We start from the raw sequence: 110,425 nt of genomic DNA, 5'->3' as shown, positions 1-110,425 counted from the left end.
GCCGCGACCCTGGCGCGCCCTATCTGCTGGCCGACATGGCTGACGACGCGGCCAGCCTGCTGGACGCCCTGGGCATCGCCCGGGCCCACGTGGCCGGGGTGTCGATGGGCGGGATGATCGGCCAGATGCTGGCCGCCCGGCGCCCGGACAAGGTGCTGTCCCTGACCTCGGTGATGTCGACCACCGGCAATCCCGCCGTGCCGCCGGCCACGCCCGAGGCTCAGGCGGTGCTGTTCGCGCGTCCGACGACCACCGACCTGGAGGGCTTGGTCGAGCACGCCCTGAAGGCCCAGATCGTCATCCAGAGCCCGGCCTGGCCGGTGAACCCCGAGACCGAGCGGCCGCTGCTGCGGGCCGGCATCCAGCGCGCCTATCGGCCGATGGGCGTGCTGCGCCAGATGATCGCCGTGATCGCGTCCGGCGACCGCCGCGCGGCCCTGGAGACGATCACCGCCCCGACCGTGGTGCTGCATGGCGACGCCGACCCGCTGGTGCCGCTGGAGGGCGGCAAGGACACCGCCGCGACCATCCCCGGCGCCGAACTGCGGATTGTCGAGGGCATGGGGCACGACCTGCCCGAGGGCGTGCGCGGGGCGTTCGTCGAGGCGGTGAAGGCCGCGGCGGCGCGGGCGCGGCAACCGGCCTAGGGCGAAGTTCCTCAAGGGTTGTCATCCCGGACGAGCGCGCAGCGCGAAGATCCGGGACCGACGCCTGAGCGCTGCGTTTCCGGCGGTCCCGGGTCTACGCTTCGCTCCGCCCGGGATGACAGGCTTTTGAGCTAAAGCGAACGTTCAGAGAGCGAAGCTGAGGTGGCGTGGCCATTGGCCCCGCCGACCGCTTCCCAGCCGGCCTCATCGGCGCCACCTTCGCCGTCATGGCCTATCGCGCGACCCTGGGATCAACGAGCTGGACCTTCGAGACCCTGGCCGACCTGATGGCCAAGGCCTCGCCGCCGCGTTCGGGCGACGCCCTGGCCGGGATCGCGGCGACCAGCGCCCAGCACAGCATCGCCGCCAAGACCGCCCTGGCCGAGCTGCCGCTGAAGACCTTCCTGACCCAGGCCCTGGTCCCCTACGAGACCGACGAGGTCACTCGCCTGATCCTGGACGGCCACGACGCGGCGGCTTTCGCGCCGATCGCGTCGCTGACCGTCGGCGAGTTCCGCGACTGGCTGCTGTCGGAGCTGGCCACGCCCGCCGCCCTGGCGCGCCTGGCGCCGGGCGTGACGCCGGAAATGGCCGCGGCGGTCAGCAAGCTGATGCGCAACCAGGACCTGATCCTGGCGGCGTCGAAGTGCAAGGTCACGACCCGCTTCCGCAACACCATAGGTCTGCCGGGGACCATGGCCGTGCGCCTGCAGCCCAACCATCCGACCGACGACCCGGCCGGGATCACCGCCTCGATCCTGGACGGCCTGCTGTACGGCTGCGGCGACGCGGTGATCGGCATCAATCCGGCCAGCGACAGCCTGAACGTGCTGGGCGACCTGACCCGGCTGATGGACGACCTGATCCGGCGGTTCGAGATCCCCACCCAGTCCTGCGTCCTGACCCACGTGACCACGGCGATCCAGCTGATCGAGCGCGGCGCGCCGGTCGACCTGGTGTTCCAGTCGATCGCGGGGACCCAGGCCGCCAACGCCAGCTTCGGCATGACCCTGGACCTGCTGCGCGAGGGCCTCGACGCGGGGCGGTCCCTGGGTCGGGGCACGGTCGGCGACAATGTCATGTACTTCGAGACCGGCCAGGGCTCGGCCCTGTCGGCCGGGGCGCACCACGGGGTGGACCAGCAGACGCTGGAAGCGCGCGCCTACGGCGTGGCCCGGGCGTTCGAGCCCTTGCTGGTCAACAGCGTCGTCGGCTTCATCGGCCCCGAATACCTCTACGACGGCAAGCAGATCATCCGGGCGGGGCTGGAGGACCATTTCTGCGGCAAGCTGCTGGGCGCCCCGCTGGGCGTGGACGTCTGCTACACCAACCACGCCGAGGCCGACCAGGACGACATGGACAGCCTGCTGACCCTGCTGGCCACGGCGGGGGTCACCTTCGTGATGGGCGTGCCGGGCGCCGACGACGTCATGCTGAACTACCAGTCGACCTCGTTCCACGACGCCCTCTATGTGCGCGAGCTGCTGGGCCTGAAGCGGGCGCCGGAGTTCGAGGCCTGGCTGGAGCGGGCGCGGATCGTCGGCGCCGACGGCCGCCTGGCGCCGCGCGCCGCCGGCCATCCGCTGCTGACCGCCGGAGCCGGAGGATGAGCGCGCCCGTCACGCCCGATCCCTGGACCGCCCTGCGCCGCCACACCCCGGCCCGCATCGCCCTGGGCCGGACGGGGTCCAGCTTGCCGACCTCCGAGGTGCTGGGCTTCGCCCTGGCCCACGTCCAGGCCCGGGACGCGGTCCACGCCCCGTTCGCGGCGGAGGCGACGGCGGCGGCGATCGAAGCCCTGGGCCCGCAGACGGTGATCGTCGACAGCGCCGCCCCGGACCGGGCGACCTATCTGCGCCGGCCGGACCTGGGTCGAACCCTGTCGGACGCCGGACGCGCCGCCGTGGTCGCTCGCACGCGGGGCGCCTGCGACCTGGCGATCGTGATCGCCGACGGCCTGTCCAGCACCGCCGTCCACGCCCACGCCGCGCCTCTGGTCGAGGCTCTGCTGCCGGCGGTGGAGGAGGCCGGCTGGCGGCTGGCTCCGGTGGTCGTCGCCCGTCAGGCCCGCGTGGCGCTGGGCGACGTGGTGGGCGAACTGCTGGGCGCGCGGCTGGTGATCCTGCTGGTCGGCGAGCGGCCCGGCCTGTCGTCGCCCGACAGCCTGGGGGCCTACATCACCTTCGCCCCGAAGGTCGGGCGCAGCGACGCCGAACGCAATTGTGTCTCGAACATCCGCGCCGAGGGGCTGAGCTATCCGGCGGCGGCGTTCAAGCTGGCCTGGCACGCCCGCGAGGCCTTGCGGCTGGGCCTGACCGGGGTGGCGCTGAAGGACGAGAGCGACACGGCCGCGCGCCTGGAGCCCATGAACCGGGCGGTCGGGCTCAGTCCTTCTTGAACTCGAACAGCTCGATGACGTTGCCCGATGGATCCTCGACCAGGATGGCGCGGCCGGCGCCGCCCTCGCTGAGTTCGCCGCGGAATCTCGCATTAGCCCGGCGCAACCGCTCGATAAGCGCGTCGACGTCGGTCGTGACGATCATGAATCGGTTCCACCCGCCCGGCTTCGGATCACCGCCCGCCTGACCGCCGCTCCCCGCGCCCGGGGCGCTGAGATACAGCGTCAGGTCGTCGCGCAGCAGCGCGGCGAACTTGCCCGGATTGTGCTTGTCGAGCTTGAAATCGAGATTGTCTCGATAGAACGCGACCGCCGCGTCGACGTCCGTGACGATGTATCGGACGGATGCCATCGACCTTCTCCACCTGTCGTGGCGGTAAAACGGTCAACTCGCGCGAAGTTTCCCGTCGGCGGGCCCGCGGTCAGGTCCCGGCATATCGCTCCAGCAGGATCGCGATCGCCGACAGGCTGACGCACGAGACCGCGGTGGTCAGAGCCACGATCCGCGCCCCGCCGCGCTCGAACACGCTGTAGGCCTTGGTCTGGATGAAGACGTTGACCGCCGTGGGCGTGGCGGCCAGCAAGGTCGCGCCCAGGCGGAAGGCCAGGGGCGCGTCCACCAGGCCGGTGGCGAACCAGGCCAGGGCGGGCATGAGCAGCAGCTTGCCGACGGCCGCGACGATGATCGGCGTCCAGCGCGGGATCGGCGCGGGCTCCCCCTCGGCCGGCTCGCAAGGGACTCCGGCTGCCGGAAGGCCCGTCAGGCCCAGGGCGACGCCCAGGGCGACCAGGGCCACGGGGCTGCCGGAAGCGGCGGCGGCGGCCACGGCCCGGTCGAGGACGCCGGGCAGGGACAGGCCCAGCAGAGCCATGGCCGAACCGGTCATGGCCGCCAGCACGACCGGATTGCGCAGGGCCTGCATCAGCGAGCGCCAGGTCGAGCGCCCGCCCGCCCAGCCCAGCAGGCCCACCCCGACGGCCGCGACGACCACGAAGTCCACCGCGACCGCGCCGGCCGAAAGACGGGCGGCCTCGGGGCCCAGCACGGCGGCGGCGATCGGCAGGCCGAGGAAGGCGCTGTTGCCCAGGCTGGCCGACAGCGAGCCGCCCGCCCGCTCCTCGCGCGTCCAGCGCAGGGCGACGCCGATGGCGACCATCAGGGCCACGACCAGCAGGGCGCAGGCGCCGTAGGTCGCCAGGCCCAGGGCCAGGGCGCGGTCGGGCGCGCCGACCCGCGACAGCGAGTGCACCAGCAGGGCCGGAAAGCCGATCCAGTAGACATAGTTCGACAGGCCCGCCGACATCCGGGCGTCGAACAGCCGCAACCGAGCCAGGGTGACGCCCGCCGCGACCAGCAGGAAGAACGGCACGACCCGCTGCGGCACGTCGAGCAGGAGATGGATCACGGGATTACCGAGGTAGGGCGCAAGCGCGATAGTCTCCGCCCGAAGGGGCCGGCCGTCGATAGCACCGGTTGCGGTCGGCGGTCAAAGTTCAGCCGCTTTTGGCGATGGCGAGCGGCAAACAGGACGCGACCAAGGCCGCGTCCCTTTTTTGCCTAGTTCGAACCGCCGAGCTGGGCGAGTGATGCTGCAGCGCCGAGGATCGACATAATCGTTTCCCCGCGACAGAGCAGATCCCAGACGTCGACGCCATGCTCACGCATCGACTGCTCAACGTGAGATGCCACCTCGTTCTCGCTCGGCTTTGAACGCTGACAGTGTGCCTCCAGCAGCGCCGTAACCAGCAGACCTGCGGCTTCCGGAGGAAGGGAGAGATTGATCGTGATGTCGCGAACGACGAGGGAGGTCTTGGGCATTAGGCCCCTTTCGATGAGCGCTTGACGCACCCATGTGACGTCAGGATAAACCATACGCACAACGGGCCGCGTCGCGGCTGGTTGGTGCCTGCCCCTCCAATCGGCCTTCTGAACCAGGAGGGGCAGGCCGGAATCCCCGGCAAACCGGGTGATTAACCTAATCACCAAACGGCCCCGCGAAATCAAGCTTTGTTCTGCGAATGTTCCTGTGGACCGAGGCGGAGTTATCCCCGGCCTGTGAGGGCTTTGCCTGGGCGGGGCCTAGCGCTCGTCCGCGGGCAGGCGGATGTGCACCAGCCGCCAGGTGAACAGCTTGTCGCGCCGGAAGGTGAAGACCGTCGTCTTTGACGGCTGGCCGGGGCGCTTGACGCTGATGCGCACCCGGTTGGGGTCCCAGTAGGCGATGGTGGCGTGCGGACCGGCCACGGCGGCCTTGGCCTTGTCCATGGTCGTGGCCGGCTTGGGCGGCGCGGGCGGCGCTCCGCCCGGCGCGTAGCCTCGGGTCAGGGCCGACAGGCCCTGGATGGTCAGGTAGCGGTCGACCTTGGGTTCGGGCGGGGCGATCGGCGCGATGGCCCGCTTGAAGACGCCGAGCGGGTCGCGCCAGATCGACGGCGGCTCGGCCGGAGCGGCGGCGGCCGGCGTCTTGTCGTTCAGCTCGGCGGTCAGGCTGCCGCGGACCGCCGGGAAGTCGACCAGTTCGCCGATCGCCTGCACGTCCTCGTACTGGGCGGCGGCCTTCAGGGCGCGGAAGGCGAACCAGGGGGCGGTGGCGAAGGCGGCGGCGAAGACGAAGATGGCCAGGACGATCAGGTCCCAGATCCGCTTTTGAACTGTCATCGCCGCCCCGCGCGAAAGGTTAAGGCGGCAAGACATCCTATTCCCCCGCCCCCGGCAAGGTGTCTCGCCTCCAGGGGGACGTCGCGGCGAGGGGGCGGTGCGACGTTACGCGCGTTGCCCAGGCCATGTTCGAAAGCCACCCTCCCTGCCTAGGCGGGGGAACGCGAGTTTCTCAAGGCGTGCGTCCCCGCAGCCAGTGAGGTGTCCGTGTCCGATAAGTTCCTGTTGGTCGACGCAGACGGAGCCCACGCGCGCTTCGCCGTCATCGAGGCCGGCGAGCCGCCCGCGACCATCGAGATGATCGCGGCCGAGTCCCTGGACGAACTGATCGAGACCCTGAGCGAGGAGCTGTCGAAGCTGGGCGGCCCCCGCCTGCGGGGGGCGGCCTTTTCGGCGCCTGGACCGATCTTCGGCAAGACCCTTAAAGTGACCCATGCAAGCTTGAGCCTCGACAAGGACGTGCTGTCCGAGCGGCTGGGCGTCGCGGATGTCCGCCTGGTCAATGACTTCACCGCGCGCGCCATGGCGATGCCGTTGCTGGGACTGGAAGCCCTGGAGCAGATCGGCGGGGCTCCGCCGAAGGGGCAGGCGCCGGCGGCGGCCCTGGGGCCGAGCACCGGTCTGGGCGTGTCGGTCCTGAATCCGGACGGCTTCGTGGGCTGGGTGGCCACGGCCAGCGAAGGTGGGCACGCCGCGCTGGCGGCGGCGAACGCCCATGAGGCCGCTATCATCGAGCACCTGCGGCTGGCCAACCCCTATGTATCGGCCGATCGGGTGCTCTCGGACGCTGGCCTGCTCGAGGTCGCGGCCGCCGTGGCGCACCTGGAGGGCCGCGAGCCACGGACCGGGGGGTTCGGGGAGCTCGTCGCGGCGGGGCGCGCTCAGGACCCGAGCGCGCGTGAAGCCTTCGCGCTGTTTTCGGGCTGGCTGGGGGCGGTTTCGGGCGATCTGGCGCTGGTGGCGGGAGCCCGCAGCGGCGTCTACATCTTCAGCCCGATGATTCTGGGCTGGATCGACCTCTTCGACCGTGACCTGTGCCGGGTCCGCTTCGAGGCCAAGGGGCGGATGGACGTCTATATGAAGGACATCCCGCTCTACCTGGTTCTCGAGGCCGACTGCGGCCTTCTCGGCCTTTCCACGCTCTACGGCGTCGGTAGGGAGGGTTCAACGAGGGGCACGCCGAGCGCTCCGTCTTGAGGTCGCGGAATGCGCGGCATGCGGCTGTCTCGCCCGAACGCGGGACGTGAAACGCAAAACGCCTCCCCATTGCTGGGGAGGCGTCGCGAGGTTCGAAGATCGCTGGCCTAGGCCGCAGCCATCGCCTTCTTCAGGTTCTCGTCGATCTTGTCGAGGAAGCCTTCGGTGGTCAGCCACGACTGCTTGTCGCCGACCAGCAGGGCCAGGTCCTTGGTCATGAAGCCGCTCTCGACGGTGTCGACGCAGACCTTTTCCAGGGTGTGGGCGAAATCGGCCAGCGCCTGGTTGTCGTCCAGCTTGGCGCGGTGCGCCAGACCCCGGGTCCAGGCGAAGATCGAGGCGATCGAGTTGGTCGAGGTGCTCTCGCCCTTCTGGTGCTGGCGGTAGTGGCGGGTGACGGTGCCGTGGGCGGCCTCGGCTTCCACCGTCTTGCCGTCCGGGGTCATCAGCACCGAGGTCATCAGGCCCAGCGAGCCGAAGCCCTGGGCGACGATGTCGGACTGCACGTCGCCGTCGTAGTTCTTGCAGGCCCAGACATAGCCGCCCGACCACTTCAGGGCCGAGGCCACCATGTCGTCGATCAGGCGGTGCTCGTAATGGATGCCGGCGGCCTTGAACTTGTCGGCGTATTCGGCGTCGAAGATCTCCTGGAAGATGTCCTTGAAGCGGCCGTCATAGGCCTTGAGGATCGTGTTCTTCGTGGAGAGGTAGACCGGATAGCCGCGGCCCAGACCGTAGGCGAACGAGGCGTGGGCGAAGTCGCGGATCGACTCGTCCAGATTGTACATGCCCATGGCCACGCCGGCCGACGGGGCCTTGTAGACCTCGTGCTCGATGGTCTGGCCGTCGTCGCCGACGAACTTGATCGACAGCGTGCCCTTGCCCGGGAACAGGAAGTCGGTGGCCTTGTACTGGTCGCCGAACGCGTGGCGGCCGACGATGATCGGCTGGGTCCAGCCCGGCACCAGGCGCGGCACGTTCTGGCAGATGATCGGCTCGCGGAAGATCACGCCGCCCAGGATGTTGCGGATCGTGCCGTTCGGCGACTTCCACATCTTCTTCAGATTGAACTCGGCGACTCGCTGTTCGTCGGGGGTGATGGTCGCGCACTTCACGGCCACGCCATGCTTCTTGGTCGCCTCGGCCGCGTCGATCGTGACCTGGTCGTTGGTGGCGTCGCGGTTTTCGACGCTGAGGTCGAAATAGTCGAGCTCCAGGTCCAGGTACGGGAAGATCAGCTTATCCTTGATGAGCTTCCAGATGATCCGGGTCATTTCATCGCCGTCCATGTCGACGACGGGGTTGGCGACTTTAATCTTGGCCATTGCGGGGTCTTTCCTCTCGCGGTGGCGCGCCTGTGACTCTTTGGCGCACAGGGCCAAGGAGCGGCGCGGACGGCGTGCCTATAGACTGTTGCGGGCCGGGGGGAAAGCCGAGGTCGATCCGAAGCTGCGATGACGCCGGTTTCGCGGGCTAAGTCTTTGATCCGCGTGTAAATCCTTGTTGAGGATCTTAAGGTACAAGCAGGGCGTGAAGAAGCGGAGAGCCATTGCCGACGTCACGTCGCCCCTTGCGCGGCGGCTGCTGGCGATCGTCGCGATCCTGTCCATCGCGGTGACGGGCGTGGCCACGGCCGCGACCTTCGTCTTCGTGCAGCGCGCCGCCGCCGACGCCCAGATGCGCCATCTGGCCGAATACGCCGCCGAGCGGGTCAAGACCGAGGACCGGTTGTTCTCCGACCTGGTGAAGGTGCAGGAGGCGGCTTCCGACTCCCTGGCCCGCCGCCTGGCGGCGATCGACCCGGCCACGGTGGACCGCGAGTTCGACGCCCAGTTCCCCAAGTTCGGCGACGGCACGCGGCGCACCAGCGACGCCCTCTATGACGGTGGAATGGCCGCCGGCGACTACACCTACGGCGTCGGCGGCTATCTGCGCGACGCCGACACGCTGACCCAACAGCAGAAGGCGCTGTTCCTGGCCGCCGTGCAGGTGGTCTCGCACACCGGCGAGGCCGAGCTGAATCGCTACGACAACTTCTACTTCTTCACGCCCGACACGCGGCTGGTGATGTTCGCCCCGCGGCGCCCGGACCGCTTGACCTACTACCGCCAGAAGGCCCCGCCGACCTTCGATGTCAGCGGCGAGGAAATGACCCTCCTGACGCTGCCGCAGCAGAATCCCCAGCGGGTGATGAAATGCACCAAGCTGCGCAAGGTGCTGTCGGATCCCAGCGGCCGAGGCCTGAACTCGGCCTGCATGACCCCCTTCGACTATCGCGGCAAGCAGCTGGGCGCCTGGGGCGCCAGCCTGTCGCTGGACTCCTACCTGCTGCGGGCCGTCGAGGATTCCCTGCCGGGCGGGCGCAACATGATCGTCTCGTCGGACGGCGAGCTGATCGCCGCCCCCGGCCTGGCCAAGAACGGCGTCGTCGACGCTCAGACCCTGGTGCGCGCCCAGGCCCAGGAACGCGTCGCCGACGTGGTCCGCCAGATCCGCGTGATCGGCGCCGACGCCGGCGCCCTAAACAGCGGCGACCGGGTCGTCGCCTACGGCCGGCTCAAGGAGCCCGACTGGTACTTCCTGATGAGCTTCCCGTCCGACGACCTGGTGTGGTCGGCGGTCAAGACGGCCTCGTGGGTGCTGCTGTTCGGCGTGCTGGGCGTGATCATCCAGGTGGCGCTGCTGTATCGGGTGATGCGCATCACGGTCGAACGGCCGCTGCGGGTGCTGGCCGACGCCCACGGCGCCGGCGATGTCAGCAAGGCCGAGCCGATCGAGGACCGCACGGACGAGATCGGGGCCCTGGCCCGGACCCTGCGCAGACAGCGCGACGGCAATATCGAGCTGCTGCGCTCGCTGGAGGAGCGGGTCGCCGAGCGCACCGCCGAACTGGAACGCGCCAACCAGGCCAAGTCGGTGTTCCTGGCCAACATGTCCCACGAGCTGCGCACGCCCCTGAACGGCGTCATCGCCATCGGCGACCGGCTGGCCGTAGAGGCCGATCCCGAGCGCCGCCGCGAGCTGGCCGCCCTGGTCACCTCATCGGGCCGCCTGCTGGAGCAGGTGCTCGGCGACATCCTCGACGTCTCCAAGATCGAGGCCGGCCAGTTCCAGCTGACCCCGGCGCCGTTCGACCTGGCCACCCTGGTCGGTGGGGTCGCCGAGCTGCACCGCGCCGCGGCCGAGGCCAAGGACCTGACCTTCAAGTGGTCGATCGAGCCGGGCGTCGCGGGCAGCTATCTGGGCGACGGCGGGCGCATCAGCCAGATTCTCAACAACCTGCTGGCCAACGCCGTCAAGTTCACCACCCTGGGCGAGGTGGCGCTGAGCGTCGAGCGCGCGGCCGACGGTCTGAGCTTCATCGTCAGCGACACCGGCGTCGGTTTCGACGACTCGGTCCGCCGCCGGCTGTTCAAGCGCTTCGTCCAGGCCGACCAGTCGATCACCCGCCAGTTCGGCGGCACCGGCCTGGGGCTGTCGATCTGCGCGGCCCTGGCCGAGATGATGGGCGGCCGCATCGACGCCCGCGCCGTGCTGGGCCGGGGGGCGATCTTCCAGGTCGACCTGCCGCTGGAGCGCGTCCGCGCCGTCGAGGACGAGGTCTCCGACGACGAGGAAGAGGTCTCGCTGGAGGGCCTGCGGGTGCTGGTCGCCGAGGATCATCCGACCAACCAGAAGGTCGTCGAGATCATCCTTCAGCCGTTCGACGTGGTCCTGACCGTGGTCGAGGACGGCCAGGCGGCGCTGGACGCCTTCGCGCCCGGCGCGTTCGACGCGATCCTGATGGACATGCAGATGCCGGTGATGGACGGCCTGACCGCCACCCGCCTGATCCGCGAGCGCGAAGCCGCCGCCGCCGCGCCGCCGGTGCTGTTGATCATGCTGACCGCCAACGCCATGGAGGAGCACGTCTCGGCCGCCAAGGCGGTGGGCGCCGATCTCCACCTGTCCAAGCCCGTGCGCCCCGCTCAGTTGCTGGAGGCCTTGGCGCGAGCGCGGATGAAGTCGCGGGCGGCGTCGCTCAGCGCGGCCAGCTAGTTCAGGCATTCAAAGCGTGACGGGCGCCGAAGCCGGCGTCCACTTTCGGCGGTCGCGCTCTAGCCGATCGCTTCGGCCAGTCGCGCGATCGCCGGGTCGATCCGGGCGACGTCGATCTGGCCGAAACCCAGGACCAGGCCCGACGGCGCGGGGCGCTGGAGGGTGAAGCTGGCCAAGGTCTCCACCGCCACCCCCAACCGCGCCGCGCGGGCGGCCACGCCCTCGACGTCCAGCGGCGCGCGGGGCAGGGCGGCCAGGTGCAGGCCGGCGGCGGCCGGCAGCGGCGTCAGCCGATCGCCGCAATGGACCTCCAGCGCCCGCAGCAGGGCCGCGCGACGCTCCGCATAGACCTTGCGCATGCGCCGCATGTGGCGGGCCAGGTGGCCCTCGGCGATGAAGGCGGCCAGGGTGGCGTGCTCGATCGCCGGACCATGCCAGTCGCTGCGCTCGCGCGCGGCCGCCAGGGCGTCGCGGTCCTGCTCGGGGGCGACGACGAAGCCGATGCGCAGGGCCGGCAGCAGGCTCTGGGAGAAGGTGCCGACATAGAAGACCCCACTCCCCTCGCGCCCCCCGGAGCGATCGAGCGTGCGCAGGGCGTCCAACGGCGGGTCGTCGAAGCGGAACTCGCCGCCGTAGTCGTCCTCGACGACGATCGCCCGGCGCTCGGCGGCGAAGGCCAGCAGGGCGGCGCGCCGGCGGGGCGACATCGCGACGCCGGTCGGAAACTGCTGCGAGGGGGTCACGCAGATCACCGCCGCGTCGTCGGGCAGCTCGTCGACCACCAGGCCCTCGGCGTCGACCCGCACGGGGTGGATGCGCGCCCCGGCGGCGGCGAAGGCGTCGCGGGCCGCCGGATAGCCGGGATCCTCGACCGCCACCACCGGGCGTTCCGGCGTCAGCAGGGTGCGGGCCAGGAGATCGAAGGCCTGTTGGGCGCCGACCGTGACGATCACGTCGCGCGGCGAGCAGGCGATGGCGCGGGTGAACGACAGGTGGCCGGCGATCGCCTCGCGCAAGGCCGGATGGCCCGCCGGCTCGCGATAGGGCGTCGCGGCCCGCGAGAACTGACGCAAGGCCCGTCCGGTCAGCCGGCCCCAGATGTCATAGGGAAAGCTGGCGGTGTCGGGACGACCGGGGCGCAAGTTGTAGAGGACCGGGACCTCGGGCGCCGCCGCCCGCCGGGGGGACGGCTCGCCGGCGAAGGGCTGGGCCTGGGCGGCGACGAAGGCGCCCGCGCCGGGCCGCGAGACGATCAGGCCCTCGCTCAGCAGCAGGTCATAGACCGCCATCACCGTGTTGCGCGACAGGCCCAGGCGCTCGGCCAGCGCCCGGCTGGCGGGAAGCTGGACGCCGTGGGCCAGGCGGCCCGCCGCGATCGCCTCGCGAAGCTGCTCGTGCAGCCGCCGGCGGACCTCGCGCGAGCCGGCGGCCGGCAGCTGGATCTCAAGTTCGAGCACGGCGTTCATCGCGGCTTTTGTGCGCGAGTACCCCGCCGATCTCAAGCGGACGATCCGATTGGCGCCCCGAACATCGCCGCGATTGGCTCTCGTCTCCACGCGCGCCGCGAGGATCATCGCCCTCGAGATCAGGGAGGATCCGGTGGTGACATCAAGACGCGGCGTCGTGGCGGTGGCGATCCTGGCGATGACGGCGGCGTTCCGCGGCCCGGCCTTCGCGTCGCAGGACAACGTCAAGCCGAAGGGCTCCAACCTGACGGGCCTGCGCGACTTTGATTTCATGAACGGCGACTGGAGGGCCCGTCACCGCAAGCTGAGGGCCGGCTCGACCGATGACTGGGTCGAGTTCGACGGCCTGTTCACCCAGCGGTCGCTGATGAAGGGCTGGGCCAATTCCGGCGACAACCTGTTCAACACCCCGGACGGGCCGTATCGCGGCGTCAGCCTGCGCGCCTACGATCCCCAGACCGGGCTGTGGGCGGTCTGGTGGGTGGACGGTCGCGATCCCGGCGCGGGCGTGGGCAAGCCGATCAAGGGTCGCTTCGAGAACGGCGTGGGCCAGTTCTATTCGGACGACACGCGGGCCGGAAAGCCGGTCCGGGTGCGCGTGACCTGGAGCCGCCCGACCCCGGACACGGCCCGTTGGGAGCAGGCCCTGTCGAGCGACGGCGGCCAGTCCTGGGCCGTCAACTGGACCACCGACTTCACCCGCGCCAAGCCAGGCGAACCGACCGTGACCTCCGGCTGGACGCCCGCCATCGACCGGCGCGACGGCCCCAACGCCTTCGACAGCCGCCCCGGCGACTGGAAGGTGCGCCACCGCCGCCTGAAGGAACGCCTGGCCGGCAGCACCGAGTGGGTCGACTTCGACGGCGTTCAGACCTGGTGGCCCACCCTGGGCGGGCTGGGCAATCTGGACGACAACCTCTTCGCCATGCCCAGCGGGTCCTATAGCGGCGTCACCGCCGATGAAGGGGCGGTTCGTGGATGGAGCCGCGACCCTCTACGCGGACGACACCCTGCGTGGGCGGCCGATCAAGGTTCGGTTCATCTGGTCGAACATCACCCCCGCCACAGGCCATTGGGAGCAGGCCTTCTCGCCCGACGGCGGCGAGACCTGGGAGACCAACTGGTTCTCCGATTTCTCCAAATGACCGCCGAGGCTCCGATGACCCACGATCTCGACCGCCGCGCCCTAGTGCTGGCGATCGCCGCCCTGCCGGCCTTCACCGCCGTGTCGAGCGCGATCGCCCAGCCCGCAGCCACCGGCTCGATCCACGACTTCGACTTCTTCGTCGGGTCCTGGGCCGTGCACCACCGCCGGCTGAAAAAGCGCCTGGCGGGCAATGACGACTGGGAGGAATTCGAGGGGACCACCACCTGCCGGTCCCTGCTGGGCGGGGTGGTGAACCTCAACGAAAGCTTCGCCCGGCGGGCCGGCGGGCCGTCCAGCGGCCTGGGTCTGCGGGCCTTCGACGCCAAGACCGGCGTCTGGGCCGACTGGTACCTGAGCGGGAGCGATCCCCTGAGACTGGACGCGCCGGGCCTGGGCCGGTTCGAGAACGGGGTGGGGACCTTCCTGTCGGACGACACCTTCGAGGGGCGGCCGATCAAGGTGCGCGGGCGGTTCACCTCTCTGTCGCCGGACCTGGCCCAGTGGGAGCAGGCCTTCTCGCCCGACGGCGGCGCGACCTGGGAGACCAACTGGCTCATGCGCTACAGCCGGACCGCCTGACGATGGAGATCCGCCGCGCCGCGCCGGACGACCTGCAGGGGCTGGTTCCGCTGTTCGACCGCTATCGCCAGTTCTACGGCCGGCCCTCCGACGAAGCGGCCGCGCGCCGGTTCCTGGGCGAGCGGATGGCGCGCGGGCAGTCGGTGATCCTGCTGGCGCTGGACGCCGGCCGGGCCGTCGGCTTCGTGCAACTGTATCCCAGCTTCTCGTCGGTCCGGGCGGCGGCGACCTTCATCCTCAACGACCTCTATGTCGAGCCCGGCCGGCGACGCGGCGGGGCGGGCCGACGGCTGGTCGAGGCCGCCGCCGCCCTGGCCCGCGAGACCGGAGCGGCCGGCCTGTCCCTGGTCACCGGCGTCGACAACCTGGCGGCTCAAACCCTGTACGAGCGCCTGGGCTGGACCCGCGAGACCCGGTTCCTGGAATACGGCCTGGACCTGGCTACTTCGCCGCCTTGATCACCACCCGTCCGACGTCGGCGATGGCCTTTTCCTGCTCGGCGACCGGCAGGGGCGAGCCCGAGATGAAGGCGACGACGGCGAACTTGCGGCCGTCCTTGAGGGTGTAGACGCCGATGTCGTTGACCACGGGCGTGAAGCCCAGGTCGGTGCGTGCGGTGGCGGGGATGTGATTGAGGCGGCCGCCTTCGGGCACGGCGGCGCGCAGGCGGCCCGCCCCGCCTCGGGTCTGGCTGATGATCCGGCCCAGCAGGCGCCGCGAGTCCGGCCCCAGCAGCTCGGCCTGGTTCACGGCCTCCAGGAACCGCAAGGCCCCCAGGGGCGTGGCGGTGTCGCGCGGATCGGCCAGATAGGCCCGGATCGCCCGGCGGCGTTCGGCGGGCGGAACCTTGTCGAGGGCGGCGCGGTAGGCGGCCTCGCCCTTCCAGTCGGCGCGGAACGAGGCCAGGCCCAGGCTGTCGGGCTGCAGCTGGCGCTGGTAGCGGTCGATGTCCAGCGCATTGACCTTGCGGCCCTGCAGCCAGGCGGTGACCGCGCCAGGGCCGCCGATCCGCTTCATCAGGACGTCTGCGGCGGTGTTGTCGCCGTCGCGGATCGCGCGCTCCAGCAGGTCCTGGACGCTGTAGGTCATGGGTCCCGCCCAAAGGTCGGCGACGCCGCTGGGCGGCGGCGACAGATCGACATCCTCGATCAGCAGGATGTCGTCCAGCCGCAGCCGCTTGGCCTCGACCTCGGCCATCACCGCCGCGCCCAGCGGCGCCGTGAACACGGCCTGCAGGGGGAAGCGCCTTTCGCCGTTGAACGAGATGATCTGGCCGGTGCCCAGGTCCTCGACGGCCACGCCCAGCTGGCCCGGCGCGACGCGGTCGGCGATGGGCTGGAAGTCGGCCGTCATCTTCTGGCGGTCGAACAGCGGGTCGGTCTGACCCAGCATCGGCGGTTCGCCGCAGCCGGCCAGCACGAGGAGCAGAACAAGGACGGCGGCGCGTCGGAACATCATGGTCTCGGCTAGCTTCAGCGGAACTGGACCGAGGCTAAACGCATGAACCGTCATTGTGGGGCTTGCACCGCGCGGCGGTCCGGCGGCAAAGGGTGGCGATGACCTCCAAGCACCTCCCGCCCTGCGTGATCCTGAATCACCCGCAACTGGCCGAGAACATCGGCGCGGTCGCCCGGGTGATGGCCAATTTCGGCCTGTCGGACCTGCGCCTGGTCAAGCCGCGCGACGGCTGGCCGCAAGAGCGCGCCTGGGCCAGCGCCTCGGGCGCCGACTGGCCGCTGGACAACGCCAAGGTGTTCGACCGCCTGGAAGACGCCATCGCCGACCTGAAGCTGGTGTTCGCCACCACGGCCCGACCGCGCGAGACCCGGCTGCCGGTCTACACGCCGCGCGAGGCCGCCGGCCACCTGTCGGCCGACGTCGCCCAGGGCTTCGCGGTGGGCCTGCTGTTCGGCGGCGAGCGGGCGGGGCTGGAGACCGACGACATCGCCCTGTGCCAGGCCATCGTCTCGATCCCGATCGACGAGAAGTTCCGGTCGCTGAACCTGGCCCAGGCCGTGTCGATCAACGCCTACGAATGGAAGATGACGGTCGACGACCGGCCGTGGTCGCGGTTCGAGTACAACGTCGCCGAGCCGGCCGACCAGTCCAGCCTGCTGGGCCTGTACGGCCAGCTGGAGGACGAGCTGGAGAAGGCGGGCTTCTATCATCCGCCCGAGAAGAAGCCGTCGATGGTCCGCAACCTGCGCGCCCCGCTGGCCCGGGCCCGGCTGACCGAGCAGGAGGTTCGCACCTTCCGGGGCGTGGTCACCGCCCTGTCCAAGGGGCGCGGCCGGGTGCTGGCCAAGCTGGCGGCGCAGAAGGCGGCGAAAATAGACCCCGATCCGCCGGCGGATTGATCGAGGTCATGGTCGAGCGTCGTAACGAGGCCCACCTCTGCGGCTTCAGTCGCGATGGAGTTTCGCCATGATCCCCGATGCAAGCACCCTGGTGGTGGTGGCTGATGGCCACAGAGCACGTCTTCTCGAGCAACCGCGGCTGGACGGTCCGCTGCATGACCGGCCCGAGTGGCTGGCTGGCTTGAAGCCGCGCCACGCCCATTCGAGCGGCGCCGCGCCCCACGAAGGCGATGCCCATGACCGCGCGGAACGGGCCTTCGTCACCGATCTGGCTCACAAGCTGGAGGAGGTCGCTCGCGCCCACAGCTTCGACCGCTTGATTCTCGTCGCTCCGCCGCGGGCTCTCGGGCATCTGCGCGAGGCGCTGCCGAAGGCTCTCGCTGACAAGGTGGTCGGATCCGATCCGCATGAGCGGGTCGACGCCACGATCATGACCCTGACCGATGTCGTCCGGGCGGTTCGCCACGAAGCGGCCGCCTGACCGGATCGCCCGGTCGCCGCCGGCCCGTCGCCGGCGGCCGGCGGGGCGTCCTTGCGCGCCGGCCGCTTACGCGCCGGCGTAACCTGTTCTAGTCTCCGCCAAACAACTGTTTGGGGGACGACATGAACCGTCGACAACTGTTCCTGAGCGCGGGCGCGCTTGGCGTGATCGGTCTCGGCGCAGCCGCCGTCGCTCAGGGGCTGCAGATCTCGACCGCCGCCCAGGCCTGGCTCTACGCCCTGCCGCTGATCGAGATGGCCACCACGCGGGCGCGGATGCTGAAAGCGCCCGGCGCGGCGATCAACAGGCTGACCCATGGCCGGACCCTCAGCGACCACGCCGCGCGCGCGGTGACCACGCCCAACAACGACACGCTCTACTCCATCGCTTTCCTTGACCTGAGTCAGGGGCCGGCGACCCTGACCGTGCCCGCCACCGGGGCGCGCTACTGGTCGGCGGCGGTGATGGACATGTTCACCAACAACAACGCCGTGCTGGGTCTGCGGACCGTGGGCGGGGAGGGCGGAACCTTCACGCTGATCGGACCGGGGCAACCGTCGAAGGGGCCCAACCCGGTGCGGGTGGCCACGCCGCACGCCTGGCTGTTGATCCGCACCCTGGTCAATGACGCGGCCGACGTCCCGGCCGTGCACAAGGTCCAGGACGGCTTCGTCCTGACCGGACCCAAGGCGGCGGCGCCGCCGACCTATGCCGGCCGCGACGCCGACGCGGCGAGCTATTTCGACAGCGCTCGCCGGTTGCTGGCCGCCGACCCGGCCCCCGCCGTGGACCAGAAGCTCCTGCGCAAGACCGCCGCCTTCGTGGGCGTGGGGCCGTTCGACGCGGGCGCGGCCGAGGTCGGCGCCGACCAGGCCCGGATGATCACCCGCTTCGCCAAGGGGCGTCAGACCTTCATCGACGGCTGGGCCTATCCGCGCGCCAATCTGGGCGACTACGGCCAGGACTACATCTATCGCGCCATCGTCGCGCTGATGGGCCTGGGCGCGCTGCCCGTGGCGGAGGCGATGTACATGAAGGCGGCCGGCGACGACGGGGCGGGCCTGTTCACCGGCGACGGCCTCTATCGCCTGAGCCTGCCGGCCGACATGCCGCTGGACGGCTTCTGGTCGCTGTCGATGTACGAGGCCACCGACGACGGCCAGTTCTTCTTCACCGACAATCCGCTGAACCGCTATGCGATCAGCGACCGCACGGCGGGCCTCAAGCGCAACGCCGACGGCTCGCTGGATCTCTGGATCGGCCGCGTCGACCCCGGCGGCGACCGCACCGCCAACTGGCTGCCGGCCCCGAAGACCGGGCCGTTCGCGATGTACCTGCGGACCTATCTGCCGAGGCCCGAGCTGCTGGACGGGCGGTTCCGGTTCAAGCCGGTGGAGAAGGTTTAGAGCTTACCGACCGTCACGCTCTGTGCGCGGTCCTCGTCCTTCGACAGGCTCAGGATGAGGACGAAACGTGCGGGCGGTGCAGTGGAAAACCTCATCCTGAGCTTGTCGAAGGACGAGGTTTTCGTTTCGGCGGGGCATCCTAGCCCTCCCACTGGAACACCCGTTCGAGCCCCACCCCGAACACCTGGGCGATCCTGAACGCCGCCTCCAGCGAGGGCGAGTACTTGCCCTGTTCGATGGCGGCGATCGTCTGGCGGGTCATGCCGATGCGCTGCGCCAGGTCGGCCTGGGTCATCTCGCCGTGCTCGAAGCGCAGGCGGCGGATGTCGTTGCGGATCGGGGGCGGGGCGGGCATCAGCAGGCCCGCCGATAGCCGAGGATGACGCCGCCGTGCCGGGCCAGCTCCGACACCGCCAGGGCCAGGATCACCGCGTTGGCCATCAGGGTCTTGTCGAAGAAATAGACCGTCACCGCCGCGCCCATCGCCGCCACCTGCAGCACGTAGAAGGCGTGGGTCGAGGCCGTCAGGTCGATCAGCCGCTCGCGCTCGTCCTGAGGCCCGCGCGGCTCGCGGTTCAGGGCGGCCATCACGATCTGCAGCCCCACCTGCAGCACCACCAGCACGAAGATGCAGGTGGTCAGCGGCCCGGCGAAACCGACCGGGCGACCGGCGGCCGCCGCCTGGCCCACATAGGCGAAATAGGCCCCGTAGACGATCAGGGTCGTCCAGAACGAAATCCACGCACTCTTTTCCCGCAAGGCCATGACCGGCTCCATAATGTAAAAGATTTCGAACATTCAGTGCGCCGTGGCTGCCACAATGTCAATTATTTTTTACATCACTTCGCGCGCCCCGGCGGATCGCCGCCGGACGGGACTGGCTCGCGCCGCCAAGCCTTGGCAAGGTGCCGCCGACTCGACATCCGGAGATCCCGCCATGAAGACCCGCGCCGCCGTCGCCTTCGCCGCCAAGCAGCCGCTGGAGATCGTCGAGGTCGACCTGGAAGGCCCCAAGGCCGGCGAGGTGCTGATCGAGATCAAGGCCACCGGCGTGTGCCACACCGACGCCTACACGCTGGACGGCCTGGACTCGGAGGGCCTGTTCCCCTCGATCCTGGGCCACGAGGGCGCGGGTGTGGTGGTCGAGGTCGGCCCCGGCGTCACCAGCCTGGCGATCGGCGACCACGTGATCCCGCTCTACACGCCCGAATGCCGCCAGTGCAAAAGCTGCCTGTCGGGCAAGACCAACCTCTGCACGGCCATCCGCGCCACCCAGGGCAAGGGGCTGATGCCGGACGGCACCAGCCGGTTCTCCTACAAGGGCCAGACCATCCACCACTATATGGGCTGCTCGACCTTCTCGAACTTCACCGTGCTGCCCGAGATCGCCGTGGCCCGCATCCGCAAGGACGCGCCGTTCAAGACCGCCTGCTACTGCGGCTGCGGCGTGACCACGGGCGTGGGGGCGGTGGTCAACACCGCCAAGGTCGAGCCGGGCGCCAACGCGGTGGTGTTCGGCCTGGGCGGCATCGGCCTGAACGTCATCCAGGGCCTGAAGCTGGTCGGCGCCAACATGATCGTCGGGGTCGACCTGAACCCGGACCGCGAGGAATGGGGCCGCAAGTTCGGCATGACCCACTTCGTCAATCCCAAGACCATCGACGGCGACATCGTCGCCCACTTGGTGGCCCTGACCGACGGCGGGGCGGACTACACGTTCGACGCCACCGGCAACACCACGGTCATGCGCCAGGCGCTGGAGGCCTGCCATCGCGGCTGGGGGCAAAGCATCATCATCGGCGTGGCCGAGGCCGGCAAGGAGATCGCCACGCGGCCGTTCCAGCTGGTCACCGGCCGGGTCTGGAAGGGCACGGCCTTCGGCGGCGCCCGCGGCCGCACCGACACCCCGAAGATCGTCGACTGGTACATGGACGGCAAGATCCAGATCGACCCGATGATCACCCACGTCCTGCCGCTGGAGCGCATCAACGAGGCGTTCGACCTGATGCACGCGGGCGAGAGCATCCGGACCGTGGTGACGTTCTAGGATGACCGTCGAAACTCTCGCCACCCACCGCACCCAGGGCGGGACGCTGCGCTACTGTCGGCACGACAGCCCCAGCACCGGCACGCCGATGCGGTTTACGATCTGGACGCCCCCCCAAGCAAAGGATGGCGGGGAGGGACCGTTCCCCTACCTCGTCTGGCTGTCGGGCCTGACCTGCACCGAGGACAATTTCACCATCAAGTCGGGCGTCTACGCGCATGCCGCCAAGCACGGGATCGCCATCGTCGCCCCCGACACCAGTCCGCGCGGAGAGGGCGTCGCCGATGATCCGGCCTACGACCTGGGGCAGGGGGCGGGCTTCTATGTCGACGCCACCCAGGCACCGTGGGCGCCGCACTTCAAGATGTATTCCTACGTCACCAAGGACCTGCTGGAGACCGTTGACGGCGCCTTCCCGCTGGATCCGGCCCGGCGCGGCATCTCCGGCCACTCGATGGGCGGCCACGGCGCCCTGACCATCGCCTTGCGCAATCCGGACCTGTTCAAATCGGTCAGCGCCTTCTCGCCGATCGTCTCGCCGCTGAACTGCCCGTGGGGCGAAAAGGCCATGACCGCCTATCTGGGCCCCGACCGCGCCGCCTGGCGGGCCCACGACGCCATGGCCCTGATCGAGGACGGGGCGGGGGCCAGCTTCGACGAGATCCTGATCGACCAGGGTCTGGCCGACAGCTTCCTGGAAAGCCAGTTGAAGCCTCAGCTGATCGAAGCCGCCGCCGCCAAGGCCGGCCGCAAGGTCACCGTCCGCCGCCAGGACGGCTACGACCACAGCTACTTCTTCATCGCCACCTTCCTCGGAGACCACGTGGCGTGGCACGCGGCGCGGCTTTGAGTGCGTCGATCAGCCGATTTATCCGGTGGTGCGCCGGTCCTGTCCGTTGACTCCCCGCCGCCCCTCCGTCATAAACCGCCCCTTCTCGCCGCCGGCTCGCCGGACGGCGTGAAAAACGCATGACGGAATGACCCGAAGCCGCCGTTGAGATCGCACCCTCCCGAGGGCGCCGGCTCGGATCGAACTAAAAGAGTGACTTATGTCCAAGCGCCATAGCGCCAAGTACAAGATCGACCGCCGTATGGGCGAAAACCTCTGGGGCCGGCCGAAGTCGCCGGTGAACCAGCGGTCCTACGGCCCCGGCCAGCACGGCCAGCGCCGCAAGCAGAAAGTCTCGGACTTCGGTCTGCAGCTGCGCGCCAAGCAAAAGCTGAAGGGCTACTACGGCAACCTGACCGAGAAGCAGTTCTCGCGCACCTACGAGGAAGCCGCGCGCCGCAAGGGCAACACCTCGGAAAACCTGATCGGCCTGCTCGAGTCGCGCCTGGACGCCATCGTCTACCGCGCCAAGTTCGTGCCGACCGTGTTCGCCGCCCGTCAGTTCGTGAACCACGGCCACGTGCAGGTGAACGGCAAGCGCGTGAACATCGCGTCCTACCGCTGCAAGGCCGGCGACGTGATCACCGTCCGCGAAAAGTCGCGCAACATGGCGCTGGTCCTGGAAGCCGTGGCTTCGGCCGAACGTGACTTCTGCGACTACATCACCGTGGACGCCAAGGGCCTGCAAGCCACTTTCGTCCGCGCTCCGGAACTGGCCGAAGTGCCGTACCCGGTGAAGATGGAACCGAACCTCGTCGTCGAATTCTACGCTTCGTAAGACGCGTTCACTGCGAGACGAACGAAAAGGCCCCGGGGGAACCCGGGGCCTTTTTGTTGCTCAAAGCCCTCCCCCTGTGGGGGAGGCGGCCCGAATGGGCCGGAGGGGGGAGTGGTCCCACCTCGGAAATCCCCCCACCGATCGCTGCGCGATCGCCTCCCCCACAGGGGGAGGGCCTTCATTTTTTGTCTAAGGCCCCTTGAACCGCCACAAGGGCCTCCTAATTCTGAAGAGCGGGCCGGGCCCCTCTGGCGAGTGATGCAAGCACTCGTGATGTCGGACCGCATCGGGTGTTCTCGATGTCTGGGTCCGGTTGTCCCCCTCCCTCCACCGCCGGCTCAGCTTCGGGAACACCCGTCCATCAACAGGACAGGGACCGCCCGATGCCGCTTCTGATGTGCCCCAACTGCGACGCCTCCATGCAGGCCGTGCAGCGCGCCAGCGTCGAGTTCGACATGTGCCCCCAGTGCCGGGGCGTGTGGCTGGACCGCGGCGAGCTGGAGAAGCTGATGGCCATGGAGCGGGGCGAGCCTCAGGCGGCCACGCCGCGCCTCCCCGACTACGACAGGCCCCGCGAGCGCTCCGACCATCGCCCGGACCATCGTCCAAATGACTACCGCCACGACGACGAGCGCCGCCACCAGGGCCACTACGGCAAGAAGAAGCGCTTCGACCTGTTCGACATCTTCGACTGATCCCCAGCTAGAGCCATGAACCACATCAAGACCTTCGTCCTCCTGGCCGGCCTGACGGCGCTGTTCGTCGGGGCCGGCTACATGATCGGCGGCCCGACCGGCATGCTGATCGCCCTGGTGTTCGCCGTGGGCATGAATCTGTTCTCGTACTGGAACGCCGACAAGATCGTGCTGCGGATGTACGGCGCGGTCGAGGTCGACGCCGGCCATCCCGTGCCGATGGTCCGCCAGTACGTCGCCGACGTCGAGGACCTGGCCCGGCGTGCCGGCCTGCCGCGGCCGCGCATCACGGTGATCGACAGCGAGCAGCCCAACGCCTTCGCCACCGGCCGCGATCCCACTCACGCCGCCGTGGCCGCCAGCACCGGCCTGCTGGGCCTGCTGGACCGCGACGAGATCCGCGGCGTCATGGCCCACGAGCTGGCCCACGTGAAGAACCGCGACACCCTGACCATGACCGTGACGGCCACCATCGCCGGCGCGATCTCGGCCCTGGCGAATTTCGCCTTCTTCTTCGGCGGCTCGCGCGACGACGACGAGCGTCCGGGCGGCTTGATCGGGACCATCGCCCTGGCCATCCTGGCGCCGATCGCCGCGATGCTTGTGCAGATGGCCGTCAGCCGCTCGCGCGAATACGAGGCCGACCGCATCGGCGCCGAGATCGCCGGCGACGGCCGGGCCCTGGCCCGGGCGCTGGAAAAGATCGAGGCCTATGCCCGCGGCGGCGCGGTCAACGTCGAGGCCGAGCGCAATCCGGCCACCGCGCACCTGTTCATCATCAACCCGCTGTCGGGCAAAAGGGCGAATGGGGGCGGCGACAGCCTGTTCTCGACCCACCCGGCCACCCACAACCGGGTCGAGGCCCTGCTGCGCCTGGGCGTCAGCCAGGCGACGCGGAGTCGGGTCGGCACGGCCGTACCGGTCGGCGACGGACGTCGGATCGGCCCCTGGAGCTGAAATTCGCGACAATCCGTCGCCCCGGCCAAGGTTTCCCCCGGCCTTAACCCTGCGACAACGCCCGTGGCGCTATCAGTTTGAAACGCTTGGGGGAAAAGCCATGACCATGACGCTCGAAGTCCAGAAGACCACCGGCATCGCCGGCCTGCTGGAGGCCCTGTCAGCCGAGATGTCGATCGCCGCGGTGTCGTGCGGCCATCTGGACAGCGCGCTCGGCCAGCTCCTTGAGCACGTGCCAATGGAGGCGCGGATGGAGGTGATGCAGGAACTGCACATGGTCGACATGCTGGCCCAGCACATCACCGCCATTACCGACTTCACCGCCGGCCTCGCCGCCTCGATGGCCGCCGAGGGCGCCCCCGACGTCGACGCGGCCCTGTCGCGCATCACCCTGGGCGACGTGGCCGCCCGCCTGCGCGGGACCCTTTCAAAGGCCGCCTAGGGCGCTTCCACCGGCCGGATGGGATTGTATTCCCAGCCCCACGGAACACCCGTCTCGCCCAGAGCCGCCTTGACCAGCGGCGGGAAGACCCGCTGACCGACGCCGCTGTTGGTCAGGATCACGATGCAGCGCCGGCCGCGTTCGACGCAGACCATCGTGTTGTCGGTTATGTCGTTATGGCCGCCCTTGAAGAAGGCGTGGCCTTGCGGGCCGTCGAACACCACCACGCCGATCCCCGCCGCCAGGCCGATCCTGGCGTTGTCCGGGTTTCCGCCCGCCAGGGTCGGCGGGAACTGATGGGCGTTGACGATCGGGAAGCTGGGCTTGGTCCGCTCGGCGGCCGCCTTGGCCGAGAGGCCGCGGCCCGAGACCATGGCGGCGGCCAGCTTCGACAGGTCGTTGATCGTGGTGTCCAGTGAGCCGGCCGCCTTCACGCTGCTCCGCTCGTCGTGCGCCTCGAACTTGCCGTCTTCATGGTAGCCGTCGGCCAGGTTGGGTCGAAAGTCGGGCCGCCAGCTCATGGCGCTCCGGGTCATGCCCAGGGGCTGGAAGATCCGGCGGTTCATCTCGTCGCCGACCTGCAGCCCCAGGCCCTGCTCGACGACGAACTGCATCAGGTTCAGCCCCTCGCCGGAATAGATGTAGCGCGTGCCGGGATCGGCCTTGATGTCCAGCTTCTCGTCGGCGTTCAGCCAGCGGAAATTGGGGAAGCCCGCCGTGTGGGTCATCAGCATGCGCGGGGTGATCTTCTCCCAGCGCGGATCGCCGGCCAGGTCCCTGTAATTGTCGTAGTCGGGCAAAGGCTTGGGCAGGTAGGCCTTGATCGGCGTGTCCAGGTCCAGCTTGCCGTCGTCGACCAGCATCAGCAGGTACTGGCCGAAGGCCGCCTTGGTGATCGAGGCGCCGTACATCACCGTGTCGGGCGTCAGCGGGGCTTTCTGTTCGACGTTGCGCCAGCCCTGGGCGCTGACGTGGGCGACCTCGCCGTGCTCGATCACCGCATAGGCCAGGCCCGGGATCTTGCCGACCGCCATCAACCGGGCGGCCTCGGCGTCGAGGGGCCCGTAATCCTTGAGGGGAGCGTCGGCGGGGAGGGCGGGAGGCGCGGCGGCCAGGCACGCCGCCACCGAAGCGATCGAAGCGAATTTGCGAAGCACTGAAGTCTCGTCGGTTGCGCGCGGCCGAGCCGTGGGCAAACTAGGGCTCAGTTTCTCGTCCTTGCCAAGGCGCCCCAAAGGCTTCGCATGACCTTCGACCGACGCCGACTGCTGGTGACCGGACTGCTGCTGGTCTTCGGCGGCTGCGCGACGCGGGGCGGGGGCGTCACGCTGGTTGTGCGGCCGGGGCAGGAGGCAGGCGAGCTCGAGGCGCTCAAGGGCGCTCAAGCGGGACCCATGGGCCTTGCCCTGAAAGTCCTGTCGCATGGCTGCACGACCAAAGCCGACTTCACGTTCTATGCGGGACAGGCCGGCCGCGATCGAACGATCGCCTTCGCCCGCAAACGGCTGGACGTCTGCAAGGCGGCGCCGAACGTGGTGGAGGTCAATTTCAGCTACGATGAACTGGGTCTGGCCGGGGCGGCGACCGTTCGGCTCCTGAATCCAGTGAACTGAACTCCCCACCTCCGCTCATCCCGGCATTCGCCGGGATGAGCGGAATCATAGGGAAGGGAGAGAGGGTCTCACCCCTTGGGCGTGAACCGCTCGACCATCCAGGGCAGCACCCGCGCCGGGCGCTTGGCGGCGATGTCGATCAGCACCCAGTCGGTGCGGCTCTGGGCGCACATCTCGCCGTCGGGGCCGTCGATGCGGAAGAAGCGCTCGAAGCGCGGGCCCTTCAGCTCGCCCACCCAGGTGTAGCCGGTGGCGATCTCGTGCGGCAGCAGTTCGCGGCGGTAGTCGATCTCGTGGCGGCGGGCGACCCAGCTCCACGGAGCCCGCTCCTCGGGCGTGGCCCAGGCGTCCCAATGGGCGATGGCCAGGTCCTGGCCCCAGGCCAGGTAGACCACGTTGTTGACGTGGCCGTTGGCGTCGATCTCCGACGCCTTCGGTTCGAAGGTCAGCTTGAAGGCGTCGCTGGGCGGGACGAAGGCTTTACTCAAGCCTCGATCAGGCCCTGCTCGGCCAGGAGGGTCTTCAGTTCGCCCGACTGGAACATCTCGCGGACGATGTCGCTGCCGCCGATGAACTCGCCCTTGACGTAGAGCTGGGGGATGGTCGGCCAGTCGGTGAAGGTCTTGACGCCTTGGCGCAGTTCGTCGTCCTGCAGCACGTCGACGCCGATGAACGACACGCCGAGGTGGTCGAGGATCTGCACCGTGACCGACGAGAAGCCGCAGCGCGGCTGATCCGGCACGCCTTTCATGAACAGGACCACGGGATTTTCGGCCACGGTCTTGGCGATGAAGTCGATAGCGGGGGAGGAGGCGACGTCGGTCATGGAACAAAATCCTTGGGCGTAGGCTCTCAGCTAGGCGCCGCGCCCCTCCGGGTCAAGCCTTGGCGCCGCATCGCGGCCTCAGGCGCGACGCTTTGACCGTTCCGCCTGCTGGGCCGAGAAGCGGGCCATCTCGATCTGGGCCGCGCAGCCGGTGGGCAGGTCGCGCTCTGCCATCGCCGCCAGGGCTTCGATTTCGGCGGGCGAGCCGGCCGTGACCTGGACGGTGGCCAGGGACGGTTCGGTCAGGGCGTAGGCCAGGCAGATCTGCTGGGCGTTCCAGCCAGGCGTGTTGCGCAGGAAGTCGTAGCCGCCGACATCGGCCAGCGGGTCGGTGCGACGCCGCCACAGCGAGGGCTTGGGCAGGAAGCTGTGCTTGTGCTCCTCGTGCAGCACGTCGGGCCAGTAGTCCTGGGCGATCACCGCCATCTCACGGGTCATGGCCGCGCGCACGCGATTGCGCTCCACCCAGCCCGAAGCCAGGTTGAACGGCGTGGCCATGGCCTCGAACTGGCCCGAGGCGACATAGGCGTCGAACTTTTCGCCGGCCCCGGCCACGCCCAGCAGGCGGATCAGCCGCGCCCCGCGCAGGGCCTTCAGCTGTTCCAGGGTCTCGGCGGGGAAGGCATTGGTGTCCGGATCGTCCAGGGTGGCCAGGTCCAGGTGGCCCAGGCCGGTGCGGTCCAGGGCCTGCTCGATCATGTCGTGGACGGCCTGGGCCCGCAGCGCGCGGTCGCTGGCGCCGCGCAGCCGCCAGCCGATGAACAGCAGCCGCCGCTCGACCGTCGAGAAGGCCTCGGTCGCGCCCTCGATCAGGGCCGGCGAGACGCCGTCGAGCTCGAAGGTGTTGATGCCGCTTTCCAGCGCCGCGAAGATCAGCTTGCGCCAGTCCGCGCCCCGCAGGCGAGGCTGGTCCTCCAGCCTCAGCGAGATCGCCGAGACCGCCACGCCCGCGCTTCCGAAGGGGCGATAGCGCATGGCGTCTACTCCGTGGGGGCGGCGGTTTCGAGGGCCAGGGCGTGCAGCGCCCCGCCCAGCACGTCGGCCAGGGCGCGGTTGACCATCTGGTGCTGCTTGACCCGATTGAGCCCCCGGAAGGCGGGCGAAACGATGCGCGCCTTGTAGTGGTCGCCGTCGCCGGCCAGGTCGGTCAGCACGATCTCGGCGTCCGGAAAGGCGTCGTGCAGGCGGGCTTCGAGGTCGGGGAAGGACATGGGCACGGCGGAAAACTCCGAATCTCTCGACCTTGGGTATGCCGGGGAAACCTTAAGAACGGGCATACGGGAAATGCCGGCCCGGGCTGGAACGTTGCTTTCATCCGCCGCGGTGTCCTTCGCCGTCATCCCGGCGCCGTGAAAAATGACGACGAGTTCATTGCGAAATCCGGCCGACGCAAGCCATGAAGGCCGGATCAGCAAGGGTCTCGCATGCGTCATCTCCTGGCTTCGGCCGCTCTCGCGCTCGTCTTCACGGCTTCCGCTCACGCCGCGCCCACGCCCGGCGCCCATGCCCTGGACGACGTCCGCATCCTGTCGGCCGACGACATGGAAGGGCGGGCCGTCGGCACGCTGGGCGGGGCCAAGGCGCGGGCCTACATCCTCAAGCGCTTCGGCCAGATCGGGCTGAGGCCCAAAGGCGCGCCGTTCGAACGCCCGTTCACCTTCAAGCCCAAGACCTTCGGCAAGGACGTCACCGGGGTGAACCTGGTGGCGCGGATCGAGGGCACGTCCAGTTCGGGCAAGGTGCTGGTGGTCTCGGCCCACTACGACCACCTGGGGGTCCGCAAGGGACAAGTCTATAACGGGGCCGACGACAACGCCTCGGGGATCGCCGGCCTGCTGGCCGTGGCCGAGGCGTTCAAGGCCAAGCCGCCGCGCCACACCGTGCTGATCGTCGCCTTCGACGCCGAGGAAAGCGGGCTGAAGGGCGCCAAGGCCTTCGTCGCCGATCCGCCCGTACCGTTGGCGAACATCGGGCTGAACGTCAATTTCGACATGCTCAGCAAGAACGCCAAGAACCAACTTTATGTCAGCGGCGCCGGCCCGCAGCCGTATCTGAAGCCGGTGCTGGACGGGGTGGCCAGGACCGCGCCGGTCAAGCTGCTGCTGGGTCACGACACCGACGCCCAGGGCAAGGAGAACAACTGGACCCAGCAGTCCGATCAGGGACCGTTCGCCGTGGCCGGCGTGCCCTGGGTCTATTTCGGCGTGGAGGACCACCCCGAATACCACCAGCCCACCGACGACTTCGCCACCGTGCCCCAGGACTTCTTCAAGCACGCGGTGGCCACCGTGGTCACCGCGACCCGAGCGCTGGACGACGACCTGGACTCGATCGCCAAGTCCGCGGGACGGTAGGGTTCGGCTCAGCACATCCCTTTCTATCCGCTCATCCCGGCGTTCGCCCGGATGAGCGGAGTGAAAAATCAGCCCGCGCTTTCTTCCTCTTCCGCCTCTTCGTCGTCCTCTTCGAGACCGAACACCTCGTCGATGACCTCGACGATCTCCTCCAGGTCGTCGAGCGTGACCTTCAGCTTCAAGGTCTGCTCGTCGTCGCCGGTGACGGTCAGGAAGATCCCGTCGGCGGTTTCTTCGAGAATGAACTCGTCCAGGTTCGGAATGGCGGCCATGTCGGTCTCCTCGGTTGGCGGACAAGCGACTGGACACGGCGTTTGTTCCGGGCCGTCACGCGTCGTCACGCGATAGATAGTGTCGCGATGCGCCAATGTCGTGACGGCCCGGGTCGCCGTACCGCCTAGGCGGGAGCGCCGGCCCTGTAGCGCTGGGCGGGACGGTTGCGCGACAGGTTCGGCAACAGCTTGGCCCGGGCCGCGTCGTAGGCGGCGAAGTCGGCCGGATCGGGCAGGGACGGGATGGTGACCAGTTCGCCTTGACGGAAGCCGGCCAGGGCCGCGTCCACCAGGTCGTCGACCTCCATCAGCATGTTCGGGTCCAGCTTGTCCGCGCCGCCGCCGCCCGAACGGTCCCAGATCTCCGTGCGGGTCGCGCCCGGCAGCACGGCCTGGAGCTGGACGCCGGGGCTCAGTTGCTGGCGCAGAGCCTGGGTGAAATAGGTCACATAGGCCTTGGTCGCGCCGTAGACGACCGATTGGAGCTCGGGGGCCAGTCCGACCACGGACGAGATGTTGACGATCGCGCCGCGGTCGCGGGCCGCGAAGGCCTTGGCGGCGGCGTGGGCCAGGCGGGTCACCGAGACGACGTTCAGCTGGACCATGTTCTCGACCCGCTCGACGTCCTGCTCGGCGAACGACCCGGCCAGGGCCGCGCCGGCGTTGTTGATCAGGATGTCGATCGAAGCGTCGTCGGCCAGCCGGGCCTCGACCTTGGCCAGGTCGGTCCTGTCGGTCAGGTCGGCGGCGACGATGTCGATCTTGACGCCCGTGGCGGCCTTCAGCTTGGCGGCCAGGGCTTCCAGCCGCGCGGCGTCGCGGGCCACCAGCACCAGGTCGTGGCCGGCGCGGGCCAGGCGGTCGGCATAGGTCGCGCCGATGCCGGAGGAGGCGCCGGTGATCAGGGCCGCGCCGCGAAGGTCTTGCTTGCTCATCGTCTTCGTCCCGAAAGGGGTTGGCCAGGCCCCATGGCCTGGTCGTGAGGTTCAGATGGGAGGTAACTTTTGATTTGCAAGTGACTAACTTTCAATTCGCTAGTGATCGCCTATATGGAGGGCATGACCCAACGCGCCCTCGATGCTGGACAATGCCCCGTGGGCCGCACGCTGGAGCGCGTGGGCGACGCCTGGAGCCTGATGATCCTGCGGGACGCCCTGCAGGGCCTGTCGAAATTCGACCAATTCGAAAAGAGCCTGGGCGTGGCGCCGAACATCCTGGCCCGGCGGCTGGCCGCCCTGGTCGCGGCCGGCTTTCTGGAACGCCGGCCCTATCAGGAACGGCCCGTGCGCCACGAATACCTGCTGACCGACCTGGGGCGGGACTTCGCCCCGGTGCTGACGGCGCTGATGGCGTTCGGCAACCGCCACTTCGCGGTCGAGGGCGTCGCCAGCCAGATGGTCGACGCGACCACGGGCCTGCCGGCCGAGCCCGTGATGGTGGACCGCCGCACGGGCAAGTCGATGGACGATCCCGATTTCGTCTACGCCGCCGGTCCGGCCGCCGGTCCCGCGCTGCTGGCCCGCGTGGCCCAGGTCGCGCAGGGGCGGCGCCGCTAAAGGAGCGGACCACCTTCGATAGCGCGTGGTCAAGTTTCGCCTTTTGAGTGTAGATTTCCCGCAAGGGCCGCCGGACGTCGGGCCATCAGGGTGGGACGCATGGACATCAAGCTGAACTTCATCAACGATTCCAACGATGTGAACAACAGCGAGATCGTGATCTTCGCCAAGAACGCGGCCACGGACGTCCAGGAGACGGCGGTGGCCTGGCTGGTGATCCAGAACTGCGGCAAGGGCGACAACCACCCGTTCGTCTATCCGATGGCCACACAGGTCGGGGCCAGCGACAGCTGGGGCAACTACACACCCCTGCTGGACGCGGCCGACGGCCAGCAATTCTCGATGGTGCGCGACACATCGGGTGATGTGCTGAAATACAGCGGGCAGGCCGCCAGCGCGAGGGAGATCGAGGTGCTCAACGCCCTGCAACAGGGCGCGATCAACGCCGGAATCTACAAGAGCGGCAAGCTCTATGCCCAGGCGACCAGCATCGCGCCTCAGCAGAAGGCGGTGTTCCAGTTCAAGCCGACGATCTGGATCGGGGTGGCGTCGCAGGTGGTCCAAGGCGAGGTGATGAACTCGGCCATCGTCTCGTCGATCAACACCGAACTGTCGCTGCTCGGCATCGCCAGCGCCGACATCGTGATGACCGGCGGCGGCTCCGGCCCGAACGCGACGCCGTTCATGTTCACCCTGGCGAATGTCGAGTACGCCTGAGCGCCTGGCGACCCCAAGGCTCTGGAGGGAGCGATGATCCTGACCTGGCTATGGAAGATGTTTCAGTGGTTTCGGCAGAGCCGCGAGGCGTCGGTTCTGGATGCGCCGGAAGGCCAGCCCGCGCTGGGCGAGGCGCGGGCCGATTTCATCAACGACTCCAACGACAAGAATAACGCTCATGTCGTGATCTTCGAGGGCGACGAGGCCGCGACGGCTCCGACGAAATAGGTGCGGCCTAGTCGACGCAGATCGCGCCCGTCGTCTTGCCGCCCACGATCTTGGCGTAGCAGCCGAACTGGACGTTGGTCTTCTGGCACTGGCCGGTCGTGGCGCCCTGGGCCTCCAGGTTGCCCTCGGCGATGCAGGCGCCCTGGCAGTCGGCCTTGTCCGAGCAGGTCTTGCCGGCGTCGGCATAGGGCACGACGCAGGTCGGGCGCTGCAGGCGGCCGACGGGCTGCATGGAGCCGCCGCGCGCGGCGCAGGAGGCGTCGGCGCTCTGGGCGGCCGGTCGCGGCGCCGGCGCGGGCGCGCAGGCGGCCAGCAGCGACAGGGCGAGGCTCGTGGTGGCGATGATCGAGATCGTGCGCATGGAGGTCCTCTATGGATCCTATCGGCATTCAAGTCGGGCGCCGGGTCCTCGTCCTTCGACAAGCTCGGGATGAGGACCAAGCGCGGGCGGCGGCGGTGGAAGTCTCTTAGGCGACCGCGCCCATGAAGCTCGGCAGCCAGGCCTCGTGGGCCGTGCGCAGGGCTTCCAGCGGGATGTTGAACAGACCGGTCGAGGCGAAGGCCTCGCCGCCCGCCACGCCGGCCACGATGGCGTGGACGCCGGCGTCCTTGGCCGCCGCCAGAACCGCGTCCGGATCGGGCGTGGCGACCAGGTAGCGGGCCTGGTCCTCGCCGAACAGGTAGGGGTGGGCGTGGGTTTGGCTGGTGGCGTTCAGGGTGACGCCGACCTTGCTGGCCAGGGCGATGTCGGCCGCGGCGATCAGCAGGCCGCCGTCCGACAGGTCGTGCAGGCCGGCGACCAGGCCGGTCGGGATCAGGCCGCGGACGAAGTCGCCGTTCTTGCGCTCCATGCCCAGGTCGACCGGCGGCGGGGCGCCGTCCTCGCGGCCCAGGATCTCGCGCAGATAGATCGAGGCGCCCAGCTCGCCATGGGTCTCTCCGATCAGCACCAGGGTGTCGCCCTCGGCCACGTTGCCGAAGCCCATGCGCAGGTCGTAGTCGTCGATCAGGCCGACCGCCCCGACCGTCGGGGTCGGCGGAATGGCGACGCCGTTGGTCTCGTTGTAGAGGCTGACGTTTCCGCTCACGACCGGGAAGTCCAACGCCCGGCAGGCCTCGGCCATGCCGTCGGTGGCGCGGACGATCTGGCCCATGGTCTCGGGCTTTTCGGGGCTGCCGAAGTTGAGGTTGTCGGTGATGGCGATCGGCGTCGAACCGGCGGCCGTCAGGTTGCGCCAGGCCTCGGCCACGGCCTGCTTGCCGCCCTCGTAGGGGTCGTTCTGGACATAGCGCGGGGTGACGTCGCTGGTCACGGCGATGGCCTTGCCCTTGCCGTGGATGCGCACGATGCCGGCGTCGCAGCCGGTGGCGCTGTCTTCCAGGGTGTCGGCCATCACGTGGCGGTCGTACTGCTCCCACAGCCAGCGCTTGGAGGCCATGTCGGGGCTGCCGACCACCTTCAGCACGGCGGCGTTCCAGTCGGCGGGGCCGGCGATCTTGCCCGGATCGAGGCGCGGATGCAGCGTCGGCTGGACCCAGGGGCGGTCATACAGCGGCGCGTCGTCGAACAGCGGGGCCAGGGGCACGTCGCAGACGATCTGGCCGTGGTGCTTGAGCACCAGGTGGCCGGTGTCGGTGGTGTGGCCGATGACGGCGGCGTCCAGGCCCCACTTCTCGAAGATGGCGTGGCCTTCGTGCTCGCGGCCGGGCTTGAGGACCGCCAGCATGCGCTCCTGGCTTTCCGAGAGCATCATCTCGTAGGCGCTCATGCCCTCTTCGCGCTGGGGCACCATGTCCATGTTCAGCTCGATGCCGACCCCGCCCTTGCCGGCCATCTCGACCGACGAGGACGTCAGGCCCGCGGCGCCCATGTCCTGGATGGCGGCGACGGCGCCGGTGGCCATCAGTTCGAGCGTGGCCTCGATCAGCAGCTTCTCGGCGAAGGGGTCGCCGACCTGGACGGTGGGACGCTTCTCGTCGCTGTCCTGGTCGAACTCGGCGCTGGCCATGGTGGCGCCGTGGATGCCGTCGCGGCCGGTCTTCGAGCCGAAATAGACCACGGCCAGGCCCGCGCCCGGAGCGGCGGAGTAGAAGATCTTGTCGGCTTCGGCGTGGCCCACGCACATGGCGTTGACCAGGATGTTGCCGTTGTAGCCCTTGTGGAAGTTGGTCTCGCCCGCGACCGTGGGGACGCCCACGCAGTTGCCGTAGCCGGCGATGCCGGCCACCACGCCGTCGACCAGGCGCTTGGTCTTGGGGTGGTCGGGCTCGCCGAAGCGCAGGGCGTTCAACAGGGCGATCGGCCGCGCGCCCATCGTGAACACGTCGCGCATGATGCCGCCCACGCCCGTCGCCGCGCCCTGATAGGGCTCGATGTAGGAGGGGTGGTTGTGGCTCTCCATCTTGAAGATGATCGCGTCGCCGTCGCCGATGTCGATCACGCCGGCGTTCTCGCCCGGACCGCAGATCACGCGCGGGCCGGTGATCGGGAACTTCTTCAGCTGGTTCTTGGACGACTTGTACGAGCAGTGCTCGGACCACATCACCGAGAACACCCCCAGCTCGACCAGATTGGGCTCGCGGCCCAGGCGGTCGAGGACGACGCCGTACTCCTCCGCGTTGAGGCCAAATTCACGGGCCGTGTCGGCCATGGACTTCGTGGGGGAGGGCGAGGTGCTCATGGGCGGGCCTTCTAGCGCGGCCAGGGGGATTCCGCTAGATTTCCCGCCCAAGGCTTTGTCTAAAATGACCGCTTCCCCGTCGCCTTGAAGTGAGCCGCCCCATGATCTCCCGCCGCCATCTGCTGGCGCTCGCCGCCGCCCTGCCGCTGACCGCCGCCGGGGCCGCGCCCGTTCGCGTGCGGATAGTCACCGATCTCGGGCCGATCGTCATCGAGCTTTATCCGGACAAGGCGCCGATCACTGTGGCCAACTTCCTGGCCTATGCCGACCAGCATCTGCTGGACGGCGGGACCTTCTATCGGACCGTCTCGCCGAAGAACGACAACAACCCCGCCACCATCTCCGTCATCCAGGGCGGGCTGAACCGCGACGACAGTCCGCTGCCGGCCATCGTCCACGAGACCACCAAGGTCACGGGCCTGCGGCACACCGACGGGGTGATCTCGATGGCGCGGGGCGCGCCGGGCACGGCGGGTTCGGAGTTCTTCATCTGCATCGGCGACAACCCGGCCCTGGATTTCGGCGGCGCCCGCAACAAGGACGGCCAGGGCTTCGCGGCGTTCGGCAGGGTGGTCGAGGGCATGGACGTGGTCCGAAAGATCCACGACGCCCCCACCGTCAGCAAGGCCGACGACCCCTATATGAAGGGTCAGATTATCGAAAATCCGGTGAAGATTCAAAAGCTAAGCCGGAACTAAGGCAGCTTGGCGCTAGGAACGGGGGCAGTCCCTGGCCGTTTTCTTGTCCGTGCGCGATCGGCGCGCTGTCCAAGGAGAAAGCCATGGGTGACGACAAGAAGACCCGCAATCCGCAACAGCAGCAGAACGACCCGCAGCGACAGTCCCCGGGTCAGCAGCACCAGCAAGGCGACCGCGATCGCCAGAAGGAACAAGGCCGCGATCCGGGCGGCCAGGCCAATCCGGATCAGCAGCGGCGCGACCGCTGACGCAAAACGCTCCGTGAATGTGAAGGAGGGGCCGGAGGCGTAAGCCTCCGGCCTCTTTTCGTGCGGCGAATACCTGCCCCCTACGGGTCGCTTCGCGACCGTCTTCCCCCACAGGGGGAAGAGGAAGGCGCGCGTCCTCCGCCCCCTATGGGGGCGGACAGACCGCGCAGCGGTCAGGTGGGGGCAAGTGCGTGCGCTACTGAACCACCGGCAGCTCGATGAAGCTGGCCGTGTCGCCCGCGTGATAGACCCGCTGCGTCGCCTTCACGTAGTCCGCCGGCTTGGCGAAGAAGATGTTGGGCACGAAGGTCTGCGGGTTGCGGTCGTAGAGCGGGAACCAGCTGGACTGCACCTGCACCATGATCCGGTGGCCCGGCTGGAACGTGTAGTTCGCGGTCGGCAGGATGAACTGGTACTTCAGCGGCGCATTGGCCTTCAGCGCCTTGGGAGCGCTGAAGCTCTCGCGATAGCGGCCGCGGAAGATGTCCATGCCCACGGCCAGCTGGTAGCCGCCCAGCTCGGGCTGGCTGGGGACCTCGTCGGGGAAGACGTCGATCAGCTTGACCACCCAGTCGCTGTCGCTGCCGCTGGTCGAGGCCGTCAGATTGACCTTCGGCACGCCGGCGATCTTCAGCGGCGCGGTCAGGGGCTCGGACACGTAGGACAGCACGTCGGTGCGGTCGGCCACCGCGCGCTGGTCGGTCAGCAGCCAGGGGGTCCACTTGTCGCGGTCGCCGAACTTCATCGGGCGGGGGATGTACGGCACCGGCTTGGCCGGGTCGGAGACGTATTCGTCATAGGCCGCCGCGCCCTTGGCCGGGGCGGGGGCGCTGAACGACAGGCCGCCCTTCTCGGTCAGGTACAGCGGCTTGCTTCCGCCTTGCGGCCAGGACTTGTAGCGATCCCAGTGGTTCTGGCCCGGATCGTAGATCAGCACCGGCGGGGTGTCGGCCTTGGGCGCGCCGTCCTTCAGGTACTGGTTGAAGAACGGCAGCAGCACGTCGCGGCGGAACTGCAGGGCGGTGTCTCCGTCCCACTTGAAGGCGCCCAGGCTGGAGCCGTCGTAATTGACCTGGCTGTGACGCCAGGGGCCCAGCACCAGGTAGCTCTTGTCGTTGGCCGTGTCCTTGGGCTCGGTGGCCGCGTAGGCGTGCACCGCGCCCCACATGTCCTCCTGGTCCCACAGGCCCTGGATCCACATGGTCGGCACCTTGAGCGGCTGCTCGGCCATGGTCTTGTCCAGCGCCTGTTCGCTCCAGAACGGCGTGTAGGCGGCATTCTCGGTCATCTTCTTCCACCAGGGCAACTGGTCGATGCCGTTGGCCTTGGCGTAGTCGCCGGCCGAACCGGCGCGGCGGAAGTTCTCGTAGTCGTCGGGGCTCGGGCGCGCGACGCTGTCGCCGGCCCCGCGCTTGGTGGTCTGGCCGGTGAAATAGTCGAAGTTCACTTGCCGGAACGCGCCGAAGTGGAACCAGTCGTCGCCCATCCAGCCGTCGACCATCGGGCTCATCGGCGCGGCCACCTTCAGGGCCGGGTGCGGATTCACCAGCGCCATCACCACCGTGAAGCCCTCGTAGGACGAGCCCAGCATGCCGACCTTGCCGTTGCTCTCGGGCACGTTCTTGGTCAGCCATTCGATGGTGTCGTAGGCGTCGGTGGCGTGGTCGACCTCGCTGTTGTTCAGCGGCCCCTTCAGCGGGCGGGTCATCACATAGTCGCCTTCCGAGCCGTACTTGCCGCGGATGTCCTGGAACACGCGGATATAGCCGTCCTTGACGAACACCTCGTCGCCCTGGGCCAGGGCGGCCAACATGGACGGGCTGTCGTTGCGGGCGGCGCGCTTGGCGGCGTTGTAGGGCGTGCGGGTGAAGAGGATAGGAGCGTTCTTGGCGCCCTTGGGGACCACGATCACGGTGTAGAGCTTGGTTCCGTCGCGCATGGGCACCATGACCACGCGCTTGTCGTAGTCATAGCCGGCCTTGGACGCGACGTACTTGCCGTCGATGTCCGGCGTCAGGGCGGGCGTCTGGGCGTGAACCGTGGTGGCGAAGGCGGTGAGGGCGGCGGCGGCCAGCAGGCCGGCGCGGAGGGTGGACGCAAGACTCATGGAAAAGCTCCCCAATGGTGCGGCTACCTTAGGAGCGGTTTTTTACGGGCGCTATAATATAACAGCGTTCCGAAGCTTCTAGCGCGCGTAGACGCCGTCGAAGCTCACCGAAGCGCCACCGCAGCTTCCGCTGTCGGCGACGACCATGTGCTTGCCGACCCGACGCATGCGGACGTCGCAGAAGGGCTCCGTGCCTTCGGGGTCGGCATATTCGGCGTTGACGCCCTTGACCTCCAGCAGGCCGTCGAACGCGCCCGAATGCTGCGAGACGGGGCCGGTCCAGGTGGCGTCGCCGGTGGCCCGCAGGCCCTTCTTGGTCCGCTTGATCGTGATCTGGTTGTCGCCGAAGCGCCAATCGCCGAGCCAGTCGCCCTCGCCGGACGGGGCGACGGCGGACTTGACCAGGTCGGCCTTCTTCAGCCAGCCCACGGTGTGGCGATCGCCGCGCCCGTACCAGGCGCAGGCCCAGCCGTTCTCGACCTTGCTGACCAGCACCTCGTCCTGAACGACGAGATAGCTCTTCAGCCGGCAGCTCGGCGCGTCGGGGCAACCCTCGCCGTTATTGTGGAAGTAGGTCCGCCCTTGGCCGGGTGGCGAGACGTTGTAGACCGCCACGCCGTCCTGGGCGAAGGAGACGAAATCGCCGTAGCCGCAACGGTTGTCGGCGGCCTGGGCGACGGCGGCCGCCATCAGTCCGGCGACGAGAGAGGCTGCGGTGATCGAAAAACGACGCATCGGAACCCCCGTTTCTTGTCGTCGTCAGGCGCTGGCGAAAATGCTTCGGAACAGGATCGCGCCGTCCTCCGAGCCCAGGTCCGGGTCGAACGAGCGGTCGGGGTGGGGCATCAGGCCCAGGATATTGCCCTTGGCGTTCATGATGCCGGCGATGTCGCGGGCCGAGCCGTTGGGATTGTCCTGGTAGCGGAACACCACCTGGCCTTCGCCCTCGATGCGGTCGAGGGTCTGTTCGTCGGCGAAGAAGTTGCCCTCGCCGTTGCCGACCGTCATCACGGCCGAGCGCTGCTCGCCGAAGCTGGCGGTGAAGCGGGTCTGGCTATTGACCACGTCCAGGGTCACCGGCTTGCAGATGTACTTGAGCTTCTCGTTGCGCAGCAGGGCGCCGGGCAGCAGGCCCGCCTCGCACAGCACCTGGAAACCGTTGCAGATGCCCACGATCGCGACGCCGTCGTCAGCGGCCTTGATGACTTCGCGCATCACCGGGCTCTGGGCGGCCATGGCCCCGCACCGCAGATAGTCGCCGTACGAGAAGCCGCCGGGCAGGACGATCAGGTCCAGGTCGTCCGGCAGGGCCGTCTCCTGGTGCCAGACCATCTCGACGCGGGCTCCAGCGGAGCGCTCGATGGCGACCTTGCAGTCACGATCGCAATTGGAACCGGGGAAGACGACGACGGCGGCTTTCATGGCGCGGGCCTGTAGCACCGTTCGCGGGGATTGTCAGCGGCGCTTCGTCCTAAACTCCAGCCAGCCCCCGCACCTCCGCCAACGCCAGGTCCACCTCGGCCGGCGAGTTCATCAGGCTGGGCGTCAGCCGCACGTGCTGGATGGCGTAGGGCGCGGCCGAGGCGACGATCCGGCGGCGGCGCAGGGCGGCCACCGCCGAGTCGGTCGACAGGCCGTGGACGTCGAACGAGACGATGCCGGCCGACAGTCGCGGATCGCGCGGCGTGACCAGCCGCACGTGCGGCATCAACGCCAGCCCGGCCTTCAGCTGGTTGGCCAGCTCGGTGGTGCGGGCCGCCACCTGGGCCTTGCCGATCTTCTCGTGGAACTCGATCGCGGCCGGAATCGACCACAGGTGTTCGAAGGCCTTGAAGCCGCCGGGCGACATCAGCGGGCCGTCGGTGTTCTCCAGCAGCGGCGCGTTGTTGATCCAGGCGCTCCAGGCGGCGCTGTCGACATAGGTCGGAATGGTCGGCCGCAGCCTCTGCCAGCCGCGGGCGTTGGCGGCGATGACCCCGGTGCCGCGCGGGCCGAACAGCCACTTGTGACAGCCGGCGAAGAAGATGTCGCAACCCAGGCTGGCCAGGGTGAAGTCCTGATTGCCGAAACCGTGAACCCCGTCGACGATCAGCAGGATCTGCTCCGTCGGCTGACGAGCGGCGTTGATCGGCGCCAGGGCCGCGGCGATGGCCGGCAGGGGGATCTTCAGCCCGGTGCTCGAGTGCACCCAGGTCAGGGCCAGGGCGCGTGTCCGGGGCGTGATGGCCGTCATCAGCCGGCCGACCATCTGCGGCTCCGACACCGTCTCGATGCTGTCGAACAGGTCGATGCGCCGCACGATCGTGCCGTTGCGCAAGGCGGCGCGGCGCAGGCTCTCGTGGGTGATGTAGTAGTCCTGGTTGGTGGTGATGATCTCGTCGCCGGGCAGCAGCTTCAGCCCGCTATAGATCAGGCCCGCGCCCATGGTGGTGCTGTCGGTCAAGGCGACCTGGTCGCTCTCGAGCGCCAGATACCGGCCGGCGGCGGCGCGGCTGTAGCTCTGCAGGCGGCGGTTGTTGTCTTCCAGATAGGTCACCGGCCGCCAGTCGAGTTCGCGGCGGAACTGGTCGATCGCCTTGCGCACCGGCAGAGGGTGGGTGGCGATCAGCATGGCGCTCATGTTGACCTGGTCGGGGGCGGTCTCGAACTGGGCCTTCACGGCGGCCCAGTCGACCGGAGGCAGTGGCGCGCCGGACGCGACGGGCGCGGCGGCGGGTCCGGGATAGGCGGACGGCGGCGCGGGCTTGGGATAGGAGGTCGGCGGCGTGGGTTTCGGATACGAGGTCGGCGACCTGGGCCCGGGATACGAGCCCGGCGGTATCTTGGGCGGCGTGGTTGCTGGAGAAACAGCCTGCCGCGCCAGGGCCGACCCCGCGGCCATCGCCAAGCCGGATCCCAAGAGGAAGTCCCTGCGGCCTACGCTCATCACACTGTCCCAGCCTACCTGCTGAGACAACGCCGCCCGAAGGAGAAGCGTTCAGACGGGCGGGAAGCCCGCTAGGCGCACTCGTCCAGCACCGGCTCCACGCTCGCCTGGTCCGGAGCCGGGAAGGGAACCTTGAACGTGAAGGCCTCTGGCGTCGGGCCGTTGGCCTCGAGCAGGGCCAGCTTGGCCTTGGCTTCCTCGATGGTCGGCCGGCGGCCGGCGGGCACCCACCACAGGACCATGTAGAGGTCCATGTGCTCGAACCACTCGCGGCGGCGGCGCATGATCGCCACGTGGTCGCTGCGATAGACATAGGCGCCGAGCGAGGGGATGTCGGTCCAGACCGACATGTTCATCGCCATCATTGGATCGTCGTAGGGCTTGATGTCGGTGGCGTTGTCGCCCTCGCCGGTCAGCCGCCAGACGAAGCCAGGCGAGGCCTCGGCCAGGGCGTTGATGGGGTCGAGGTTGTCGACGAAGTCCTTGATCATCGGATGATCGACCGGCGCGCGCAGGCGCCCGAAATTGACCTGGGCCAGTTCGAACTTCGCGCTCATGGAATCCCTCCGCCGGTTTCATCGAACATGGGGCGGCGAAGCTTGGAGGGAAGGCCCAGGCAAAGAAAAAGCGCCGCTCCAGGGGAGGGCGCTCGATCGTGACGCGGTTGGGGACATGCGCATGCGCATGTCCCCAGGCGTCGCCCTAGGCGATCTCGACGCGGTAGCTTTCGATGACCGCGTTGGCCAGCAGCTTGTCGCACATGGCCTTGACCTCGGCTTCGGCCTTGGCGGCGTCGGTCTGCGTCAGGTCGAACTCGATGGTCCGGCCGACCCGCACGCCCGACACGTCGGACCAGCCCAGGCCGTGCAGGGCGGCTTCGACGGCCTTGCCCTGAACGTCCAGGACGCCGGGCTTGAGGAACACTTGAACCTTGGCTTTCATGATCTTCCCGACTAGTGCACGCCGCCTTGGATGACGGTGGGCATTTCCTTCATGATGCCGAGGCGGCGGGCCACCTCGGTGTAGCTTTCGATGACATTGCCCAGATCGCGGCGGAACCGGTCCTTGTCCATCTTCTCGTTGGTGGCCGAGTCCCACAGGCGGCAGCTGTCGGGGCTGATCTCGTCGGCCAGGATCACGCGGCTGAAGTCACCTTCATAGACGCGGCCGAACTCGATCTTGAAGTCCACCAGGGTGATGCCGACGCCGCTGAACAGGCCCGACAGGTAGTCGTTCACCCGCAGGGCCATGGCCATCATGTCGTCGATCTCCTGGGTGGCGGCCCAGTTGAACGCGGTGATGTGCTCCTCGGAGACCATCGGGTCGCCCAGCTTGTCGTCCTTGTAGTAGAACTCGATGATCGAGCGCGGCAGCGGGGTGCCTTCGGCCAGGCCCAGGCGCGTGGCGATCGAGCCGGCGGCGATGTTGCGCACCACCACTTCGAGCGGGATGATCTCGACTTCCTTGATCAGTTGCTCGCGCAGGCTCAGGCGGCGGATGAAGTGGTTCTGCACGCCGATGCCGTTCAGACGAGTCATGATGTACTCGCTGATCCGGTTGTTGATCACGCCCTTGCCCTCGAGAACCGCCTTTTTCTGGGCGTTGAAGGCGGTGGCGTCGTCCTTGAAGTACTGGATGAGGGTGCCCGGCTCGGGTCCCTCGTACAGGATCTTGGCCTTGCCTTCGTAGATCTTCTTGCGGCGGGTGGTCATGGCTCTCGTCGAGGCCCTTCATGGTTGCGGGCGCGCCCTTCCCGGAATAATCCGGAGAAACGAAAAGCGCGCGCGGCGGATAGCTGCGCGCGGCGTTCGACTCAAGGCCGCTCACGAAAAATGTCGTCGCGAAACTAGCTGAACGCGGCCCTTGGCGCAAACAGCCCTAGTCTCGGCGGCGGGATTGTGAGCGGGATTGTGAACGTATCTGGGGCAATGCGGCGTTGCTTCCGATTGCCGGGCGGCTCGCCACGGGATATGCAGCCGGCTCAGAGACTATTGGGGCTTTCATGACCACCTTCGACGAACGCGAACAGGGTTTCGAACGCAAGTTCGCGCTGGAGCAGGAACAAGAGTTCAAGGCGACCGCCCGTCGCAACCGCCTGCTGGGCGAATGGGCGGCCGGCCTGATGGGCCTGACGACCATCGAGGAATACGCCCGCGCCGTGGTGAAGTCCGACTTCGAGCAGCCCGGCGACGAGGATGTGCTGCGCAAGGTCGCCGGCGACCTGAAGGGCTCGGGCGTCAGTGTCAGCGAGGGCGAGGTCCGCCGGAAGATGGACGAACTGCTGGCCCTGGCCCGCGGTCAGATCGCCGCCGGCGAGTAGGCTTTCGCGTTTGCGATGCTGAAAGGGCCGCCCCTCGGGGCGGCCCTTTTGCGTGTCACCACACCCGCGAGCGATCCTCGGGCTTCAGGTAATAGGTGTCGCCCGGCTTGACCCCGAAGGCGGCGTACCAGGCGTCGACGTTGCGGGTGGGGCCCACCACGCGGAACGACGACGGCGAATGCGGGTCGGACGCCATCTGCTGCTTGAGCGAGTCGGGGCGGGTCTTGTCCTGCCAGGCCTGGGCGAAGGCCAGGAACAGGCGCTGGTCGCCGGTCAGTCCGCCGATCACCGGGGCGGGCTTGCCGTCCAGCGAGGCGTGGTAGGCGTCCAGGGCCACCTGCAGGCCGGCCAGGTCGGCGATGTTCTCGCCCATGGTCAGCTTGCCGTTGATCTTGCTGCCAGGCACGGGCTCGTAGGTGTCGTACTGCTTGCCCAGCACGTCGGCCTGGGCGTCGAAGCGCTTGGCGTCCTCGGCGGTCCACCAGTCGCGCAGCTTGCCGGTGGCGTCGATCTTGCGGCCCTGGTCGTCGAAGCCGTGGCTGATCTCGTGGCCGATCACCGCGCCGATCGCGCCGTAGTTCACCGCCGGATCGGCCGCCGGGTCGAAATAGGGGGCCTGCAGGATGCCGGCCGGGAAGACGATCTTGTTCTCCAGCCCGCCGTTGTAGGCGTTCACCGTCTGCGGGGTCATGCCCCACTTGGCGTGATCGACCGGCTTGCCCAGGTCGCTCAGGGTGTAGGCCCACTCGAACCGCCGGCTGGCCGCGACGTTGCCGTAGAGGTCGTTCACGTCCAGCTTCAGGCCCGAATAGTCGCGCCACTTGTCCGGATAGCCGACCATCACCTGCATCTTGGACAGCTTGGTCAGGGCCTCGGTCTTGGTGGCTGGGCTCATCCACGGCGCCTGCTGGATCCGCGCCGCCATGGCCGTCTTCAGATTGGCGATCAGCTCGACCATCTGGGCCTTGGAGCTGGGCGGGAAGTACTTGGCGACATAGGTCTGGCCGACCACCTCGCCCAGGCTGCCGTCGACCAGTTGCACGCCGCGCTTCCAGCGGGGCCGCAGGGTGGCCTGGCCGGTCAGGACCTTGATGTACTCGAAGCGGCTGTCGACGAAGCGCTTGGAAAGGTAGGGCGAGGTCTCGGACACGACGTTGGCGGTTTGCCAGGCCTTGAGGGTCTCCAGCGGGGTCTCGGCGTAGATCTTGGCGATGTCGCGCACGGCGGTCTTCTCGCCCAGCACCACCTTGGTCAGACCCGGCATGTCGGCGGCGGTCAGATAGCCGGACCAGGGGAACGGCGCGTAGGCGTCCAGCTCGGCGGCGGTGACGGGGTTGTAGACCTTGTCGATGTCGCGACGCTCGGCGACTTCCCAGCTGACCTTCGCGATCCTGGTCTCGAAGGCCAGGACGTCGGCGGCCGACTTGGCCGGGTCCGGATAGCCGGCCATCTTCAGGGCCCGCTCGACAAAGGCCGTATAGGCCGCCAGCTGCGGCTTGAAGCCGTCGGTCAGGTAGTAGTCGCGGTCGGGCAGGCCCAGGCCGGCCTGGCCGATATAGAGGGTGTTGATCTCGGGGTTCTTGGCGTCCGGAGCGATGTCCAGCGAGAAGACGCCGCTGCCGAACCCGCCTTGGGCGGCGCCCATGGCGGCGGCGAACTCGGCCTTGGTCTTGATCGCGGCGATCTTGGCCAGATCAGCCTTCAGGGGCTTGTCGTCGACCGCCTCGACCTTGGCCTCGTCGACGAAGCTCTTGTACAGGGCGCCGATCTGGGTCGAGGGCTCGGCCGTCTCGATCAGGGTGCGCAGCTGGTCCTGCGAGCGGTTGTAGACGTCGTAGCCGACGCCGGCCGAGCCCTGGTCGTCGGGGATCTTGGTGCGCGCCGCCCAGGCGCCGTTGGCGTACTTGTCGAAATCGGAGCCCGGCGAGACCGACTTGTCGCCGGCGGTCAGATCGACGCCCCAGTCGCCGTACATCGGTTTGCCCACAGGGGGCTTGCTAGGAGGATCGGCGGCGACGGCGGCGGTGGACATCGCGAACGCCGAGACGGCGGCCAGCAGGATCGTGCGCATTGGAACAAGGTCTCCCCTTAGAGCCGGGGATGCTGCCCTAGTTGTGAGGCGGGCGCAGATGAAAATCCTGTAATGTGGCGGAGCTTTGGGCGTTCGCCTTCAGGCGAGCCACTCGCTGATCGCCCGCCAGGCTTCCGCCTTCTGCTCGAACGACCGCGCCGCGTGGGCCGGACTGGACGACGGCAGGGCCAGGGTCGCGACGCGGCCGCCGATCAGCCGTCCGCCCAGCCTGGCCGCCGTCCCGCCGTTGAAGGCCACGGCGCGCAAGGCCGACAGGGCGTCGATCAAGGCGACCAGATCGTTGGCGGCGGGGTCGCGGATGGCGGCGTCCAGGCTCCCCGGCCGTTCGGCCTCGGCGATCACGTCCCACAGGCCCACGCCACGCGCGAGCAGGGCGGCCAGGCGGTCTTCATAGGACAGGGGCACCAGGGGCGCGTCGAGCACCCCCTCCATCAGCCGCCAGAAGGCGTTGCGCGGATTGCCGTAATACTGGGCGAGCGCCAGCGAGGCCTCGCCCGGCAGGCTGCCCAGGATCAGGACGCGCGTGTTCGCGTCGACGACCGCCGGGAAGCCTGATTTGCGGGTCATGCGGGATGCCTCTTGGACCGAAAACCTCGTCCTTCGACAAGCTCAGGATGAGGTTTCCTACCGCACCGGCGCAAGAGCAGCCCTCATCCCGAGCTTGTCGAAGGACGAGGGCGGCTCCATCGGCGTTGAGCGCCTAGGCTTGCTCGCCGAACACCCGCTTGAAGATCACGTCGACGTTCTTGGTGTGGTAGCCGTAGTCGAACAGCTCCTCGAGCTCGGCGTCCGTCAAGGCCTTGGAGACCACCGGATCGGCTTTCAAAAAGTCGATGAACCGGCCCTCGCCGCGCCACACCTTCATCGAATTGCCCTGCACGGCGGCGTAGGCATCCTCGCGGCTGACGTCCTTGTGGGTCAGGGCCAGCATCACCCGCTGCGAGAACACCAGGCCGCCCAGCTTGTCCAGGTTCTTGGCCATGTTGTCGGGATAGATGTTGAAGCGCTCTATCACCCCGGCCAGGCGGCGCAGGGCGAAGTCGAGGTGGATGGTGGCGTCCGGCCCGATGCCGCGCTCGACCGACGAGTGGCTGATGTCGCGCTCGTGCCAGAGGGCGACGTTCTCCATCGCCGGGGTCACGGCCGAGCGCACCAGCCGGGCCAGGCCCGTCAGGTTCTCGGTCAGGATCGGGTTGCGCTTGTGGGGCATGGCCGAGCTGCCCTTCTGGCCCGGATCGAACGGCTCCTCGGCCTCCAGCACCTCGGTGCGCTGCAGGTGGCGGATTTCCGTGGCCAGGCGCTCGACCGACGAGGCGACCACGCCCAGGGCGGCGAAATAGGCCGCGTGGCGGTCGCGCGGGATCACCTGGGTCGAGACCGGCTCGACCTGCAGGCCCATCTTGTCGGCCACGTGCTGTTCGACCCGCGGATCGACATTGGCGAAGGTGCCCACCGCGCCGGAGATCGCGCAGGTGGCGATCTCGAACTTGGCCATCGCCAGGCGCTCCTTGGCGCGCTGGAACTCGGCGTAGTAGCCGGCCAGCTTCAGGCCGAAGGTGATCGGCTCGGCGTGGATGCCGTGGCTGCGGCCGACGCAGACCGTCATCTTGTGTTCCAGGGCCCGGCGCTTCAGGGCGGCCAGGATCAGGTCGACGTCTTCCAGCAGCAGGTCGGTGGCCTTGCTCAGCTGCACGGCGAAGCAGGTGTCCAGCACGTCCGAGCTGGTCATGCCCTGGTGCAGGAAGCGGGCCTCGGGGCCGACGATCTCGGCCACGTGGGTCAGGAAGGCGATGACGTCGTGCTTGGTGACGCGCTCGATCTCGTCGATGCGGTCGCTGTCCCAGACCGCGTCGCGGCCCTTTTCCCAGATCGTCTCGGCGGCCAGCTTGGGAATGACCCCCAGCTCGGCCATGGCGTCGGCGGCGTGAGCCTCGATCTCGAACCAGATCTTGTACTTGGTCTGGCTGGACCAGATGGCGGCGGCTTCGGGGCGGGAATAGCGGGTGATCATGAGGCGGGCGTTTGGTCCCGTCCGCCGGGTGAGTCAAGGGAAGGGGATTATTACTTGGAAGATCCTCCCCCTGTGGGGGAGGTGTCGGCGAAGCCGACGGAGGGGGGAGTTTGCCGAGGTGGGTCCGCTCCCCCCACCGGCGCTTTCGCGCCCCCTCCCCCACAGGGGGAGGGTCTTTGACGGCTCAGGCCTGGGCCGCCGCCCGTTCGCGCATGTGCTTGACCATGCCGATCGCCGCCAGGGCGTAATGCAGGGCGGCCCAGGCGTAGAAGCACAGGGAGACGATGATGCCCTGCTGGGTGGCTCGGGCCATGGCGCCGTGGCAGGCCTTGGCGAGATCGACGGGCGAGCCCTTGGGGGCCAGGCCGCCGGGGCACTGGGCGTTGAAGCTGGCCGCGCCGGGGTCGGCGAACGAGCCGCCCAGGGCGTGGAAGATCGTGGAGGCTTCGGGATGGTTGAAGTGGAACCGCGCCAGATGGTCGATCAGCCAGCCGGTGAACACCGGCCCGCCGCCCAGGGCGATCAGGTTCAGGAAGAAGAACAGCAGGGCGGTGGCCGTGGCCCGGCGGCGCGGCTCGACCGAGTTCTGAACCACGGCGAAGGTTGGGGCCAGATAGGTGTAGTGGAAGATGCCCGGGACCAGCAGGATCAGGGCGGTGGTCTGCCAGTTGGTCTGCAGATAGGCCGCGACATAGATCGGGGTGGCGATCAGCAGACCGATGGCAGGCACCAGGGCGTACCACTTGGCGCTGCGCTTGCCCGACCAGTCGGTCAGGAAGCCGCCGACCAGGGTGCCGATCCCGGCCGAGAAACCGCCGATCAGCCCGACGATCAGGCCCACCTGGGCCAGGCCCAGCCCATAGGTGCGGACGAAATAGGGCGGCACGAACGCGCCCGAGCCGTAAGAGCCGAACGAGGCGATGGTCACGCCCAGCATCATGTGCAGGACGGGCCACTTGCCGAACAGCACGGCCATGACCGCGCCCAGCTCCTTGAACTCGTTGGCCAGCGAGAAGGGCGGCTTGGGCGGCTCGACGACCACGTCTTCGGCTTCCAGGGGCCGTTCCTTGAGCTCCGAATGGCCGCGCGGCGGTTCCTTGACGATCAGCTTGACCAGCACGGCCAGGATGATCCCCGGCAGGCCGACGATCACGAAGGCCACGCGCCAGCTGAACTCCTGGGCCAGCCAGCCGCCGGCCACCGCGCCGAACATCGTGCCCAGCGGAATGCCGAACGAATAGATCGACAGGGCCGAGGCGCGCTTCTTGGGTTCGTAATAGTCGCTGATCAGCGAATGGGACGGCGGAGAGCAGCCGGCCTCGCCGACGCCGACGCCGAAGCGGTAGAGGGCCAGCTGGGCGAAGCTGGCGGCGCTGCCGCAGAGGGCCGTGAAGCCCGACCAGACGACCAGCGAGATCGAGATGATCGTCACCCGGTTCCAGCGCTCGGCCATCCGGGCGATCGGAATGCCCAGCAGGGTGTAGAGCAGGGCGAAATAGAGCCCTCCCAGCAGGCCCAGCTGGGTGTCGGTCAGCTTGAGGTCGACCTTTATGGCCTGGCCGATGGTGGCGATGATCGTGCGGTCGATGAAATTGAAGGTGTAGGTGGCGAGCAGCAGGCTCAGCACCGCGGCCTTGTAGCCATTGGAATACAGCGGCGTCGCGCCGGCTTGCGAAACTGGCGGCATCGCGCCGCCCGGCGTGTTCGCCTGCGCCATCCTGGGCCTCTCCCTTCAAACATTTGTTCTAATCGTTGGGCCGACTGTAGACGTAAGGGAAGCGGCAAGGCCAGAGGGGAAATCGCGGCGATTTCGGAGCGGCCGGATGAACGTGAGACAACAACGGCGCCCGCGTCGGTTCAGGCGCGAAGGCCTTCAATGACCCCATGGCCGCGACAGACGGTCGTCATGGAGGTCGCTCATGCAGGCCCTGCCGAATCCCAGCGCCGAGCCGGTCGAACGTTCGGCTCAGATCATTCCCTTCGCGGAGCTCAACAGGGCGCGTTCGCTGCGCGCCCTGGCCCAGGACCTAGGCGCGCCCGCCGAGCCGCACCCCTGGGCCTATGTCTTTCCCAGACCGTCCCAAACGCTGTCATCCCGGACGTAGCGAAGCGAAGATCCGGGACCGACCCGGAACTCCGCGCTCAGGCGTCGGTCCCGGATCGGCGCGCTACGCGCTTGTCCGGGATGACAACGCGGTTGTGGTCGACAAGAGAAGCTCTCTTCCAAAGCTGGCGTTGTCCCGCGAGGACCGTCGCGCTAAGCCCGGGCGTCCGCCCGTTCGCGAAGGAGCTCGCCATGGAAATCGTCGTCGGCACCAAGAAATGGTCCAGCTGGTCGCTGCGCCCCTGGCTGGCGCTGAAGCGCACGGGCGAGGCCTTCAAGGAAACCGTGATCGAGCTGCGTCATGTCGGGACGTCCGAGGTCGAGATCGCCAAGCACTCGCCCAGCCACCTGGTGCCGGTGCTGAAGGACGGCGACCTGGCGATCTGGGACTCGCTGGCGATCTGCGAATATCTGGCCGAGAAATTCCCCGCCGCGAAGCTGTGGCCGCAAGACCCCGCCCTGAGGGCCTTGGGCCGCTCGGCGGCGGCCGAGATGCATTCGGGCTTCTCGTCCCTGCGCGGCGAATGCCCGATGGCGCTGGAGGCGGCGCCCCGCGTCGTGACGATCTCCGAGGCCACCCAGAAGGACGTGCGCAAGATCGTCGAGCGCTGGAACCAGCTGCTCGAGCGTTCGGGCGGGCCGTTCCTGGTGGGCGAGTGGTCGATCGCCGACGCGTTCTACACGCCGGTCGCCACCCGGTTCCGCACCTACGGGATCCACCTGTCGGACTATGGCGACGCCGGTCCGGCCGGGGCCTATTGCGAACGCCTGCTGCGGACGCCGGAGTTCCTGGCCTGGGAAGCCGACGCCTAGACGTCCTACTCGGTCGGGAACATCGCGAAATAGGGCTCGGCCTCCTGCAGCACCCGCGCGACCGACGGGCGGGCCAGCAGGCGGTCCAGATAGGCCGACACGTTGGGGTGAGCCTCGCCCAGCGGCGCCACCTTGTTTGCGTAGAACAGGGCCGGGGCGGCCGCGCAGTCGGCCAGGCCGAACGCCTCGCCCGCGGCCCAGGTCCGGCCCGCCAACTCGGCCTCCAGCAGGTCATAGGCCATGGCCAGCTGCGCGCGGGCGTTGGCCACGCCATAGGGATCCTTGGCGTCGGCCGGCCGGATCCGGTCGCCGACGATCGCCTGCATCGGCGTCATCACATAGAGATCGAACAATCTGTCCATCAGGCGCGTGCGCAGGGCGGCGTCCGGCTCGTCGGGAATGAACCGGACGGGGCCGGGATAGGTCGCTTGCAGATATTCGATGATCGTCGAGGACTCGGGCACCGTGCGGTCCCGCGCCGCGTCGCGCAGCAGCGGCATCTTGGCCGTCGGCCACAGCGCCTTGAACGCCGCGACGGCCTCGGGATCGCCGAAGTCGACCATCTGGGCCTCGAACGGCGTGTCGTTCTCGTAGAGGGGGATCAGCACCTTCCAGCAATACGAGGACAGCGGGTGCATGTGCAGGGTCAGGGACATCGTCTACTCCGTGGGTCCGTCGGGGACACGCACCCGCCCCTCGCGCATCGCCATGCGTCATCGGCGGATGGGGTGGGTGCGTGTCCAAATCTCGGCGCGGCGCCGGGGCTAGGCTTCCGCGCCTTCGCGTTCGAGCTCCTCCGCCAGCCTTTCGTACAGCTCGCGGCAGCCTTGCTCGCGCTGGGCCGGGAAGTCGAAGCCGTCGAGGAACGCGCCCTGCTCGGTGTAGGTCAGGCGGGTCTTCTTGCCCTCGGGCTTCAGCTCGATCGTGGCGACCGACACCGAGATGCGGTTGCCGTCGATGTCCATGGCGTAGGCCATGATCAGCCGCTGGTCCGGGACGATGTCCCAGTAGGTCGTCTCGTTGAGGATGACCATCTTGCCGTCGGGGCTGAAGCGTCCGTACTCCTGGCCGCCGACCCGGAAGTCGTAGGTGTATTCGGCCACGGGCCAGCCTTCGGACTTCACGAACCAGCGGTCGCGAGCCTCCGAATTGGAGAAGGCCCTGAACACCCGGGCGGGCGAGGCGTCGTAGACCCGATTGATGACGAAGGTGGCGTGGACGACGGAACGTTCGGTCATGATCCTATCCTCTTGAATTTGAAGTCAGTCTTCTTCGTCGCCGGCCGTGGCGCGCAGATACTCCTCCAGGCGGTCGAGCTTGCGTTCCATCAGCACGCGGCGGTCGTTGATCCAGGTCTCGGCGGCGCTGAGCGCTTCCGGTTCCAGGCGGCAGGTCCGCACCCGTCCCACCTTCTCCGAACGGATCAGGCCGCTGCCCTCCAGCAACTGCAGGTGCTGCATCACCGAGGGCAGGGACATGGCCAGGGGCTGGGCCAGTTCGCTGACCGAGGCCGGGCCGGCGCAGAGCCGTTCGACGATGCCGCGCCGACTGGGATCGGCCAGCGCCTGGAACATCAGGTCCAGCGAAGGCTGTTGGTTAGTCATATGCCTAAGTATCTGCGGGGCGCGGCGGGCGTCAAGAGATAGTTTGTCGATCGCCTAAGTATCCGTCCCGCCCAAACGAAAAACGCCTCGGACGCAAGGTCCGAGGCGTTCGGCGCGAGCGAAAGGGGCCGCCTCAATCGGCGGCCGGAGGGGCCTTTTTCCAGGCGGCGTAAGCGTCCAGCGCCTTTTTGGGGCTGGTGTTGAACCAGGAATAGCCATTGCGCCGCTCGAGGGTCAGCTCGTTGACGTCGTCGTGGAGGGTCTTGTCGCGGTCGCCGAAAATCGGGGTGTTGGAGCCCGCCATGTAGTAGCGGGCCCAGATCGGACCCGCGCCCGGCTTGGGCGTCAGGCGACGGCCGCCTTCGGCGTCGCGGTCGCCGCCCCAGACCTGGTCATGGATGGCGTTGGCCGCCAGATAGTCGGCGCCCGCGTGGACCGCCTTCACCAGGGTCGGCGACGGATTGGGCAGGCTCATCAGATAGACCAGCAGGTCGGCGCTTTCCTCGGTCGACAGCTGGGCCGGCTCGAAGTTGCGGCCGGCGACCGGCTTGAGCGTCAAGGCGTCGTGTTGCTGGGCCCAGATCGTGCGCTTGCCGTCGACGACGACCTGGGTGGCCAGGACGCAGGCCAGCGCCCGGTCGGCGGCCGCGGCCGCCTGCTTTCGGAGATCGGCGGGCGCGAAGGCGTAGTCGCCCTGACCCTCGGACACGTCGGTCAGCAGGGACGCGGCCTCGGTGACGGCGTCGTCGTTATAGGTGATGGCGTCGTGATAACCGCCTTCCAGCGGCCAGACCTGCGGCCAGCCGCCGTTCGGGAACTGGGCGGCCAGCAGATAGCGCACGCCGCGCAGGAAGCTGGCCCGCCAGGCCTGGCCCTCGGCGCCCGGCGCCTGGCGGGCGACGTGGGCCAGGAAGCGCAGCTCGGTGATGGTCGCGCCGTTGTCCAGGGTGCCGACATAGTTCCAGTGCGGGTCGCGCGGCGTGTCGAAGTCGTCGGCGGCCAGGTACTTGGAAACGTTGTCGGGCGCGTAGGGCTGACCCGGCCGGCGCGGGGCGCCCGTACGCGGCTGGTTCTTGCTCCAGCCGCCGGCCGGGGTCTGGAAGCTGACGATGACGTCGGCCACGTGACGGGCTTCCGGCGAGGCGTACCAGGCCGCGTCGCGGTCCAGCGGCATGGCCTTGGGACCGCCGGGACCTTCCTCGGGCGGCGGCGGCGTGGGTTGGCTGGGCTTCAGCTCGGCGGCCAGGGCGGCCCGGTCGGCCAGCTCCTGCTTGTCCGAGCGCGCCAGATAGGCCTTCCAGGCGTCGCGGTCCTTGGCGGGCAGGGCCTCGACGCGCGCGGCGCTGATCGCCCGCGCCGGGGTGTTGGTCCCCACGACGGCGGCGTGAGCAAAGGGCGCGACGGTCCCGCACAGCAGGACGGCGCTCAAGGCCAGGGCGGCGGGGAGGGGGCGCAGGGTCATGCGGGATATCCGACGGTCGGCCAGGGCGACCGTCGCGAAAGGTCATCCCAAAGCCAGGGGAGCGCACCCCATTTTTCCGCCCCGCGACAGACCGGGTTTACGGGCGGCCAAGGAGCGGCTTTCATCTGGGCCGCACCGGAGGATTGGAATGGCGACGCCAGGCGCGGCGGAAGTCTTGGCCGACGATTTCGACGATCCGCTGGTCAGTCGGATCGTCGCGTTCCTGCGCCAGATCGGAATCCCGGTCGAGGTCGCCGCGCTGGAGGACGAGACGTTCCTGCCGGGCGTCCTGGTGGCCGGCGGCGGCCTGCGGGTCGACCCGTCGCGCCTGGCCTGGCCGGGCGACCTGCTGCACGAGGCCGGTCACGTCGCCGTCGGCGATCCCGCGTGTCGCGACGACGGGGTGTCCGACGATCCCGGCGAGGAGATGGCGGCTCTGGCCTGGTCCTTCGCGGCCGCGACCCATCTGGGCCTGGACCCCTCGGTGCCCTTCCACGAGGGCGGCTATCGCGGTTGGGGTCCGACGATCGCCGAGAACTTCAGCGAGGGCGGCTATGTCGGCGTGCCGATGCTGGCCATGTGGGGACTGACCCATGAGCCGCGTCGCGCCAAGGCCATCGGGGCGCGGCCCTATCCGCACATGCTGGCCTGGCGGCGGACCTAGGGCAGGTGCGGGCCGACGCGCGTCCTGAGCAAGGTGATCAGGGCCGGATCCATGAACTCGTAGTTGTCGGGAATGTTCAGGCAGATCACGCGGCCCTTGATGTGCCGTTTGAACCGCTTCGACAGCTTGTTCCGGTGGACCCGCTCCATCACGAAGATGATGTCGGCCCATTCGACCAGTTCGCCGGTCAGAGGTTCTTCCGCGTCGTGGTTGGTGCCCGCCGAACTCGCCTCGACGCCGGGCCAGGTCGAAAACACCTGCTCGGCGGTGGGGCTGCGCAGTTTGTTCTGGCTGCAGATGAAGAGAACGTGCTTCACGCGAAAGTCAGGCCGCGGCGAAGTCGCGATGCACCAACAGGCCGCCCTGGTTGATCGGCAGGATGAAGCTGGCCGTGGTGCCTTCGCCGGGGGTGGAGGTCAGCTCCAGCGCGCCGTCGTGCATCTCGACCAGCGACTTGGTCAGGGCCAGGCCCAGGCCCGTGCCCTGGGTCGTCTTGGCGTGCTGGCTTTCGACCTGCTCGAAGGGCCTGGCCAGGCGGGCCAGGTCTTCGGGCGCGATGCCGATGCCGGTGTCGGTGACCGAGACCCGCACGCGCTCGCCCAGCGGATCGCGGCGCACCTCGGCCCGCACCGTCACCCGACCGGCGCGCGGGGTGAACTTGATGGCGTTGGACAGCAGGTTCAGCAGCACCTGCTTGACCGCGCGGTAGTCGGCCTCGACCTCGGGCAGGGCGGGGAAGTCGACCTCGAGCTTCAGGCCGGCGGCCTCGGCCCGGTTGCGCACCAGCCGCACGGCGTCCTCGGTGACGTCCTCGAGGCTCAGCGGCTCGAACTTCAGGTTCATCTTGCCGGCTTCGATCTTCGACATGTCCAGGATGTCGTTGATCAGGGCCAGCAGGTGCTGGCCGGAATTGTGGATGTCGAGGCTGTAGCCCTTGTAGCGCTGGTCCCCGAGCGGGCCGAACATCTCGTTCATCATGATCTCGGAGAAGCCGTTGATGGCGTTCAGCGGCGTGCGCAGCTCGTGGGACATGTTGGCCAGGAACTCGCTCTTGGCCTTGTTCGCGCCCTCGGCCTTGACCTTCTCCATCTCGTACTTGCGGGCCAGCTCGGCCAGTTGCTCCTGGCTGCGCTCGAGGCCGGCGACGGCGTACTGCAGCTGCTCTTCGTTGAGGCGGCGGGCCTCTTCCTGGTTCTTGATCGCGGTGATGTCGGCGGCGGTCATCACCAGGCCGCCTTCGGCCGTGCGGCGCTCGCTGATCTGGATCCAGCGGCCGTCGTTCAGCTCGGCTTCGCGTACGCCCTTGGCGCCGTCGGGGGCGGGCTGGTCGTGCTTGATGGCCAGGGCGGCGAAGCGGTTGACCTCGTTGCGGGGCGCGCCGGGCTTGAGCAGCTTGGGCTCGAGGTTGAAAACGTTGCGGTAGTTGCGGTTGCACATCAGCAGCCGGCCCTGGCGGTCCCAGAGCACGAAGGCTTCCGACACGCTTTCGATGGCGTCGCGCAGGCGGTTCTCGGCGGCCTGGGCGCGGGCCTGAGCCAGGCGCTCCTCGGTGACGTCCAGCGCCACGCCGATGATCCGCGAATAGCCGTCCTCGCCGGGCTTGCCGAAGCCCTGTCCCCGGGCGTCGATCCAGATGGCGCGGCCGCCGTCGCGCGACGGCACGCGGAACGACACGTCGAAGGCCCCGTAGGTCGCGGCGTTGGCCAGGGCCTGGCGGACCTTGTCGCGATGGTCGACCGAGACGCGGTCCAGCAGTTCCTGTCCTGGCACCACGCCGCCGCCGCCCCAGCCGAACATCGCGCCGGTGACGTCGGACATGAACACCTGGTCGGCGCTCAGCTCCCATTCCCAGATGCCGCAACGCGCGGCCTCGACGGCCAGGCGGAAGCGCTGCTCGCTGTCGACGAACTCCTTCTGGGCGGTTTCGACCCGCCGGCTCTGCAGCATCAGCATCAGGGCCAGGGCGATGCCCACGGCCAGCGGGGCCAGCAGCGAGAAGGCGCCTTCCATGACTTGGCGGTCGATATTGGCGACCGTGCGCGGCCTGGCCGCGGCGGCGGCCAGCAGGTCGCCCTGGGCCAGGGGCTGGATCGCGACATCGAGGGCCTGGCCGTCGACCGACTGGCCGCGCAGGGCCGCCGCGCCGTCGCCGAGGTCGTCGAGCGCCAGCGAGAAGGCTTCGCGCAGATTGGTCGCGCCCTGGATCGAACGGCCGCCGCCGGCGAGGATCCTGCCGTCGGACAGCATCAGGGCGCTGGCCGCGCCCTTGCCGGGGTCGGCGATCAGGCGGGCCGGGTCGCTGGAGGCGATGACGAAGCCGCGCCCGCCCGCGACCGGCGTGGCCATGGCCACGTACAGATGGCCGCTCGTCCCGCCGCCGATCCACAGGCTGCGGCCCGAGGCCCCGGCTGAGCGGGCGATGGTCTTCCAGTCGGCCGAAGCGTCGCGGCCGGCGACCGCCAGGACGTCGGTCGGGCTGACCACGGCCACGGCCATGGCTTCGCCGCCGGCGGCGCGCAGGGCGGTCTCGGCCGCGTCGATCGGGCTGTTGGCGTCGCGTTGCAGCAGGTCCGAGGCGGCCGACAGGCCGGCGCGCTGAGCGGCCAGATTGGTCTCGGCGGCGGCGGCCACCAGCTTGGCCTGGGCGGCCAGGGTCGCGCCGCCGGGCGGGGCGTTGGCCTCCTCCTTGAGCCGGCTGACGCCGAAGGCCGTATAGATGGAGAGAAGCAGGAGGGCGGCCAGGATGGCCAGGCGCACATAGGCCTGGGACGGCGACCGCGCGGCGCGCGAGCGGGCCGCGCCCGCCGCCGAAAGACCGGCCCCCGCCAGCCTCCCGGTTCTCGCCCCGCCACGCTCCAATGCCCGATGCTCCCGAAGACCCTCGGCGAGTCACTTCGCCGATATGGTGAATCTACCTTAGGCCAAAGGGGCGCGTCACCGCCGAACCGTGGTTTTGACCAGGGATGGGCCCTTTAGTCGCAACTCGGACGGCGGAGAATCGTCTCAAGCTCGTCGCCAGCGGCAGCCGGAGCGTCAGTCCAGGGCCCGCGACACCAGCTCCAGCACGTTCTTCGACAGGCCGACATGGTCGCGGATGCGCTCCAATTGCTCGCGCATGAGGGCGCCGAGTTCGGGGACGTAGCGCCGCCAGGCCCCCAACGGCTCGACCAGCCGCGCGGCGGTCATCGGGTTGAAGCCGTCGACGGCCAGGATCTGGTCGGCCAGGAAGCGGTAGCCGGCTCCGCTCTCGTCGTGGAAACGGGCCGGATTGCCGCTCGAGAAGCCCTGGACCAGGGCCCGCAGGCGGTTGGGGTTGCCGGCGTCGAAGTCGGGATGGGCGGTCAGGGCCAGGATCCGGCCGATCGCGCCCTCGCCGGGATCGCGGGCCTGGGCGGCGAACCATTTGTCCAGCACCAGCGGCTCGTGGCGCCACTGGGCGTGGAAGGCGGTCAGGGCCTTTTCGGCCGGTGCGCCGCCGATCGTCACCAGGGCCAACAGGCCGCCCATGGCGTCGGTCATGTTGGCGGCGCTCTCGAAGTGGCCCACGACCCGCTCAACATTGACCGCGTGCGGATCGGCCGCCAGCAGGTCGCAGCAGGCGTTGCGCAGGGCGCGCTTGCCGGCAGCCCGGGCGTCGGCCGAGAACTCGCCGCCGCTCTGCAGGTCGCCGTGCAGCCGCCGCAGCAGGTCGCCCAGGTGGACGGCGATGACGGTCTTGAGGTGGTCGCGCGCCGCGTGGATCGCGGCCGGATTGACGGGATCGACCGCCAGGCTTAGGTCGCCCTCGGTGGGCAGGGCCAGCAGCAGGGCCTTGAAGGCCGGGTCCGAGGCCTCGTCGACCAGGGCCTTGCCCAGGGCGTCGGCGTAACGCTCCTCGCCGACCTCGTCAGGGGCGTCGGCGGCCCGGCCCAGGATCAGCTCGCGGGCCAGGGTCTGGCCGGCTTCCCAGCGATTGAACAGGTCCGGATCGGCGGCGAACTGAACGTAGCGGTCGACGGCGCGGGTGTCGGTGGTCAGGTTCACCGGGGCGGAGAAGCCGCGCAGGGCCGAGATCACCGGGATGCTGTCGACGCCCTCCCAGCGCACGGTCGTGGCGGCCGTGTCCAGCATCACCACCTCGCTGCCGCGCAGCACCTCGCCGTCGCTGTCCAGCAGGCCGATGGTCACCGGCACGGGCAGGGGGCGCTTGACGGGCTGGCCGTTGGTCGGGGCGGTGGACTGCGTGAGCGTGATCTCCAGCGCCTTGGCCGCCTCGTCATAAACGTGGGTCAGCGACACGGCGGGCGTGCCGGCCTGTTCGTACCAGGCGAAGAAGTCGCTCATGTCGTGGCCCGAGGCGTCGGCGAAACACGCGATGAAGGCCTCGACCGTGGTCGCCTCGCCGTCATGGCGCTCGAAATAGAGGTCCAGGCTCTTGCGGAAGGTCGCCGCGCCCAGGATCGTCTTGAGCATCCGGATCAGTTCGGAGCCCTTCTCGTAGATCGTCGCGGTGTAGAAGTTGTCGATCTTCAGATAGCTCGACGGCCGCACCGGGTGGGCCAGCGGGCCGGCGTCCTCGGCGAACTGCCGCGCGCGCAACGCCTTGACGTCCTTGATCCGCTGGACCGCCTCGCCGCGCATGTCGGCGCTGAAGCTCTGGTCGCGGAAGACGGTCAGGCCCTCTTTCAGACACAGCTGGAACCAGTCGCGGCAGGTGATGCGGTTGCCGGTCCAGTTGTGGAAATATTCGTGGGCCACGACGCTTTCGATGCGCTCGTAGTCCATGTCGGTGGCGGTCTCGGGCTGGGCCAGCAGCAGGGAGCTGTTGAAGATGTTCAGCCCCTTGTTCTCCATGGCTCCGAAGTTGAAGTCGCGCACGGCGACGATCATGAACAGGTCCAGGTCGTATTCGCGGCCGAACGCCTCCTCGTCCCATTTCATCGAGCGCTTGAGGGCGTCCAGGGCGTAGGCGGCGCGTGGGGCCTGGCCGGGATCGACGAAGACCTTCAGGGCCACGGTGCGGCCGCTCATGGTGACGAAGCTGTCCTCCAGCACGTCCAGCGCGCCGGCCACGAGGGCGAACAGATAGGCCGGCTTGGGGAAGGGGTCGTTCCAGACGGCGAAGTGGCGGCCGTTCTCCAGGGGCCCGGACTCGACCAGGTTGCCGTTGCTCAGCAGGTGATGGAACGCCTCGTCGGCCTCGATCCGCGCGGTGAAGCGGCTCAGCACGTCGGGGCGGTCCGGGAAGAAGGTGATGGTGCGGAAGCCCTCGGCCTCGCACTGGGTGCAGAAGCGGCCGCCGGACATGTAGAGGCCCATCAGCGCCTTGTTGGCCGACGGGTCGATCTCGACCTCGGTGGTCAGGACGAAGCTGTCCGGAACCTGGTGGATCGTCAGGCCCTCGCCGTCGAGGCTGTATTCGTTGGCGCTGAGCGTCTCGCCGTCTATGGCCGCCGAGATCAGCTTCAGCCGCTCGCCGTTCAGGAACAGGGCCTCGCCGCCCTCGCCGCTGCGTTTGATCGCCAGCGTCGCCCTGACCCGCGTCGCGGCGGGTTCCAGCTGGAACTCCAGGGCGGTGGTCTCGATCAGGAACGGGAACGGACGGTAGTCCGAGAGCCGGACGGGCTGGGGCGTGTCTGTGCGCATGGCGGCAATGTAAGCGGGCTCGGCCCCGGCGGCGAGAGGTCCAAAGCGAGAAAGAGATGGGGCGCGATAGGTAGTGACCGCAATTCTCCCACAGAAATTGTGGTCTTTGTTCAAGATCAAAGTTCGCGGCCGCCGCCGGCCGCATCCCCCGTCCCGAGGCGTCCTTCGACGTCCGTCCGAGAGAAGGGGATATTATCCATGACCGCCGCCATCCGTTCGGCCCTGGCGCTCGCCGCCGCCGGCCTGTTCGCCGCATCGACCGCTCAGGCCCAGGAAGCCTTCGTGCCCAAGGCCAAGGGAACCTGGATGCTCAATGTCCGGGCCACGGAAGTCAGCCCCGACGCGGGCGATCCGATCGTGACCTCGGCCGGCGCGGCGACCGGTCTGCGCGCCGAGGTCTCTGACGACATGATGCCGACGATCGGGCTCAGCTACTTCGTCACCGACAAGATCGCCGTCGAAGTGATCGCCGGAACGACCCAGCACACGGTCAAGGCGGTGGGGCCGGGCACGGACGTCGAGGTCCACAAGACCTGGGTGCTGCCGCCGGTGGTGTCGGTGCAGTACCACCCCTATCCGGCGGCCAAGTTCAGCCCCTATGTCGGCGCGGGCCTGAACTACATGCTGTTCTACAGCGACAAGGACAAGAACGGCTTCAAGGTGAAGCTGGACGACGGGTTCGGCTATGCGCTGCAGGCCGGGGCCGACGTCGCGCTGACGGGCCGTTACAGCCTCAATGTCGATGTGAAGAAGATCTGGTTCGAAACCGACGCCAGCATCAATGACGGCGCCCTGAAGTCCAAGGTGAATCTGGATCCCTGGGTGGTCTCGGCCGGCGTCGGCTATCGGTTCTAGTCGGGCGGTTCTAGTCGGGCGCGCCGCCGGCGATGGGAGAGGACCGAACCGGAAGCGGGGCGGCGATGTCCGATCGGGAACGCGGCGCGCGCGGCCAAGGCCGCAAGCTGATCGGCGTGCGCGAGCTGGAGAAGGCTCCGCACGTCCGGCGCCGCTATAACAAGCGCGACAAGGGTGCGGGATCTACGCGGTCCGGCCCCAGGGGTGCGCCGATTTCGCCCGCGACTGGCCGCTGGGCCTCGCCGCCTAAACGGTTCTTCACTTGAACCGAGGCGCGACCTCCTCAAAGGTCGACCGATGTTCTGGGGGAGCTGATTCAATGTCGATGACGGATGTTTCGACGGCCAACGGGCTGGATCTGGGCTCGCGCCGGTTCCTGCATCCCGGGCCGCTGCGGTGGTTGCGGGCGCTGGGCTGGGGCGCGGCGCTGTTCGTGCTGTTCGGCTTGATCTACGGCCTGCTCGGCTTCGCGACGAAGCCCGGCCATACCCCCTTGTCTCCCGCCCTGTGCACCCTGCTCACGGTCGCGGTCAGCGCCGCCGCCTTCGCGCTGTACGCCGTCATGGTCAAGGGCGCCGAAGCGCGCTGGCCCACTGAACTGGAATTGAAGCAGGCCGGCGCCGAGTTGCTGATCGGCGTCGCGGCGGGCGTGGCGATGATGAGCGTGGTGGTCGGGGCGCTGCTGGCCTCGGGGCTCTACGAGATCTCGGGACCGCGCGCGGCCTCGCCCTGGGACATGATCTCGATCGCCATCTCTTCCGGCGCCTTCGAGGAGCTGATGTTCCGGGCGATCCTGCTGCGGCTGCTGATGCGGGCCATGGGGGCCTGGCCGGCCCTGGCGGTGTCGGCGGCGTTCTTCGGCCTCGCGCACCTGGGCAATCCCAACGCCACCCCGACCGCGGCCATCGCCATCGCCGTCGAAGCGGGCCTGATGCTGGCCTCGTTCTACATGCTGACTGGACGCCTCTGGATCTCGATCGGCGTGCACGGGGCGTGGAACTTCGCCCAGGGCTGGATCTACGGCGCGCGGGTTTCCGGCCTCGACGTCAAGGACAGCCTCTATCTCAGCACGCCCAAGCCCGGTGCGCCCGAGTGGGCGAGCGGCGGTGCGTTCGGTCCCGAGGCCTCGGTCCCGGCCATGGTGGTCGGCACCGCCGTGGCGGTGGCGGTGCTCTATTGGGCCTGGAAGAAGGGGAATTTCAGGGCGCGCCCCGACGTCCCCAGGCTCGAGGCGGCTTAATCCGCCTCGACGACGCCCGGCGCGCCCTCGGCGGCGGCCGGCACCTCATAGAGGCTTCGTTCGATCGCGGAGGCCCGCTGGGCCAAGGCGACCACGGCCGGCGGCGCGTCCTCGGGATTGTCGGCGGCCAGCTCGATCAGTTGCCGCACCAGGGCGTGAAGCTGCGGCGCGGCGGCGATCAGCCGGGCCTGGAACTCGATCTTGCGCGGATCGCGGTCGTACTCGGCGCCGGGCGTGCGCCAGCCGCCCCAGTCGTTCGGGTCGGTGACGACGACCGGATAGGTGCCGGGATAGGGATGGTGCAGGCAGTCGCTTTCCTGCTGCCACTTGTTGCGGGCCCGCAGGATGCGCCAGTTGGCCGTCGCCGCGCCGCCCGTCTCGTCGATGCGGTCTTCCGGCTTCAGCTCGCTGGCCTGGAACTCGCGACCCAGGCCGACGTCGTAGGTGACGCGCACCGGTTCGTCGAAGCCCTTGGCCCAGACCGGCACGATCTTCTCGATCGTCGCCCAGGCGCCGACGCTCTCGACCCACACCTTCTGGTTCCGCTGGAAGACGGTCTTTGCCACGCACGCATTCTCTCTGAGTTCGGGGCCGCCATAAGAACCTGAAATCCTTGACGCGAGGTCAATCTTTCCCTGAGGCGAACGATCGTTCATCGTGCTTTCCGAGCCGTTCCGCCACCTACAAGAGCGGGCGCCAAGGGAGGGAATCCGAGTGGATTTCGACTATTCCGACGACCAGAAGTTCCTGAAGGACGAGGCGCGCAAGTTCCTCGCCGCCCGTTGTCCTCCCTCGGTGGTGCGCGGCGTGCTCGACGATCCGGCCAAGAGCTACGACGCCGGGCTGTGGACCGCCGTGGCCGAGCAGGGCTGGCTGGGCGCGGCCATTCCCGAGGAATACAACGGCCTCGGCCTGGGGCGGGTGGAGCTGTGCGCCATCGCCGAGGAGTTGGGCCGGGCCGTGGCGCCGATCCCGTTCGCCTCGACGGTCTATGTCCTGGCCGAGGCGGTGATGGCCCACGGCAGCGAGGCCCAGAAGGCCGTCATACTGCCGCGCATCGCCGCCGGCGAGCTGATCGGCTGCCTGGCGACCTCGGAAGGTCCGGGCGTGATCACCCCTTCGGCCCTGCAGGCCAAGGTCGAGGGCGGCAAGCTCTCCGGCGTCAAGATCCCGGTCACCGACGGCGACGCGGCCGACATGGCCCTGGTGCTGGCCAACGAGGGCGGCCGTCCAGGTCTGTTCCTGGTCGATCTGCGGGCCAGCGGCGTGACGGTCGAGACCCTGGAAAGCCTGGATCCGACGCGCGGGGTGGCCCGCCTGACCTTCGATGGCGCGACGGCCGACCGGCTGGGCGAAGCGGGGCAGGGGTTCGCGCTGATGCAGGCCGTCCTCGACCGCGCCGCCGTGCTGTTGGCCTTCGAACAACTGGGCGGGGCCGACCGCTGCCTGGAGATGGCCCGCGAATACGCCCTGGGCCGCTACGCCTTCGGCCGCGTCATCGCCGGCTACCAGGCGATGAAGCACAAGATGGCCGACATGTACGTCAAGAACGAGGTCGCCCGCTCCAACGCCTATTACGGCGCCTGGGCGCTGAACGTCGACGCGCCGGAACTGCCGACCGCCGCCGCCGCCGCCCGCATCGCCGCTTCCGACGCCTTCTGGTTCGCCAGCAAGGAAAGCGTCCAGGTCCACGGCGGCATGGGCTTCACCTGGGACGTCGACTGCCACCTCTACTATCGCCGCTCGCGACAGCTGAGCCTGGTGGCCGGATCGCCCAAGCTCTGGAAGGAGCGGCTGGTGAGCGAACTCGAGAAAAAGAACGCGGCTTAGGGACAAAGATCATGGATTTCAACGACTCACCCGAAGAAGCCGCCTATCGCGAAAAGGCCCGCGCCTGGCTGGTCGAGGCCGCCGCCGCGCATCGCGCCGAGCATGGCGAACCCAAGCCGACCACGCCTGAACACATGGCGGCGGGCAAGGCCTGGCAGGCCCGCAAGGCCGCCGCCGGCTACGCCTGCATCACCTGGCCCGCCGGCGTGGGCGGGGGCGGGGGCACGCCGATCCAGTCGGTGATCTTCGGCCAGGAAGAGGCCAAGGCCGGCGTCGGCTACGGCTACTTCACCATCGGCCTGGGCATGTGCGTGCCCACGGTCATGGCCTTCGCCGACGACGCCACCAAGCAGCGCTTCGTCTCGCCCGCCGTGAAGGGCGAGGAGATCTGGTGCCAGCTGTTCTCCGAACCCGCCGGCGGCTCCGACGTCGCGGCCCTGCGCACCCGCGCCGTGAAGGACGGCGACGACTGGGTCATCAACGGCCAGAAGGTCTGGACCACCGGCGCCCACTATTGCGACTACGGCATCCTGCTGGTCCGCACCGATCCCGACGTGCCCAAGCACAAGGGCCTGACCATGTTCTGGATCGACATGCGCGATCCGGCCGTCGAGTGCCGGCCGATCCACCAGATGTCGGGCGGGCGCGAGTTCAACGAGGTCTATTTCACCGACCTGCGGGTCAAGGACAGCCAGCGGCTGGGCGCGGTCGGCGACGGTTGGAAGGTGGCCCTGGTCACCCTGATGAACGAGCGCCTGGCGGTCGGCGGCTCGGCCGGGCCGGACTATCGCCAGGTCATGGAGCTGGCGCGCGGCCTGTCGGGCGCCAACGGCCCGGCGCTGAAGGACGCCGCCTTCCGCGAGAAGCTAGCCGACTGGTACGTCAATTCCCAGGGCCTGAAGTTCACCCGCTTCCGGACCATGACCGCCCTGTCGCGCGGCCAGACGCCGGGACCGGAAAGCTCGATCGGCAAGATCATCTCGGCCAATCAGCTTCAGGACCTGGCCAATACCGCCGTCGAAGCCCAGGGCGAATACGGCATCCTGACCGATCCGGCCCTGGCCCCCATGGAGGCGGCCTTCCAGGCCAGCCTGATGTGGGCTCCGGGCCTGCGGATCGCCGGCGGCACCGACGAGATCCTCAAGAACATCATCGCCGAACGGGTCCTGGGCCTGCCCGGCGACGTCCGGGTCGACAAGGACGTGGCGTTCAAGGACATGCCCACCGGACGATGATCGCTGTTCGCCGAACATGACTCGCCTTTAGGGTGCGGCTCATTCATCCTCCCGCGAAAATCAACGCAAAGGGTGGGCGATGCGCGCGAGAGCTTCGAAGGACGGTCTGACGGTGAGGGTGATCGCGGGGACGCACGCGGCGTTGCTCGCGTTCGACCTGGCGGATGAGCGCCGCGCCGGATGCCTGGGCTTCTCGATCGAGCGGACCGACGTCGGCACGGGCGATCGCCGCTGGCTGCCGAACTCGCTGCGTTTCATGAGCGACCCGAACCCGGAATGGGTGACCACGGCCCGGGCGCCGCTGCAGAAGTTCCGCTGGGGCGACTACACCACCGAGCCCGGACGCCTCTATCGCTACCGGGTGGTGGCTCGCTACGGGACGCCGGCCGAGATCCTGGCCCAGGGGATTCTGGCCGAACGCCCCGGCGGCTTCGACGCCATCCCCGGCGGGGTCACCCTGGAACTGCGCACCGAGGACTGCCGCAACGAGGCGACCTCGATCTTCTTCAATCGCGGGGCCGCGGCCAGCCAGGCCTATGTCAACAAGTTCGGCGACAACGATCCCGACGCCATTCCCGAGGCCCTGACCTGGCTGTCGCGCGGGCTGGAAGAGGGGCTGGTGGCCTTCATCGCCAAGGCGAACGGGCCGGACTACGCCCTGCACGGCTGCATCTACGAATTCGAGAAGCCGACGCCGATCAAGGCGCTGGTGCAGGCCCAGAAGCGCGGCGCCGAGGTGCACATCGTCTATCACGCCCGGGCCGGGGGCAACACCGCCGAGGAGAACAAGGCGGCCATCGCCGACCTGGGCGTCACCTTCGCCACCACGCCTCGCGCCCAGGGCTCGGCGATCATGCACAACAAGTACCTGGTGCTGCTGCGCAAGGACGCGACGGGCGTGCTCAAGCCGATCGCGGTGTGGACCGGCGGCACCAACTGGACCGAGGGCGGCATTTACGGCCAGCTGAACGTCGGCCACGCGGTCTACGACACCGCCGTCGCCGAGCGTTACGAGGCCGGCTTCCAGGTGCTGGCCCTGGACCTGAGCATCGACCAGACCCAGGCCAAGAATGACGTGATCACGCCCACGCCGCTGAACCGCGCGGCGCTGCAGCACGGGGCGACGCCGCTGTTCTCGCCGCAGAACGGGCTGGGGATGATCGAGCTCTACGCCGACGTCTGCAGGACGGCCAAGGTGCTGATGGTCAGCGCCCCCTTCGCCCTGCACGAGAAGATCCGTGACGTGCTGGGGTCTCCGACCGACGGGGCGATGCGGTTCATGCTGGCCGACAAGGAAGGATCATACGGCGCGAAGGGCAATATCGACGCGCTCAACGCCGATCCCGGCAACATGGCCGCCGTCGCCAAGCCCTTCGAGGGGATCAAGCTGACCGACTTCCAGAAGCGCAAGCTCGATCGCGATCGGTTGATGATGGACGAGGGCTTTCACCACGCCGGCATCCACATCCACTCCAAGATCATCCTGGCCGATCCGTTCGGCCCGGATCCCGTGCTGATCACCGGCTCGGCCAACTTCTCGACCAACTCGACGGTGGCCAACGATTCCAACGTACTGGTCTTCCGGGGCGATACGGCGGTGGCCGATGTCTATGTCGCCGACTTCATGCGGATGTTCGAGCACTACTGGTTCCGGTCGCGCAAGGACGAGAAGTTCGAGGCCAACCAGATCTTCGCCCTGAAGGACACCGACGACTGGTCCGAGCGCTACTTCACCCCCGGCACGCGCGACCAGCGCGATCGTCTGGCCTTCCTGGGACTGATCACCTAGCCTTCGGGCTCCCCGGCGTGGAGAGCCCATGAGCCAGACATCCCGGTCGCGCGTGGCGGCCCTGCCGCCCGAGGCCTTCGGCCGTCGGTTGCTGGTCGATTGCCCCGCCTGCGGGGGCAAGGCGGTGATCCATGTCGGCGAGCCCGGCGAGCGGCCTGTCGACGCCGCCGCCCGCCGGCTGGTCTGCGAGGCCTGCGGCCTGACCCGCGACCAGCCGGCGACGCCGATGGGCGTGATCCTGGATCCGTTCATGGGCCGGGCGCCGCGCCTGTGCGCCGAGACGCGGCACGGGTTCCTGGTCGCCTGGAACGAGGACCACCTCGACTATCTGGAACGCTATCTGGCCGGCGGATTGCGCGAAGAGACGCCCGCCCCGGAGGGCGGGGTCCGCAACGCCTCCATCGTCTCGCGCCTGCCGGCCTGGGCCAAGGCGGCCAAGAACCGCGACGAGGTGCTGAAGGCCATCGCCCGGGTCCGGCGCGAAAAGCTCTAGCTTCGGACATCGCGGCGTGACGGGCGCCGAAACCGGCCTCCACGCTCGGCTGTCACGCTCTAGCTGCCCTTCACGTCCTTCGCCGCCCGGGCCAACTGCACGAACTCGGCGCGCAGGCCGTAGGGATCCTCGCCGCGCGCGCCCTGGGCCAGGCCGGTGACGGCGTCCCAGTCGAAGCCGGCGTCGATCCAGGGATCGCCGCGCAGCTTCTGGCCATAGGCGGCCACGGCCACCGCGAAGCGGGTCGACTCCGGCGCGGCGGCCAGGCTCGGACGCACGTCGCCGGCGCCGATCGGGCGTTCGATCAGTTTCGAGGTCGAGCCGCCTGGAGGCTTGTAGCGGATCTTCAGGAAGGCCAGCTCGCTTCCGCCCGCCGCGGGAGGCGGGGTGGCGCCGTAGCGCAGCGGGTCGGACGAGGGCCTGGCCCCGGCGGGGGTGATCTCGTAGATCGCCGTCACCGCCGCGCCCGAACCGACCTCGCCGGCGTCGACCTGGTCGTTGTTGAAGTCCTCGCGATTGAGCAGCCGGGTCTCGTAGCCGATCAGCCGGTATTCGCTGACCTTCGCCGGATTGAACTCGACCTGGATCTTCACGTCGTCGGCGATCGGGAACAGAGCGCTGTCGAAGTCGTCGCGCAGCAGCTTGCGGGCCTCCTGCAGGCTGTCGACATAGGCCGCCGTTCCGTTGCCGTTCTGGGCCAGGGCTTGCATCATCGTGTCATTGTAGTTGCCGCGTCCGAAGCCGTAGACTGACAGATAGACCCCGCTCTTGCGCTGGTCGGCCACCAAGTCCTTCAGGCGCGCCGGCTCGGCGATGCCGACATTGAAGTCGCCGTCGGTCACCAGGATCACCCGGTTGACCGCCTTGGGGTCGAAGTTCTGCTTGGCCAGGTCGTAGGCCAGCTTCAACCCCTGGCCGCCGGCGGTCGAGCCGCCCGAATGCAGCGCCGTCAGGGCGCAGCGCATCTTCAGCTTGGAGCGTCCGTCCGTGGGCGACAGCACCGCCCCGGCCGAACCGGCATAGGCCACCATCGCCACGCGGTCCTGCGGCCGCAACTGGTCGATCAACACGTTCAGCGCCTTCTGGGCCAGCGGCAGGCGGTCGGGACCGGACATCGAGCCGGAGGTGTCGATCAGGAACACCAGGTTCAGCGGCGGCTGGCCGGCGCGCGGCGCGGCGTAGCCCTGGACGCCGATGTGCAGCAGCTGACGGTCCTTGGACCAGGGGGAGGGGACGACGGCCACGGTCGCCTTGAACGGCTCGTCCTTGGCGGTCGGGCGGGCGTAGCCGTAGTCGAAATAGTTGACCAGCTCCTCGACCCGGACCGCGTCACGCGGCGGGGCGGCGCCTTCGTTCAGGAACCGGCGGACATTGGCGTAGGCGGCGGTGTCGACATCGATCGAGAAGGTCGACACCGGCTCCTCGGCCACCCGCTTGATCGGGTTGGCCGCCGCGCCGGGGTATTTCTCGGTGTCGCGGGCCGGCGACGGGAAGTTGGGCCGAACGGACGGGAAGGCGCCGATGTCCGCCGTCGCGCCGCTGTAAGCCATCGGAGCCGGGGGCGGCGGGAGCGGCGGCGGCGGACCCGCGAAGCGTTCCTGGACCGGCGGGATCGGCAGCGGCGGCGGCGCGACGCCGGTCGGGGCGTACTGCGTCAGGGCGCTTCTTTTTCGGGCCTGGGTGGTCGTGAAGCTGTCTTGTCGCTCGGGCGGGGCATAGCCGAGGGCCGCGCAAGCTTCCGGCGTCGCGGCCCCGTCGCCGCGCGAAGGCGAGGCAAGGCTCGGGGCGGTCGTGGAACTGGCGATCAAGAGCGAAAGAGCGGTGGAGCCGAGGACGCGAACGAGACCTGACGCCATGACCTGAAATCCTCCCAGGGTTGCGGATCAAGCCGGCGCGCCCGTTGTGGCGAAAGCTGGGCCATGACTGAAAACCCAGGGATTCGCCTGAGGCGAGAATCCTTCTGTGGGCATCTTCGAGACAGTCTCACGAACGACGTTCCGCGAGCTTGACAGTCTCTACGGCCAAGCACATGAGTGATTTGTAAATCATGGTTAACGGCGTGCTGAGGGGGAGCGATGCACGAGACCAGCAATGCTGTTTCTCATCTCGCCGCCCTCAAGCGTGGGCTGGCCTATCTGGTCGATAATCGCGCGACGCTGCTCCGCCGCCTGCCGGTCGGGGCCGTGGTCGCCGCGGTGGTGATTCCGCTCGTCGGCTGCGACACCGGACCCAGCTTCCTGTTTCACAAGCGCGCCAGCGCCTGTCCCCGGCCCCAGGCCGCGCAGGGGGTTTCCGGCCAGTTCAATCAGCAGCAGCAGGAAATCCGCGGCCTTCGCCAGGGCGGCTTCCGCGGCGACTTCTTCGCTCAGCTCGAGCTGGCCCGTCGCTACGAGGGCCAGCGCGCGGTCGACAAGAATCTCGAGGACCCCGTCGAGGCGGCGGTCTGGTACGCCATGGCCCTGGCCAACGCCGGCGGCTATTCGCCCATCGCCGCCTACGAGCGTCGCGGCGGCAAGGACCAGGGACCGCTGTCGCGATTCGACGATTGCCGGGCCTTCGAACGCCACGCGGCCTACGGCGCCCTGGACCGACTTTTGTCGCGCATGTCGACCGAGGAGCGCGAGAAGGTCCGCAACCGCGTGATCTACATACTTTCCACCCAGGGGGCCGACGGCTACCGGGCCCTGGCGCGCATGCATGACGGCTTCTTCGGCCCGTTCGGCGAGCCGTCCGACAATCTGCAGGCCATCGAGGCCTACGGATCGCCCAAGCGCACCGGCGCGCCGGCCGCGCTGGACCTGTTCCGCCGCAACGACGTCGACGCCTATCTCTACAATTACCTGGCCGTGCAGACCGGGGACGTGTCGGCCTATGTGATGCTCAAGGACTTCGAGCGCTCGTCGCCGCAGCGCGCGTCCTACGGCGGCTTCGTCGAGACCAAGGCCAAGCGCTGGATCCCGCCCTACGAATTCTACCCGCCTGAATCGCCCGACAGCGGCGTTCCGCATTCCGACGAGAGCGATCCGTCGGGCGACGCCAAGGAAGCGGCCCTGGCGCGGCTGAACGAACTGCCGTTCGTGCACATCGGCGAGGCCCTGACCTATCTGCGGGTGATCCCGGCGCCGCTGCTCGACGAGCGCATGCTGAGCACCAACGAAGCCCAGACCTTCCAGTCGATGATCGGCCGTCCGGTCACGGGCCGCCTGTCGGGCATCGAGAAGGTCCGCGCCATCCAGTACGCGGCGGTCAACGGCTCCTCCAAGGCCCAGCTGGTCCTGGCCGTGATGTATTCCGAAGGCGTGGGCGTGCCGCGCGACTATGCCCGGGCCTATCACTGGTACGAGGAGGCCGAGCGCCAGGGGTCGGCCGAGGCCAAGTACGCCATGTCGACCTTCTTCTCGCTGGGCCTGCAGGGCGTGGCGGACCAGGACCGGGCCAAGGCCGTGGTCTACCAGCTGGACGGGGCCCTGGCCGGCTTCAAGCCGTCGGTCTGGCGGCTGCAGCAGCTGCTGTCCCAGGTCTCGCGGCCGCCGCGCGCCGCCGGCGAGCCTCGGCCCCAGCCCTATGCCGAAAGGGATTATCGATGATCCGCCTCCGCACGCTCGTCGCGGCCCTGGCGGTCTGGGGCCTGGCGCTCGGCGTCGCGCCGCAGGTCGCCGTCGCGGGATCGCCCGACGCCAAGATCGACCAGCAGATCCGTCCGTGCTTCGGCCTGCTGCTCGACCCGAACCTGTCGGCCGGCTGCCGGACCAGGCACTATCGCAAGCCCAGGCCGCGCTACGGCACGGGTTATGACTACGGCCGAGGCGGGCGCTATCACGCCGTGGTGGATTGCGGCCGGGCCTATCCGGGCGAGGTCAGCGAGGCGCTGGAACGGCTCCATGAAGGCGGCACCCTGACCCTGCGGTCGCGCGGCGGCCGGGCCTGTGTCGACTCCCTGAACATCACCCGCTCGGTCAACATCGTCGTCGAGGGCTACGTCCCGTCGCGCGACCGGCCGATCCTGGTGGCGCCGGTCGATCAGCCCTGCATCCGGATCGCGCCCGGCGTGGCCTATGTGGTGATCGAGGGCGTGGGCATCGAGGCCACGCGGGCCGGGTCCGCCTCGTGCATCACCGGTCGCGCCACTGAGCTGGCCCTGAAGGACGTGGTGATCCGCTACGACGGCGAAGGTTCGGCCCTGGACCTGAGCGACAGCCGCCTGGAGGTCGCCGACACCACCTTCATCGGCCGCACCCGTCAGGCGGTGGTCAAGGCGACCGGCACGGTCATGGCCGACAATGTCGAGGTCGCCGCCACCGCCATCGGCGCGGCGTTCGAGGCCGGCGACGACAGCCGCATCCGCGACATGCGGGTCATCCGCCTGGGCGACTGGACCGGCTCCAGCCGCAGCCGCAACTCGGCCGGCTTCGTGCTGGCCGGCATGAACCGCTCGCAGCTGGTGCAGATCGAGGGCCTCTATGTCGACGGCTTCTCGCGCGGCATCTATGTCGGCGGGGGCGACGAAACGACCCTGCTGCGGCCCGTGGTCCGGGACAGCGACTGGGCCGTGGTGCTCGAGAACGCCGACCTGCGGGTGCTGGAAGGCAAGCTGGAAGCCACCGACGTCGGCATCTACGCCGGTTCGGGCACGGTCTACGCCTCGGACAACGCCATCGCCGGGGTGATGCGCGCCGGCTTGTTCGCCGACAACGGCGCCAAGGTTCGGGCTCGCGACAACCGGGTCTACGCCAAGCCCGGCGGCTGCGAGGCGCTGATCACCGGTTATTTCGACGGCAAGCTGACCTGTCAGCCGTGGTTCGAGGGGCCAGAGCTGTTCCGCACGCCCCGCGACCGGGCTCGGCAGGACTTCGACGGCTACTGGCCCGCGGCGATCGTCACCGCCGACGTCGCGACGCCGGTCCTGGCCGGCGCCCCCTCGGCCGGCGGCCCGGTCGGTCCCGGTTCGCCGCAGCCCTATGTTCCATCCAATCCTCAGCAAGGGGGATCTCCGCGATGAGCAAGCTCGCCGTCGGCCTGATGGCCGGCCTGATCGCCTCGACCAGCCTGGTCGGCGTCGCCTCGGCCCAGGGCCCGGTCGGATCCGGCCCAGGTCCCGGTCCCGCCAGCCGCCCCATGCCCTGCGGCGCGCCCCTGACCGGCGAGGCGCCCGACGTCATGACCTTCGACCGCGCCACCGGCACTCAGGTGTTCGTGGGCGGCAAGGGGCAGACCGAAGTCAGCGCCTTCAACCGCGACACCGGCTCGTCGGCCGCCCTGCGCGGCGATCTCAGCCGGCCCGGCGTCACCGAGTCCTGCGCCGTCGACAAGCTGTCGGGCGACGCCTACCGCGTCAGCTCGCAGGGGCCCGGCGACATGCAGGTCACCGGCCGCACCGGCGAGACCGGCGAGCGCTGGTCGTTCCGGGCGCCGGACGGTTCGACCCAGTATTGGGACCCGCGCGGCGACAATAACTGCTTCCGCCAAGGCCTGGGCCTTGGGGCGAACGGCGGTCTGGGCTCGGGTCCGCGCGGCGACGGACGCCAGGGATGCTGAGGACGGGGCTGCTTCTCGGCGGCCTGGCCCTGGCGCTTTGCGCCTGCGGGCACCGGTATTATCCGCCGCCGCGCACGCCGCCCGTCCCGGCGCCCGACATCTCGCGCGTGACGCCGCCGCCGCCACCGGTCGATGTGATTCGGCCGAAGGTCTGAGCCTGTTCCAACCCTCTCCCATGGGGAGAGGGAGGGGCCCAAGCGAAGCTTGGGAGGGTGAGGGGGTTCTGAGCCAGACGGCGTGCCGACAGGGCGCTCGCGTAAAAGCGGTGAGGGTGTAACCCCTCACCCTCCCACGCTCTTCGAGCGCGGGTCCCTCCCTCTCCCTCTGGGAGAGGGCGTTTAAGGCGCCACCGTCGACAGGAACTTCGGGTCCTTGCGCTTCATCGTCGCCTGCTCGTAGGCGAAACCCAGGTTCAGCAGCGACGCCTCGCTCCAGGCCGGGCCGATGAAGCTGAGCCCCACCGGCAGGCCGCCGACATCGCCCATCGGCACGGTCAGGTGCGGGTAGCCGGCCACGGCGGGCAGGGTGGTGGACGAGCCGCCGTAATGGTCGCCGTTCAGCGGATCGATGGTCCAGGCCGGCCCCGTCGTGGGGGCGACGATGGCGATCGCGCCGGCGTCCTTGAGGATCTTGTCGATCCCTTCCGGCCCGGCCAGCCGCTTTCCGTCGGCCACGGCCTTGATGTACTCCGGATCGTCATAGCCCTTGGTGGCCTGGGCCTTTTCGAAGCTTTCCTGGCCGAACCATTCCAGCTCCTTGGGCGTGGCCTTGTTGAAGGCGATCAGGTCCTCCAGCGTGCGGGTCTTGACCTTGGCCGGGTCGGTCGAGGCCAGGTAGGCGTTCAGGTCGACCTTCAGCTCGGTATAGAGCACCACGCCCTCGGCCTTGCCGATCGGGCCCTCGTCGAAATCCTTGACCTCGACCAGGGTCGCGCCCTGGGTCTTGAGATCCTTCAGCGCCTGTTCGAACACCGCGTCCGTGCCGGGCGAATAGCCGGTGTAGAAGCGGGCGACGGCCAGGGTCACGCCCTTCAGGGCGTTCTTGTCCAGGCCCTTGGCGTAGTCGGTCTTGCGGGCGTCGGCCTCCTTGGTCGCCGGGTCCGCCGGATCGGAGCCGGCGATGGCGGTCAGGATCAGGGCCGCGTCGGTGACCGTGCGGGTCATCGGGCCGGCGGTGTCCTGGCTGTGGCTGATCGGCACGATGTGGGTGCGCGACACCAGGCCGACGGTGGGCTTGAGGCCGACCAGGCCGTTGATCGCGGCGGGACAGGTGATCGAGCCGTCGGTCTCGGTGCCGATCGCCGCCGGGGCCAGGCCCGCCGCCACCGCCGCGCCCGAGCCGCTGGACGAGCCGCAGGCGCTGCGATCCAGCACATAGGGGTTGCGCACCGTGCCGCCCACCGCGCTCCAACCGCTGATCGAATGGCTGGAGCGGATGTTGGCCCATTCCGACAGATTGGTCTTGCCCAGGATCACCATGCCGGCGTCGGTCAGCCGCTTGACCAGCGGCGCGTCGCGGCCCGTGACATTGTCCTTCAGCGCCAGGGAGCCGGCGGTGGTGGCCGGGTCGTCGGCGCTTTCGATATTGTCCTTCAGCAGGATCGGCACGCCGTGCAGTGGTCCCCGGACCTTGCCGGCCTTGCGCTCGGCGTCCAGCGCCCGGGCGTCGGCCAGGGCGTGGGGGTTCAGGGCGATGACGGCGTGGAGCTGGTCATTCTTGGCCTTGATCGCGGTCAGCGACGCTTGAGTCGCCGCGACGGCGGAGGTCTTGGCCTCCTGGGCGTTCGTCGAGGTCGCGAGCAACGCGGCCATCGCGCCGCCGATCAGCAAGGTCTTCCGGATCACGTTTCACCCCCGAACATGCGTGGCCCTCAGATGAACACCGCCACGTTCTGGCGCGCAACGATCAACGGCGTTCCGGCCCCGTTCCAGAGCGTCATGTCTTGGGTCGAATAGCCTTCGCCGATGGTTTCCGCCCGGCTGCGCAGCAGGCGCCAGCCGTCATCATGCACGTCGGGCAAGCCTACGATGTCGAGGGCCCAGGTCATGGTCGAGATTGGGCCGAAGCTGGGGAACAGGGTCATGGCGGGCGGCGGCGGCGTGTCGGCCAGGGCGACCAGGGCCGACAGCGAGCGGGCGGCCGGATCGCGGTGGCGGATCCACAGCAGATATTCCGGAGCCCGGCCCGACAGCGGCCGCGCGCCGCCGGCCATCCGCACCTCGAACTGGCCCACGAAGCTGGGGCCGCCGCGCTCGCCCGGGAAGAACGGCTCGCAGGCCTCGGGCCGGGCGACGACCGGGCAGGGGACTTCGCCATAGGCCACCGCCGACGTCCGCGCCGCGCCGAAGGTCAGCACCCCGTGGGTGGCCACGCCCTGCTCGCCCACGAGATCGACGGCGACAAACAGGGTCGACTTGCCCTGGCGCAGCGGCTTGACCTGGATCGACAGCTCGCCCGCCGCCGGCCCGACGAAGGCGAACTGGGCCGAGCGCAGGGGCGGGGCGTCGGGAAAGGTCCGCAGGGCCGCCTCGACGCACAGCGCCGCGCTGAGCCCGCCATAGGTGGTGCGGCCCTGGCGCCAGTCGTCGGTGACGTGGGCGGTGAAGCCGGCGTCGGTGGCGGTCATGGCGGAGAGTAGGTCGGTGTAGGCGGTCACGCTGGGACTTTCGGTTGTTTCGTATGCGAAGGTTCGTCTTCTTTCGCTACGGAAGTCAAATGAGGAGCTTCGTGCGGCGAACACTTGCCCCCTACGGACCGCTTCGCGGTCGCCTTCCCCCACAGGGGGAAGAGGAGTCGGCGCGAACCTCCGCCCCCTATGGGGGCGGACAGACCGCGAAGCGGTCAGGTGGGGGCAAGTGGGTGTGATCTCACGTTAAATCGGAGGCCAACATGAATCGTTTCGTCGTGATCTCCGGCTGCTCGGGCGGGGGCAAATCCACCTTGCTGGCCGCACTCGCGCAACGCGGCCATGCCGTGATCGAGGAGCCCGGCCGGCGGATCGTGCGGGAGGAACTGGCGGGCGGCGGCGCGGCCTTGCCGTGGGTGGATGCGGAGGCCTTCGCGCGGCGGGCGGTCGCCATGGCCCTGGCGGACCGGACCACGGCCGAGGGGCTGGACGGCTGGGTGTTCTTCGACCGGGGCCTCGTCGACGCGGCGGCGGCCCTGGCGCAGGCGACCGGCGAGGCGGTGCTGGAGCCGCTGGGCCGCGCCTATCGCTTTCATGAGCGGGTGTTCCTGACCCCGCCGTGGCCGGAGATCTACGTCAACGACCTCGAGCGACCCCACGACTTCGAGGCGGCGCGGGCCGAATACGAGCGGTTGCTGGAGGTCTACGAGCGGTTGGGCTACGCGGTCTCGATCCTGCCGAAGATCGATGTGGCCGCGCGGGCTGGGTTCGTGCTTGAGGCCTTGGAAATCTAGGGCGGACCGGCACGCATGCGGAAGCGAAAACCTCGTCCCCCAGGTTGTTTTGGCGACAAGCTCAGGATGAGGTTTTCTGCCGCCACGGCCCGTACAATAGTCCTCATCCTGAGCTTGTCGAAGGACGAGGACTACGCACGGCGTTGAATGCTGACGCCAGCGAGCCTACTGGCCCTTCAGCTGGCGATCGAAGAACTCCAGGTGCGTCTTCAGCACATGTAGGCCCTTGGTCTTGCTGCCGGGCGCGCTGTGGCGTTCGCCCGGATAGAGCATCATCTCGAACGGAATGGCGTTCTTCTGCAGGGCCGCGATCAGACGGGTGCTGTTTTCGAAGATGACGTTGTCGTCGGCCATGCCGTGCAGCAGCAGCAGGCTGTTCGGCTTGAGGGCCTTGAGGCGATTGACCACGTCCGAATTGGCGTAGCCGTCCTTGTTCTCGTCCGGCTTGCCCATGAACTGCTCGGTGTAGTGCGTATCGTAGAGGCCCCACTCCGTGGGCGGAGCGCCCGCGGCCCCGGCCTTGAACGGGGTGTCGGGGGCGGTCATCAGCATCAGGGTCATGAACCCGCCGTACGACCAGCCCATCACGCCCAGCTTCTCGGGATCGACATAGGGCAGGCCGGCCAGGAACTTGGCGCCGGCCAGCTGGTCCTCGACCTCGACCGTGCCCATGCGGCGGTCCAGGGCGCGCTTGAACTTGGCCGAGCGGTTGGTGCTGCCGCGATTGTCCAGCTTGAAGATGACGTAGCCGTCCTCGAGATACGGACGCTCGCCGACCTTCTGCCAGGACCGGCTGACGGTCTGGGCGTGCGGGCCGCCATAGACCGAGACGATGGCCGGATACTTCTTGGCCGGATCGAAGCCGATCGGCTTGAGGATCTCGTAGTGCAGGACCTCGCCGTCGGCGGCCTTCAGCGTGCCGTACTCGGGAACGGGCAGGGTGGCGGCGTAGGGCCAGTAGGGGTGACCCTCGGCCAGCTTGTTCTCCTCGATCCAGCGCACGCGCTTGCCGGTCGCGTCATAGAGCGCGGTCTGGGGCGGGGTCTTGGGATCGCTGTAGCCGGCGGTGAAGGCGCCGCCGGTCTCGGCGACCTTGGCGGTCCACCAGCCGCCGGCCGGGGTCAGGGCCTTGGGCTTGCCGGGTTTGGCATAGGAGACCTCGTAGATCCGGCGCTCCAGCGGGGTGTCGATCGAGGCCGAGAAGATCGCGACCTTGCGGGCCTCATCGACGCCTTCCAGATCGGCGACGGGCCAGTCGCCCTGGGTGACCTGGGCGATCAGCTTGCCGCTGGCGGCGTAGTGGTAGAGGTGCTTGCAGCCCGACTTCTCGGACGACCACAGGAAGCTGCCGTCCTTGAGCGGATGGAAGTCGTCGGAAAGCTCGATCCAGTGGGCGTCGGTGTCGGTGACGATCGTCTTGCCCTTCACCATCGGGTTGGGGCCCTTGGCCGGGTCGTAGGCGATCAGCTCGACGGTCTTCTGGTCGCGGGTCTGGCGCTGGACGTACAGGGTCTTGCCGTCGGCCGACCAGTCGACGCGGGCGACATAGATGTCCTTGTTGGGTCCGAGGTCGATCTGGACGACCTTGCCGGTGGCCAGGTCCTGGACGAACAGGTCGACCACGGCGTTGGGGCGGCCGGCGCGCGGATAGCGCTGCTCGACCACCGTGGCGCCGCCTGGACCGATGTCGGCCCGGGGGACGACGTCGACGGTGGTTTCATCGACGCGGGTATAGGCGATGCTGGTTTCGTTGGGGTTCCACCAATAGCCGGTGAAGCGGTCCATTTCCTCCTGGGCGACGAACTCGGCCGTGCCGAACGACAGGGCGTCCTTGCCCTCGGTGGTCAGGGCCTTCTCGGCCCCGCCCGCCAGCGGTTTGATGTAGAGGTTCTGGTCGCGGACGTAGGAGACGAAGCCGCCCTTGGGCGAGACCTTAGCGTCGACCTCGTCGCCCGGGGTCTGGGTGACGCGGGTGACCTTGCCGTCGGCGACGCTGTCCAGATAGAGGTCGCCGTCCAGCGGCACCAGGATGAAGCGGCCTTCCTCGTCCCAGCTGTATTCGACGATGCCGCGGGCCGAGACGCGGGCCCGTTCGCGGCGGGCCTTCTCGGCCTCCGACAGCTCCTTGGCGCCGGCCGACAGGGCCGCCGAGTCGATCAGGCGATAGGGCTCGCCGCCCTTGACGTCGGCCGCCCACAGATCCTGGACGTTGGCCGCCTCGGCCTTGCCCTTCAGATAGGTGACGCGCTTGCCGTCGGGCGACAGGGCCACGCCCTTGGCGGTGGGACCGTTCAGGGCCGGGTCGGCGAAGATCCGCTCCGGGGTCAGTTTTTCCGCCATCACGGGCGAGGTCAGGGCGAGGCAGGCCGCGATGGCCAGGAGCGAGGGTCTGATCATGGCGCGGGACGCTATGGGGAAGCGCGACTGTTGTCAGCAGGGAAAGTTAGATCCTCCCCCCACGGGGGAGGTGTCGGCGAAGCCGACGGAGGGGGAGTTTGCGTAAGGTGGGTCTGCTTCCCCCACCGGCGCCTTCGCGCCGCCTCCCCTACGGGGGGAGGACCTACTCCACATGAACGTGCCGTAATCCTTATCCCGCGTCCGTGATCCGATGTGATCGCCCCATGATTGCGTTGCGCCGCAGCATGCATACCTGAAGCTTGGCCGCTGTTTCATGGAGCGATGATCGCTTCCCAGGCGGCCATATGGGGCTACCTAAATGTCTAACGTCATGGCGTTGGGACCGCTTGTCGGTTCGGCGCTTTTTGTCGTGCTCGCTTCGGCGGTGTTTGTCGCGCTCTCGGGCATGGTCCGCTACATCGGCAACAACCGCGTGGCGGTGGTCGAGAAGCTGTGGAGCCGGCGCGGTTCGATTGCCGGCGGCCTGATCGCGCTGAAGGAGGAGGCCGGCTTCCAGCCCGACGTCCTGCGCGGCGGCCTGCATTTCTTCTTCCCGTTCCAGTACCGGCTGCACGTCCAGACCCTGGTGACGATCCCGCAGGGGCGGGTCGGCTATGTCTTCGCCCGCGACGGCGCGCCGCTCGAGGCCGACCAGACGCTGGCCACCCATCCCGACGGCGTCGACTTCCAGAACGCCCGCGCCTTCCTCGAGGCCGGCGGGCAGAAGGGGCCGCAGCGCAAGATCCTGCGCGAGGGCGCCTACGCCATCAACCTGGCCCAGTTCGTGGTGGTGACCAAGGACCGCACCTTCGCGCTCAGCCTGGACCGCGACGAAGCGGCCCTGCTGGCCCAGATGGCCGAGATCATCGAGGAACGCGGCGGCTTCGAGCCGGTGGTGATCAAGGACGCAGACGACCAGATCGGGGTGATCACCGTCCATGACGGCCCTGGACTGCCGTCGGGCGAGCTGATCGCGCCGCTGGTCGGGACCGACCCCGAGGATCACGCGACCTATCACAACAGCTTCCAGGAGGCCGGCAAGTTCCTCGCCGCCGGCGGCCGCAAGGGTCGCCAGCTGCAGGTGCTGGTCGAGGGCACCTACTACATCAACCGGCTGTTCGCGACGGTCGAGCGGATCAACAAGACCGTAGTCGAGGTCGGCCAGGTGGGCGTGGTGGTGTCCTACACCGGCGCGCTGGGCGCCGACACTTCGGGCGAGGGCTATCGCCACGGCGAGCTGGTGGCCAACGGCGAGCGCGGCGTGTGGCGCGACCCGCTGCTGCCGGGCAAGTACGCCTTCAACACCTATGCCGGCCGCGTGACCATGGTGCCGACGACCAACTTCATCCTGAAGTGGGAGACGATGGCCGTGGGCTCGCACAAGTTTGACGAGAACCTGGCCGAGGTGTCGCTGATCACCCGCGACGCGTTCGAGCCGACCCTGCCGGTCTCGGTCGTGGTCCACATCGACTACCGCAAGGCGCCGCTGGTCATCCAACGGTTCGGCGACATCAAGAAGCTGGTCGAGCAGACCCTGGACCCGATGGTCAGCGCCTACTTCAAGAACATCGGCCAGACCCGCACCCTGATCGAACTGTTGCAGGACCGCAGCGCGATCCAGAGCCAGTCGAGCGAGGAGATGAAGGCCAAGTTCGGCCTCTATAACCTCGAGCTGCAGGAGGTGCTGATCGGCACGCCGCGTCCGTCGGCCAGCGGCGACGACCAGATCGAGAAGATCCTGACCCAGCTGCGCCAGCGGCAGATCGCCGACGAGCAGGTCGGCACCTACGAGCGGCAGAAGTTCGCCGCCCAGAAGGAGCGCGAGCTGCGCGAGGCGGAAGCCTTCGCCAAGCAGCAGACGGCGATCACCGAGAGCCAGCTGTCGATCCAGGTGCAGCAGAACGCCGGTAAGGCCAACCTGGCCCGCTCGGAGCAGGAGGCCCAGCAGCGCCGGACCCTGGCCAAGGCCGACGCCGACGCCATCCGGCTGCTCGGCGAGGGCGAGGCCGGCAAGGTCGTGGCCCTGGCCCGGGCCGAGGCCGAGAAGGTGACCAAGGTGGGTCTGGCCACCGCCGAGGCCATCGCCAGCCAGGTCGAGGCCTCGGGCGGCGCCCGCTACCAGCTGGCCCGCCAGGTCGCCGAACGCTTCGCTCAGGCCCTGGAGACCAGCGGCGTCGACGTGGTGCCCAAGGTGTCGATCACCGGGGCCGGCGGGGAGGGCGGCGCCAACGGCGGCGTTATGCAGGCCCTGCTGACCCTGCTGATGTCCGAGAAGCTGGGCCTGGCGGTCGACGCCGCCCCGGTTCAGTACGAGGAGGAACAGGCCTAAGCGGGAACGCATGGGGCGCGGCGGGTGCGTCAGCTCGCCGCGCCCGGCAGGAATCGCTTGCAACCCCATCCATGTTAGCGGTAACAGGCACCCGTGAGGCGCCGAGCGCCTCTGCCCTTCTGGGCGTTTCCTCCCTAATGACTTCAAGCCCGGTCTTTTGGCCGGGCTTTCTTTTTGCGCGCGCGGAAAAGTGCTAGCCGTTGGGAACGTCTGAAAGGGTGTTCCATGAACGCTGGAAAACCGCTCAAGAAAAGCGAAGTGCTCGAGGTCCGTCTCCCGCACGAGACCAAGACCGCCTTCATGGCGCGATGCCGCGAGACGCGGAGCACCGCCAGCGAGGCCGTCCGGATCTTCATCGACCGGGAACTGGCCGGCCGCGCGACCAAACCCAGCCGGTCCAACCTCGTCTGGCGCGTCCTGGCCGCCGCCTTGGCCGGCCTGGCGGTCGGTGCGGTCGCCGCTCCCTCGCTGGCCCGACCGATCGCGGCTCACGCGGCCTTCGATCGCCTGGACGCCAACCACGACGGCGCTCTGAGCCTCGAGGAATTCAGCCGGCGCTGAGCCGGGGACACGCCGCGAGGGCATGTCCCCAGCCGCTATCGGATCGGTTTGAGAAAGCGGTCCACCTGCAAGTTCAGCCACGTCCAGGGCTTGAGAAGCGCGGCTCCCGAACGCCAGGACAGCAGCACGAACTTGGCCCTGCCGACCAGGTTCTCGGCGGGCAGCAGGCCCACGCCCAGTTCGCGGGGAAAGCGGCTGTCCAGCGAGTTGTCGCGATTGTCGCCCATCACGAAATACTGGCCGGCCGGGACGACATAGACGTCCGTGTCGTCGCCGGGCTGGCCGGGGCCGCCGTCGTAGGTGACGTAGGCTTGGCCGTTCGGGGCGCGCTCGCCGATCGCCAACACCCGCCGCTGCGGCGCGTCGTGGTCCCGGGTCACGCCCAAGGGCGTCCGCGGGATGGCCTCGCCATTGACGAAGACCTGAGCGCCGCGGACCTGGACCCGGTCGCCGGGCAGGCCGATCACGCGCTTGACCCAGGTCTGGGCGGGATCGCGCGGCAGCCGGAACACCACCACGTCGCCGCGCTTAGCCGAGCGCCCCAACAGGCGCCCTTCGAACAGCGGCGGGTTCAGGGGAAACGACGCGCGGCTCCAGCCATAGGCCAGTTTCGAGACCACGATGTAGTCGCCCGTGACGAGGCCCGGCTCCATCGAGGAGGAGGGGATGGTGAAGGGCTGAAAGACGACGACCCGCAAGGCCAGGGCGATGGCGAGGCCGGCGCCGGTGGTGCGGACGATCTCGATCACCTCGCGCCGAACGCTTGCAGCGGCGTGACGAGGAGCGGGGGAGGGGGAGGGTGTGTCGGTCATGCCCCGAGGACGGCCCGCCTTGCCGCGAAAGGCCAGAAAAGCCGTGTCGGGACAGTCGTGAAATCTTGTCCGGACACGAAAAGGGCCGGGATCGCTCCCGGCCCTCCGTCTGTTCGCTGACGCCGCGCCCTAGAACTGCTTGCGGATCGTCAGATAGGCCTGGCGCGGGGCGCCCGGCAGCAGGGTCATGGCCTGGCCGGTCGGGTCGGCCTTGGCCGCGCCGCCCGAGCCGACCGTCGAGATGTAGTCCTCGTCGGTCAGGTTGGTGATGTTGGCCTGGATATCCAGGCCGCGCAGCCAGGCGTTGGTCTCGCCGTCGAAGCGGTAGCCCAGCGTCAGGTCGGCCACCGTGAAACCCTCGACGTGGCCGCCGTTGTTCTCGAACGTATACCAGCGCGAGCTGGTGTAGCTGACGCCGAGATTGGCGAACACGCCCGTGCCCTTGTCATAGCTCAGCACCGCCTTGAACAGGTGCTCGGGCGTGTAGATCACGTCCTTGTCCTTGGTGTGCATGGCCACCGCGCCGCCGGCGCCGGGGACATCGTCCTGGTAGGTCGAGCCGTTGTAGGCGTAGGAGCCGTACACCGACCAGGCGTCGGTCATCAGGAACTGACCGGCCAGCTCGACGCCCTGGGTCTTGACCGAGCCGACGTTCGACAACACCGCCGGCAGGCCCAGGATCGGCGGGGCCGTGCTGGCGCTGTCCAGGCGGTTCTCGAAGTCGACGTGATAGAACGCGGCCACGCCCTGGAAGCGGTCGGTCTTGTAGCGGACGCCGCTTTCGAAGGTCTTGGAGGTCTCGGGCTCGAGGTTGTCGCGGATGTAGTTGACGACCGACTGGTTCTGCGAGGCGAACGGACCCGAGGTGGCGGCCGAGACGAAGGCGGCCATGTTCTCGGTATAACCACCGAACAGCTCGATGCCGTTGTTGAAGTTATAGACGACGCCCACCTGGGGCAGGAAGCTGTCCTCGGACTGGATCTTGCCGTTCACGGCGCCGACGACCGAGGTCACCTCGTTCTCGACCTTCAGGGCCTTGAAGCCGAAATTGACCTTCAAGGCGTCGTTGATCGTCCAGACGTCCTGGATGTAGCCGGTCGTGGTCTTGGTGTTGAACTTGTACTCCCACTGCGTGAAGAACGGGTTGGACTGGAAGTCCAGCGGGTCGCGCGACGGAGCCGCCAGGGTCTCGGCGTAGAACCGGCGGGCCTGGTGGAAGTCGTTGTCCTCGGTCCAGAAGCCGGCGCTGATCGCATGCCCGCCCAGGTCGACATAGACGTTGCCGATCAGGCCCTTGCGGTCGATGTCGTACTCGGTGGTGCGGATCGACAGCGGCGCGGCGGTCGAGCCGGCCGTGCCGTAGCCGGGGCTGACGGTGTAGGGCGTGTACCACAGGCCCTGGCCTTGGTTCTTGTGGCCGTAGCCGGTCAGGTCGAAGCGGGCCGTCTCGCCCAGGTCGTGCTTGAGGGCGACGGCGTAGAGGTCGTCGTCGCGGATGCCGGCGCCGGCGTAGTAGGCGTCGTCAGGCGTGGCCACGCCGTACTGGGCGTAGGGGTTGGTCCCGACGCCGGTCCAGTAGCCGCCGCTCAGGATCGGGTTGGGGCCGGCGTAATAGGCCGGGTTGTTGAGCACGGCGCCGACGCCGGTCGCCTTGTTCCAGTCGGGCTGGAAATTGTCCCAGTCGCGGCCCAGGCGCTTGATCATGTCGAACGACATGTCCTGGTAGTCCTGTTCGCGACGCTCGGAGTGGTTCCAGAACGCGGTCAGCGAGCCGGTCTCGCCCAGGGGCAGCACGAGCTTGGCGTCGTACTGGCGCTGCTTCTGCTCGCTGCCGCCTTTCCACTTGTCGGCCTTCTGGTCGACCGCCGAGACATAGCCGCGCAGGCCGCCCAGGCCCTCGATGGCCCCGGTGTCGAGCCGGCCGAACACCCGGTGCATGTTGTCCGAGCCGACGGTGGCGTTGGTCTGGACGTGGAACTCGCGCGACGGGTCGCGGGTGAAGAACTGCAGCGTGCCGCCGAGGTTGCTGGTCGAGGCGGTCGACAGCGAGCCGGCGCCCTGTGCCAGCTCGACCTTGCCCAGGTCCTCGCTGGTGACCGCGCGGCTGACGTGCAGGCCGTTGTAGTTGCCGTAGCTCATGTCGCCCAGCGGCACGCCGTCCAGGGTGAAGCCCAGGCGGCTCTGGTCGAAGCCGCGGATGGCGACGCGGGTCGACCACTCGTAGGCGCCGAACGCGTCGGCCGATTGGAAGCTGACGCCCGGCAGCTTCTCGACGGCGCGCAGCGGGCTCGAGCCGGCGGCCAGCACCTCGATCTGGGTGGTGTTGATGGTCTGGACCTGGCGGCTCTGGCCCTGGCCCAGCACGATGACGGCGTCGACTTCGTTGGCGTCGGCCTCGCTGGCGTTGGGAAGGGCCGCGGCGGCCGCGGGCGCGGTTTCGGCGGCCAGGGCCAGGAGCGGCGCGGCCGACAGCAAGGCGCACAGGGCCCCGCCGAGCATCAGGTGTCGTTTCATGATTTGGATCCCCACGCCGACGCTCAAAAAAAAAAGGGAGCGGCGCCGGCTTGGAGAGCTGCGGTAACAGCGGCCGGCGACAGCGCGTCGACAGTTTGATGTCGGGTTTCCGACGGGTCGGCGACAACCGGGTGACGGGCTGTCGCACCCGCGCGCCGGCCGGGAACATTGCGGAATCCCGTCCCGGAGGCTATCTGAGCGCCCGACCCCCGATCCCCCGCTCCAGCGAGAACCGACGCCCCCCATGGCTCAGCAATATATTTTCCAGATGCAGGGCCTGACCAAGGCCTTCCCAGGCGGCAAGAAGATCTTCGAGAACATCTGGCTGTCGTTCTATTCCGACGCCAAGATCGGCGTGGTGGGCGTCAACGGTTCGGGTAAGTCGACCCTGCTGAAGATCATGGCCGGCCTGGACGACCAGTTCTCGGGCGAGGCCCGCGCCGCCGAGGGCGTGCGCCGGGGCTACCTGCCGCAGGAGCCGGTGCTTGACCCGACCAAGGACGTCTGGGGCAATGTCATCGCCGACTGCGAGGACAAGCAGATCTTCGACAAATACAACGAGGCCGCCAACAAGCTCGGCGAGGAATATTCCGACGAGCTGATGGAGGAGATGACCAAGCTCCAGGAGATCATCGACGCCCGCGACCTGTGGGACATCGACTCCAAGGTCGAGATGGCCATCAACGCCCTGCGCTGCCCGCCCAACGACGCCAGCATCGCGGACCTGTCGGGCGGTGAAAAGCGCCGCATCGCCCTGGCGCGCCTGCTGCTCAGCAAGCCCGACATCATGCTGCTGGACGAACCGACCAACCACCTGGACGCCGAGTCGGTGGCCTGGCTGCAGCACCACCTGGAAAGCTTCCCGGGCTGCGTGATCCTGGTCACCCACGATCGCTACTTCCTGGACCAGGTCACCAAGTGGACGCTGGAGCTGGATCGCGGCAAGGGCATCCCCTACGAGGGCAACTATTCCGGCTGGCTGGAGCAGAAGCAGAAGCGCGTCGTTCAGGAGCAGTCGGAGTCCGAGTCCCGCCAGCGCGCCCTGACCCGCGAACTGGAATGGGTCCGCAGCTCCCCCAAGGCCCGTCAGTCCAAGTCCAAGGCCCGTCTGGCGTCGTACGAGGAAATGGTCGCCGCGCAGGAGAACGCCCGCGCCGCCCAGACCCACGCCCACATCCAGATCCCGCCCGGCCCGCGCCTGGGCAATGTGGTGCTGGAAGTCACCGGCCTGGAGAAGGAATACGGCGACAAGGTGCTGTTCAAGGACCTGTCGTTCAAGCTGCCGCCCAACGGCATCGTCGGCGTCATCGGCCCGAACGGCGCCGGCAAGTCGACCCTGTTCAAGCTGATCACCGGCCGCGAGCAGCCCGACCAGGGCACGGTCAAGGTCGGCGAGACCGTCAAGCTGTCCTATGTCGACCAGTCGCGCGACGCGCTGGACGCCAACAAGACCATCTGGGAAGAGATCAGCGGCGGCACCGACGTGATGATCGTCGGCAAGCGCGAGATCAATTCCCGCGCCTATGTCGGCAGCTTCAACTTCAAGGGCGGCGACCAGCAGAAGAAGGTCGGCCTGCTGTCGGGCGGTGAGCGCAACCGCGTCCACCTGGCCAAGACCCTGGCCACCGGCGGCAACCTGCTGCTGCTGGACGAACCGACCAACGACCTGGACATCGAAACCTTGCAGGCCCTGGAGGAGGCTCTGGAAGAGTTCGCGGGCTGCGCCGTGGTCATCAGCCACGATCGCTGGTTCCTGGACCGCCTGGCGACCCACATCCTGGCCTTCGAGGGCGACAGCCACGTCGAATGGTTCGAAGGCAACTTCGAGATGTACGAGGAAGACAAGAAGCGCCGCCTGGGCGCCGACAGCCTGATCCCCAAGCGCATCAAGTTCCAGAAGTTCGCGCGCTAGACCGCGGGCGCTTCGGGAGAAACATCGGACGGGGCGGCCTGCGAAGGCCGCCCCGTTGTGGTTTGGGCCGAGCCTACTTCGGTTCGGTCGGCGCGCCGGGCGTCGTGGTCGAGCCGGGCAGGTTCGAGCCCGGCGCCGGCGTGCCGGACTCCGGCATGGTCGGCGGCGTGGACGGCATGCTGGTCGAGGAGTCCGAGGGCATGCTGGTCGAAGCCGGCGGGTTCACCGAGGTGTCGGGAGCCGGGGTGGTGGTCGTCGTGGTCGTCGTGGTCGACGTCGTGGCCGAGGTGTCGGCCGACATGCCGGTCGAGGCCGAGCCGCTCCACCAGTCCTTGCTGGCCCGCGCCTTGGGCGAGGCCTTCAGATAGGCGTCCAGCTGGGCATAGGGGATCGGCTGCGACGGGCCGGCCACGACCCCGGAGGCCTTGGCTTGCGGCGCGGCCGAAGCGGCGCCCGAGACGAGCGCGGCCAGCGCGACGCCGGCGGCGAGCGTTCTGATCATCATGGGACTATTCTCCAGGCCTGGCGCGCCAACAGGACGCGTCGGCAGAAGAAACCCCTCGGCGCGGCGCCGGTTCACAGCTTGGCCTTTCGCGGCCGTGCTCGGGGACGTCAATCGATCACTATCGCGGGACCTGACCGGCAATGGCGTTCGTTAGGAACTGGAGTAGCTTGATCCCGCCACACTGATCCCGATCTTTCAGGAACAGGTTGCGGATGCGCGGCTCGCGAGTCGCGCGCGTTGTCCGGGATGGAGAAGAAGAATGCCTCAAACCCCCGCCGAAAAGCCCCACATCGCTCTTTCGCACGAGATGCTGACGCCGTTGCAGCCGCTTCTCGAGGGGGCGTACCAGGTGCACCGGCTGTGGGACTATCCCGACCGCCTGGCGTTCCTGGACGGGCCGGGGCGCCAGGTGCGGGCCGTCGTCCATGCGGGCGAGATCGTGCTGGCCAAGGATCTGCTGGCCGAGATGCCCCGGTTGGGCCTGATCGCCTGCGTCAGCGTCGGCTATGACGGCGTCGACGTGCCGTGGTGCAAGCAGCACGGCATCGCCGTCACCCATTCGACCGGCCTGAACGCCGCCGATGTCGCCGACCACGCCGTGGGCCTGGTGCTGGCCGCCTGGCGCGGCATCGTCGAGGGCGACCAGAAGCTACGCAGCGGCCACTGGACCACCATGGAGCGGATGAGCCCTCGCCACGGCCTGCGCGGCCGCAAGGCCGGGATCGTCGGCCTGGGCCATATCGGCGAGGCGGTGGCACAGCGCCTGGAGGCGTTCGAGCTGAAGGTGTCGTGGTGGGCGCCGCGTCCCAAGGAGACCGAACGTCCGCGCGCCAAGACCTTGCTCGATCTGGCCAAGGACAGCGACATCCTGGTGGTCTGCGCCCGTCCCGACGCCACCAACCGCCACATGATCAACCAGGCGGTCATCGAGGCGCTCGGGCCGCAGGGCCTGCTGGTCAACGTGGCGCGCGGCTCGCTGGTCGACGAGGACGCCCTGATCGCCGCCCTCAAGGACGGCCGGCTGGGCATGGCGGGGCTGGACGTGTTCGACCACGAGCCGACGCCCGCCTCGCGCTGGGCGGGCGTGCCGCACACCGTGCTGACGCCCCACACGGCCGGCGCCACCCTCGACAGCATCCCGGCCATGGTCGGGCTGACGGTCGAGAACCTGCGCCGGTTCTTCAAGGGCGAGGCCCTGGCCTCGCCGGTGGACGTCTAGGCCGGAAAGGGCGTGGCGAACGGTTCGGGCGCCAGCCGGAGGCCGTTCGTCAGCAGGCTGACCGTCCGGTAGAAGCCGGCCAGCATCATCAGCTCGATCCGGGCTTCCTCGTCGAAGGCCTCGGACAGGCGGGCCCACAGGGCGTCGTCGACGTCGGCCCTGGCGTTGACCGCGTCGCAGAACGTGATCAGCAGCGCCTCGCGCGGCGTCCAGCAGGCGGCGATCCCCGGGGTCGTCGTGGCCGCCAGCCGCTCGGCGTTCAGTCCGGCGGCGTCCGCGAAGATCGCCGCGTGCACGCCCCACTCGTAGGCCGCGCCGTTCAGGGCGCAGATCCGATGGATGACGATCTCGCGCTCGGCCAGGCTCAGATGGCCTTTGTCGAGCAGGCCGCCGCCCGTGAAGCGGGCGAACAGCCGCGGGTCGCGGGCCAGGGTGCGGAACAGCGACAGCGGCTGGTCGCCGGGCGTCTTCAGGCGATCGAGGGTTTCCTGGACGGCGGCGGGATAGGGCGCCTGGGCCGGTGGAATGCGCGCCGGGGCGATGCGGGTGTTCGTGGCGTGAGCGGACATGGTGGTCTCCTCGTGCTACAGAATCTGTATCATGGTGAAATCCGAGTCCGCTACAAAAATTGAAGCAATTACCGAAGCGCCGCTGCCCGGCGGGCCGGTGCGCGGCTCGACGACGGGCCGACCGGTCATGGCGGCGCTGGACCTGATGGGGCGACGCGGCGCGCTGCGGATCCTGTGGGAGCTGCGCGACGACGCGGTCCTGACCTTCCGCGCCCTGCAGGCGGCGGCCGAGCTGCCTCCTGGCACGCTCAACGCCCGCCTGGGCGAGCTGCGGGCCGCCGGTGTGGTGGCCGCGGCCGGCGGCTATCGCCTGACGCCGCGCGGCGGCCAACTGCTGGACGCCCTTGCGCCATTACAGGCTTGGTCGCAGGCTTGGGCCAAGGATCTGGGGGCGCCCGATCCGTGTTCCGATGCGGAGGAGGGCTAGATGGCCAAGGTGCTGGGCTTGGGCGGCGTGTTCTTCAAGGCCGAGGATCCGGCCGCCGTGGGCGCATGGTACGCGCGCGTGCTGGGCTTCGAGGTGTCCGAATGGGGCGGGGTCGCGTTCGAGCATCCGCGGGTCGGCGGCACGAACTGGTCGCCGTTCGCGGCCGACACCCACTATTTCGAACCGTCGCAGGCGTCGTTCATGATCAACTTCATCGTCGATGACCTGGACGGCGTGCTGGCCAGGGCGGCCGCCGAGGGGGTGGAGCCGACCGGACGTCAGGACGAGGACATGGGCCGGTTCGCCTGGCTGATCGACCCGGCCGGGGTGAAGATTGAGCTTTGGGAGCCGTCGAAAGAGCCTCCCGAGGCATAGTTTACCGCGCCGGCCGATTTGAAAGTCGACGTCGCGCGGGGCGGCGGGTTCGGATTTAGCTTGCCAAATCGGACATAAGGATATCTTTATGTCCCCATGAAGATAGCATCCGAACAGGTCGTGGATCTACTGCGCGCGGCGGGGGAGTCGACCCGCCTGCGCGTGCTGGCCCTGCTGGCGGCCGAAGAGCTGTCGGTGTTGGAGCTGTGCCGGATTCTGGACCAGAGCCAGCCTCGGGTGTCGCGGCACCTCAAGCTGCTGGCCGAGGCCGGGCTGGTCGAACGCTTTCCGGACGGCGCCTGGGTGTTCTACCGCCTGGCCCTGGAATCGCCCGGCCGAGCCGTGATCGGCCGGATCCTGGACCTGATCGACCCGCAAGATCCCGTCGCCCTGGGCGACGCCGAGCGGCTGGCCCTGGTGCGCGCCGAACGCGCGGCCGGCGCCCAGGCCTATTTCGCCCGTAACGCCGCGCGCTGGAACGAAATCCGCTCGCTCTACGTCGACGAGGCCGAGGTCGAGGCCGCCATCCTGCAGGCGGCGGGCGAGGGCCCCTTCGGCGAGATGGTCGATCTGGGCGCGGGATCGGGCCGCATGCTGACGCTCCTCGGCAGCCGCGCCAACGCGGCCGTGGGGCTGGATTTGTCGCAGCAGATGCTCAACATCGCCCGTGACGAGGTGGCCAAGGCCGGTCTCGTGCGGTGCGAGCTGCGTCACGGCGACATCTTCGCCACCGGTCTGCCGAACGGTTGCGCGGATCTGGTGACCGTTCACCAGGTGCTGCATTATCTGGGCGACCCCGCCGCGGCTGTGGCCGAGGCCGCCCGGCTGGTGGCCGACGGCGGGCTGTTGCTGATCGCCGACTTCGCGCCGCACGATCACGAGTTCCTGCGCGAAAACCACCAGCACCGCCGCCTCGGCTTCGCCGACGCCGAGATCATCCCGTGGATCGAGGCCGCCGGCCTGGTCCCGGACGCCAACATCGCCCTGCCGCCGACCTCGGCCGAGGGGTTGACCGTGAAGATCTGGACGGCGCGCCGTCCCGCCGTTCGAAACGCCGAAAGAAGCGCCGCATGACCGTTTCCGCCCCCCGCCGTGTTCTCGGTCCGGTCGCCCGCGCCGGCGAACGCACCGACCGTCCGCGCGTCTCGTTCGAATTCTTCCCACCCAAGACCGAGCAGATGGAAGAGAACCTGTGGTCGGCGATCAAGCGCCTGGCCCCTCTGGACCCGGCCTTCGTCTCGGTGACCTACGGGGCCGGCGGCTCGACGCGCGAGCGCACGCACCGCACGGTCAAGCGCATCCTCGCGGAGACCAGTCTGAAGCCCGCCGCCCACCTGACCTGCGTCGGCGCCAGCCGCGCCGAGGTCGACGAGGTGATCCGCGAATACTGGGAGAGCGGCGTGCGCCACGTGGTGTCGCTGCGCGGTGATCCGCCTCCCGGCGAGGGCGGCATCGGCGGCGTCTATGTGCCGCGCGAGGATGGCTACAAGAACGCCACCGAACTGACCGCGGCCCTGACCTCGATCGCGCCGTTCAACGTGCTGGTCGGCGTCTATCCGGAAAAGCATCCCGAAAGCCCGTCGATCGAACACGACATCGAGGTGCTGAAGGCCAAGATCGACGCCGGCGCCACCCTGGCCATCAGCCAGTTCTTCTTCGACACGGACGCCTTCCTGCGGTTCGTCGACAAGGTGCGGGCCGCCGGGATCACCATCCCGATCGTGCCCGGCATCATGCCGGTGACCAACTTCAAGGGCCTGTTGAAGATGTCGGCCGCCTGCCAGACGGCGGTGCCCGGCTGGCTGGCCAACATCTTCGACGGCCTGGACGAGGACGCCGACACCCGCCGCCTGCTCGCCTGCTCCGTGGCCGCCGAGATGTGCGCCAAGCTGCAGGAGCAGGGCTTCGGCGACTTCCACTTCTACACCCTGAACCGGGCCGACCTGGTCTATGCGATCTGCCGCGTGCTGGGCGTGCGCGAGGCCGCGCCGGCGCCCTCGGAGGCGGCGGCATGAAACGAACGGCGTCAATATTTCTGGCCGCCCTGGCCCTGGCGATCCCGGTCCAGGGAGCGACGACGATCGTCGACAATCAGCCGGCCAGCTGGTCCAAGCCGATCCGGCCCTATCGGGTCGTCGGCAACATCTACTATGTCGGCTCCGAAGGGCTGTCGGCCTGGCTGATCTCGTCGTCGCAAGGCCACGTCCTGCTCGACAGCGGGCCTTCGGCCGCGGGCGCGAAGCTGATCGAGGCCAATATCCAGGCGCTGGGCTTCAAGCTCTCGGACGTGAAGGTCCTGATCAACAGCCACGCCCATTTCGACCACGCCGGCGGGCTGGCCCAGCTCAAGGCCGACACCGGCGCCAAGGTCTGGATCTCGCGGCCGGACGAACCGGCGGTAAAAAAGGGGCAGCACTTCGGCGACAACGACAACGGCCTGACGCCGTTCCCGGCGGTCAAGGTCGACAAGGCGTTCGGCGAGGGCCAGAAGCTGAAGCTCGGCGAGACCACCCTGGTCGCCCACCTGACGCCGGGCCACACGATCGGCTGCACCACCTGGACCACCCAGGTGATCGACCGCGGCCGGCCGCTGAACGTCACCTTCAACTGCTCGACCTCGGTGGCGGGCAACGTGCTGGTCGGCAACAAGACCTACAAAAACATCGTCGCCGACTATCGCGCCACCTTCGCCAAGCTGAAGGCCCTGCCCACCGACGTGATGCTGCCCAGCCACGAGGAGCAGGCCGACCTGCTGGCCAAGCGCAAGAAGATGCTGGCCGGCGACGTCAACGCCTTCGTCGACCCAACGGAAATCGCCCGCTACGCCACCACCTCGGAGGAAGCGTTCGACAAGGAGCTGGCGCGCCAGGAAAGCGCTCGCAAACCGTGATCCTCGTCCCGGCTCCGGCCGGAGCGAGCAGAATTGAGTCCCGCTTCCTCGCGAAGCGCTAGAAAGACCCGAACGGCCGGAGCCCGATCCTCCGGCAGGAGCCGACCATGACCGATCTCACCACCCGAGCGGGGCGCATTGCCGCCCTGAAGGCCGCCGCCAAGGAACGCATCCTGATCCTCGACGGCTCGTGGGGCGTGATGTTCCAGAAGCGCAAGCTGGCCGAGGCCGACTACCGCGCCGAGCGCTTCGCCGACTACGACGGCCAGATGAAGGGCAACAACGACATCCTGTGCCTGACCCGGCCGGACATCGTCGCCGACCTGCACCACCAGTACTACGCGGCCGGGGCCGACATCTCCGAGACCAACACCTTCTCGGGCACCACCATCGCCCAGGCCGACTATCGGCTGGGCAGCGACGTGGTGCGCGACATCAACTTCGAGGGCGCGCGCATCGCCCGTTCGGTGGCCGACGAGTGGCTGGCCAAGGAGCCGGAAAAGCCGCGCTTCGTGGCCGGCTCGATCGGGCCGCTGAACGTGATGCTGTCGATGTCGTCGGACGTGAACGATCCGGGCGCGCGCAAGGTGACCTTCGACCAGGTCTACCAGGCCTATCGCGAGCAGGCGGCGGCGCTGCACGACGGCGGCGTCGACCTGTTCCTGATCGAGACCATCACCGACACCCTGAACTGCAAGGCCGCGATCAAGGCGATCATGGACCTGGTCGACGAGGGCTACGAGGAGCTGCCGATCTGGATCAGCGGCACCATCACCGACCGCTCGGGCCGCACCCTGTCCGGCCAGACGGCCGAAGCCTTCTGGAACTCGATCAAGCACTGCAAGCCGTTCGCCGTGGGCTTCAACTGCGCCCTGGGGGCGGACCTGATGCGCCCGCACATCGCCGAGATGGCCCGCATCGCCGACACGCTGGTCGCCGCCTATCCCAACGCCGGCCTGCCCAACGCCATGGGCGAGTACGACGAGGAGCCGCACCAGACCGGTCACCAGCTGCACGAGTGGGCCAAGGACGGCATCGTCAACATCCTGGGCGGTTGCTGCGGCACCACCCCCGACCACATCAAGCACGTGGCCGACGAAGTGCGCGGCGTGAAGCCCCGCGCCATCCCCGAGCGCCCGAAGGCCATGCGCCTGGCGGGCCTGGAACCGTTCGAGCTGGCCTAGAGATCAAGACGATGCGTACGACTCTTCTTTTCGGCGGCATGAGCCGCGAGCGCCTGGTGTCGGTGGCCAGCGCCAAGGCGTTGTCCGCCGCCTTGCCGGACGCCGACCTGTGGTTCTGGGCCCCCGACGACCAGGTCTATGTGGCCAGCGACGCCGTGCTGCAGGCCCACGAGCGGCCGTTCGAGATCGACCTGCCCACCGAGGGCGCGCCGATCGGTGGCGTCGAAGCCGCGCTCGACAAGGCCAAGGCCGAGGACCGCGTGCTGGTGCTGGGCATGCACGGCGGCGCGGCCGAGAACGGCGACCTGGCGGCCCTGTGCGAGGCGCGCGGCGTGGCCTTCACCGGCTCGGACAGCCAGTCCAGCCGCCTGGCCTTCGACAAGATCGCCACCAAGGCCGCCGTGGCCAAGGCCGGCGTCGTCGCGCCCTCGACCGTGGCCCTGACCGACGCCGAGGCCGCCCTGGCCAAGTACGGCAAGCTGGTCGCCAAGCCGGTGGCCGACGGCTCCAGCTACGGCCTGATCTTCGTCAACGAAGCCGCCGACCTGGAGACCCTGAAGGCCGCCGCCGCCCGCGAGGCCTATGTGATCGAGCCTTTCGTGGCCGGCGCCGAGGCCACCTGCGGGGTGCTGGAGCAGGACGGCAAGGTGTTCGCCCTGCCGCCGGTCGAGATCCGCCCGGCTGACGGCGCCTTCGACTATGTCGGCAAGTACCTGGCCAAGACGACCGAAGAGATCTGCCCGGCCACGTTCGCGCCGCAGGTCAACGCCGCCATGCAGGAGGCCGCCCTGAAGGCCCACAAGACCGTCGGGGCCGGCGGTTATTCGCGCAGCGACTTCATCGTCACCCCGAACGGCCCGATCTTCCTGGAGATCAACACCCTGCCGGGCATGACCGCCGCGTCGCTGTATCCCAAGTCGCTGAAGGCCCAGGGCATCGCGTTCCGCGACTTCCTCGACGGCCAGATCGCCCTGGCGGTCGCCCGCGCCAAACACGTCAGCGAAGGGGCGGCCTGATCATGAGCGCTTGGGCCCATGGACCTTTCGACAACGACGACGCCTTGGATTTCATCGACGACCTGGCCGAGGCGGCCGACTGGCGCACGGTGGTGCAGATCCTCGACCACGTGACCAGGACGGCGGGCTATCTGGAAGCGCCGGAGGGGCAGATCGCCGTGGCCGCCGCCGCCATCGTCGCCGCCTCGGTCGGCGACGTGACGATCCTGCCCGACAATCACCGCGAGCTGAAGGCCGCCCTCGGCGCGCCGCCGGAAGGGGCTGTCGCCCTGGCCCGCTCGGCCCTGGCGCGCGTGGTCGCCCCGGCCTCCGAACTCGACGAACTCTGGCAGGAAGGTGACGACCACGACGCGTGGCTGATCCAGATCGCCGCCCTGCAATCGACCTTGAGCACCGCCCAATGAGACCTGTCTTCGTCAACATTGGTGAGCGCACCAACGTCACCGGCTCGGCCAAGTTCAAGAAGCTGGTGGTCGAGGGCGACTATCCGGCCGCCCTGTCGGTGGCCCGCCAGCAGGTCGAGGCCGGCGCCCAGGTCATCGACGTCAACATGGACGAGGGCCTGCTGGATTCGAAGCAGGCCATGATCACCTTCCTGAACCTGATGGCGGCCGAGCCCGACATCGCCCGGGCGCCGGTGATGATCGACAGCTCCAAGTGGGAGGTGATCGAGGCCGGCCTGAAGTGCGTGCAGGGCAAGGCCATCGTCAACTCGATCTCGATGAAGGAAGGCGAGGCCAAGTTCATCGAGCAGGCCAAGCTGTGCCTGCGCTACGGCGCGGCCGTGGTGGTCATGGCCTTCGACGAGGTCGGCCAGGCCGACACCGCCGCCCGCAAGATCGAGATCTGCGAGAAGGCCTACCGCATCCTGGTCGACAAGGTGGGCTTCCCACCGGAAGACATCATCTTCGACCCCAACATCTTCGCCGTGGCGACCGGGATCGAGGAGCACGACAACTACGCCGTCGACTTCATCGAGGCCACGCGCGAGATCAAGAAGCGCTGCCCCTACGCCCGCGTCTCGGGCGGGGTGTCGAACGTCTCGTTCAGCTTCCGCGGCAACGAGCCGGTGCGCCGGGCCATCCACTCGGTGTTCCTGTACCACGCCATCGAGGCGGGCATGGACATGGGCATCGTCAACGCCGGCGACCTGCCGGTCTACGACACCCTGGACGCCGAACTGCGCGAGGCCGTCGAGGACGTGATCCTCAACCGCCCGCAGCGCACCAACGTTTCCAACACCGAGCGGCTGGTCGACATGGCCCCGCGCTACAAGGGCGACAAGAGCCAGGTCCAGACCGCCAACCTGGAATGGCGCAAGGGCTCGGTGAACGAGCGCATCACCCACGCCCTGGTCAACGGCATCACCGACTATATCGATCAGGACACGGAAGAGGCGCGCCTGTCGGTCGAGCGGCCCCTGCACGTGATCGAAGGCCACCTGATGGACGGCATGAACGTGGTCGGCGACCTGTTCGGCTCGGGCAAGATGTTCCTGCCCCAGGTGGTCAAGTCGGCCCGGGTGATGAAGCAGGCCGTGGCCTGGCTGGAGCCGTTCATGGAGGCCGAGAAGGCCGGCAAGCCGCGCGAGCAGGCCGGCCGCATCCTGATGGCCACCGTCAAGGGCGACGTCCACGACATCGGCAAGAACATCGTCGGCGTGGTTCTGCAGTGCAACAACTACGAGGTCATCGACCTGGGCGTGATGGTCCCGGCCGACCGCATTCTGGAAGAGGCCAGGAAGCACAACGTCGACATGATCGGCCTGTCGGGCCTGATCACCCCGTCGCTGGACGAGATGGTGTTCGTGGCGTCGGAGATGGAGCGCCAGGGCTTCACAATGCCGCTGCTGATCGGCGGGGCCACCACCAGCCGCACCCACACCGCGGTCAAGATCGAGCCGGCCTACCACAAGGGCTCCACCACCTATGTGCTGGACGCCAGCCGGGCCGTGGGCGTGGTCTCGGGCCTGCTGTCGGCCAGCGAACGGGATCGCCTGCAGGCCGAGACCCGCGCCGAATATGTCCGCATCCGCGAGCAGTACGCCCGCGGCCAGACGGCCAAGGCGCGCACCAAGATCGCCGACGCCCGCAAGCGCAAGTTCGACATCGACTGGAACGGCTATGCGCCGCCCAAGCCCAGCTTCATCGGCGCGCGCGCCTTCGAGCCGTCGCTGGAGGAGCTGGTCCCGTTCATCGACTGGTCGCCGTTCTTCGCCAGCTGGGAGCTGATCGGCCGCTTCCCGCAGATCCTGGAGGACGACGTGGTCGGCGAGGCCGCCACCGACCTCTATCGCGACGCCCGCGAGATGCTCGACAAGGTCGTCGCCGAGAAGTGGTTCGGGGCCAAGGGCGTGGTCGGCTTCTGGCCGGCCCAGGCCGACGGCGACGACATCGTTCTCTATACGGACGAAAGCCGCTCGACCGAACTGGCCCGCCTGTTCACCCTGCGCCAGCAGATGGACAAGTCCGAGGGCAAGGCCAACCTGGCCTTGGCCGACTTCGTCGCGCCGATCGGGCAGGGGGGCGACTACATGGGCGGCTTCGCCGTCACCGCCGGCCACGGCGAGGACGAGATCGTCAAGCGCTTCAAGGAGGCCGGCGACGACTACAGCGCCATCATGGCCTCGGCCCTGGCAGACCGCCTGGCCGAGGCCTTCGCCGAGTGGCTGCACTACAAGGCTCGTGTCGAGCTGTGGGGCTATGCCAAGGACGAGCGCGAGGACATCGACATCATGATCGCCGAGAAGTACCGGGGCATCCGCCCGGCCCCCGGCTATCCGGCCCAGCCCGACCACACCGAGAAGGGCACCCTGTTCAAGCTGCTGGACGCCGAAGCGGCCACCGGCATGATCCTGACCGAGAGCTACGCCATGAGCCCCGGGGCGGCGGTGTCGGGCTTCTATTTCAGCCACCCGCAGTCGCACTATTTCGGCGTCGGCAAGGTCGATCTCGACCAGGTCGAGGATTACGCCCGCCGAAAGGGCTGGGACCTGGCCAAGGCCGAGAAGTGGCTGTCGCCGATCCTCAACTACGACCCCGGCGCCCGGGCGCGGGGGGAGGCGGCGTAATTTTCCCTCTCCCCTTGCGGGAGAGGGTGGCCTCGCGAAGCGAGGTCGGGTGAGGGGTTGAAGGACATCACCGCCGCGATCAACCGAAAGGCCGGTCGCGGCGGGCTTCGTTTGAGAGACCCCTCATCCGTCAGCCTTCGGCCGACACCTTCTCCCGCAAGGGGAGAAGGATCAGGTTCGTTCTGATGAAAAGCCGCGCTAGGACTCTCTCCGAATCCGGGGAGATCCAGCGTGAGCCAGTTCAATCGACGTGACGTTCTAGCCCTCGGCGCGGCCGCCGCCGCGTTCGGTGGGAGCGCTCTCGGAAGCAAGGCTTTGGCCGCCGCGCCCGGCGACGCCGCCGCCGAGGCCCTGCTGTCCTCGGTCGCCGAGGACCTGATGCGGGAATATCCCGAGAACGCTTCCGCGCTCGGCCTGGACAAGGGCGCGCGGGCCGCCCTGAAGGCCACCCTGACCGACCGCTCGCTGGAAGGCCGCGGCAAGCTGGCCGCCGCCGCCAAGGCGCGGGTCGCCCGGATGAAGGCGGTCGACCGCAAGGGACTGAGCCCGGCGACCGCGCTCGATCTGGGCGTCGTCCAGACCGCCCACGAACTGGCCGTCGAAGGCTTCGACTTCCCCTATGGCGACGCCATCGGCCTGTCGTCGCAGTGGTCGTATCGCAACGCGCCCTACGTGGTGGCCCAGAACACCGGGGCCTTCGTCGAGACGCCTGACTTCCTCGACAGCCTGCACGGCGTGACGGGCGTCGCCGACGTCGAGGCCTATCTCCACCGCCTGGAGCTCTACGCCGCCCAGCTGGACGGCGAGACGGCGCGCCTGAAGCACGACGGCGCCCTGGGCGTGATCGCCCCGGACTTCCTGCTGGACAAGACCCTGAAGCAGCAGAAAGGCGCGCGGGCCGCGCCGATCGCCGACTGGGGCCTGGTCACCTCGCTGGCCAAGAAGGCCAAGGACATCCCCGGCGACCACGCGCGCCGCGCCGCCGCCATCGTCGAGGGCAAGATCGCGCCCGCCATGGACCGCCAGATCGCCGAGCTGACCGCCCATCGCGCCAAGGCCAACTCGGACGCCGGCGCCTGGAAGCTGCCCAACGGCGAGGCCTACTACGCCTGGGCGCTGCGGGCCGGCACCACCAGCCGCATGACGCCCGACGAGGTCCACCAGATGGGCCAGGAGGAGCTGAAGGCGCTGTCTTCGCGCATGGACACGCTGCTGAAGGCCCAGGGCCTGACCCAGGGCAGCGTCGGCGCGCGGATGAAGGCCCTGGGCGAGGACCCCAAGAACCTGTTCCCCAACACCGACGAAGGCCGGGCCCAGATCCTGGCCTATCTGAACGGCCGGGTGGCCGACATCCGCGCGCGTTTGCCGCGCGCCTTCGCCACGATGGTTCCGGGCAATCTGCTGATCAAGCGGGTGCCGGTCGAGATCCAGGACGGGGCGCCGGGCGGCTATGCGGCGGCCGGTTCGATCGACGGGACCGTGCCCGGCAACTACTACATCAACCTGCGCGACACGGGCATGTGGCCGCGCTACGGCCTGCCGACCCTGACCTATCACGAGGGGCTGCCCGGCCACATCTGGCAGGGCGAGTACACCTACAAGCTGCCGCTGGTCCGCTCGCTGCTGGCCTTCAACGCCTATTCGGAAGGCTGGGCCCTCTACGCGGAACAGTTGGCCGACGAGCTGGGCGCCTATGACGGCGATCCGCTGGGCCAGCTGGGTTACCTCCAGTCCATCGCCTTCCGGGCCTGCCGCCTGGTGGTCGACACCGGCATCCACGCCAAGCGCTGGACCCGCGACCAGGCCATCGACTGGTTCGTGGCCACCAACGGCTCGACCCGCGAGGAAGTGCAGGGCGAGGTCGATCGCTACTGCGCCTGGCCGGGCCAGGCCTGCGGCTACAAGGTCGGTCACAGCCAGATCGTTCGCCTGCGCGGCAAGGCCCAGGCCGCGCTCGGGGCCCGGTTCGACCTGCGCACCTTCGACGACGCGGTGGTGATGGGCGGCAACGTCCCGCTGACCGAACTGGAGGGCGTGATCGACGCCTACGTGAAGGGGCGGCGGACCTGACCTAAAGGGCAGGCTAGCCAAAGCTCGCGCTTTGCGTTCATCCTGACCCCGCACGAGGGCGTTCGACCCTCGGCGGGGAATAGGGGGCGGACGTGGGCGACAGGGGCATCAGCCGTCGAGCGCTGGGCGCGTTGGCGGTCGGAGGCGCGGCCAGCGCGACCTTGAGCGGCTGCGACCGCGTCGGCCAGACCGAGGCCACGATCAAGTCCCGCCAGTTCCCGAGCGACTTCGTCTGGGGCGTGGCGACGGCGGCCTTCCAGACCGAAGGCTCGCCCAACGCCGACGGCCGCGGCCTCAGCATCTGGGACACCTTCGAGAAGCAGCCGGGGCGGATCAAGGACGGCTCGAACGCCGATGTCGCCACCGACAGCTATCGCCGCTACGCCGAGGACCTCGACCTGATCGCCGGGGCGGGGCTTAAGGCCTTCCGCTTCTCGATCGCCTGGTCGCGGGTCCTGCCCACCGGCTCGGGGACGGTCAACGCCCCGGGGCTGGACCACTACGACCGCCTGGTCGACGCCTGCCTGGCCAAGGGGGTCACGCCCTACGCCACCCTGTTCCACTGGGACCTGCCCCAGGCCCTGCAGGACAAGGGCGGCTGGAGCGCGCGCGACACCGCCAAGAGCTTCGCCGACTACGCCGCCGCCGTGGCCGGGCGGCTGGGCGACCGGCTCAAACACTTCATCACCCTCAACGAGCCGGCCGTGCACACGGTGTTCGGCCACGTGCTGGGCGAACAAGCGCCGGGGTTGAAGGACATCGCTCTGCTGGGCCCGACCACCCACCACATGAACCTGGGCCAGGGTCTGGCGATCCAGGCCCTGCGCGCGGCCCGCGGCGACCTGCGGATCGGCACGACCCAGGCGCTGCAGCCGTGTCGGCCTTCGGGCGGGCCGCTGGCGTTCTGGAACCGTCCGGCGTCCGACGGGCTGGACGCCCTGTGGAACCGGGCCTGGCTGGACCCGCTGCTGAAGGGGACCTATCCGAAGCTGATGGACGACTTCCTCAAGGGGTGCGTTCGCGACGGCGACCTGAAGACCGTGCATCAGCCGATCGACTTCCTGGGGGTCAACTACTACGCCCCGGCCTATGTGAAGCTGGACCTGGCCAGCCCCAGCCACATCGCCCCCGGCGCGCCGCCGAAGGGGGCGGAGCTGGACGCCTTCGGCCGACAGATCGATCCGTCGGGCCTGGCGCAGGTGCTGGAGATGGTCCGCCGCGACTACGGCAACCCGCCGGTGATGATCACCGAGAACGGCTGCTCTGACCCGTTCGGCGATGGCCCGGCGGTGATCGACGACGGCTTCCGATGCCAGTATCTGCGCCGCCACCTGGAGGCGGTGAAGAGCGCGATGGAGGCCGGCTCGCGGATCGGCGGCTACTTCACCTGGACCCTGATCGACAACTGGGAATGGGACATCGGCTACACCTCCAAGTTCGGCCTGGTGGCGATGGACCGCGCGACCGGCGTGCGAACGCCCAAGGCGTCGTACGGGTGGTTCAAGCAGGTGGCGACGACGGGGCTGCTGCCGACGACTTAGGTGCGGCTGGGGACATGCCCATGGGCATGTCCCCAATCGGCGCCGGCCCTAGTCCGCCTTGCAGATCAGCACGTTCTTGCCGCCGCGCTTGGCGGGGACGAGGCTGCCGGCGCAGGGCTGGGGATTGGCGGGATCGATGATGACCTCGCCCTTGGCGGCGATCGGCATGGCCGCGGGCTTGGCGCCGATCGGCGGCAGACCGGCGGCGGCGGTCGGCTTCTTGGCGGCGGTCTTGGTCGTGGACGGCTTGGCGGTCGTCTTGACCGGGGCTTCGGCGGCGGGCGCTTCGGCCGCCGCGGCGGGCGTCTCCGCGATCGGGGCCGGCGCTTCGGGCGCGGCGGCCGCCGGAGCGGCTTCTTCCTTGACGGCGTCCGGGGCGGGGGTCGGCTCGGCCGGGGCGGCGGCGGGCGCCTGGTCCTTCTTGACGTTGTAGTTCAGGGCCTGGCCGAACAGGTTGGACTTGGTCTCCAGGGTCTTGGCGCGGGTGTCGCAGTCGCCGGGCGGGCTCCAGCTCATCCACACCTGGGCCAGGCGCGCCTTCTCGACCTGATCGGCGCCGCTCCAGACCGAGTGGCCCTTCTTGATCGCCGCCGCGCCGTATTCCGAGATCGGACGGGGGCTGGCCTTCTCGGCCGCGACGATGGCCGAGCGGTAGACCACCAGGTCCTTCTTGGCCTGGTCGCGCAGCGCCGGATATTCCTTCATCGAGGCGGCGAAGCCGTCGGGACCGGGGAAGGCCTTCTCGATGCGGGTGACCTCGGGCATCACCTTGTCGTACAGCTCGACATAGCCGCCCAGCGCGCCATAGCACCAGCCGACATAGCCGTAGTCGTCCGTCGGCGGCGTGTTGGCCGGGGTGGTGCGAGGCGGGGGAGCGGTGGCGGTCGGCGCGGTGGAGACGGGGGCATCCTGGGCGATCAGGGCCAGGGCGAGAAGGAAGGCGGTCGCCATGCGGGCGGAAGTCCTCTTATGGGGCGTCGCTCAGAGAGTCGGTCGCATTCGAATAGAGCATTTCCGGTCGCATTGGGACCGGAGCATGGCGCCGAGGTGTTTTGCACCGCGGTCGGTCAAGCGCCACCATAACGAACGGATCGGCCAAACGCTCCCGCTCCGGGCAAAGATTTCTGTGTGCAGCCGAGCGTTGCGAACCTTGGCCGTTCCTCCGTACGTTACAAAGTTTCAATGTGCGCCGCAGCAAGGACCGGGTGGGGACGCGACTTTTTTATGCTAGAAGGCAAAACGGGAGCGTGATCCGTTGAGAGGCGGGCGACGTATCGCCCCCGTCATACCTCCGCCACGCTTCTGGATTTTCGTCGCAACCATGACCTTCTGGCGCAACATCGCAACCCTGGCCGCGCGACGGTTGGACATGGCGGAATGCCAGGAATGTCCGCCCGGTCTGCCGGGGCAGGATCCCGCGTTCTCGACGGCGGTCACGGCGCTGGGCGCGAAGCTGGCCAAGGCCGACGGATCGGCCGACGGCGACGAATACGCCGCCTTCGCCGAGGTGTTTCATCCCGACCCGGAGTCGGAAAACAACATCCATCGCCTGTACGACCTGGCCCGGCAGACCACGCACGGCTTCGAGAGCTACGCCAAGCGGCTGGCCAAGCGTTATCGCACCTGCCCGCAGATCCTCGAGGACGTGCTGGACGGCCTGTTCCATATTGCCAAGGCCGACGGGGCGGTGACCCAGGAGGAGCTCAGCTATCTTGAGCGCGTGGCCGACCTGTTCGGCATGTCGCCGCTGTCGTTCCGCCGCCTGACCGCCACCCATGTCGGGACCGGGCCGGACGATCCCTACCGCATCCTCGACGTGCCGGCCGACGCCGACGACGCGGTGGTGCACTCGGCCTGGCGCGCGGCGATGTCGGAGGCCCACCCCGACCGCGCCCGGGCCCGCGGCCTGCCGCTGGAGTTCATCGAGGTGGCCGAGGCCAAGTCGGCCGCGATCAACGCCGCCTTCAGCACGGTGATGCGCGAGCGTCGCGAATTGGCGGGGTTCGGCGCCAGCTAAACCGCCAATTCGCGGTGGTTAGCGCGGAATTCATTTTGCGGAATGATTGGTCGGGTGTTCAGTTGACGTTCAGTACTGGCGCCCCATCTTGAATCCATGGGCGGGGCACGCCTGCGAGGACGATGATGGAGACAGCTAAGGCTACCGGTATCGCTTGGCGCAGCCTGGCCACGCTGGCCGGCGCCGTCGCGACCTCCATCGCCGTCGCCGTCGCCGCTGTTATCGCGGTGGTGTTCGCCGCCACCCTGGTGGTCATCGGCTTCATGGCCACGGCCCTTCTCGGCCTCGCCGCCTTCGCCCTGCGCGGCCGCGGCGCGACCGCCGCCGCCCCCAGCGGCGACCCCGGCCTGATCGAAGCCCGCCACATGGGCGGCCACTCGTGGGTGGCCTACGGCTGGAACGAGCGGCGGTAGATAACGCCTTCACCACAAGATCACCGTCATCCCGGGCCTTGTGCCCGGGACCCCTCTGTCTGCCGCAAGGGCAGGAGGGTGGCGCGCTGGCGCGCCATTCTACTTCACCGTCAGCTGAACCAGGGGTCCCGGGCACAAGGCCCGGGATGACGGTTGTGAAGGTAGAGCGCTAGACCCCTTGCCCTCCGCCGCTGCTTCCCCGACACTGCCTTCAAACAAGCGTTTGGCCGAAGGCCTCGGGAGGACGACATGATCGGCGTGGTGGCGGTGCTGAAGGTTCAGCCGGACAAGGCGGGCGACTTCGAGAAGGTGTTCCTCGGCCTGGCGGCCAAGGTGAAGGCCAACGAGCCGGGCTGCCTGACCTATCAGCTGACCCGCAGCAAGACCGAGGCCGGCGTCTACAAGGTGCTGGAGCTCTACGCCTCGGAAGACGCCCTCAAGCATCATGGCGGGACCGACTACTTCAAGGCCGCCGGCGCGGCCATGGGGCCGTTCATGGCCGGCCGCCCCGAGATCGAATATCTCGACGCGGTGGAGTAGGGGCCTTGGATCTCGCCTTCTCGGCCGAGGACCTGGCCTTCCAGCAAGAGGTCCGCGACTGGATCGCCACGGCCTTCGACGACGACCTGCGCCGCAAGGCGGCGCAGTCGAAGAACGGCTATCTGGACAAGGCCGGCCAGGTGAAGTGGCAGAAGAAGCTGTTCGAGCGCGGCTGGGCGGCTCCTGACTGGCCGGTCGAGCTGGGCGGGGCCGGCTTCACGCCGTCGCAGCGCTACATCTTCAACATGGAGCTGGCGCTGGCCGGCACGCCCAATCCCTCGCCGATGGGGCTGAAGATGTGCGCGCCGGTGGTCATGGCGTTCGGCACGCCCGAGCAGAAGGCCCAGCACCTGCCGCCGATCCTGTCGTCCGACATCTGGTGGTGCCAGGGCTATTCCGAACCCGGCTCGGGATCGGACCTGGCCTCGCTTCAGATGAAGGCCGAGCGCGACGGCGACGACTATGTGCTGAACGGCTCGAAGATCTGGACCACCCACGCCCAGTGGGCCGACTGGATGTTCTGCCTGGTGCGCACCTCCACCGAGGGCAAGCCGCAGGAGGGCATCAGCTTCCTGCTGCTGCCGATGACCCTGCCGGGCATCCAGATCAAGCCGCTGCCCACCCTGGACGGCCCGGCCGAGGGCGAGCAGGAGATCAACCAGGTCTTCTTCGACAATGTCCGCGTGCCGGTCGCCAACCGGATCGGCGAGGAGAACAAGGGCTGGACCTACGCCAAGTACCTGCTGGAGTTCGAGCGCGGCAACGCCTACGCGCCGGGCCTGATGCACATGCTGCGCAAGGTCAAGAAGATCGCGTCGGCCGAGCGGGCCGACGATGGCGGGGCGCTGATCGAGGACCCGGACTTCCGCCGCAAGATCGCCGAGCTGGAGATCGCCGTGGAGTCGTTGAACGCCACCGAACTGCGGATCTTCTCCGGGCGCGGGGCGGGCAAGGCGGTGGGGCCGGCCTCGTCGATGCTGAAGCTGGCGGGCTCGGAAACCCAGCAGGCGATCACCGAACTGGCGCTCGAGGCGGTCGGATCCTACGCCGCGCCGTTCGTGCGCGACACCTGGGCCCCGACCAACGACGGCCGCGCGGGTCCCGACTATGCCGGCCCAGTCGCCCCGGCCTATTTCAGCTACCGCAAGACCACGATCTACGCGGGCTCCAGCGAGATCCAGAAGAACATCATCACCAAGCTGGTGCTGGGGCTCTAGCGCCATGCGTCCTTCGAGGCCCGCTGCGCGGGCGCCTCAGGATGAGGAGCACCTTGCTGAATTCCTCTTCCCGAGGCGCGGAGCGAAGCGAAGCCTTGAAGGACGCAATGTCTTTCCAATTCGACATTGACCCGTCTTGCAGTTTTTCTGGGTGGTCCTGAAACGAAACCCACCGCATAAGTTTTTCAAACAAATGTTTTCTCCGGAGCCGCCATGGCCCTCGACGCCCTGTTCAAGCCGTTCGAATTCAAGTCGCTGAAGCTGCCCAACCGGGTGGTGATGGCGCCGATGACCCGGTCGTTCTCGCCGGGCGGCGTGGCCACCGACGAGGTGGCCGCCTATTACCGCCGCCGCGCCGAGAACCAGGTCGGGCTGATCGTTACCGAGGGCACGGGCGTGGCCCGGCCGGCCTCGCTGAACGACGCCAACGTCCCGCGCTTCCATGGCGAAAAGGAACTGGCGGCCTGGAAGACGGTGGTCGACGAGGTGCACGCCGCCGGCGGTCTGATCGCCCCGCAGCTGTGGCACGTGGGTTCGGCCAAGGGCAAGGACGTGCTGGGCAAGATCGACAGCCCCTCGGGCCTGTCCAAGGCCGGCGGCAACCCGTTCACCGAGCCGATGACCGACGAGGACGTCGCGGACACGATTCAAGCCTTCGCCAGCGCCGCCGCCAACGCCAAGCTGCTGGGCTTCGACGCCATCGAACTGCACGGCGCCCACGGCTACCTGATCGACCAGTTTTTCTGGAACGGCACCAATGTCCGCGACGACGTGTTCGGCGGGCCCAGCATAGGCGAGCGCAGCAAGTTCGCCGCCGAGATCCTGAAGGCCGTCCGCGCCGCCGTCGGTCCCGACTATCCAGTGATCATCCGCCTGTCGCAGTGGAAGCAACAGGACTACGCGGTCAAGAACGCCGAGACCCCCCAACTGCTGGAGGCCTGGCTGCAGCCGCTGGCCGATGCCGGCGCCGACATCTTCCACTGCTCGCAACGCCGGTTCTGGGAGCCGGAGTTCGAGGGATCCGACCTGAACTTCGCCGGCTGGGCCAAGAAGCTGACCGGCGCCCCGACCATCACCGTCGGCTCGGTGGGCCTGTCGGGCGAGTTCATCGCGGCCTTCGGCGGCGAGGGCAGCCAGCCGGCCTCGATCGACGGCCTGCTGGAGCGCCTGGAGCGCGGCGAGTTCGACCTGGTCGGCGTCGGCCGCGCGCTCCTGCAGGACCCCGAATGGGTGGTGAAGATCCGCGACGGCCGCGAGGACGAGCTGAAGAGCTTCGAGCGCTCGGCGCTGGGGGTGCTGTACTAGGCGACTGGCCTGACAAGAACCTCCCGTGGGGGAGGCGGCGCGAAGCGCCGGTGGGGGGAGCAGACCCACCTCGGCAAACTCCCCCCTCCGTCGGCTGCGCCGACACCTCCCCCACAGGGGGAGGACCTACCCGTTGAAGTTCAGCTTCAACCCCGCCCGCGGCCACCGCGCCTTGTACAGTTTCCCCGTCCCCGACGCGGTGATCCACGCGTCGCGCATGTCGGCCCCGCCGAAGCAGATGTTGGTGACGATCACGTCGGGCACGGCGAAGTGCTCGGTGGAGCCGTCCGGCGAGAAGGCGGTGATCCCGCCGTTGATGATCGTGGCCACGCAAACCTTGCCGTCGGCCTCGACCGCCAGGCTGTCCAGCAGCTGATAGCCCGGCAGGTTGCAGACCACGTTGCCGGGCAGAAGCGGGACCGGATCGGCCAGCACCCCCGGCGAGGCGATGTCGAACGACCACAGGCGGCCCAGCAGGGTGTCGGCCATGTAGACGGTCTTCTCGTCGGGCGAGAGGCCCACGCCGTTGGGCGAGACGAAGTGGTCGCGCCAGCGGGTGATCTGCGAACCGTCGGCCAGGGCGTAATAGAGGGCCCCGAACTTGCGGCCCTCGGGCGTGCTGCAGCCGTGGTCGGTGAACCAGAAGCCGCCCTGCCTGTCGAACACCAGATCGTTGGGGCCGACCAGGGGCTTGCCGTCGCATTCGGTGTAGAGCGTGGCGACCTTCCCCGTGGCGATGTCGACGCGCTGGATCGAGCCGCCCGTGTGCGAGGGCGGGGTGGGGCCGGGGACGTTCAGACCGCCCATGTCGAAGAACTGGAAGGCGCCGCCGTTGTTGGTGACATAGATCGCCCCGTCCGGGCCGACGGCCGCGCCGTTGGGACCGCCGGGGACCTCGGCGACGGTCTCCTTGCGGCCGTCGGGATGCACGCGGGTCAGGACCTGGCCCTGGATCTCGGTGAGGATCACCGAGCCGTCGGCCATGGCGATCGGGCCTTCCGGAAACCGCAGGTCCTCGGCGACGAGTTCCAGCTCCATGCGTCTCTCCCTGGGATGACGCCTCTAGCGGGCGTACAGAGGGAGTAAACGGGCGTTTGAACGGCCCCGCAAGGCTGACGATGCGTCAGTTCAGATCATAGAGCTCGTAGGCGATCAGCCCGCCGTCGCCGCCCAGGAAGGCGCGGCCGTGAGCCGAGCGCACCAGGGCCTCGCGGTCCACCCACTTGGGCGTGGCGTCCGAGGCGTCCGCGCCCTGCGTCGCGCAAGGCACGGTCAGGCGCACCGACTGCCGGGGCCGGAAGCGCTTGCCGCGCTCGGCCCGGATCGCCCGGCCGAAGACCCGGCAGGAGGCGACCTCGCCGCCGTCCAGCGGCCGCACCTTGACCACGTTGAACACCACCACGTCGGTGGCCGCGGCCCGCGCCAGGCTGTCGCTCTGGCCCAGGCTGACGTCGGCCGAGGCGATGCCGGTCAGGCCGACGCAAAGGGCGATAGCGCCGAGCAGGGCGGCCAAAGACCAGGAACGGGGTCGCATCATCGGCGCTCCAGCACACGAAAAACGAAGGCGTGGTCGTCGTCGGGACCCGCAGAATGCGCCTCGCGACGCACTTCCGTCCAGGCCGCCTCGTCGAAGGCGGGGAAGCTGACGTCGCCCTCGACCTCGGCCTGCACCTCGGTGAGGTAGAGGCGCTTGGCCTTGGGCAGGGCGGTCTCGAACAGGGCGCGGCCGCCGATCACGCAGACCTCGTCGACGCCGTCCTCGGCCGCCTGTTCCTTGGCCATCTGCACGGCCTCCAGGAAGCTTTCGCAGACCACGGCCTGGGGCGGCTCGAACGAGCCGTCGCGCGACAGCACGATGTTCATCCGCCCGGGCAGGGGCTTCCTGGGCAGGCTGTCCCAGGTCTTGCGTCCCATGATCACGGGCTTGCCCATCGTGCACGCCTTGAAGATCGCCAGGTCGGACTTCAGCCGCCAGGGCAGGTCGTTGTCGCGGCCGATGACGCCGTTGAGCGAGCGGGCGACGGGGCCGACGGTAAGGATAACGGACATGGGCCCTGTTTACCCTGCGTCGGGCGGCTGGGCCACCCGGTCTGTCGGGCGTACGACGTTAGCGGACGATCAGCCGCCGAACGGAACCACCATCTGCTGCGCCGAGGCGCGGGCGATCAGCTCGCCGTCCGGGCGGCGGAAGTCGGCCTCGACGTGGATCATGCTCTTGGTCCCGGCGACCACGCGGCCTTCGATCGTCAGGATTTCCGCCTTGCCGACCCGGATGAAGTCGACCTTCAGGTTGCTGGTGCGGAACATGGCGTCGCCGGGCGCGACGGTCATGGCCGCGAAGGCCAGGATCTGGTCGGCCAGGGCGGCGATGTAGCCGCCGAACAGCGAGCCGTCGGCGTTCAGCAGCTCCTGCGCCGGGGTCCAGGTCTTGCGCGCCCAGCCCTCGCCCCAGTCGTCGAGACCGCCGAGCTGAAGCGTTTGAACCACCGGCGGCAGGACGACGTCGCCGCCCTTGAGTTGGTCGAGCCGGTCGGTGGCCCAGGTCAAACGGCGACCGCCGCCTTGATGTGCGGGTGGGCCTCGTAGCCTTCCAGCTGGAAGTCCTCATAGTCGAAGGCGAACAGGTCGCGCTTGTCGGCCATCTTCAGGGTGGGGAAGGGCTTGGGCTCGCGCTGGAGCTGCTCGCGGGCCTGGTCCAGGTGGTTCAGATAGAGGTGCGCGTCGCCGAAGGTGTGGACGAACTCGCCGGGCTTCAGGCCCGTCACCTGGGCGACCATCATCGTCAGCAAGGCGTAGGAGGCGATGTTGAACGGCACGCCCAGGAAGACGTCGGCGCTGCGCTGGTAGAGCTGGCAGCTGAGCTTTCCGCCACCTTCTCCATCGGGGGCGACGAAGAACTGGAACAGGCAGTGACAGGGCGGCAGGGCCATGTCCTCGACGTCGGCCGGGTTCCAGGCGCTGACGATGTGGCGGCGGCCGTTGGGATTGGTCTTCAGGCCCTCGACCAGGTTGGCGATCTGGTCGATCGACTGGTTGCTCTTTCCGTCTTTGGCGGGCGCGGCCCACGAGCGCCACTGCTTGCCGTAGACGGGACCCAGGTCGCCGTTCTCGTCGGCCCACTCGTCCCAGATCTTGCAGCCGTTGTCCTGCAGGTACTTTACGTTGGTGTCGCCGCGCAGGAACCACAGCAGCTCGACGATGATCGAGCGCAGGTGCAGCTTCTTGGTGGTCAGGACCGGGAAGCCCTTGGACAGGTCGAAGCGGATCTGCCGGCCGAACACGCCCAGCGTACCGGTGCCCGTGCGGTCGCCGCGCTCGACGCCGTTTTCCAGGATGTCGGCGAGCAGGTTCAGATACTGCCGCTCGGGATGGTCGGCGGCGGCCTGTTCGGCGTGGATGGGCGCGATGGCGTTCATGGTCGGACTTTGGGGGCGAATCGGGCCGCTGGGTAGTGCGGCATGGACGATGGTCCACAGGCTCACGGGACTTTTCCCGCCCCTTTATGGGAGGGAAGGGCGGCCAATCACCCCGCGAACCCGCCCTCGTCCAGGAACGCCTGCTCGGCCGCCGTCGTGGTGCGGCCCAGGGCCTTGTTCCGGTGCGGGAAGCGGCCGAAGCGGGCGATGATGTCGCGGTGGACGATGGCCCATTTCAGGGTGTCGGCGTCGCCGGTGTCCTTCAGCAGCCCTTCGCACAGGGCGATGCAGGTCTCCTGGTCGGCCAGCGACTCCGAATGCTCATACGGCAGATAGAAGAACGGCCGCAGCTCGGGCGCGACGGCCTTGTCGTGGCCGGCCGCCACGGCGGCGACGGCGATCGAGCGGGCCTTGCCGTCGGTGGCGAAGGCGTGGCCGCTGTCGCGGTAGAGGTTGCGGGGGAACTGGTCCAGCAGGATGACCAGGGCCAGGGCGCCCTCGGGGTCGGCGGCCCAGGCGTCGTACTTGCCGCGCGCGGCGGCCAGGTGGACGGGTTCGAACTTCAGGCGGATGGCCGAGTCGAAGGCGTCTGACTTGGCGAACCACTTGTCCGGACCGGCGGCGG

Annotated in this window: 108 protein-coding genes and 3 pseudogenes (2 of these 111 cut by a window edge); 58 read left to right on the top strand and 53 right to left on the bottom strand. The window is 68.7% G+C overall.

What is annotated here, in order from left to right; all coding sequences use genetic code 11:
- The 3 genes from ASD21_RS21020 to eutC all read left to right on the top strand — a co-directional run.
- Positions 1-647 carry the 3' portion of an alpha/beta fold hydrolase gene (locus tag ASD21_RS21020; RefSeq protein WP_056446020.1) on the top strand. The gene continues 250 nt to the left of window position 1, outside the view, so 647 of the gene's 897 nt are visible here — the last part of the coding sequence; the start codon falls outside the window, past its left edge; it ends in the stop codon at positions 645-647.
- Between the two features lie 167 nt (positions 648-814).
- Entirely contained in the window at positions 815-2,257 is a 1,443-nt protein-coding gene (locus tag ASD21_RS21015; RefSeq protein WP_235524928.1) for an ethanolamine ammonia-lyase subunit EutB, read from the top strand.
- Positions 2,254-3,045, top strand: a complete 792-nt coding sequence (gene eutC / locus ASD21_RS21010) for an ethanolamine ammonia-lyase subunit EutC (RefSeq protein WP_056446017.1) — start codon at positions 2,254-2,256, stop codon at positions 3,043-3,045. The genes ASD21_RS21015 and eutC overlap by 4 nt, the downstream gene beginning before the upstream one ends.
- On the opposite strand, the gene ASD21_RS21005 is transcribed toward eutC, so the two are convergent.
- The 4 genes from ASD21_RS21005 to ASD21_RS20990 form a co-directional block, all read right to left on the bottom strand.
- A complete protein-coding gene (locus tag ASD21_RS21005; RefSeq protein WP_056446014.1) occupies positions 3,032-3,397 on the bottom strand; it encodes a VOC family protein in 366 nt (121 codons plus the stop codon). The genes eutC and ASD21_RS21005 overlap by 14 nt on opposite strands.
- Before the next feature lie 70 nt (positions 3,398-3,467).
- Positions 3,468-4,451 (bottom strand): AEC family transporter, encoded by a 984-nt coding sequence (locus tag ASD21_RS21000; RefSeq protein WP_056446011.1) that lies wholly within the window; start codon positions 4,449-4,451, stop codon positions 3,468-3,470.
- Positions 4,452-4,603: 152 nt separating this feature from the next.
- Complete coding sequence (locus ASD21_RS20995; protein ID WP_056446008.1) at positions 4,604-4,864, bottom strand: hypothetical protein; 261 nt, start codon at positions 4,862-4,864, stop codon at positions 4,604-4,606.
- A 261-nt stretch (positions 4,865-5,125) separates the two neighbouring features.
- Entirely contained in the window at positions 5,126-5,704 is a 579-nt protein-coding gene (locus tag ASD21_RS20990; RefSeq protein ID WP_056446005.1) for a DUF2939 domain-containing protein, read from the bottom strand.
- Between the two features lie 207 nt (positions 5,705-5,911).
- Here ASD21_RS20990 and ASD21_RS20985 point away from each other — a divergent pair, with 207 nt between their 5' ends.
- Positions 5,912-6,901: a glucokinase gene (locus ASD21_RS20985; protein ID WP_235524927.1), complete on the top strand. Its 990-nt coding sequence runs from the start codon at positions 5,912-5,914 to the stop codon at positions 6,899-6,901.
- A 107-nt stretch (positions 6,902-7,008) separates the two neighbouring features.
- Here ASD21_RS20985 and ASD21_RS20980 read toward each other — a convergent pair whose 3' ends face one another.
- On the bottom strand, positions 7,009-8,226 hold the full coding sequence (locus tag ASD21_RS20980) for an NADP-dependent isocitrate dehydrogenase (RefSeq protein ID WP_056445998.1): 1,218 nt from the start codon (positions 8,224-8,226) through the stop codon (positions 7,009-7,011).
- Between the two features lie 205 nt (positions 8,227-8,431).
- On the opposite strand from ASD21_RS20980, the gene ASD21_RS20975 reads away from it, so the two are divergent.
- Positions 8,432-10,939, top strand: a complete 2,508-nt coding sequence (locus ASD21_RS20975; RefSeq protein WP_082554864.1) for an ATP-binding protein — start codon at positions 8,432-8,434, stop codon at positions 10,937-10,939.
- A gap of 59 nt (positions 10,940-10,998) precedes the next feature.
- On the opposite strand, the gene pdxR is transcribed toward ASD21_RS20975, so the two are convergent.
- The gene (pdxR, locus tag ASD21_RS20970; protein WP_056445994.1) at positions 10,999-12,405 is read right to left on the bottom strand and encodes a MocR-like pyridoxine biosynthesis transcription factor PdxR; all 1,407 of its coding nucleotides are present in this window, start codon (positions 12,403-12,405) and stop codon (positions 10,999-11,001) included.
- Between the two features lie 136 nt (positions 12,406-12,541).
- Here pdxR and ASD21_RS24500 point away from each other — a divergent pair, with 136 nt between their 5' ends.
- Together ASD21_RS24500 and ASD21_RS20960 are read left to right on the top strand one after the other, a co-directional pair.
- Entirely contained in the window at positions 12,542-14,131 is a 1,590-nt protein-coding gene (locus ASD21_RS24500) for a hypothetical protein (RefSeq protein WP_200941459.1), read from the top strand.
- 2 nt (positions 14,132-14,133) lie between these two features.
- Complete coding sequence (locus ASD21_RS20960) at positions 14,134-14,589, top strand: GNAT family N-acetyltransferase (protein WP_200941458.1); 456 nt, start codon at positions 14,134-14,136, stop codon at positions 14,587-14,589.
- On the opposite strand, the gene ASD21_RS20955 is transcribed toward ASD21_RS20960, so the two are convergent.
- A complete protein-coding gene (locus ASD21_RS20955) occupies positions 14,573-15,589 on the bottom strand; it encodes a serine hydrolase (RefSeq protein ID WP_056445989.1) in 1,017 nt (338 codons plus the stop codon). The two genes, ASD21_RS20960 and ASD21_RS20955, sit on opposite strands and share 17 nt — an antisense overlap.
- A 98-nt stretch (positions 15,590-15,687) precedes the next feature.
- Between ASD21_RS20955 and ASD21_RS20950 the strand changes: the two genes are divergently transcribed.
- The 3 genes from ASD21_RS20950 (at position 15,688) to ASD21_RS20940 (ending at position 18,375) form a co-directional block, all read left to right on the top strand.
- On the top strand, positions 15,688-16,488 hold the full coding sequence (locus tag ASD21_RS20950; RefSeq protein ID WP_056445986.1) for an RNA methyltransferase: 801 nt from the start codon (positions 15,688-15,690) through the stop codon (positions 16,486-16,488).
- Between the two features lie 67 nt (positions 16,489-16,555).
- Positions 16,556-16,969 (top strand): baeRF12 domain-containing protein, encoded by a 414-nt coding sequence (locus ASD21_RS20945; RefSeq protein WP_056445983.1) that lies wholly within the window; start codon positions 16,556-16,558, stop codon positions 16,967-16,969.
- A gap of 122 nt (positions 16,970-17,091) precedes the next feature.
- Complete coding sequence (locus ASD21_RS20940) at positions 17,092-18,375, top strand: DUF1254 domain-containing protein (protein WP_056445980.1); 1,284 nt, start codon at positions 17,092-17,094, stop codon at positions 18,373-18,375.
- A 139-nt stretch (positions 18,376-18,514) separates the two neighbouring features.
- Here the strand turns inward: ASD21_RS20940 and ASD21_RS20935 are convergent, their stop codons facing one another.
- Both ASD21_RS20935 and ASD21_RS20930 read right to left on the bottom strand, forming a co-directional pair.
- The gene (locus ASD21_RS20935; RefSeq protein WP_056445977.1) at positions 18,515-18,730 is read right to left on the bottom strand and encodes a helix-turn-helix transcriptional regulator; all 216 of its coding nucleotides are present in this window, start codon (positions 18,728-18,730) and stop codon (positions 18,515-18,517) included.
- Positions 18,730-19,140, bottom strand: coding sequence for a hypothetical protein (locus ASD21_RS20930; RefSeq protein WP_156398441.1), 411 nt, complete (start codon positions 19,138-19,140; stop codon positions 18,730-18,732). Before ASD21_RS20930 ends, ASD21_RS20935 begins: the two co-directional genes overlap by 1 nt.
- 172 nt (positions 19,141-19,312) lie before the next feature.
- Between ASD21_RS20930 and ASD21_RS20925 the strand changes: the two genes are divergently transcribed.
- The 6 genes from ASD21_RS20925 (at position 19,313) to ASD21_RS20900 (ending at position 24,183) form a co-directional block, all read left to right on the top strand.
- On the top strand, positions 19,313-20,422 hold the full coding sequence (locus tag ASD21_RS20925; protein WP_056445967.1) for an S-(hydroxymethyl)glutathione dehydrogenase/class III alcohol dehydrogenase: 1,110 nt from the start codon (positions 19,313-19,315) through the stop codon (positions 20,420-20,422).
- Between the two features lies 1 nt (position 20,423).
- The gene (gene fghA / locus ASD21_RS20920) at positions 20,424-21,272 is read left to right on the top strand and encodes an S-formylglutathione hydrolase (RefSeq protein ID WP_056445964.1); all 849 of its coding nucleotides are present in this window, start codon (positions 20,424-20,426) and stop codon (positions 21,270-21,272) included.
- 199 nt (positions 21,273-21,471) lie between these two features.
- On the top strand, positions 21,472-22,089 hold the full coding sequence (gene rpsD, locus ASD21_RS20915; RefSeq protein WP_056445961.1) for a 30S ribosomal protein S4: 618 nt from the start codon (positions 21,472-21,474) through the stop codon (positions 22,087-22,089).
- A gap of 383 nt (positions 22,090-22,472) precedes the next feature.
- Entirely contained in the window at positions 22,473-22,784 is a 312-nt protein-coding gene (locus ASD21_RS20910; protein WP_056445958.1) for a TFIIB-type zinc ribbon-containing protein, read from the top strand.
- A gap of 15 nt (positions 22,785-22,799) precedes the next feature.
- Complete coding sequence (gene htpX / locus ASD21_RS20905) at positions 22,800-23,741, top strand: zinc metalloprotease HtpX (protein WP_056445955.1); 942 nt, start codon at positions 22,800-22,802, stop codon at positions 23,739-23,741.
- Between the two features lie 100 nt (positions 23,742-23,841).
- The gene (locus tag ASD21_RS20900; protein ID WP_156390821.1) at positions 23,842-24,183 is read left to right on the top strand and encodes a hypothetical protein; all 342 of its coding nucleotides are present in this window, start codon (positions 23,842-23,844) and stop codon (positions 24,181-24,183) included.
- Here ASD21_RS20900 and ASD21_RS20895 read toward each other — a convergent pair.
- Entirely contained in the window at positions 24,180-25,340 is a 1,161-nt protein-coding gene (locus ASD21_RS20895) for a serine hydrolase domain-containing protein (protein WP_056445952.1), read from the bottom strand. The two genes, ASD21_RS20900 and ASD21_RS20895, sit on opposite strands and share 4 nt — an antisense overlap.
- An 87-nt stretch (positions 25,341-25,427) precedes the next feature.
- On the opposite strand from ASD21_RS20895, the gene ASD21_RS20890 reads away from it, so the two are divergent.
- Positions 25,428-25,796, top strand: a complete 369-nt coding sequence (locus tag ASD21_RS20890) for a hypothetical protein (protein ID WP_056445949.1) — start codon at positions 25,428-25,430, stop codon at positions 25,794-25,796.
- 68 nt (positions 25,797-25,864) lie between these two features.
- Here the strand turns inward: ASD21_RS20890 and ASD21_RS20885 are convergent, their stop codons facing one another.
- The 4 genes from ASD21_RS20885 to ASD21_RS20870 form a co-directional block, all read right to left on the bottom strand.
- Positions 25,865-26,284, bottom strand: a complete 420-nt coding sequence (locus ASD21_RS20885) for an acyl-CoA thioesterase (protein ID WP_056445946.1) — start codon at positions 26,282-26,284, stop codon at positions 25,865-25,867.
- Positions 26,281-26,622, bottom strand: coding sequence for a Grx4 family monothiol glutaredoxin (gene grxD / locus ASD21_RS20880; protein ID WP_056445943.1), 342 nt, complete (start codon positions 26,620-26,622; stop codon positions 26,281-26,283). Before grxD ends, ASD21_RS20885 begins: the two co-directional genes overlap by 4 nt.
- Before the next feature lie 78 nt (positions 26,623-26,700).
- Entirely contained in the window at positions 26,701-27,597 is an 897-nt protein-coding gene (locus tag ASD21_RS20875) for an aldo/keto reductase (RefSeq protein WP_056445941.1), read from the bottom strand.
- Positions 27,598-27,602: 5 nt separating this feature from the next.
- Positions 27,603-27,839 carry a BolA/IbaG family iron-sulfur metabolism protein gene (locus ASD21_RS20870; protein WP_012287488.1) on the bottom strand — a complete coding sequence of 79 codons (237 nt, stop codon included), beginning with the start codon at positions 27,837-27,839 and terminating at the stop codon, positions 27,603-27,605.
- Positions 27,840-28,046: 207 nt separating this feature from the next.
- Here ASD21_RS20870 and ASD21_RS20865 point away from each other — a divergent pair, with 207 nt between their 5' ends.
- On the top strand, positions 28,047-28,976 hold the full coding sequence (locus ASD21_RS20865) for a M20/M25/M40 family metallo-hydrolase (protein ID WP_056445938.1): 930 nt from the start codon (positions 28,047-28,049) through the stop codon (positions 28,974-28,976).
- Between the two features lie 68 nt (positions 28,977-29,044).
- Here ASD21_RS20865 and ASD21_RS20860 read toward each other — a convergent pair whose 3' ends face one another.
- Together ASD21_RS20860 and ASD21_RS20855 are read right to left on the bottom strand one after the other, a co-directional pair.
- A complete protein-coding gene (locus tag ASD21_RS20860) occupies positions 29,045-29,248 on the bottom strand; it encodes a hypothetical protein (RefSeq protein WP_056445935.1) in 204 nt (67 codons plus the stop codon).
- Between the two features lie 125 nt (positions 29,249-29,373).
- A complete protein-coding gene (locus tag ASD21_RS20855; protein WP_056445932.1) occupies positions 29,374-30,183 on the bottom strand; it encodes an SDR family NAD(P)-dependent oxidoreductase in 810 nt (269 codons plus the stop codon).
- 123 nt (positions 30,184-30,306) lie between these two features.
- On the opposite strand from ASD21_RS20855, the gene ASD21_RS20850 reads away from it, so the two are divergent.
- The 3 genes from ASD21_RS20850 to ASD21_RS20840 all read left to right on the top strand — a co-directional run bounded on the left by ASD21_RS20850 (position 30,307) and on the right by ASD21_RS20840 (position 31,749).
- Positions 30,307-30,804, top strand: coding sequence for a winged helix-turn-helix transcriptional regulator (locus ASD21_RS20850; RefSeq protein ID WP_056446277.1), 498 nt, complete (start codon positions 30,307-30,309; stop codon positions 30,802-30,804).
- A gap of 99 nt (positions 30,805-30,903) precedes the next feature.
- On the top strand, positions 30,904-31,521 hold the full coding sequence (locus tag ASD21_RS20845) for a hypothetical protein (RefSeq protein ID WP_056445929.1): 618 nt from the start codon (positions 30,904-30,906) through the stop codon (positions 31,519-31,521).
- A gap of 33 nt (positions 31,522-31,554) precedes the next feature.
- A complete protein-coding gene (locus ASD21_RS20840) occupies positions 31,555-31,749 on the top strand; it encodes a hypothetical protein (RefSeq protein WP_056445926.1) in 195 nt (64 codons plus the stop codon).
- Positions 31,750-31,756: 7 nt separating this feature from the next.
- Here ASD21_RS20840 and ASD21_RS20835 read toward each other — a convergent pair whose 3' ends face one another.
- Together ASD21_RS20835 and purL are read right to left on the bottom strand one after the other, a co-directional pair.
- The gene (locus tag ASD21_RS20835; RefSeq protein WP_056445923.1) at positions 31,757-32,110 is read right to left on the bottom strand and encodes a hypothetical protein; all 354 of its coding nucleotides are present in this window, start codon (positions 32,108-32,110) and stop codon (positions 31,757-31,759) included.
- A 106-nt stretch (positions 32,111-32,216) separates the two neighbouring features.
- Complete coding sequence (purL, locus tag ASD21_RS20830) at positions 32,217-34,430, bottom strand: phosphoribosylformylglycinamidine synthase subunit PurL (RefSeq protein ID WP_056445920.1); 2,214 nt, start codon at positions 34,428-34,430, stop codon at positions 32,217-32,219.
- Positions 34,431-34,531: 101 nt separating this feature from the next.
- Between purL and ASD21_RS20825 the strand changes: the two genes are divergently transcribed.
- Both ASD21_RS20825 and ASD21_RS24495 read left to right on the top strand, forming a co-directional pair.
- Entirely contained in the window at positions 34,532-35,128 is a 597-nt protein-coding gene (locus tag ASD21_RS20825) for a peptidylprolyl isomerase (protein ID WP_056445917.1), read from the top strand.
- A gap of 83 nt (positions 35,129-35,211) precedes the next feature.
- Positions 35,212-35,376 carry a hypothetical protein gene (locus tag ASD21_RS24495; protein WP_200941457.1) on the top strand — a complete coding sequence of 55 codons (165 nt, stop codon included), beginning with the start codon at positions 35,212-35,214 and terminating at the stop codon, positions 35,374-35,376.
- A gap of 196 nt (positions 35,377-35,572) precedes the next feature.
- On the opposite strand, the gene ASD21_RS20820 is transcribed toward ASD21_RS24495, so the two are convergent.
- The 7 genes from ASD21_RS20820 to purC all read right to left on the bottom strand — a co-directional run bounded on the left by ASD21_RS20820 (position 35,573) and on the right by purC (position 42,121).
- On the bottom strand, positions 35,573-37,483 hold the full coding sequence (locus ASD21_RS20820) for a CocE/NonD family hydrolase (RefSeq protein ID WP_056445914.1): 1,911 nt from the start codon (positions 37,481-37,483) through the stop codon (positions 35,573-35,575).
- A gap of 78 nt (positions 37,484-37,561) precedes the next feature.
- Positions 37,562-38,218, bottom strand: coding sequence for a hypothetical protein (locus ASD21_RS20815; RefSeq protein WP_056445911.1), 657 nt, complete (start codon positions 38,216-38,218; stop codon positions 37,562-37,564).
- 24 nt (positions 38,219-38,242) lie between these two features.
- Positions 38,243-38,905, bottom strand: coding sequence for a phosphoribosylformylglycinamidine synthase subunit PurQ (gene purQ, locus ASD21_RS20810; RefSeq protein ID WP_056445906.1), 663 nt, complete (start codon positions 38,903-38,905; stop codon positions 38,243-38,245).
- A gap of 49 nt (positions 38,906-38,954) precedes the next feature.
- The gene (locus ASD21_RS20805; protein ID WP_156398440.1) at positions 38,955-40,364 is read right to left on the bottom strand and encodes an aminotransferase class V-fold PLP-dependent enzyme; all 1,410 of its coding nucleotides are present in this window, start codon (positions 40,362-40,364) and stop codon (positions 38,955-38,957) included.
- Positions 40,365-40,480: 116 nt separating this feature from the next.
- A complete protein-coding gene (locus tag ASD21_RS20800) occupies positions 40,481-40,966 on the bottom strand; it encodes a DUF3291 domain-containing protein (protein WP_056445901.1) in 486 nt (161 codons plus the stop codon).
- 145 nt (positions 40,967-41,111) lie between these two features.
- Positions 41,112-41,351, bottom strand: a complete 240-nt coding sequence (purS, locus tag ASD21_RS20795; RefSeq protein WP_056445899.1) for a phosphoribosylformylglycinamidine synthase subunit PurS — start codon at positions 41,349-41,351, stop codon at positions 41,112-41,114.
- 11 nt (positions 41,352-41,362) lie between these two features.
- A complete protein-coding gene (purC, locus tag ASD21_RS20790; RefSeq protein WP_056445895.1) occupies positions 41,363-42,121 on the bottom strand; it encodes a phosphoribosylaminoimidazolesuccinocarboxamide synthase in 759 nt (252 codons plus the stop codon).
- A gap of 290 nt (positions 42,122-42,411) precedes the next feature.
- Here purC and ASD21_RS20785 point away from each other — a divergent pair, with 290 nt between their 5' ends.
- Complete coding sequence (locus tag ASD21_RS20785; RefSeq protein ID WP_056445892.1) at positions 42,412-42,729, top strand: DUF1476 domain-containing protein; 318 nt, start codon at positions 42,412-42,414, stop codon at positions 42,727-42,729.
- 55 nt (positions 42,730-42,784) lie between these two features.
- Here the strand turns inward: ASD21_RS20785 and ASD21_RS20780 are convergent, their stop codons facing one another.
- Both ASD21_RS20780 and ASD21_RS20775 read right to left on the bottom strand, forming a co-directional pair.
- Complete coding sequence (locus ASD21_RS20780) at positions 42,785-44,800, bottom strand: M13 family metallopeptidase (RefSeq protein WP_056445889.1); 2,016 nt, start codon at positions 44,798-44,800, stop codon at positions 42,785-42,787.
- Positions 44,801-44,899: 99 nt separating this feature from the next.
- A complete protein-coding gene (locus ASD21_RS20775) occupies positions 44,900-45,388 on the bottom strand; it encodes a DNA-deoxyinosine glycosylase (protein ID WP_056445886.1) in 489 nt (162 codons plus the stop codon).
- Between ASD21_RS20775 and ASD21_RS25285 the strand changes: the two are divergent.
- A pseudogene (locus ASD21_RS25285) lies at positions 45,387-45,511 on the top strand (hypothetical protein); the annotation flags it as partial. The gene ASD21_RS20775 and the pseudogene ASD21_RS25285 overlap by 2 nt on opposite strands.
- Before the next feature lie 10 nt (positions 45,512-45,521).
- On the opposite strand, the gene purB reads toward ASD21_RS25285, so the two are convergent.
- Together purB and ASD21_RS20765 are read right to left on the bottom strand one after the other, a co-directional pair.
- Entirely contained in the window at positions 45,522-46,832 is a 1,311-nt protein-coding gene (gene purB, locus ASD21_RS20770) for an adenylosuccinate lyase (RefSeq protein WP_056445882.1), read from the bottom strand.
- Positions 46,833-47,016: 184 nt separating this feature from the next.
- Positions 47,017-48,519 carry a spinster family MFS transporter gene (locus tag ASD21_RS20765; RefSeq protein WP_156398451.1) on the bottom strand — a complete coding sequence of 501 codons (1,503 nt, stop codon included), beginning with the start codon at positions 48,517-48,519 and terminating at the stop codon, positions 47,017-47,019.
- 232 nt (positions 48,520-48,751) lie between these two features.
- Between ASD21_RS20765 and ASD21_RS20760 the strand changes: the two genes are divergently transcribed.
- Both ASD21_RS20760 and ASD21_RS20755 read left to right on the top strand, forming a co-directional pair.
- On the top strand, positions 48,752-48,937 hold the full coding sequence (locus ASD21_RS20760) for a hypothetical protein (RefSeq protein WP_056445876.1): 186 nt from the start codon (positions 48,752-48,754) through the stop codon (positions 48,935-48,937).
- 191 nt (positions 48,938-49,128) lie between these two features.
- On the top strand, positions 49,129-49,749 hold the full coding sequence (locus ASD21_RS20755; protein ID WP_056445873.1) for a glutathione S-transferase family protein: 621 nt from the start codon (positions 49,129-49,131) through the stop codon (positions 49,747-49,749).
- A 5-nt stretch (positions 49,750-49,754) separates the two neighbouring features.
- Here the strand turns inward: ASD21_RS20755 and ASD21_RS20750 are convergent, their stop codons facing one another.
- From ASD21_RS20750 to pelA, 4 genes are all read right to left on the bottom strand, one after another.
- Positions 49,755-50,405, bottom strand: coding sequence for a glutathione S-transferase family protein (locus ASD21_RS20750; protein ID WP_056445865.1), 651 nt, complete (start codon positions 50,403-50,405; stop codon positions 49,755-49,757).
- A 108-nt stretch (positions 50,406-50,513) separates the two neighbouring features.
- Positions 50,514-50,987, bottom strand: coding sequence for an SRPBCC family protein (locus ASD21_RS20745; RefSeq protein WP_056445862.1), 474 nt, complete (start codon positions 50,985-50,987; stop codon positions 50,514-50,516).
- A gap of 24 nt (positions 50,988-51,011) precedes the next feature.
- On the bottom strand, positions 51,012-51,353 hold the full coding sequence (locus ASD21_RS20740; protein ID WP_056445859.1) for an ArsR/SmtB family transcription factor: 342 nt from the start codon (positions 51,351-51,353) through the stop codon (positions 51,012-51,014).
- A gap of 133 nt (positions 51,354-51,486) precedes the next feature.
- A complete protein-coding gene (gene pelA, locus ASD21_RS20735) occupies positions 51,487-52,815 on the bottom strand; it encodes a pectate lyase (RefSeq protein WP_056445856.1) in 1,329 nt (442 codons plus the stop codon).
- Positions 52,816-52,963: 148 nt separating this feature from the next.
- On the opposite strand from pelA, the gene ASD21_RS20730 reads away from it, so the two are divergent.
- On the top strand, positions 52,964-53,479 hold the full coding sequence (locus ASD21_RS20730) for a hypothetical protein (protein ID WP_056445853.1): 516 nt from the start codon (positions 52,964-52,966) through the stop codon (positions 53,477-53,479).
- On the opposite strand, the gene ASD21_RS20725 is transcribed toward ASD21_RS20730, so the two are convergent.
- From ASD21_RS20725 to pepN, 3 genes are all read right to left on the bottom strand, one after another.
- Complete coding sequence (locus ASD21_RS20725; protein ID WP_056445850.1) at positions 53,476-53,796, bottom strand: low molecular weight protein tyrosine phosphatase family protein; 321 nt, start codon at positions 53,794-53,796, stop codon at positions 53,476-53,478. The genes ASD21_RS20730 and ASD21_RS20725 overlap by 4 nt on opposite strands.
- Before the next feature lie 7 nt (positions 53,797-53,803).
- Positions 53,804-56,338, bottom strand: a complete 2,535-nt coding sequence (gene pleC, locus ASD21_RS20720) for a cell cycle histidine kinase PleC (RefSeq protein WP_056445847.1) — start codon at positions 56,336-56,338, stop codon at positions 53,804-53,806.
- A gap of 174 nt (positions 56,339-56,512) precedes the next feature.
- Positions 56,513-59,104 carry an aminopeptidase N gene (gene pepN, locus ASD21_RS20715; RefSeq protein ID WP_056445845.1) on the bottom strand — a complete coding sequence of 864 codons (2,592 nt, stop codon included), beginning with the start codon at positions 59,102-59,104 and terminating at the stop codon, positions 56,513-56,515.
- Positions 59,105-59,302: 198 nt separating this feature from the next.
- Between pepN and ASD21_RS20710 the strand changes: the two genes are divergently transcribed.
- Together ASD21_RS20710 and ASD21_RS20705 are read left to right on the top strand one after the other, a co-directional pair.
- Entirely contained in the window at positions 59,303-59,959 is a 657-nt protein-coding gene (locus ASD21_RS20710; RefSeq protein ID WP_056445842.1) for an OmpW/AlkL family protein, read from the top strand.
- A gap of 319 nt (positions 59,960-60,278) precedes the next feature.
- Entirely contained in the window at positions 60,279-61,199 is a 921-nt protein-coding gene (locus ASD21_RS20705; protein ID WP_056445839.1) for a CPBP family intramembrane glutamic endopeptidase, read from the top strand.
- On the opposite strand, the gene ASD21_RS20700 is transcribed toward ASD21_RS20705, so the two are convergent.
- Positions 61,196-61,765: a hypothetical protein gene (locus ASD21_RS20700; RefSeq protein ID WP_056445836.1), complete on the bottom strand. Its 570-nt coding sequence runs from the start codon at positions 61,763-61,765 to the stop codon at positions 61,196-61,198. The two genes, ASD21_RS20705 and ASD21_RS20700, sit on opposite strands and share 4 nt — an antisense overlap.
- A gap of 148 nt (positions 61,766-61,913) precedes the next feature.
- On the opposite strand from ASD21_RS20700, the gene ASD21_RS20695 reads away from it, so the two are divergent.
- The 4 genes from ASD21_RS20695 to ASD21_RS20680 all read left to right on the top strand — a co-directional run bounded on the left by ASD21_RS20695 (position 61,914) and on the right by ASD21_RS20680 (position 66,546).
- A complete protein-coding gene (locus ASD21_RS20695) occupies positions 61,914-63,029 on the top strand; it encodes an acyl-CoA dehydrogenase family protein (protein ID WP_056445833.1) in 1,116 nt (371 codons plus the stop codon).
- Between the two features lie 11 nt (positions 63,030-63,040).
- Positions 63,041-64,264: an acyl-CoA dehydrogenase family protein gene (locus tag ASD21_RS20690; protein ID WP_056445830.1), complete on the top strand. Its 1,224-nt coding sequence runs from the start codon at positions 63,041-63,043 to the stop codon at positions 64,262-64,264.
- A gap of 79 nt (positions 64,265-64,343) precedes the next feature.
- Entirely contained in the window at positions 64,344-66,053 is a 1,710-nt protein-coding gene (locus ASD21_RS20685) for a phospholipase D-like domain-containing protein (RefSeq protein WP_082554862.1), read from the top strand.
- Positions 66,054-66,081: 28 nt separating this feature from the next.
- Entirely contained in the window at positions 66,082-66,546 is a 465-nt protein-coding gene (locus ASD21_RS20680) for a zinc ribbon domain-containing protein (protein ID WP_056445824.1), read from the top strand.
- A 59-nt stretch (positions 66,547-66,605) separates the two neighbouring features.
- On the opposite strand, the gene ASD21_RS20675 is transcribed toward ASD21_RS20680, so the two are convergent.
- Positions 66,606-68,402: a vWA domain-containing protein gene (locus ASD21_RS20675; protein WP_056445821.1), complete on the bottom strand. Its 1,797-nt coding sequence runs from the start codon at positions 68,400-68,402 to the stop codon at positions 66,606-66,608.
- 219 nt (positions 68,403-68,621) lie between these two features.
- Between ASD21_RS20675 and ASD21_RS20670 the strand changes: the two genes are divergently transcribed.
- Genes ASD21_RS20670 through ASD21_RS20660 form a run of 3 tightly spaced genes read left to right on the top strand, consistent with a single transcriptional unit; the run spans position 68,622 to position 72,081 of the window.
- A complete protein-coding gene (locus ASD21_RS20670) occupies positions 68,622-70,133 on the top strand; it encodes a tetratricopeptide repeat protein (RefSeq protein ID WP_056445819.1) in 1,512 nt (503 codons plus the stop codon).
- Entirely contained in the window at positions 70,130-71,545 is a 1,416-nt protein-coding gene (locus ASD21_RS20665; protein ID WP_056445816.1) for a hypothetical protein, read from the top strand. Before ASD21_RS20670 ends, ASD21_RS20665 begins: the two co-directional genes overlap by 4 nt.
- On the top strand, positions 71,542-72,081 hold the full coding sequence (locus ASD21_RS20660) for a hypothetical protein (RefSeq protein WP_056445813.1): 540 nt from the start codon (positions 71,542-71,544) through the stop codon (positions 72,079-72,081). The genes ASD21_RS20665 and ASD21_RS20660 overlap by 4 nt, the downstream gene beginning before the upstream one ends.
- Before the next feature lie 338 nt (positions 72,082-72,419).
- Here the strand turns inward: ASD21_RS20660 and ASD21_RS20655 are convergent, their stop codons facing one another.
- Positions 72,420-73,892: an amidase gene (locus ASD21_RS20655; protein ID WP_162250264.1), complete on the bottom strand. Its 1,473-nt coding sequence runs from the start codon at positions 73,890-73,892 to the stop codon at positions 72,420-72,422.
- 59 nt (positions 73,893-73,951) lie between these two features.
- Entirely contained in the window at positions 73,952-74,737 is a 786-nt protein-coding gene (locus ASD21_RS20650) for a thioesterase family protein (protein WP_056445808.1), read from the bottom strand.
- Between the two features lie 233 nt (positions 74,738-74,970).
- Between ASD21_RS20650 and ASD21_RS20645 the strand changes: the two genes are divergently transcribed.
- Positions 74,971-75,501 carry an AAA family ATPase gene (locus tag ASD21_RS20645; protein ID WP_056445803.1) on the top strand — a complete coding sequence of 177 codons (531 nt, stop codon included), beginning with the start codon at positions 74,971-74,973 and terminating at the stop codon, positions 75,499-75,501.
- A 165-nt stretch (positions 75,502-75,666) separates the two neighbouring features.
- On the opposite strand, the gene ASD21_RS20640 is transcribed toward ASD21_RS20645, so the two are convergent.
- Positions 75,667-77,898 carry a S9 family peptidase gene (locus tag ASD21_RS20640; RefSeq protein WP_056445800.1) on the bottom strand — a complete coding sequence of 744 codons (2,232 nt, stop codon included), beginning with the start codon at positions 77,896-77,898 and terminating at the stop codon, positions 75,667-75,669.
- Positions 77,899-78,217: 319 nt separating this feature from the next.
- On the opposite strand from ASD21_RS20640, the gene ASD21_RS20635 reads away from it, so the two are divergent.
- Positions 78,218-80,227, top strand: coding sequence for an SPFH domain-containing protein (locus tag ASD21_RS20635; protein WP_156390819.1), 2,010 nt, complete (start codon positions 78,218-78,220; stop codon positions 80,225-80,227).
- 225 nt (positions 80,228-80,452) lie between these two features.
- Positions 80,453-80,788 carry an EF-hand domain-containing protein gene (locus tag ASD21_RS20630; RefSeq protein WP_056445794.1) on the top strand — a complete coding sequence of 112 codons (336 nt, stop codon included), beginning with the start codon at positions 80,453-80,455 and terminating at the stop codon, positions 80,786-80,788.
- A gap of 35 nt (positions 80,789-80,823) precedes the next feature.
- On the opposite strand, the gene lepB is transcribed toward ASD21_RS20630, so the two are convergent.
- Both lepB and ASD21_RS20620 read right to left on the bottom strand, forming a co-directional pair.
- Positions 80,824-81,600 carry a signal peptidase I gene (lepB, locus tag ASD21_RS20625; RefSeq protein WP_056445791.1) on the bottom strand — a complete coding sequence of 259 codons (777 nt, stop codon included), beginning with the start codon at positions 81,598-81,600 and terminating at the stop codon, positions 80,824-80,826.
- Positions 81,601-81,729: 129 nt separating this feature from the next.
- Positions 81,730-84,114 (bottom strand): TonB-dependent receptor, encoded by a 2,385-nt coding sequence (locus ASD21_RS20620; RefSeq protein WP_056446274.1) that lies wholly within the window; start codon positions 84,112-84,114, stop codon positions 81,730-81,732.
- Positions 84,115-84,358: 244 nt separating this feature from the next.
- Between ASD21_RS20620 and ettA the strand changes: the two genes are divergently transcribed.
- Positions 84,359-86,026 carry an energy-dependent translational throttle protein EttA gene (gene ettA / locus ASD21_RS20615; RefSeq protein ID WP_056445788.1) on the top strand — a complete coding sequence of 556 codons (1,668 nt, stop codon included), beginning with the start codon at positions 84,359-84,361 and terminating at the stop codon, positions 86,024-86,026.
- A gap of 73 nt (positions 86,027-86,099) precedes the next feature.
- Here the strand turns inward: ettA and ASD21_RS20610 are convergent, their stop codons facing one another.
- Entirely contained in the window at positions 86,100-86,531 is a 432-nt protein-coding gene (locus ASD21_RS20610; protein WP_056445785.1) for a hypothetical protein, read from the bottom strand.
- A gap of 259 nt (positions 86,532-86,790) precedes the next feature.
- Here ASD21_RS20610 and ASD21_RS20605 point away from each other — a divergent pair, with 259 nt between their 5' ends.
- Positions 86,791-87,750, top strand: a complete 960-nt coding sequence (locus ASD21_RS20605) for a 2-hydroxyacid dehydrogenase (RefSeq protein ID WP_056445783.1) — start codon at positions 86,791-86,793, stop codon at positions 87,748-87,750.
- Here the strand turns inward: ASD21_RS20605 and ASD21_RS24915 are convergent.
- A pseudogene (locus tag ASD21_RS24915) lies at positions 87,747-87,982 on the bottom strand (hypothetical protein); the annotation flags it as partial. The gene ASD21_RS20605 and the pseudogene ASD21_RS24915 overlap by 4 nt on opposite strands.
- A 22-nt stretch (positions 87,983-88,004) precedes the next feature.
- Positions 88,005-88,319, bottom strand: a pseudogene (locus tag ASD21_RS24910) (carboxymuconolactone decarboxylase family protein); the annotation flags it as partial.
- A 31-nt stretch (positions 88,320-88,350) separates the two neighbouring features.
- Here ASD21_RS24910 and ASD21_RS20595 point away from each other — a divergent pair.
- From ASD21_RS20595 to ASD21_RS20545, 11 genes are all read left to right on the top strand, one after another.
- Complete coding sequence (locus tag ASD21_RS20595) at positions 88,351-88,746, top strand: winged helix-turn-helix transcriptional regulator (RefSeq protein ID WP_056446269.1); 396 nt, start codon at positions 88,351-88,353, stop codon at positions 88,744-88,746.
- Positions 88,747-89,121 (top strand): VOC family protein, encoded by a 375-nt coding sequence (locus ASD21_RS20590; RefSeq protein WP_056445778.1) that lies wholly within the window; start codon positions 88,747-88,749, stop codon positions 89,119-89,121.
- 96 nt (positions 89,122-89,217) lie between these two features.
- The gene (locus ASD21_RS20585) at positions 89,218-90,195 is read left to right on the top strand and encodes an ArsR/SmtB family transcription factor (RefSeq protein WP_056445776.1); all 978 of its coding nucleotides are present in this window, start codon (positions 89,218-89,220) and stop codon (positions 90,193-90,195) included.
- Positions 90,192-91,136 (top strand): methylenetetrahydrofolate reductase [NAD(P)H], encoded by a 945-nt coding sequence (metF, locus tag ASD21_RS20580; protein ID WP_056445773.1) that lies wholly within the window; start codon positions 90,192-90,194, stop codon positions 91,134-91,136. Before ASD21_RS20585 ends, metF begins: the two co-directional genes overlap by 4 nt.
- A complete protein-coding gene (gene blaCAU, locus ASD21_RS20575; protein ID WP_056445770.1) occupies positions 91,133-92,011 on the top strand; it encodes a CAU/MBL1b family subclass B3 metallo-beta-lactamase in 879 nt (292 codons plus the stop codon). The genes metF and blaCAU overlap by 4 nt, the downstream gene beginning before the upstream one ends.
- 107 nt (positions 92,012-92,118) lie before the next feature.
- Positions 92,119-93,195, top strand: coding sequence for a homocysteine S-methyltransferase family protein (locus ASD21_RS20570; protein ID WP_056445768.1), 1,077 nt, complete (start codon positions 92,119-92,121; stop codon positions 93,193-93,195).
- 11 nt (positions 93,196-93,206) lie between these two features.
- Positions 93,207-94,211 (top strand): D-alanine--D-alanine ligase family protein, encoded by a 1,005-nt coding sequence (locus ASD21_RS20565; protein WP_056445765.1) that lies wholly within the window; start codon positions 93,207-93,209, stop codon positions 94,209-94,211.
- Between the two features lie 2 nt (positions 94,212-94,213).
- Entirely contained in the window at positions 94,214-94,615 is a 402-nt protein-coding gene (locus ASD21_RS20560; RefSeq protein ID WP_056445763.1) for a DUF4259 domain-containing protein, read from the top strand.
- The gene (metH, locus tag ASD21_RS20555) at positions 94,612-97,281 is read left to right on the top strand and encodes a methionine synthase (protein ID WP_056445760.1); all 2,670 of its coding nucleotides are present in this window, start codon (positions 94,612-94,614) and stop codon (positions 97,279-97,281) included. The genes ASD21_RS20560 and metH overlap by 4 nt, the downstream gene beginning before the upstream one ends.
- Positions 97,282-97,512: 231 nt before the next feature.
- Positions 97,513-99,351: a DUF885 domain-containing protein gene (locus ASD21_RS20550; protein ID WP_056445757.1), complete on the top strand. Its 1,839-nt coding sequence runs from the start codon at positions 97,513-97,515 to the stop codon at positions 99,349-99,351.
- Between the two features lie 92 nt (positions 99,352-99,443).
- Entirely contained in the window at positions 99,444-100,892 is a 1,449-nt protein-coding gene (locus ASD21_RS20545; RefSeq protein WP_056445754.1) for a GH1 family beta-glucosidase, read from the top strand.
- A 48-nt stretch (positions 100,893-100,940) separates the two neighbouring features.
- Here ASD21_RS20545 and ASD21_RS20540 read toward each other — a convergent pair whose 3' ends face one another.
- Positions 100,941-101,843, bottom strand: a complete 903-nt coding sequence (locus ASD21_RS20540; RefSeq protein WP_056445751.1) for a hypothetical protein — start codon at positions 101,841-101,843, stop codon at positions 100,941-100,943.
- Between the two features lie 370 nt (positions 101,844-102,213).
- On the opposite strand from ASD21_RS20540, the gene ASD21_RS20535 reads away from it, so the two are divergent.
- The 5 genes from ASD21_RS20535 to ASD21_RS20515 all read left to right on the top strand — a co-directional run bounded on the left by ASD21_RS20535 (position 102,214) and on the right by ASD21_RS20515 (position 106,384).
- On the top strand, positions 102,214-102,909 hold the full coding sequence (locus tag ASD21_RS20535) for a J domain-containing protein (RefSeq protein ID WP_056445748.1): 696 nt from the start codon (positions 102,214-102,216) through the stop codon (positions 102,907-102,909).
- Positions 102,910-103,034: 125 nt separating this feature from the next.
- Positions 103,035-103,322: a hypothetical protein gene (locus tag ASD21_RS20530; RefSeq protein ID WP_056445745.1), complete on the top strand. Its 288-nt coding sequence runs from the start codon at positions 103,035-103,037 to the stop codon at positions 103,320-103,322.
- 249 nt (positions 103,323-103,571) lie between these two features.
- Positions 103,572-103,862 (top strand): putative quinol monooxygenase, encoded by a 291-nt coding sequence (locus ASD21_RS20525; protein WP_056445741.1) that lies wholly within the window; start codon positions 103,572-103,574, stop codon positions 103,860-103,862.
- Positions 103,863-103,867: 5 nt separating this feature from the next.
- Positions 103,868-105,079 (top strand): acyl-CoA dehydrogenase family protein, encoded by a 1,212-nt coding sequence (locus ASD21_RS20520; RefSeq protein WP_056445738.1) that lies wholly within the window; start codon positions 103,868-103,870, stop codon positions 105,077-105,079.
- A 213-nt stretch (positions 105,080-105,292) separates the two neighbouring features.
- A complete protein-coding gene (locus ASD21_RS20515) occupies positions 105,293-106,384 on the top strand; it encodes an NADH:flavin oxidoreductase (protein ID WP_056445735.1) in 1,092 nt (363 codons plus the stop codon).
- A gap of 126 nt (positions 106,385-106,510) precedes the next feature.
- Here ASD21_RS20515 and ASD21_RS20510 read toward each other — a convergent pair whose 3' ends face one another.
- From ASD21_RS20510 to ASD21_RS20485, 6 genes are all read right to left on the bottom strand, one after another.
- The gene (locus ASD21_RS20510) at positions 106,511-107,422 is read right to left on the bottom strand and encodes an SMP-30/gluconolactonase/LRE family protein (RefSeq protein ID WP_056445732.1); all 912 of its coding nucleotides are present in this window, start codon (positions 107,420-107,422) and stop codon (positions 106,511-106,513) included.
- A gap of 85 nt (positions 107,423-107,507) precedes the next feature.
- The gene (locus tag ASD21_RS20505) at positions 107,508-107,918 is read right to left on the bottom strand and encodes a hypothetical protein (RefSeq protein ID WP_056445730.1); all 411 of its coding nucleotides are present in this window, start codon (positions 107,916-107,918) and stop codon (positions 107,508-107,510) included.
- Positions 107,918-108,433, bottom strand: a complete 516-nt coding sequence (locus ASD21_RS20500) for a dihydrofolate reductase (RefSeq protein WP_056445728.1) — start codon at positions 108,431-108,433, stop codon at positions 107,918-107,920. The genes ASD21_RS20505 and ASD21_RS20500 overlap by 1 nt, the downstream gene beginning before the upstream one ends.
- A gap of 69 nt (positions 108,434-108,502) precedes the next feature.
- Complete coding sequence (locus ASD21_RS20495) at positions 108,503-108,931, bottom strand: PaaI family thioesterase (protein WP_056445725.1); 429 nt, start codon at positions 108,929-108,931, stop codon at positions 108,503-108,505.
- Positions 108,928-109,800, bottom strand: coding sequence for a thymidylate synthase (locus tag ASD21_RS20490; protein ID WP_056445721.1), 873 nt, complete (start codon positions 109,798-109,800; stop codon positions 108,928-108,930). Before ASD21_RS20490 ends, ASD21_RS20495 begins: the two co-directional genes overlap by 4 nt.
- Before the next feature lie 107 nt (positions 109,801-109,907).
- Positions 109,908-110,425, bottom strand: the 3' portion of a protein-coding gene (locus ASD21_RS20485) for a DUF924 family protein (RefSeq protein ID WP_056445718.1). It continues 37 nt past the right edge of the window; only the last 518 of its 555 coding nucleotides appear in the window; its start codon lies beyond the right edge, outside the window; the stop codon is at positions 109,908-109,910.

It is taken from the genome of Caulobacter sp. Root1455 (assembly GCF_001426905.1).
Lineage (GTDB): Bacteria > Pseudomonadota > Alphaproteobacteria > Caulobacterales > Caulobacteraceae > Caulobacter.
The sequence above is the reverse complement of the archived record's forward strand: the minus strand, read 5'-3'. Positions and strand labels throughout refer to the sequence as shown.

Excerpts from the sequence above, each read along its gene's own strand:
- ASD21_RS20755 (WP_056445873.1), top strand. The coding sequence starts at position 49,129 with ATGGAAATCGTCGTCGGCACCAAGAAATGGTCCAGCTGGTCGCTGCGC.
- ASD21_RS20630 (WP_056445794.1), top strand. The coding sequence starts at position 80,453 with ATGAACGCTGGAAAACCGCTCAAGAAAAGCGAAGTGCTCGAGGTCCGT.
- ASD21_RS20855 (WP_056445932.1), bottom strand. The coding sequence starts at position 30,183 with ATGAGCAAGCAAGACCTTCGCGGCGCGGCCCTGATCACCGGCGCCTCC.
- eutC (WP_056446017.1), top strand. The coding sequence starts at position 2,254 with ATGAGCGCGCCCGTCACGCCCGATCCCTGGACCGCCCTGCGCCGCCAC.
- ASD21_RS20835 (WP_056445923.1), bottom strand. The coding sequence starts at position 32,110 with ATGCGCACGATCTCGATCATCGCCACCACGAGCCTCGCCCTGTCGCTG.
- ASD21_RS20825 (WP_056445917.1), top strand. The coding sequence starts at position 34,532 with ATGATCTCCCGCCGCCATCTGCTGGCGCTCGCCGCCGCCCTGCCGCTG.
- ASD21_RS21005 (WP_056446014.1), bottom strand. The coding sequence starts at position 3,397 with ATGGCATCCGTCCGATACATCGTCACGGACGTCGACGCGGCGGTCGCG.
- ASD21_RS20850 (WP_056446277.1), top strand. The coding sequence starts at position 30,307 with ATGACCCAACGCGCCCTCGATGCTGGACAATGCCCCGTGGGCCGCACG.
- ASD21_RS20750 (WP_056445865.1), bottom strand. The coding sequence starts at position 50,405 with ATGTCCCTGACCCTGCACATGCACCCGCTGTCCTCGTATTGCTGGAAG.
- ASD21_RS20540 (WP_056445751.1), bottom strand. The coding sequence starts at position 101,843 with ATGGCGACCGCCTTCCTTCTCGCCCTGGCCCTGATCGCCCAGGATGCC.
- ASD21_RS20610 (WP_056445785.1), bottom strand. The coding sequence starts at position 86,531 with ATGATGATCAGAACGCTCGCCGCCGGCGTCGCGCTGGCCGCGCTCGTC.
- ASD21_RS20930 (WP_156398441.1), bottom strand. The coding sequence starts at position 19,140 with ATGGCCTTGCGGGAAAAGAGTGCGTGGATTTCGTTCTGGACGACCCTG.
- htpX (WP_056445955.1), top strand. The coding sequence starts at position 22,800 with ATGAACCACATCAAGACCTTCGTCCTCCTGGCCGGCCTGACGGCGCTG.
- ASD21_RS20785 (WP_056445892.1), top strand. The coding sequence starts at position 42,412 with ATGACCACCTTCGACGAACGCGAACAGGGTTTCGAACGCAAGTTCGCG.
- ASD21_RS20590 (WP_056445778.1), top strand. The coding sequence starts at position 88,747 with ATGGCCAAGGTGCTGGGCTTGGGCGGCGTGTTCTTCAAGGCCGAGGAT.
- ASD21_RS20815 (WP_056445911.1), bottom strand. The coding sequence starts at position 38,218 with ATGCGTCGTTTTTCGATCACCGCAGCCTCTCTCGTCGCCGGACTGATG.
- rpsD (WP_056445961.1), top strand. The coding sequence starts at position 21,472 with ATGTCCAAGCGCCATAGCGCCAAGTACAAGATCGACCGCCGTATGGGC.
- purQ (WP_056445906.1), bottom strand. The coding sequence starts at position 38,905 with ATGAAAGCCGCCGTCGTCGTCTTCCCCGGTTCCAATTGCGATCGTGAC.
- ASD21_RS20665 (WP_056445816.1), top strand. The coding sequence starts at position 70,130 with ATGATCCGCCTCCGCACGCTCGTCGCGGCCCTGGCGGTCTGGGGCCTG.
- ASD21_RS20950 (WP_056445986.1), top strand. The coding sequence starts at position 15,688 with ATGACCTCCAAGCACCTCCCGCCCTGCGTGATCCTGAATCACCCGCAA.
- ASD21_RS20980 (WP_056445998.1), bottom strand. The coding sequence starts at position 8,226 with ATGGCCAAGATTAAAGTCGCCAACCCCGTCGTCGACATGGACGGCGAT.
- lepB (WP_056445791.1), bottom strand. The coding sequence starts at position 81,600 with ATGACCGACACACCCTCCCCCTCCCCCGCTCCTCGTCACGCCGCTGCA.
- ettA (WP_056445788.1), top strand. The coding sequence starts at position 84,359 with ATGGCTCAGCAATATATTTTCCAGATGCAGGGCCTGACCAAGGCCTTC.
- ASD21_RS20945 (WP_056445983.1), top strand. The coding sequence starts at position 16,556 with ATGATCCCCGATGCAAGCACCCTGGTGGTGGTGGCTGATGGCCACAGA.
- ASD21_RS20585 (WP_056445776.1), top strand. The coding sequence starts at position 89,218 with ATGAAGATAGCATCCGAACAGGTCGTGGATCTACTGCGCGCGGCGGGG.
- ASD21_RS20760 (WP_056445876.1), top strand. The coding sequence starts at position 48,752 with ATGCAGGCCCTGCCGAATCCCAGCGCCGAGCCGGTCGAACGTTCGGCT.
- metF (WP_056445773.1), top strand. The coding sequence starts at position 90,192 with ATGACCGTTTCCGCCCCCCGCCGTGTTCTCGGTCCGGTCGCCCGCGCC.
- ASD21_RS20680 (WP_056445824.1), top strand. The coding sequence starts at position 66,082 with ATGAGCCAGACATCCCGGTCGCGCGTGGCGGCCCTGCCGCCCGAGGCC.
- ASD21_RS20925 (WP_056445967.1), top strand. The coding sequence starts at position 19,313 with ATGAAGACCCGCGCCGCCGTCGCCTTCGCCGCCAAGCAGCCGCTGGAG.
- ASD21_RS20865 (WP_056445938.1), top strand. The coding sequence starts at position 28,047 with ATGCGTCATCTCCTGGCTTCGGCCGCTCTCGCGCTCGTCTTCACGGCT.
- ASD21_RS20595 (WP_056446269.1), top strand. The coding sequence starts at position 88,351 with ATGGTGAAATCCGAGTCCGCTACAAAAATTGAAGCAATTACCGAAGCG.
- ASD21_RS20605 (WP_056445783.1), top strand. The coding sequence starts at position 86,791 with ATGCCTCAAACCCCCGCCGAAAAGCCCCACATCGCTCTTTCGCACGAG.
- ASD21_RS20995 (WP_056446008.1), bottom strand. The coding sequence starts at position 4,864 with ATGCCCAAGACCTCCCTCGTCGTTCGCGACATCACGATCAATCTCTCC.
- ASD21_RS20500 (WP_056445728.1), bottom strand. The coding sequence starts at position 108,433 with ATGTCCGTTATCCTTACCGTCGGCCCCGTCGCCCGCTCGCTCAACGGC.
- purS (WP_056445899.1), bottom strand. The coding sequence starts at position 41,351 with ATGAAAGCCAAGGTTCAAGTGTTCCTCAAGCCCGGCGTCCTGGACGTT.
- ASD21_RS20775 (WP_056445886.1), bottom strand. The coding sequence starts at position 45,388 with ATGACCCGCAAATCAGGCTTCCCGGCGGTCGTCGACGCGAACACGCGC.
- ASD21_RS20730 (WP_056445853.1), top strand. The coding sequence starts at position 52,964 with ATGGCGACGCCAGGCGCGGCGGAAGTCTTGGCCGACGATTTCGACGAT.
- blaCAU (WP_056445770.1), top strand. The coding sequence starts at position 91,133 with ATGAAACGAACGGCGTCAATATTTCTGGCCGCCCTGGCCCTGGCGATC.
- ASD21_RS20685 (WP_082554862.1), top strand. The coding sequence starts at position 64,344 with ATGCGCGCGAGAGCTTCGAAGGACGGTCTGACGGTGAGGGTGATCGCG.
- ASD21_RS20620 (WP_056446274.1), bottom strand. The coding sequence starts at position 84,114 with ATGAAACGACACCTGATGCTCGGCGGGGCCCTGTGCGCCTTGCTGTCG.
- ASD21_RS20990 (WP_056446005.1), bottom strand. The coding sequence starts at position 5,704 with ATGACAGTTCAAAAGCGGATCTGGGACCTGATCGTCCTGGCCATCTTC.
- purL (WP_056445920.1), bottom strand. The coding sequence starts at position 34,430 with ATGAGCACCTCGCCCTCCCCCACGAAGTCCATGGCCGACACGGCCCGT.
- ASD21_RS20820 (WP_056445914.1), bottom strand. The coding sequence starts at position 37,483 with ATGAGTCTTGCGTCCACCCTCCGCGCCGGCCTGCTGGCCGCCGCCGCC.
- ASD21_RS20910 (WP_056445958.1), top strand. The coding sequence starts at position 22,473 with ATGCCGCTTCTGATGTGCCCCAACTGCGACGCCTCCATGCAGGCCGTG.
- ASD21_RS20525 (WP_056445741.1), top strand. The coding sequence starts at position 103,572 with ATGATCGGCGTGGTGGCGGTGCTGAAGGTTCAGCCGGACAAGGCGGGC.
- purC (WP_056445895.1), bottom strand. The coding sequence starts at position 42,121 with ATGACCACCCGCCGCAAGAAGATCTACGAAGGCAAGGCCAAGATCCTG.
- ASD21_RS20890 (WP_056445949.1), top strand. The coding sequence starts at position 25,428 with ATGACCTTCGACCGACGCCGACTGCTGGTGACCGGACTGCTGCTGGTC.
- pepN (WP_056445845.1), bottom strand. The coding sequence starts at position 59,104 with ATGCGCACAGACACGCCCCAGCCCGTCCGGCTCTCGGACTACCGTCCG.
- ASD21_RS20690 (WP_056445830.1), top strand. The coding sequence starts at position 63,041 with ATGGATTTCAACGACTCACCCGAAGAAGCCGCCTATCGCGAAAAGGCC.
- ASD21_RS20565 (WP_056445765.1), top strand. The coding sequence starts at position 93,207 with ATGCGTACGACTCTTCTTTTCGGCGGCATGAGCCGCGAGCGCCTGGTG.
- ASD21_RS20560 (WP_056445763.1), top strand. The coding sequence starts at position 94,214 with ATGAGCGCTTGGGCCCATGGACCTTTCGACAACGACGACGCCTTGGAT.
- ASD21_RS20660 (WP_056445813.1), top strand. The coding sequence starts at position 71,542 with ATGAGCAAGCTCGCCGTCGGCCTGATGGCCGGCCTGATCGCCTCGACC.
- ASD21_RS20780 (WP_056445889.1), bottom strand. The coding sequence starts at position 44,800 with ATGCGCACGATCCTGCTGGCCGCCGTCTCGGCGTTCGCGATGTCCACC.
- ASD21_RS20955 (WP_056445989.1), bottom strand. The coding sequence starts at position 15,589 with ATGATGTTCCGACGCGCCGCCGTCCTTGTTCTGCTCCTCGTGCTGGCC.
- ASD21_RS20670 (WP_056445819.1), top strand. The coding sequence starts at position 68,622 with ATGCACGAGACCAGCAATGCTGTTTCTCATCTCGCCGCCCTCAAGCGT.
- ASD21_RS20940 (WP_056445980.1), top strand. The coding sequence starts at position 17,092 with ATGAACCGTCGACAACTGTTCCTGAGCGCGGGCGCGCTTGGCGTGATC.
- ASD21_RS20860 (WP_056445935.1), bottom strand. The coding sequence starts at position 29,248 with ATGGCCGCCATTCCGAACCTGGACGAGTTCATTCTCGAAGAAACCGCC.
- ASD21_RS20510 (WP_056445732.1), bottom strand. The coding sequence starts at position 107,422 with ATGGAGCTGGAACTCGTCGCCGAGGACCTGCGGTTTCCGGAAGGCCCG.
- ASD21_RS20705 (WP_056445839.1), top strand. The coding sequence starts at position 60,279 with ATGTCGATGACGGATGTTTCGACGGCCAACGGGCTGGATCTGGGCTCG.
- ASD21_RS20875 (WP_056445941.1), bottom strand. The coding sequence starts at position 27,597 with ATGCGCTATCGCCCCTTCGGAAGCGCGGGCGTGGCGGTCTCGGCGATC.
- ASD21_RS20710 (WP_056445842.1), top strand. The coding sequence starts at position 59,303 with ATGACCGCCGCCATCCGTTCGGCCCTGGCGCTCGCCGCCGCCGGCCTG.
- ASD21_RS20570 (WP_056445768.1), top strand. The coding sequence starts at position 92,119 with ATGACCGATCTCACCACCCGAGCGGGGCGCATTGCCGCCCTGAAGGCC.
- ASD21_RS20640 (WP_056445800.1), bottom strand. The coding sequence starts at position 77,898 with ATGATCAGACCCTCGCTCCTGGCCATCGCGGCCTGCCTCGCCCTGACC.
- ASD21_RS20490 (WP_056445721.1), bottom strand. The coding sequence starts at position 109,800 with ATGAACGCCATCGCGCCCATCCACGCCGAACAGGCCGCCGCCGACCAT.
- ASD21_RS20840 (WP_056445926.1), top strand. The coding sequence starts at position 31,555 with ATGATCCTGACCTGGCTATGGAAGATGTTTCAGTGGTTTCGGCAGAGC.
- ASD21_RS20800 (WP_056445901.1), bottom strand. The coding sequence starts at position 40,966 with ATGAGCGCGAAGTTCGAACTGGCCCAGGTCAATTTCGGGCGCCTGCGC.
- ASD21_RS20515 (WP_056445735.1), top strand. The coding sequence starts at position 105,293 with ATGGCCCTCGACGCCCTGTTCAAGCCGTTCGAATTCAAGTCGCTGAAG.
- purB (WP_056445882.1), bottom strand. The coding sequence starts at position 46,832 with ATGATCACCCGCTATTCCCGCCCCGAAGCCGCCGCCATCTGGTCCAGC.
- ASD21_RS20655 (WP_162250264.1), bottom strand. The coding sequence starts at position 73,892 with ATGGCCGCGTTGCTCGCGACCTCGACGAACGCCCAGGAGGCCAAGACC.
- ASD21_RS20805 (WP_156398440.1), bottom strand. The coding sequence starts at position 40,364 with ATGGCCGCGGGGTCGGCCCTGGCGCGGCAGGCTGTTTCTCCAGCAACC.
- metH (WP_056445760.1), top strand. The coding sequence starts at position 94,612 with ATGAGACCTGTCTTCGTCAACATTGGTGAGCGCACCAACGTCACCGGC.
- grxD (WP_056445943.1), bottom strand. The coding sequence starts at position 26,622 with ATGACCGACGTCGCCTCCTCCCCCGCTATCGACTTCATCGCCAAGACC.
- ASD21_RS24495 (WP_200941457.1), top strand. The coding sequence starts at position 35,212 with ATGGGTGACGACAAGAAGACCCGCAATCCGCAACAGCAGCAGAACGAC.
- ASD21_RS20675 (WP_056445821.1), bottom strand. The coding sequence starts at position 68,402 with ATGGCGTCAGGTCTCGTTCGCGTCCTCGGCTCCACCGCTCTTTCGCTC.
- ASD21_RS20645 (WP_056445803.1), top strand. The coding sequence starts at position 74,971 with ATGAATCGTTTCGTCGTGATCTCCGGCTGCTCGGGCGGGGGCAAATCC.
- pdxR (WP_056445994.1), bottom strand. The coding sequence starts at position 12,405 with ATGAACGCCGTGCTCGAACTTGAGATCCAGCTGCCGGCCGCCGGCTCG.
- ASD21_RS20535 (WP_056445748.1), top strand. The coding sequence starts at position 102,214 with ATGACCTTCTGGCGCAACATCGCAACCCTGGCCGCGCGACGGTTGGAC.
- ASD21_RS20530 (WP_056445745.1), top strand. The coding sequence starts at position 103,035 with ATGGAGACAGCTAAGGCTACCGGTATCGCTTGGCGCAGCCTGGCCACG.
- fghA (WP_056445964.1), top strand. The coding sequence starts at position 20,424 with ATGACCGTCGAAACTCTCGCCACCCACCGCACCCAGGGCGGGACGCTG.
- ASD21_RS20765 (WP_156398451.1), bottom strand. The coding sequence starts at position 48,519 with ATGCCGCCAGTTTCGCAAGCCGGCGCGACGCCGCTGTATTCCAATGGC.
- ASD21_RS20900 (WP_156390821.1), top strand. The coding sequence starts at position 23,842 with ATGACCATGACGCTCGAAGTCCAGAAGACCACCGGCATCGCCGGCCTG.
- ASD21_RS20635 (WP_156390819.1), top strand. The coding sequence starts at position 78,218 with ATGTCTAACGTCATGGCGTTGGGACCGCTTGTCGGTTCGGCGCTTTTT.
- ASD21_RS20845 (WP_056445929.1), top strand. The coding sequence starts at position 30,904 with ATGGACATCAAGCTGAACTTCATCAACGATTCCAACGATGTGAACAAC.
- ASD21_RS20960 (WP_200941458.1), top strand. The coding sequence starts at position 14,134 with ATGGAGATCCGCCGCGCCGCGCCGGACGACCTGCAGGGGCTGGTTCCG.
- ASD21_RS20740 (WP_056445859.1), bottom strand. The coding sequence starts at position 51,353 with ATGACTAACCAACAGCCTTCGCTGGACCTGATGTTCCAGGCGCTGGCC.
- ASD21_RS20935 (WP_056445977.1), bottom strand. The coding sequence starts at position 18,730 with ATGCCCGCCCCGCCCCCGATCCGCAACGACATCCGCCGCCTGCGCTTC.
- ASD21_RS20505 (WP_056445730.1), bottom strand. The coding sequence starts at position 107,918 with ATGCGACCCCGTTCCTGGTCTTTGGCCGCCCTGCTCGGCGCTATCGCC.
- ASD21_RS20745 (WP_056445862.1), bottom strand. The coding sequence starts at position 50,987 with ATGACCGAACGTTCCGTCGTCCACGCCACCTTCGTCATCAATCGGGTC.
- pelA (WP_056445856.1), bottom strand. The coding sequence starts at position 52,815 with ATGACCCTGCGCCCCCTCCCCGCCGCCCTGGCCTTGAGCGCCGTCCTG.